A 115,343-nucleotide genomic window follows, 5' to 3' on the forward strand; every position below is an offset into this window, starting at 1 on the left:
GCGGGCAGCGCGAGCGCGATCGACAGATCCTGGCCGAGCACCTGCGCGGGCGTGACCGTGTTCTGCTCGCACAGCAGGTCCACGCGGTACTCGCTCAGGCGGCCCAGTTCGTCGCTGCCGGTCATGCGCAGGAACAGCAGGTTCGCGTCGGTCCCCTTGCAATTCACTGCCACGTTGCGGTTCGTATCTTGCGAGGTCATCTCAAGGAATCAGTCAGGGAATCATCGTTTTGACGGTGGCCGGGTTGACGATCGACACCACGCCGCCCCAGTTGCACATGCACTTCGAGACGTTGTCGAGCGACGGCTGGTTGCCGAGCAGCACGGTCGGCGCGCCGGGCGCCCAGGGCGAGAAGGTCGCGGGAATGCACGGCATGGGCGTGAGCACGCCGAGCGCCGCCGAGGTGGCCGCGGCCACCTGTGGATTGGCCAGCGACGAGCACACGCCGAACGGCATGATGTTGACCATCGGAATGTGGTCCATGATGTTCGCGGCGGGCGGGCCTTCGCCCATCACCTGATTGACGGGCAGCACCACGAGGCTCGACGGCGCGGCGCCGAACGAGCATTGCAGCGTGGCCCCCATGCTGACCTGTTGAGGCATGGTCGTTCTCCCAGGGCCGGTTCAGTCGAACGTATAAACAAACTCGCCGTCGCGCGCGCCCACCTGCACCTTCGCCACGCCGCCGCCGTTCATCATGCGCGTGAGGAACTCGGTGGAGACGCGCGGCAGCAAGGTGTTGGTCAGGATCGCGTCGATCATGCGCCCGCCGCTCTCCAGTTCCGTGCAGCGGCTCGCGATGAGCTTGACCACGTCGTCGTCGTAGAGGAACGGCACCTTGTGCGAGAGGCGCAGCCGCTTTTCGATGCGCGAAAGTTGCAGGCGGATGATCGCGCCCAACATCTCGTCGGAGAGCGGGTAATACGGAATCGTCACCACGCGCCCGAGCAGCGCGGGCGGGAACACCTTGAGCAGGGGCTCGCGCAGCGCCTTCGCGATGCCCTCTGGATCGGGCATCAGTTCGGGATCCTTGCAAAGATTCGTAATGAGGTCGGTGCCCGCGTTGGTCGTGAGCAGGATGAGCGTGTTCTTGAAGTCGATCACGCGGCCCTCGCCGTCCTCCATCCAGCCCTTGTCGAACACCTGGAAGAAGATCTCGTGCACATCGGGGTGCGCCTTCTCCACCTCGTCGAGCAGCACCACGCTATAGGGGCGGCGGCGCACGGCCTCGGTGAGCACGCCGCCCTCGCCGTAACCCACGTAGCCCGGAGGCGCGCCCTTGAGCGAGGACACCGTATGCGCCTCCTGATACTCGCTCATGTTGATGGTGATGACGTTCTGCTCGCCGCCGTAGAGCACTTCGGCGAGCGCGAGCGCCGTCTCGGTCTTGCCCACGCCCGAGGTGCCCGCGAGCATGAACACGCCAATCGGCTTGTTCGGATTGTCGAGGCCCGCGCGCGACGTCTGGATGCGCCGCGCGATCATCTCGGTGGCGTGGCCCTGGCCGATGATGCGCCGGTTCAGATTCTCGGCGAGCTTGAGCACGTTCTCGATCTCGTTGCGCACCATGCGGCCCACGGGAATGCCGGTCCAGTCCTGCACGACCGAGGCCACGGCCTGGCGGTCGACGGTGGGCAGGATCAGCGGCTCCTCGCCCTGGTGGCTCGCAAGCTCCGCCTGCAAGTCGCGCAACTCGGCGCGCAGCGCTTCGGGATCGAACGCTGGCGCGCTGTTCGCGCTGTTCGCGCTGTTCGCGCCATTCGTACCTTTCGTACCATTCGCGCGCGCTTCATCGGCGCCATTCGCAGTGCCTGACGCAGCCACGCCAGCGGCATTCGCGCCGCCCTCGACCTTGCCCGTTCGCTCGCGAAGTTGCGCGCGCAACGAAAGAATCCGCCGAACCAGCCCCTTCTCCGTCTCCCAGCGCGCTTCGAGTTGCGCAAGGCGCTCGCGTTCCACGGCGAGCTTTTCGCTGGCCGACGCTTCGCGCTCGCGCGTCTCGATGCCCACCGCCGTTTCGCGGCCGATGATCTCCAGCTCCGTTTCGAGCGCGGCGATGCGCTTGCGCGCGTCGTCCACCGAGGGCGGCGTGGCATGCTGGCTCACGGCCACGCGCGCGCATGCCGTATCGAGCAGGCTCACCGATTTATCGGGCAACTGGCGCGCGGGAATGTAGCGGTGCGAGAGCCGCACGGCGGCCTCCAGCGCCTCGTCGAGCACCTGCACCTTGTGGTGCTGCTCCATCGTGGAAGCCACGCCGCGCATCATGCGGATGGCCTTCTCTTCGTCCGGCTCGCCCACCTGCACCACCTGGAAGCGCCGCGTGAGCGCGGGGTCCTTCTCGATGTGCTTCTTGTACTCGGCCCAGGTCGTGGCCGCGACGGTGCGCAGCGTGCCGCGCGCGAGCGCGGGCTTGAGCAGATTGGCGGCGTCGCCGGTGCCGGCCGCGCCGCCCGCGCCCACCAGCGTATGGGCTTCGTCGATGAAAAGAATCACGGGCTTTTCCGAGGCCTGCACCTCTTCGATCACCTGGCGCAGCCGGTTCTCGAATTCACCCTTCATGCTCGCACCGGCCTGCAAGAGGCCCACGTCGAGCGCGCGCAGTTCCACGTCGCGCAGCGAGGGCGGCACGTCGCCCGCGACGATGCGCTGCGCGAAGCCCTCCACCACCGCCGTCTTGCCCACGCCGGCTTCGCCCGTGAGGATGGGGTTGTTCTGGCGCCGCCGCATGAGGATGTCCACCACCTGGCGGATTTCCTCGTCGCGGCCCACGATGGGGTCGAGCTTGCCGCTGCGCGCCTGCTCGGTGAGATCGGTGGTGAAGCGGCGCAACGCCTCCTGCTTGCCCATGGCCGCGGGCGGCATGCCTGCGGCGTCGCTCTCGCCGCCCGCGCCCGCGTTTGCATTGAAACCGTCGCTCGCGCCCATCGCCGCTTCGGGCGAATCGCGCAGCAAGCGGTCGAACTCCTCGCACAGCGCGTCTAGCTTGATCTGCTCGAACTGCCGCGAGATGCCATAGAGCGTGTTGCGCAGCGACGGAGTCTTCAGGAGTCCGACAATCAGATGGCCGGTACGCACTTGCGACTCACCGAACATCAGCGAGCCGAACACCCAGCCGCGCTCGACGGCTTCCTCCACCTGGGAGGAAATGTCCGTGACCGACGAAGCGCCGCGCGGCAGACGGTCGAGCGCGGCGGTGAGATCGCCGGCGAGCCGCGCCGGGTCGATCCCGTAGTGACGCACGAGCCGGTGCAGGTCCGAGTCCTGCAATTGCAGGATCTGATGGAACCAGTGCACGAGTTCGATATAGGGGTTGCCGCGCAGGCGGCAAAACATGTTCGCGCTTTCGAGCGCACGAAAGCCTAGCTGGTTGAGCTTGCCAAAGAGCGCTGCACGCTTGATCTCGGCCATGTCTTCATTCTCCCGGGTGAATGTCGAGCGCCGCTTGCTCTGTCGCTCGTTGCGCGTTTTCTCGTTCCTGCCTGCGTGTTCCTGCATCGGCGCCTTCGCCGGCGTCTGCATGGGTGCCTGCTTCTGCCCCAGCCTCTGCCCCTGCTTGTGCCCCTGCTTGTGCCCCAGCCTGCGCTCCTTCATGCTCCGCGCCGTGCCGCGTGCGCAAAGCGGCCCCGCTCGCGGGATTGAGCTTCAACTGACGCTGATCGCCGTTAGCCGCGCCGCTCAACACCCAGCTCGTGAGCCCGAGCCGCGCATGCCGGCCGAGCTTCAGGCGCGGCACGTCGGCCTCGCGCAGTTGCAGGTTCACGTCCCAGTCGAGGCCATCGCGCACGTAGTTGCGCACCCAGTCGGCGAGCCGCTCGAGACTCTCGCCGCCAGGCAGGAAGCGTTCGTAATCGTCCATGGAAAGCGGGCCGATCACGATGCGAAACTTGTGCTGGCAGTCCCACACGCGCGCACCGAGCAGCGTGGAAACGCCCAGCGCCGAGGAGCCGTCGCGCAGGCCCATGCGCGTGCGCGTCTCGGCGGGCAGCGGCATCCAGTGGCCCACCCACTGCTCGATCGACACGGGCAGCCGGAAAAAGCGCGCGAGGATCAGCGCGAGTCCCGCAGCCGGGCGCGTGCGCGCACCGAGCAGCCCCGCGAAATGCAGCTTCGCGAAATCGGGCACGGCGTCGCGCTCGCGCAGCGCGGGCTCGCCCATGCCGAACGTCGCGCCCACGTACATCGCGAAGCGGTCGCGCCCCGGCCGCTCCAGGCTCACCGCAGGCTGCGCGTTGGCCCACGCCCGGTAGAAGAGGCTCGTCATGCGATGCTGGAACAGGTCCAGAAAGCGCGCGAACGTGGGGTCGTCCGCATTGCGCTCGCGGTCGCGGATATATTCGGTCAGATGCGTGGGCAGCGCGCCATGCGGCCCGAGCAGGCCGAAGAAGTTCACGGCGAGGCGCGGCGCCATGCTCCCCTCACCATGACCGTGCTGCGAGAATCCGGCCAGCGTGGTGGGATGGAACACGAGTTCGGGCCGCTGCGTGAAGCGCACGGCATCGTCGCGCGGGCGCAGCGACTCGCCCACGCGCGGCCGCTCGGGCCACGCGTTTTCGATCAGGCGCACCGCCTGAAAAAAATCGAAGCGGTACGCCTCGTCTTCGAGCAGCCGCAGCACGGTCAGAGCGTCACGCATTGTCCCGCCCTCGCTGGCCAGCGCATGATCTCGCCGCGCGCCGTGGTGCGCACCACGGTCTCGGTGAACGAATTCATCGAGACGTACAGTGAAAAATACCGCGCCAGCACCGCCCCCAGCACGAACGCCCCCGAGCCTTCGAAGGCCGTCTCGTCGAACGTCACGCTCACCTGCTGGCCGCGCCCGAACACGATCGGCCCCGGCACCGGCAGCCGTCGCGTGACGGGCTTCGCCTCGACCGAGCGCACGCCCTCTATCTGGCGCTGCGCGGCCGGATCGTCGACGGGGCAATAGAGGCTCAGCAGATCGCGCAACGCTCGCGCGCCCGTGGACGCATCCGTGTCGAGCAGCGATTCGTAGTTCAACGAAAGATGGCTCAAGAGCCGCCATGCCACCGCGCCGTGCGCGAACGACGGCAGCGGCTGGCTCGGCCCGCTCACGCAGCGCACGCTCTCCACGGGTGCTTCCACGCCCAGCGTGAAATCCGACGCGCCGGTGCCCGTGGAAAGCGTGAGCGGCAAGTCGCGGTTGGTGCAGAGCACCTTGAGGCCGAGTTGCCGCAGATCCGCGCGATACGGCGCGTTGGCCGCATCGACGAGCGCGATGAAGGTTTCGCTGCCCAGGTAGCTCGTGCGCTGGCCGCGCTCGCGCGCGCGCGAGGACTGCAGCCGCCGCTCGCGGCGCACCTGGTAGTACGCGCTCGCCTGCTCGCCCGCCGAGAGATCGCGCGCATGATAGAACGGCTCGAAGCGCTGCTCGTCGTTCGAGCCCGCGCCATGACCCGTGACTTCCTCGATGCGGTAGATCTCGAAGTCGAGCGGGCGTGTGCGGTCCGCCATCACCTGATATTCGAACTGCGTGGGATCGAACGCGATGCGGTCGGCGCGGCGCGCAAACAGATTGATCGCCGGTGTGCAGTGCAGCGCGAAATGGCTCGCATCGAGCGTCTGTTCGAGCAGCGCGTCTGCGCGATCGAGCAGCACGATCACTTCCACTTCGTTTTCGGCGCATGCGCGCAGCGCGCCCTGCAAGCCGTCGATGGCAACAAACAGAAAGCGCTGGGCAAACGCGAAGTACTCCTGCAACAGGCGAAAGCCCTGAAACGACTGGCCGCTCACGGGCAGAAGCGCGTCCTCGTCGTCGAAGCCGACCGGCTTGACCGCGCTCTTCGGCAAGAGCCGGTGCCACGTCGCGGGCCGCGCGACCGGCAGCACCGCCACGCCCACCGCAGAGGCGAGCAGGCGCTCGTAAAGCCGCGCGGGCAGCGAATCCGCGCCGCGCAAATAGAGCGTGAGCGTATCGAGCGCGAGCTGACTGAATTTCACGCCGCCCGTGGTGCGCAGACGCAGGCGCACGCCGGCCTTCACGCCGGGCGGCAGCGCCATGTCCGCGCCGCCCAGCGCGCCGGTATGCGTGAAGAACTTCGCCTCCGCGATCTCCACGGGCCAGAGCGTGAGCGCGTGCGCCGTGCGGTATTCGCAGCGCGTCGAGCCGCTCTTGTCGAGCACGGCGTGCAGCGCGCTGCCGCGCGGCACGCTCACGCCGGCCGCGAGCGCCGGATGCGCGAGATCGGGCTGCATGCGCACCACCGCCATGGATGGCGTGGGCGCGAGGTAATGCGGATAGACCAGCTCCGTGAGGTGCTGCGTGAAGCGCGGAAACTCGGCGTCGATTTTCAACTGCACGCGCGCCGCGAGAAAACTGAAGCCTTCGAGCAGGCGCTCGACATAGGGATCGGCGCAATCGAGCCCTTCGAGGCCGAGGCGTGCTGCCACCTTCGGAAACTCGCGCGCGAATTCGCTGCCAATCTCGCGCAAATGCGCGAGCTCCTGGTTGTAATAGCGGATCAGGTCGGGATTCATCGTCCCGCGCCCTGGTCGATCACGCGCACCTCGCCGCCTTCGAGATCGAGTTCGGTGCGAAAGTAGAGCCGCTCCGGATACGGATGGGCCCACAGGTCCCCTTCGATCGTGAACGCGACCGTGTTGTGCTGCCCCGTCGTCTCCTCTTGCAACACCGCCGTCACCTTCACGGTATCGCGCAGGATGCGCGGCTCGAACGCCACAATCACATCGCGTATCTGCCGCTCGAGGCGCGCGAGGTTCATGCCCGATGCCGTCTTGCCCGCCATATCGGGGAAGCCGTAGTTGAGCACCGAGCGCTCGACGAGCGGCCATGCCGAGAGGTCCTGCACGCTGCCCAGACCGCTGGCATTGAGCAGCCACGCGAGATCGCGCTGCACGGCCATGCGCAGCGCGCGCATCGACAGCACGCGGCGCTCGCGGCTCTCGACCTTGGCGCCGGGCTCGAAATCGGTGAGGCGGTCGAGCAGCGCGGGCTGCAACCGGTCGCGGCCCGTCGGCTCAGTCATGGTCTTGCGCACGCTCTGGCGTCACTTCGCCCGTGCACGCCACTGCATCGAGCACGAGCGTGCGCACGTCGAAGAGCGCGTAGTCGTTCTCGTCGGTCGTGAACATGCGCTGCCCGAGCGGGCGCGCCTCGTCGAATTCGCCGGCCCCCGCTTCGATCCCCCCTTCCACCCATTCAGTCGCGCGCGCGAGCGCCAGCGCGTTATCGGTTCTGCCTCTGGCTGCGTCGGCGGCATTGGCGGCCAGCGTGCCGGGATAGCGCACCGGAATGAGCCCCGCCGCCTGGCCCTCGTTGGCCCACGTGAACACGGCCGGCATCCACACGCGATCGCGCAGATCGCCCGGCGCCTCGAGTTCGATGCGGTGGATGCGCTCGAACGGCACCCAGTAATAGCGGCCATTGAGGATCACTTCGAGCGTGGGGCCCAGACGCGCGTCGGCGTCGGCAAGCCACGCGAACGGCTCGTTGTTGAGCGTGCCCGCCGTGGGACGCGCCGTCTCCAGCGCATTGGCGCGACATGCGGCGGCCGCCTTGAAGTCGCCCGCGCCATCGAGGCGCAGCGCTTCGATCAGGAGTGCGAGCCATGCGGTCGGCTCGCCGAAGATGAGCGGCGCGCGCCGCCCCGCGAATACGTCCTCGCGCAGCGCCTCGCATTGGAGCGCGTCGCGATAGAGCTGCACCATCGGCAGCGCGGCGGCGTCGAGGTCTCCCACCACGTTGAGCTGCGTGAGCGCGCGCTCCCACGCGCCCTGCACGGCCAGCAACTGAAACAGGAACACGCGATATGACGCGTTGGCCGGATCGTTGCGCACCTGGTTCTGCAACTGCTTCAGGCACGCGTCGAGGTCGCCGGCGCGCAAACTCTCTTCTGCGGTCATTGTGATTTGCTCCGTCAAGCCAGACTACGGGCGTCGATCATGTCGAACATCGGCTTGAACCTGCCGGGCGGCATGCACGCTCCCCCGCGCGCACGCCGCCGCTGACTGCTTACTCCGCGACGTTCTTCGCGATGTCCCACTTGGTCTCGACCACGCCGCCTTCCTTCTCGCCCGTGGCGCTTTGCGGCTGATACTCCACGTGGTACTTCTCGAAGTTGAGCGTGACATTCTCCGTGAACCGGTCCTCGCCGCCCGAGCCGCCTTCGCTGATCGACGAAATCAGCACCTTCGTGAAGGTAATCTTGAAGTACTCGAGCGGATTCTTGCCGCCGGCCTTGCGCACCGTGAGAACCGCGGTCGGGTAATGGCTGCCGTTCGCGCATGCGCCCATCAGCACCGGCGTGGCCTTGTCGAGATACTTCGTGAACGACAGATCCTGCACGTTCACCTTGCCCGCGCCGCCGCCCGTGCCCAGGTGCATCGTGCCGCTCTGCGACAGGCCCCAGCTCCATGCCAGCACATCGATGTCTTCCTTGTGCGTATTGTCCTGCGACTCGCCCTTCACGTCGCCGATCTTGATGAAAATATCAACGGCCATGTCTGTTCTCCACTTAGAAGGTTCGCGTCAGTTCGCGTGGATGCGCGCCGGTACGCGTGGGTTTGCATGAGCTCACGTTACGCCGCCTTTGCGGACGGCAACTTGGACACCAGCCGCAACGAAACCGTCAGGCCCTCGAGCTGGTAATGCGGACGCAGGAAGAACTTGGACGTGTAATAGCCCGGATTGCCCTCGACTTCCTCGATCACGACTTCGGCTGCGGCAAGCGGGCGGCGCGACTTCGTCTCCTCGCTCGAATGCGCGGGGTCGCCGTCCACGTATTGCAAAATCCAGTTCTGCAGCCAGCGCTGCATGTCGTCTTTCTCCTTGAAGCTGCCAATCTTGTCGCGCACGATGCACTTGAGGTAATGCGCGAAGCGGCTGCACGCGAACAGATACGGCAGGCGCGCGGCGAGATTCGCGTTCGCGGTGGCGTCGGGGTCTTCGTATTCGGCGGGCTTGTGCAGCGATTGCGCGCCAATGAACGCCGCGAAGTCGGAGTTCTTCTTGTGCACGAGCGGCATGAAACCGTTCTTCGCGAGTTCGGCCTCGCGGCGGTCGCTGATGGCGATCTCGGTCGGGCACTTCATGTCCACGCCGCCGTCGTCGGTGGGGAACGAATGCACCGGCAGGTTCTCGACCGCGCCGCCCGATTCGATGCCGCGAATGCGCGAGCACCAGCCGTATTGCTTGAACGAGCGGTTGATGTTGGTGGCCATGGCATAGGCCGCGTTGGCCCACGCGTACTTCTTGCTGTCCGCGCCCGCGGTGTCTTCTTCGAAGGCGAACTCGTCGACCGGGTTGGTCTTCGCGCCATACGGCGCGCGCGCAAGAAAGCGCGGCATGGCAAGGCCGATATAGCGCGAGTCTTCCGATTCGCGCAGCGAGCGCCAGGCAGCGTGCTCGGGCGTCTGGAAGATTTTCGTGAGGTCGCGCGGATTGGCCAGCTCCTGCCACGAGTCCATCAGCATGACCGATGGATCGGCGCCCGTGATGAAGGGCGCGTGCGAGGCGGCTGCAATCTTGGCAACCTGCGTGAGCAGGTCGACGTCGGGGCCGCTGTTGTCGAAGTAATAGTCGGCCACCAGCGCGCCGTAAGGCTCGCCGCCGAACTGGCCGTACTCTTCTTCATAGAGTTTCTTGAAGAACGGGCTCTGGTCCCACGCCGTGCCCTTGTACTTCTTGAGCGTCTTGTGCAGATCGCTCTTCGAGATATTCATGACGCGAATCTTGAGCGTCTCGTCGGTCTCGGTGTTGTTCACCAGATAGTGCAAACCGCGCCACGCGCTCTCCACCTTCTGGAACGCCTCGGTATGGATGATCAGATTCACCTGGTCGGTGAGCTTCTGGTCGATCTGCGCGATCAGCGACTCGATGGTCGCGAGCACGTCGCCCGACACCACGTTGGTATCGCGCAACGCCTGCTCGGCCAGCGTGCGCACGGCCGTCTCGACGGCCTCCTTCGCCTTGTCGCTGCGCGGCTTGAATTCCTTTTCCAGCAGGCTCGCGAACTCGCTGGCTTCGAGTGCTTCGCCGCCCTGCCGGGCTTCCTGCTGCTGGGTGCTGGGTTCGGCCATGTCAGACTCCCCCTCGATGGATGACTAACTAGATGGTTAACGGACGAACGGACGAACGGACGAACGGACGAACGGACGAACGGACGAACGGACGAACGGACGAACGGACGAACGGACGAACGGACGAACGGACGAACGGACGAACGGACGAACGGACGAACGGATGAACGGACGAACGAATGGACGAACGCGCCCGGTCATTCCTGCGGCTTCGGCGCGGACGCCAGCGCCTGCAACAGCGCCGGATCGCTCAACAGTTTCTGGATCAGATCTTCGGCGCCCGTCTTGCCGTCCATATAGGTCAAGAGGTTCTGCAACTGACCGCGCGCCTCCAGCAGCTTCGCGAGCGAATCCACCTTGCGCGCGACGGCGGCCGGCGAGAAGTCGTCCATGCTTTCGAAGGTCATCTCCACCGCGAGATTGCCCTCGCCCGTGAGCATGTTGGGCACCTGCACGGCCACGCGCGGCTTCATCGATTTCAGGCGCTCGTCGAAATTGTCGACGTCGATCTCGAGAAACTTGCGGTCGGCCACCGGTGCGAGCGGCTCGGCGGGCTGCCCGGACAGATCGGCCATGACGCCCATCACGAACGGCAAGTTCACCTTCTTCTCCGAGCCGTACACCTCTACGTCGTACTCGATCTGCACGCGCGGCGCCCGGTTGCGCGCGATGAACTTCTGGCTGCTTTCTTTAGCCACGGCCTTTCCCCTCGTCGATGCCGCGGCGGCGCGGTGCGCCGTGTGGCGGCGTTGCTGAACCATGCCAGGGCCCGCTCACGCCAGGGCCTGTTCACGCTAATAACAAGCCTTCATTCCTCGTTCTGGACGCCGCCGATGTTGCGCGCCTGCGCGAGCCCATCGGGCGCGAGGTCCTCCAGAATCTCCATGAAACTCTTGTCGACGAGGCGGCGCGCCCGCTTGAGCAGCATGGGCACCGGACTCCCCGGCTCATACGTTTCGTAGTACTTGCACAGGCGGTCGAGCGTGCGCAGCACATCCTCGCGGGTGGCGATCTCGTCCGGCGGCCGCGCGGGCGCGGCAGGCGTTGTCGCGGCGCCTTCTGCTGCATTTGCTGCTGCATTTGCTGCTGCATTTTCTGCTGCATGTCCCGCCGCCTCGTCCGCTACCGGCGACGGCGCGGGCTCGTCGGCCACACGCTCGCCCAGAAACGCCGCGGCGTGGCGCAAGAGCCGCGTGAGCGGATCCAGATCGATTGCGCGCGCCGCGCCCACATTGCTCATGAGCACCGTCTCGATGCGCATCGCGGCTTGCACCGTGTGCCGCAAAGCGGCGAGCGACTCCCGCGCACTCTGTCCGGCATCGCCGATCGCGAGGTCGATCGAACTGAGCGAGGGCGCGCTCACGCCGGCCGGCACCGCAATCTCGCCAGTCGCGTATTCGACGTCGCGCAACGTCACCTCGCCGTGCGCCCGCGAAATGGCGAGCGGCGCTTCGCGCACTTCAGTGAGCGTGGTGGCGGCGTCGACGAGACCCGCGAGCGCGTTCACGCGCGCGGTGGGGTCGTTATCGTCGTCGGGATCGAGTTGCGGATAGAGATGCGCCCAACGCTGCTCGAGCAGGCAGGCGATCAGGTCGAGGCCTTCGCTAAAACCGCCGAAGCCAGCGCGGTTGAGCAGCGCGCGCGCGAGATGCGCGGCCACGCGCAAATCGCGGCTTTTCTCGAACAGGGAAAGCGCGAGCCCTTGCGCCTCTTTCCAGTCGGGCGGCACGGCTTCGACCACGGTATTGCCATACTGCGCGTCGGGCTTGCCGTGCACGACGCGCTCGAGCTCGAGGAACGCCGGGTCGTATTCGACGTCTTCCCCGCAGGGCAGCTCGGACGAAAGCTCCGCGAGCAGCGCCCCGGCATCTAGCATGGCCATGGTCCGTGATCCGTGTGGAATCGGTTATGTTCTGGGTATTGCCCAGGCAAGCGCATTAAAGCGGATAGCCGTTTTCGTGGTGTGAAGTCTGAGCCCCTCTTTCTGATAATTCCTTGCTCAGCCGAACCCAATTCGTCAGCACGGGCGGTCTCGCGGCTTAACGATCCGCTAACAGAATAGCACGACGACTGCAAAATAAAAGCGTACCGCAGTGCAAACGATGTGCCCGTTTTTTCATAAATTCGACACGCATTTAATTTACATGTCTTTCAAGTTCCATGCTGTCATTCAGGAAACTTTCGCACCCGCGCGCCCGGCCTTTTCCTGCCTGCTCACGCATGATATCGGCACGCATTGTCGCACAGTGGAATCGCTCCCACACCAAGCGTTTTAGCCCTTGTTTTCCAGGGGTTAACCATCATGCAGGATGGCTAAAAAAGTGACGATCCGTCCTGGTTTCGCAGCGCCGCAAACAGGTGAAGTTCGCTAACCTTGCCTACCGAACGATCGTCCTTTCTCCTTTGCGATGTTCGATAACGCAGATAACTTTTTATAGACCGTGAATCTGAATTCTTTATGTCAATCACATAAACCCATGGCTCGTCTCTTTAAGCATTTTTATTTCGGTTGAAGCTAGATGTTTTAAAACCCATCACCGCCGATTTTCACGCTTGTCAGACGCCCAGCCAGCTAATAGACTCGACATGAAAGCTGCACGGCCAATCCAACGATTCATGCAAGCTGCGCGAGCATCACGCGAAGCCGGCCTAAAAACGCGATACGAGGGAACAACGTGTCGAACATCGAAAGCGCAGCGCTCATGGAGGGCCTGGAGAGTCCATGCACACTGCCCGACCTCTGGCAGCGGCGCACTGCTCTGAACCATGCCGAAATGGCTTCGCTCTACACCATCGTGCGGCGCGCGCTCACTGGCTATCACCCGTTCGAACTCCAGGCGCTGGCCGAAGACAAGGAAGAACTCATCTCGCAGTTCCTCTTCAGCAAGGTCTTCCGTCTCGAGACCCCTTCAGCCGAATTGATGAGTTTTCCTGCACATAGTGCGCCCTCGAATAGCCATGCGGTATGCAGCTATTTCCGCCGCTATCTGATTGACTGCCTGCGCAGCGCGAGCCACCGGCGCAACGTCTCGATCGACGAAAACGAGGTGCTGGCCGAACTCGATCAACACAGCACGATGCACGCCGACCCGGTGGGTGCCGCACTGTTTCAATACGGCCTCAACGAAGACAGCGTGCGCGCGTCCGCCGCGCGCTTCATCGCCGGTCTCGACGAAGCCGCGCGGCTGCTGCTCGCCGGGACGCTCGGCTGGCTCTCGGCCGAGAAAGGCGGACTTGCACAAATTGCCGCGCGCTACGGCATCGCGTCCTATCACCATCGCGCGCGCAAACTGGGCGTCACCTTGCGCAAAGGAGCGATGCCCGCCGACTTCGCGCGCACCGGCATCGGCAACTGGATCGAAGAGACGCTGGGTATCGAGATCGCCGTCGAAAACCGCATCGCGCTGCTCGCCGTGCTCGGCATCCTCGCGGAGCAGTCGCAGGTGGTGCACGGCGCGCCGGGTGTTCAGCGCGCGCATCCACACGAACACTCGCACGAACACGAGCACGGCGCACGCGTCGCGCCCGAGCCGCCGAAGCCTCGTGTGGCGCATGTCGTGCACGGGTCGCACGGGTCGCACCATCGCGATCACGAAATTCACGAGTGACCATGGGGAAGCCCGCAACGAGACGGGAGCGCGCGTGCAACTGGCCTTCGCAAGCCTGACCGATCCCGGCGGGCGGCAGCGCAACGAAGACTCGCTTGGCGACTGGTCGAGCGAGCGACTCTTCTACTGCGTGATCGCCGATGGCGCGGGCGGACACGGCGGCGGCGACACGGCATCGGCCATCGTGGTCGACACGGTGCTTGCCGATCTGCGCTATCTCACGCTTGCCGAACTGCCGCCCACGGGCGAGCGTCTTGCTAATGCGCTGGCGCATGCGAATGCCAATATCGTGGAAGAGCAATCGCATGGCGGCCCTGCATTGCGAGACATGCGCTCTACTGCCACGCTGCTGGCAATCGACCGGGAGCGGCGCACCGCCGCGTGGGCGCATTGCGGCGATACGCGGCTTTATTGCTTTCGTGCGGGCAGGATTATTGCGCAGACGCGTGACCACAGCATGGTGCAGGACATGGTGGATGCGCGGCTCATTAGCGCCGAAGCGGCGCGTCATCATCCGCGTCGCAATGTGCTGTTTTCCGCGCTTGGCGCGCTGGAGGGGCTGAGTATTGCGGCACTGCCTGGCACGTTCGAGTTGCGCGGGCGCGATGCATTTCTGATTTGCACCGATGGGTTCTGGGAATATGTTGAGGAAGCAACGATGATCGAGACGCTCGCGCAGGCCGCGAGCCCGCGTGCGTGGCTGGAGGCGCTGGCCGCGTATGTTCGGGCTCATGCTAGAGCTGGGAACGATAACTTTAGTGCGAGTGCGGTTTGGGTCGGGGTAGGATGATGCGTTCGAGGCGCCCTGAGGGTCGGGCGGGCCTTCTTTTCGGGTTTTCTTGCTTTCGGGTTTCCTCGCTTTCGCGTTTTCTTCGCGTTTCCTTGCTTTCGTGTCGGTCTGCCAGCGTTGCCCCTGTGCGGGGCGGCACCTACTTTTCTTTGCAGCCGCAAAGAAAAGTAGGCAAAAGAAAGCGGCTCAAACCGCTAGTGTGACGCAGTACACCACTTGCCCACCATCGGAGCGGTTCCGGGGCATCCGTCACCTCGCACCTTCAAACATAGTGACAAAGGGCCCGCACATCCCGCTGCTCGCTACGCGCGCAGCGGTCGGGTATGCAAGGGAAACCACATGTACTGCACCGGCATTCGAATATGCATGCACTGCATCGAGTCACATGCATTCCGATGGTTTTGGATTATGCCCCACGGCGCGCGAAGCGCCGCCGGAGGAATGAGCCCTTAGTCACTCTGTTGTACGGCGCGTGGTGGCAGACGCTCCGGAACCGCTCCGATAATGGGCAAGTGGTGTACTGCGTCACACTAGCGGTTTGAGCGGCTTTCTTTTGCCTACTTTTCTTTGCCGCTGCAAAGAAAAGTAGGTGCCGCCCCGCACAGGGGCAACGCTAATAGACCGACACGAACACAAGGAAACGCGAAAGAGCCCAAAAAACAAACAGAAACCCTAAAAATCCCCACACCCATGCTGCCCATTCAACAGCAAGCAGCTATTCAGATTAGGCTGCGAACGCACGCGCTTCCACTCGACCGCGAGCAAATCCTGCCCACTACCAGGCGGCGCAGCCGTAAACAGCGGCTGATTCGACCCAACACAAATATTCGTACCCTGCAGATTATTCTCATAAACGAACGTCTTCTCGCTCATACCAAAGAACGACTGCATCGCACTCACCGCCAGCGGCATATCGAGTGCATACGGCAGCGTCACATTCAGCGCGCCTGGCGCATTCTGCACGATATAACCCACACTCGAGAGAAACGCCGGATCGATCGCATATTGCCCCGGCAGCGAACCACTGGTCGCGCTGGTCGAAAGCGCGCCGCTTAGCGAGGAAGTCGTGTCGCCATTAACGAGACCCGTCGTGCTGTAACCAAAGTTCGGATTCGGCGCGCCGTAGATCTTTGTTGCTCCGTTCGCGGTGACGATTACCGTGGGCCGCGCAACGTACACGAAGTGATCGCCCGTGAGCGGCACGACGCCGCCCCAGCTACATCCCGCACCAAAGGTACAACCGTAGAAGTTCGGTTGCGCGGTGTTGGGCTGCACGTTGCCGCGTGTCTCGCCAATCCATGTCGAGGCCCAGATGCGCCAGCCGTTGGTCGCGCTCACGCTGCCGGTGCCGTTGGCGGTGAAGACGCCGTTCTCCATCACGAGGTCGATCGTGCCGCCCGAACTCAGGTTCGTGTCCTTGCCACCCGTCGGGCCGTTCGGCGAGGCCATGCCGCCGCCAAGCCCAATGCCTCCCGTCGCGGCCTGTGCGAGCAGGTTGCCGGTGAGGCTCGAGTTGGTCGCGTCGATGGTCGTGGCCGTGTTCGATGCCGCGTCGAATGAACGGCTCACGATCGGTCCGATCACGAAGCTCGTCGAATTCAGGAAATTCACGTTGCCGGCGTTGAGCATCGCAAGCACGCCCACGGCGTTCTCGGGATCGTTGAGCGTGAAGGTCCCCGGCCCTACCAGCAGCAGCCCCGCCGTCTGGATGCCGCCCGGGTCCGTGACCGCGCCCGCCGAGGCAAGCGTGAGCGTATTGCTGCCGAGCGAGATGCCGTAAAGCAGTTGAATGCCCTGGCTGACGCTGCCGGTGTTCATCAGCGTGAGGCTCTGGTTCACGGTGGGCTTGGAGAGCGATGTGCAAGGGCCTTGCGAGGGGCATAGGCCGCTCACGGTGATGAGGCCCGTCTGCGTGCTCGATCCCAGCATGAGCGTCGAGAAGCCGGAGAACAGCGCATAGGTGGCCGCGTCGATGCTCAAGCCCGCCGCGCCGGTGCCGAACAGCGTGATCGGTATGCCGTCTTCCGCGGTGAAGGCGAAGGTCGTCGGGTTGACGCTCGCGGGCATGAGCGCGAGCGTGCCGCCTGAGGATGCGATGGTGGCGCCCTTGTCCGCGAAACTCGTCGTGGTGCCGTCGTTGGCAGCGCGCAGCGCGACCGTGCCGTTGGGGCCGGCGTTCACCTGCACGGGGCCCGATGTGTAGAAAAAATTGCTCGATACCGGCACGGCGCCAAAGGCCAAGCCCGCGTCGGCGGTATTGGTCGAGCCCGCGATCGAAATCGTGGTGTTGGGCGCCGTGGCCGCGATCGTGCCGTTGTAGACGAGCGTGCCGTAGTCATACTGGATGTTGCCGCCGCTCGCGCTGGTCGTGGGGCTCGTCACCACGCCGCGGATGTCGATGGCGCCGCCGCCGTTCGAGACGATCTGCGCGCCGTCCGCGATCAGCACGCCCTGCGCGTTGGAGCCCGAGCCGCCGCCGTGGATCGAGAGCGTGCCGCTGCCGGTGGTGATGTTGACGGGAGGCGGCGTCGAGATGCTCACCAGTCCGACGGAACTGGAATCCGAACTCGCGGTGCCGAGCACCACGCCGGTCGACGAGAGGCCGACTGTGGGCGTGCCCGTGGTGAGGCCGGTGGTGAGGCCCGTGGTGAGGCCAATAAGCGCGATCGTGCCGCTGGTCGAAGCGATATCCGTGCTGACGAGATCGACACCGATGCTGCCGAAGCGCGTAGCGGGAACGCTGCCGTTGATCGCAATCGCGCCGCTGCCGGTCTGGATCGAGGGCTGCGCCGTGGTGCTGCCGCTCGCGGTATAGCCGCCGCTCAGAAGCGTGCCGTATGCCAGGCCGGTTGCGCCAGTCGTCGTGCCGCTCAACGTCACATTGCCGCTGGTGGTCTGGATCGAGCTGCCCAGAGTCAGGAGGCCATAGCCATCCGTATAGGTCTGGCCCGGCACATCGTTCGTTATCCCGATCATCTGCACGCTGCCGGCCCCGGTGCTGACCAGTGTGTTCGATAGCCCAACGCCGTACCCGCTCGTGTTGACATTCGCGGTGCCCGTCAGCGTGAGCGCGCCGCCCGTCGTCGTCAGATTCGACGCCGTGATATTGACGCCGGTTCCATAGGAACTCGTCGTCGTGCCCGTGATGCCGATCGCCCCATTGCCGCCGCTCGTGCTCAGGGTGCCGCCCGACATCGTGAAGCCAGACCCGCCATAGTTCGATGTCGCCGTGCCGCTTATCTGAATCCCGCCCGCGCCATTGAGCGTCGCCGAGTTGATCGACACGCCATAGACATACGCAAACCCCACGCTGTTGCTCGCCGTGCCGTTGATGCCAATCGCGCCGCCGTTCGCGGCAATCGACGTATTCGAGAGCTTGACCCCGCTCCCCGGCCCGTTTTGCATCGTGCCCGTGAGCGTCACCGCGCCGCTGCCCGTGACGTCGATGGCGGGCGTGTTGCCCGAGCCCATGCCCGAGATGGATACACCGCTATAGGTGGACGACGAACTCACCAAAGTGGCGTCGCCGATCCCGGTCAACTGGACCGTGCCACTCGTCGTCCCAATCGAACTCTGGTTCAAGCTGACGCCGTTGCCGGCGTAGAGCGAGGTGCCTGCGATCGTCACGTTGCCGGCGGCCGAATCGATCGTGCTGTAGCCGATGGTGACACCGTCGCCGAACGGGTTCGTCCCCGAGATCTTCACGGCGCCGCCGCCCGTGGTGATCGCCGACTGCTCGATATCGACGCGCGCGAGTCCCGCGTCGCCAATCGTCAACGCGCCGCCGTTCGTGGCGATCGTCACGGCCGAGATCTGCACGCTGCTCGTGGGTGAAGTGCCGCCCACGTTCGCATCGAGCACGAGATTGAGCGGTCCTGAAGTCGAAATAATGCCGTAGCCGATCGAGATCCCGCCCGAGGCATTGAGCGCGAGCGTGGCGCCGGCGCCGCCGGTCTTCAGGATCGGCGTCTGCACATCGATGTCGCCCGCGCCGTATAACGACGACGCGTTGGCCGAGACCGTCACCGAGGTGCCATTGTTGAGAAAGCCCGTTAGCTCCGAAACGTAGATCTGGGACGTCGGGCCGCTCGAACTGAAATCCGGCGAGGTCGGCGTAACCGGGCTGCAATCCACACAGTCCGGCACAATATCGACGGCATAGGGGTCCATCGTCCACGTGCCGCCTTGCCCATGCGGCGCCGATGCATCGATCGTTGCGCCCGCAACGTCAACGTAATGACCCGAGGTCTCGATCAACCCGCCATCGCCGCCCTGCGCGCCGCCGCGCGCGGTCAGCACGCCATACAGCCGCGCGGCCGTGGTCCCATACGCCACGATATGCCCACCGTTGCCGTTGGTGAGCGCATCCGCATGAATCTGCGCGTTCTGATCCATCCACATTGCGTTGGCATTGCGAATCGTCGGGTCCGCGCCCGCCGCGCCGCCGCCAAAGCGCACGCTCCCGCCACCGGCCGCGCCGCTCGCGTTCACATTCGCGCCCGCGAGCAAGCCCACGTTGTAGCCCGTCACGTCCACCTGCCCGCCCGTGAGGCCCGCGCCGCCCGAGGCGTCGAGCGTGCCCGAGACATAGGTCTCGCCGCTCGTGCCGCCGTCCAGCACGATATGGCCGTTGCGCTCGGCAAGACTTTGCGCGCGCACGATGCCTTGCTGGTTGATGATCGTGCCCGCCAGCGCGTCGGCGGTCTGCGCGCTCATCACCACGGTGCCGCCGTCGGCGGCAAGTGTGCCCGTGTTGCCGAGGTACGCGTTGGCCGCGCCCGAGTTGATCTTCAGTGTGGTGAGCCCGTCGCCCGCGAAGTCGAGCGTGACGTCGCTGCCCGCGCCCATCGCCACGGTGCCGAGTTTCGCGGCCACTGTGCCGCTATTGGTGACCGAGCCGCCGAGCAGCGCAATGGTGCCGCCGTCCGCCGCCGTGATCGACCCGGCGTTGACCACCGCACCCGGCGCATTGCCGACGAAATGGAAATTGCCCGCCAGGAAGTCCGCGTTCGAAATGCCGAGCGTGGACGCCACGAGCGAGCCCACGTTCACCGAAGACCCCGGCGCGAAGATCACGCCCGCCGGATTGACGAGAAAGACGCGGCCGTTCGCGCTCAAGCGTCCGGCAATGCTGCTCGGGTCGTTGCCCACCACGCGGTTGAGCAGCGCCGATGAAACCGATGGCTGCGCGATATTCACGGCCTCGCCCGCGCCAATCGAGAACGTGTTCCAGTTTACGATCGCGTTCGGTGTGCTCTGCGTGATGTTCATCTGCGAGGCGCTGGGCGAACTCACGGTCACGCCGCCCGCCACCACCTGCGCGCCCGTGGGGTTGGCCAGCGCCGAGGTCGCCCAGGTGGCGCCGAACAGCGCCGCCACGATGCCGCTACGTTCGTTCATCGCACACCTCGCCTGCAAGCTCAAAACGTCTTGCTCAACTGCATGTAGAACGTCGGCAGTTTGTCGTTGCCGGTCGTGTCGGGCGAGGTCGTGCGCCACGCCACGGTGCCCTGCCATGCGAATCCATATGGGAGCGCGAGGTAGGCGCCCAGGCCCGCGCCGCTGCGCGTGATGGTGTTCGGCCCCTGGTTCGGGCGCGGATTCGCGTTGTACCAGCCGGTGCCGAAGTCGAAGAACGTGAACGCGGTGATCTTCGAGGTCACTGCGTAGCGCACTTCGGCGGTCGCGACGAAGCCTTCGTCGACGAGTCCTTCGGAGGGCGAATAAGCGCGCACCGCGTGCGGCCCGCCCAGCAGAAAGCGCGAGGAATTGTCGAGCGTGGTGGCCGCCCATTGCCCCGAGAAGCCGAAGAAGAGACTCACTTTTTCGGTCACCGCGTTCAGGCGGTTGGCGAAGAAGGTCGCGCGCACTTCGTTGCCCGCAGTGTTGCGCCCGAACCTGGATGCGTCGATGGCCTGGTTCAAAGCGTCCTTGAAATGCAGGCTGCCGATCAGCAGTTCGATATCGGCACTGTTGAAGCCGCCGCCAAAAAACGCGTCGCGGCTCTCGTAGGTGAGCCCCACGCTGCCTTCGGCCATCGAGCGCCGGTTGTGGTCGTTGACGATGCCGATGTTGTCCGAGAGATCGCGGTACTCGAGGTTCGCGCGCGCGAGCAGGTTCTGGTTGCGCGTGCGCAGCAGCGGATGCGTGAGCGTGAGGTCGACCACGGTGGCGTCGCCGGTCGCGTCGAGCGAGGAAAATTCCTTGCCGAGCGTGTAGTTCAGGCGCGCCACTGCCACGCCCACACGCGTGCCGTAGGCGTTCACGGGCGCCTCGTAGCCCACGCGCCCATACGCGGTGTCGAGCCGCTCCGAGCCGAGGATGCGCAAGTCGAGGTTGTCGCCGATGCCGAACGGCGAGTTCAGCCGCGCGAGCGCGCCGAGGCGCCAGGTGCCGCTCGAGGAGGCACCGTAGTTGTCGAGATCGACGGCGAAGGTCCAGCGCTTCGCGGGCGCGACGCTGATCGTGAGGTCCACGGTGCCGGGCTCGCTGCCCGACTCGATGGCCGAGGTCACGGTGATGCCGGGCAAGTCGGAGAGCAGCAGCATGGTGCGCTCGAGCACCTGCTGCTGGAGCGGCGCGCCCACCGGGATCTGCTCCACGCGCTCGCGCAGCAGCGACTCCTTGATCGGCGTGCCTGCCGCCACATCGAGACGCACATGCCCCACGCGCCCTTCGAGCACGCTCATCGTCACGTCGCCCGAGGTCACGTCCTGCGGCGGGATCACCACTTGGGCGAGCACGTAGCCGCGCGCGCGATAGATCTGCGTGATCTGCGCGGCAATCGCCTGGAGGTCGGCGAAGTTCACCTCGCTGCCGATCTTGCCCTGCACGGGCGCGAGCAGTTCCGCGCTCGGGATGGTGTCGTTGCCCTTGAGCGCGATGCCCTTGAGCACGAAGCCCGCCCTCCCCGCCCCGCCCGGCTGCGCGGGCAGCGCGCCCGGCGACGGCTCGGCGGGCAAGGCGCCCGCGCCGCCCGGAGGCGCGGGACGCGTATCGCGCGGCTGCGTCTGGTTGAGGATGCTGCCTGCGTTGGGCAACGTCTGTCCCCAGGCGATCGCGCTGCTCGCCGAAGCGAGCGCGGCAATCGTTCGGATTGCTATGTTCATGTCATGTTCCGCGCGCGATGGAAAGACGCCAGCCGCCCATCAGGTCGAACGGCGCCCAGAAGAACGGATGGGCGAAGCGCGGCTCCTTCATGACGGCGAGCTGCGCGGCGCGCATGGCGTCGATCGCTTCGCTGCCCTGCGAAAGCTGCGCATAGAACGTGCGCATGGTGATGGCGGTGGACTCGTCGGCGACCGGCCACATCGACACGATCAGGCTCGTCGCGCCCGCATAGAAAAATGCGCGCGTGAAGCCGAGGATTTCGTCGCCGCGCGCGATGCGCCCGAGCCCGGTCTCGCAGGCCGAGAGCGTGACGAGCGCAACGTTGTTGAGCTTGAGGTTGTAGACGTCGAGCGCGAGCAGCGAGTCGGGGCCGTCGGCGGGCTGCGTGGTGGGCGCGAGCAGGATGCGCGAATGCAGCGGGTCGATGGTGTCGGCCTGGGCGTGCGTGGCGACGTGCAGCACGCGCCCGGCTGGCGCGCTCTCGCGGAACTGCACGCGCGTGGCGGCGCTTTGCAGGAACAGTTCCTTGCTCGCGAAGAGCGGCGCGATGCCCTCCACCTCGGCTTGCGCGCCGGGCAGCGCATAGGCGGGCGCGATCTGCGGATTGCCGAACGCCACGAGGCTGCTCGCCACTTTCTGGCGACGCGTTTCGAGCTGCATGGCGATGCTCGCCGAAGGCTCGAGCGCGACGGGATGCTGCTCGATCAGAAAGCCGCCGGGGCCGTGCAGCGCCTGGAACGGCAGATAGTGCAGCGCGCCGTGCGGCACGATGATGAGCCGCTCGCCGGGTTGCAGCGCGAGCGGCGCGATGAGCAGCGCATAGAGCTTGTCGCCGTAGGTGATCGCGCTCTGGCGCCGGTGCACGATGGCGTTGCGCACGTCGGTCACGGCGGTGTCGATGTCGGCGCGCTTGAGCGGCAGCGTATGACCCAGGAGACCGCTCTTGCGGATCACCCAGACCACGAGCGTGTCCTTCAGGCTGTGATATTCGACGATGGCCTCGTTGGGCCGCAGCGCATCGCGCACCGCCTGGAGCGTCGGCACGGCGCCGACGAGCTGCTGGTCGTCCACGCCTGCTTCGACGCGGTTGCGCACCACGTCGAGCAGCGCGCGCGCCCGGCTGCGCTCGGAGAGATTCCACGCGCTCTCGTAGTCGCCCGCATCGACGCTCAGCTTGATCGCCTCTTCGAATATCGACTGCGTGTCGCCGAAGAGGCCGGTCTTGAACTCGTCGCTGCGAAAGCGCGCGCGGATTTTTTCGGAGTCCTCCACGGCGTGCAGCCAGGCTTCGCGCGCGTGGTCCTTGTCGCCGAGCGCGAGGTACGCGCGGCCGATGCCTTCGTGCACCCAGAGGTTGTCGTAGCTGGCTTCGCCCGTGCCCCCGCCCGCGAGCTGCGCCTGATAGGCCTTGAGCGCGTCGGCGGGCTTGCCTTCGGCGAGCAGCAGCTTGCCCTCGATGCGGCCGTAGGCGGGCGCGAGTTCGGCGCTCGCGGGCGGGCCCGCCGAGTCGAGCGTCTTGCGCGCGGCGGCCGTGTCGCCGGCGGCGATCTGCGCGTTGGTGATCGACATCAGCACGAGCGGCTTGAAGCGCGGCGAGGCCGTCTGCAAGGCGTCGTCGTAAGCCGCGAGCGCCGCCGCTGCGTTGCCGCGGCGCAGGGCCACGTCGCCCAGCACCTTGTTGGCCGGCGCGAACACCTGGTCGGGCTGCTTGGGGTGCGCGGCGAGTGCTTCGCGTGCGTACTTTTCGGCGTCGTCGAGGTCGCCCGCGTAGCTGTAGGCAATCGCGAGATCGCGCTTGGAGAGCGCCACGAGGTCGGCGTTGTCGGTGCGCTCGGCCACCACGAGCGCGCGCGCCGCCGCGTTGATGCTGTCGCGGAAGTCGCCCCGCTCCGCCGCCGCCACCGACATGCTGCAGTAGTCGTAAGCCGGCAGCGCGACGCGGTCGCGCGAGAGCAGCAGACGCCCTTCGTCGGTGAGCGATTTGAGCGTTTCGGCATCGCGCTCGCGCTCGGCGGCCTCGCGAAAGCCCTGGGACTCGGGCGCGAGGCCGGCAGCCGGCGCGTCCGCCGCATTGGCGCAGCGCGGCGCGGCAACACCGAGCAGCAGCGCGCACAGCGCCGCCGCCGCCGCCCGTGCGAGCGGCGCGCCAGCCTGCCCGGGGGCCAACCGAGGTTCGAGTTGGTTCACTTCGCTTTCCTGCAGGAAAGAAACATCACGCGACCGGGCCCAGAGCGCGCAGCCGGCGCGAGTCCGGCGGGCCATTCATAGGAGTTAAACGAAGCGGAGTCAGGGTTTTTGAAAGCACCCGTAAAAATTCTGTCGACACTTTCAAAATCGGCCGCGTCGGATCGTCTAGAAGTCGGATGGGCGAGTGCCCAGCCTCGCCTGCCACGGAACTCTGCCAGATGAGCAGCATGAGCAGCATGAGCAGCAGCCCTGACGACAAGACGGTGATCGTGTCCGCACCCAGCGGGCAGGACGCGCCACGCGCGGACGACGCAACGGTGATTCACGACGCATCGACGCACGCGCCGCCAGCCAGCGAGGCGGCGACCATCGAGGCGGCGACGAAGGCCGTCGAAGCGGCGCCCGCGCAGACGCCGCCGCCACCGCAGGCCACCCAGGCCAGCATGCAAACGCAGCCGGTCGAGGCGAGTTCGAAGGACTCGACGGCTTCGACAAACGTGGCCAGCGCAACGGGCTCAACGGGCTCGGCAAGCTCGCAGCCCACCGCGAACGCCGCGACCGCGCCCGAAGCCGGCCACCAGGCCTTGCCCATCAACACGCGCATCGCCGAGTTCGAGATCGTGGGGCTGATCGGCGAAGGCGGCTTCGGCATCGTCTATCTCGCCTGGGACACGCTGCTGCGCCGTCACGTGGCGCTCAAGGAATACATTCCGGCGGCGCTCGCCGCGCGTGTGGCCGGCAGCGCCGAAGTCACGGTGCGCTCGCAGCGCCACGAGGACACTTTTCGCGCGGGGCTGAAGAGCTTCATCAACGAAGCGCAGCTGCTCGCGCAGTTCGATCATCACTCGCTCGTCAAGGTCTACCGCTTCTGGGAAGCCAACAGCACCGCCTATATGGTGATGCCGTACTACGAAGGCGAGACGCTCAAGGAGACGCTGCGCCAGCTCGGCACGCCGCCCACCGAAGCCTGGCTGCGCGGGCTGCTCGCGCCGCTCATCGACGCGCTCGCGGTGCTGCACGACGCGCAGTGCTTCCATCGCGACATCGCGCCCGACAACATCATGCTGCTCAAGGGCAGCCAGCGTCCGCTGCTGCTCGATTTCGGCGCGGCGCGGCGCGTGATCGGCGACATGACCCAGGCGCTCACCGTGATCCTCAAGCCCGGCTACGCGCCCGTCGAGCAGTACGCCGAGGTGCCGTCGATGAAGCAGGGTCCGTGGACCGACATCTACGCGCTTGCGGCCGTGGTCTATTACGCGATCGAGGGCAAGACGCCGCCCGCCTCCGTGGGCCGGCTGATGGGCGACACCTATGCGCCGCTCGCCACCACTGCGGCGGGACGCTATGACGACGCCTTCCTGCACGCCATCGACCACGCGCTCGCGGTGCGGCCCGAGGAACGCCCGCAGGACGTGCGCGCGCTCGCGGCGGAACTGGGCATCGCGGCCGGTGGCGATGCGGCGTCGGGGCGCGCGGGCGCGGGGCTCGAGTTCGCGCAGCCCTATGCCTTGCGTGAAGGAGAAACCGCGTTGCCGTTGCCGGGGTCCGGTGTGGCGGCGGGGTCCAGGGGATCGGGATCGGTGGCTTCGGTGGGATCGGTGGCTTCTTCAGCGGCGTCCGCTGCGTCCGCTGTGCCATCCGCGGCGGCGGCTAGATCGGCGGCGGCGGGATCCGCAGCCAGATCGGCGCAGGCTCGCGCGGCCACCGCTGCTTCGATTACGCCAACGCCAACGCCAACGCCAGCGCCAGCGCCAGCGCCAGCGCCAGCAGCCCGCAAACGCGCGGCGCCGCTCGCGGCACTCGGCGCCGGAGTGGCCATCGTCGCCGCCGTGGGCGCCTGGCTGGCGCTGCGGCCAACGGGGGCGCCGTCGCTCGTGACCCGGCACGTCGACATGCCCGCTCCAGCCCATGCGCCGCCCTCCACGACGCCCGTCATTGCCAGCGCCGCCACCGGTCTGCCGCCCGTGCCGCCGCCCTCCACAGCTGCCTCGCCCGGGGAGACGACCGCCACCGCCAGCGCAGCCACGGCGGCAGCGCCGACTGCGTCCGCCAACACCCCGCCGCCAGCCGCCGCGCCCGCGTCCTCAGCGCCCTCAGCCTCGCTTGCGCCCCCGCTTGCACCCTACACGCCGGCCAACGAGTTCGAACGCATCGTGACGCTGGCAGACCCATCGATCGACGTGCACACGACGTTGCGCAGCACGACCGCGCGCATCAAGAAAGACTTCCTGCAGTTCCAGGTGAGGAGCAACCGCGCGGGCCGCGTCTACGCGTTCATGGTCGATCCTCAGGGCAACTATCTGATGCTGCTGCCCAATGGGCGCGACAAGGCCAACACGATCGCCGCCGGACAGACGCTCACGCTGCCGCGCGCGAGCTGGCCGATGCTCGCCGACGCGCCCGCCGGCCCGATCCACTTTCTCGTGATCGTGTCGCCGGAGCCGCGCGACTTCTCGGAGGCCGGCTTGCACCCGGGCGACGTTTTCGCCGATTTCCCCGCGCGCGCCCAGCAGACCGCCGCGGCACGACGCACGGCCAACGACTCGCCGTTCGCGGGCAAGGCGCGCTGTGCGAAATCGGACGCCGGGGCCACCGGTTGCAACAGCGCGTTTGGCGCGGCGACGTTCGAAATCGACGTGGTCGGCGGCAGCGGCTAGGCCGCCTGCCGCCGACCTCCCGATGGTGTGACCGACGCGACCGACGCAACCGACGCGAACTACAGGAGGCCGTCATGGACAGATCGCTCTTTCTGCTCGCGGCGGCAGCGGCAACGGCCGCGCTCGCCGGCTGCGCGGGCAACAACCAGGCAAGCTCGGTGATCATCGGGCCGCCCACGCAAACGCAGGCCGGCAAGGCACAGCCACAGGCGGCGGCAACGCAGACGCAAACGCAGACGCAGACCGGCAAGATCCAGGCGGCAGCGGCAACGCCAGCGCCAGTCATGTCGCCCACCGCGAACGCCATGAACGCCATGAACGCCATGAGCGCCGCGCAATCGCCATCGGCGTCACCCAAGGCCGCGAGCCCGGCTGCTACGGCTGCCATGCCCACGCCGCAGCCGGCCACGCCAACCACTGCCTCTGGCACTGCATCGATCGCATCGGCCGCACCAGCCGCACCAGCCGCGTCACCACCTGCCGTCACGCCGCCCTCGCCGGCAGTCGACGCGCCTGCCGCCACATCGAGCCCACCGATCGTCAACGCGCCCACCAACGCACCCGCGCCCGCAGCCGCCTTCGCCACGCGCCACGCGTGGTACCAAACCGCACGCTTCTCCGACCTGCCCGGCTGGAGCGCCGACGACCTGGGCGGCTCGCTCGACGCCTTCAAGCACAGTTGCGGCGTGCTCGGCTCGCGCAACGGCTGGGCCGCGCCCTGCGCCGCCGCGCGCGGCGTGGATGTCCACAGCGCCGCCGCCATCCGCCGCTTCTTCGAGACGTACTTCGACGTCTACCAGATCCGCAACACCGACCGCAGCGGCGACGGCACCATGACCGGCTATTACGAGCCGCTCCTGAACGGCAGCCGCCAGGCCGGCGGCGCCTACGTCTACCCGGTCTACGGCGTGCCCGAGGACATGCTCTATCTCGACGCGCGCCGGCTCGGCGGCGCGGCGCGCGGCAGCATCACGGCGGCACGCATCGAGGGGCGCACTGTGATTCCGCTGCCGGGCGCGGTGCCGGGCGCGGTGCCAGGTCCAGCGCCCAACATCGCGAAAGGCGTCTACGCGCTCGACCTGCGCGACAGCGTGCCCGATATCCGCGACAAGAAAATGCGTCTGCGGCTGGACGGTGCGCGCATCGTGCCGTACTACACGCGCGCCGAGATCGAGCGCGGCGCCGCGCGCGCGCCGGTGCTCGCGTGGGTGGACGACCCCGTGCTGCTCTATTCGATGCAGGTGCAGGGCTCGGGCAAGATCCGCATGCGCGACGGCACGATCCGCCGCGTGGCCTACGCCGAGCAGAATGGCCGGCCCTTCGTGCCGCCCGTCGCGCGCGCGGGCTCGGGCACGGGGGGACGCAAGCTCAAGGTGCGCGGCATCGAGATGGAAATCGATATCGCCGACGACGACAGCGGCAGTGGCAACAGCAGCGGCAACAGCAGTGGCAGTGGCAGTGGCAACAGCAGTGGCAACAGCAGTGGCAACAGCAGTGGCAACAGCGGCGGCAACGGTGCTGAGCGGGTCGCCAGCGCCAACGGGCCGCAAGGGTCGCAGGACGGCGGCGCGTCGTCGACGGGCGCGAACGACAGCGACGACGACCAGCCCACTTCACCGCTGCTGCGCGGCTTCAAGCTCGCCAGCGCGGGCCCGTCGATGAGCGGTGCGGCGCGGCCCGCCGTCGCGAACGCGCAGCACCAGCCCGCAAAGTCCGCGAGCGGCAGCGCCGGAAGCACGGGTAGCGCGGCCACGAGCGGCGGCGCGGGAGCAAACGTGAGCGCCGGCGCGGGCACAGGCGCGAACATCGCCGCGGCGCTCGGCGCTAATGCGCAACCGAAGCACGCCTTCGCGATCTCCGATCCGAGCTACGTGTTTTTCCGGCCCATTCCCGACTCGCCGAACGGGCCGATCGGCGCGCTCGGCGTGCCGCTTTCGGCGGGCCGCTCGGTGGCTGTGGATCCGCGCACGACGCCGCTCGGTTCGCCCGTGTTCGTCGCCACGCGCGACGACCCGCAAACGCCGGGCGCCGTGAATCGCCTGATGATGGCGCAAGACTCGGGCGGCGCGATCCAGGGCGCGGTGCGCGCCGATTACTTCTATGGCTTCGGCCAGTCGGCGCAAGCCGAGGCGAGCCGCACGAAAGAGCGCCTGCGCATGTGGTTGCTGTTGCCGAAGGGCCTGCACGTGGCCGCGCAGGAATCGGCGACCAGGACGCGCGGAGTGCCCGGCCAGTCGAGCGCGGATTGCCTGGTCGCGGACCCGCAACTGTGCGTGGACGACGATACGGGGGATGGGCAGTAAGCCGAGCCTCGCGAGGCGCACTTTGCGAAGGGGCCGCTGCGTCCGCCGACCAGCGCGGCAGCGAACAAAACGGCGAACACAGGAGCGAACACAGCGGCGAACGGCCGATCCGGCGCATTGCACGCCGGATCGCCGGATCGCCGGATCGCCGGATCGCCGGACCGCCGGACCGCCGGATCGTCACACGACATCGGAAGATCAGAAGGTGTGACGCAGCCCCGTTGAGACGGCGACCTGATCCTGCGTGGCCGAAGCCGAATTCAGACCGTTCAGGTGCGCGCCGACGCCATACGGATTCGCGCTCACGTGCTGCCAGTCGCCCTGCAGGTACACGCTGGTGCGCTTGGACATTGCGTACTGGGCCTGGAGGTTGACCTGGTTGAAGTTGGGATTCTCGCCCGCGCCGAAATTCGTGCGCGTATAGGTATAGGAGCCCGCCAGCGTCAGCATGGGTGTAAGCGCGTAGCGCACATTGCCCTCGATGTTTTGCAGACGGGCGCTGTTCGCCTGGAGACGGATCGGCAGAGCGGTGCCCGCCTGCGCCGCCGAAATGCTGCCGCCGAGCGCATTGCTGAGGTTCGTCTGGGTATAGACGACGCCCGCCGTCACCGGGCCGACTGTGTAGCCGACACCCGCGCCCGCCGTGCGTTGCGTGCCCGCGGCGAAGGGGGCGCTGCCCGTGACCGCGCCGGGGCTGCTGGTCGAGGTCGCCAGATGGTTGATGTCGTTGTTCAGTTGCAGGTAGCCCACCCCGACGTTCAGCCCGCCATAGCGATAGCTGGCGCCGGCGCTATATGCGCGGTTATTGGCAAACTCCCCCGCCGTATTGGAAAAACCGTACAGGGCGCCGAACTTGAAGCCGCCGTAATTCGCGCTCGTAAACTTGACCGAATTGTTAATGCGGATTGTGCTGTTCAGGTTGTCGTTATCGAAGGGATGCGCGGCAATCGTGCCGCCATAGGGCGAAGCCGTCAGCGAGATCGGCGCGACGAAGTCGATCACGCTGTCGTACTGGCGGCCTAGCGTGACCGAGCCGAACGCGTCGCTCGCCAGACCGACGAATGCCTGGCGGCCGAACAGACGATTGTTTTGCAAGGCACTGCCGTTGCTGATGCTGAAACCGTTTTCCAGCGTGAAGACGGCCTTGAGGCCGCCACCGAGGTCCTCGGCGCCGCGCAGGCCCCAGCGGCTGCCGTTGACCGTGCCGCTCGTCTGCTGCCAACTGCTGTGGCCGGCCTGGTTGTTCGCGTAAGTCACGCCGGCGTCGATCAGCCCATATAAGGCGACGCTGCTCTGTGCGTGCGCAGCCGTCGCGAACACGCCGGTCAAAGCGGCGGCGACAATGGTCTTTTTGGTCTTTCTCATGTTTTAAACCCGTTTAATACGATTACTCTGAATCGATTGAATTCCGCGACGAAAAACGAAGCGCCGCCTCCTTTTACAGAACGTTTACAGCCGCAACAGGATGCGGCTTTCCCGTGATCTCAAAAGGCCGGTGTTGTGGTGAAAAGACATGGGGGATTGGCGCGCGTCAAGAATCCCGCCCAGGCAGCAATCACGCCTGGCCAGGCCCGATGCGAAAGCGAATCTGCCCGCGAGCCCGACGCCGACGCCGACGCCTTATCCCGGTTATCATCGCGCTCTCCTGGCCGCCTCGCGCCCCGCGCGGCGAAGCCATTCCCGCAGACGATCCGCCAAGCCATGCCCCACACCTCCTTCGACGCCGTGCTCTTCGACTGCGACGGCGTACTCGTCGACTCGGAACGCATCACGCATATCGTGCTGGTCCAGATGCTGGGCGAACTCGGCTGGACGCTCACCGTCGACGAGGCGATGGGCATATTCGTGGGCAAGATGGTGAAGGACGAGGCGGCGCGCATCGAGCGGCACACCGGCTTTCGCATCACGCAAGCGTGGCTCGAAAATTTTCGCGCGCGCCGCAACATGGCGCTCGAACGCGACCTCGTGGAGATACCGGGCGCGCCGGCCGCGGTACGCGCCGTGCACGCGGCCTTTGGCGGGCGCATTGCGGTGGCCTCGGGCGCGGACCGCCACAAGGTCGAGCTGCAACTGCGCAAGGTGGATCTGCTCGACTGCTTCGACGGGCGCATCTTCAGCGGCCACGAAACCCCGCGCAGCAAGCCCCATCCCGACGTCTACCTCGCGGCAGCCGCGGGCCTGAGCGCCGCGCCGCAGCGCTGCGCCGTGATCGAGGACACCGTGACGGGCGGGCGCGCCGGTCTCGCGGCGGGCGCAACCGTATTCGGTTACAGCCCCGGCGGGCCGGGCCACAGCAGCGCGCAGGCGCTGCGGGACGCGGGCGTCGCGCACGTGTTCACGGATATGGCGCAACTGCCCGCGCTGCTCGCGGGCTGGGGCAGCACCGTGAATCTCGCGTGAAGTTGGCGAGCAACCCGAAGCGGCACTGAAAAAGCGCGGCACTGAAAAAGCACGCTCGCGTCCGTTCCACTACCATCTCGAAATAGTTTTCACCGGCCCGATACCGCCTGAAAAGCCGCTTAAGGCACCGCTAAACGGTCCACTAAACGGGCCGCCCAAAAAAAGATAGTTTGCTATCGAATTGCTTTCCGCTATCATCGCGCCGATGTCGAATCTTCATACCTTACGTCTTGCCGTCAGCAGCACGCTCGTCGTGGCGGCACGCAAATGGCGGCGCACGAGTCACGGTGCGCTGGCCGCCTATAACGTCTCCGAAGCCTGCGCCGCGCCGCTGCTCACCGCCGGGCGTCTTGGCGAGGCCGTGCGCCAGGTGACGCTCGCCGAGCACGTGGGCATCGAAGGCCCCTCGCTCGTGCGTCTGCTCGACCAGCTCTGCGCCGCGGGCCTCGCGCGCCGCGACGAAGACCCCGACGACCGCCGCGCCAAAACCATCTCGCTCACCAAGGAAGGCCGCGCCGTCACCGCGAAGATGGAAGAAGACCTGCGTGCGCTGCGCGCGCGCGTGCTCAAGGGCGTGAGCCGCGCCGAGCTGGAAACCACGCTGCGCGTGCTCAACGCCTTCAACGCGCCGGACCCGGCCGACGCCCCCCTTCACGACTGAAAGCTGCCCGCGGCCTCATGACTTACCCTTCCCTGCGCGACTGGCTTTTCTCGGTCAAGACCTTCGCCGCTTCGATGCTCGCGCTTTATATCGCGCTGGTGTTCCAGTTGCCGCGCCCGTACTGGGCCATGGCGAGCGTCTATATCGTCTCGAACCCGTTCGTGGGCGCCACGCGCTCGAAGGCGCTCTACCGCGCGCTCGGCACCGCGCTGGGCGCCGCCGCCGCCATCACGCTGGTGCCGCCGTTCGTCGAAACGCCGCTGCTGTTCAGCGTGATCGTGGCGCTCTGGACCGGCACGATGCTCTATCTCGCGATCTCGGACCGCACCGCGCGCAGCTATGTGTTCATGCTCGCGGGCTACACCATGCCGCTCATCGCGCTGCCCACCGTGACCGACCCCTCCACCGTGTTCGACGTGGCCATCGCGCGCACTCAGGAGATCACGCTCGGCATCATCTGCGCAAGCGTGGTGGGCAGCAACATCTTCCCGAGCCGGCTCGCGCCCACACTGATCGAGCGCGCCGATGCCTGGTTCCGCGACGCCGCCTTCTATGGCCGCGAAACGCTCTCCGGGCAGATCGCGGGCAAGGCGCTTTCGGCCTGCCGCCAGCGGCTCGCCGCCACGGTGAACCAGCTCGAGTTCCTGCTGAGCCAGTTGAGCTACGACCACACGCATCCGGAGATCCTCGCGCGTGCCGAGAACCTGCGCGGGCGCATGCAGCTTTTTCTGCCGATGATTTCCGCGCTCGCCGACCCGCTCATCGCCTTGCGGCGCGATCTGCACACGTGGCCCGAGGGCCTCGACGCGCTGCTCGCCGACGCGGCGAAATGGTTCGACGCCCCGCTGCCCACGCGCGCCGCCGAGATCCACGACGACGCGGGCGACCCCATCGCCGAGAGCCTGCGCGCACGCGCGGCCGCGCTGCAGCCCGCGCGCGACGCGCTTTCGAGCTGGGAAGGCGCGCTGCTCTCGAACGCGCTGTGGCGTCTGGGCCAGGTGATCGACGTCTGGCAGGATTGCCGCACGCTGCGCGCGCTGATCGCGCACGAAGCGGGCACGTGGCGGCCGCGCTACCGGCACTGGCGCCTCGGCGGCACCGAGCGCTTCTACGACCGCGGCCTCATGCTGTTTTCGTGCCTCGTGCCGATGAGCGCGATTCTCGTCGCGTGCTGGCTATGGGTCAGCTCGGGCTGGCACGACGGCGCGGCTGCCGTGACGCTCGCGGCGGTGGCCTGCTGCTTCTTCGCCGCACTCGACGAGCCCGCGCCGCTGGTGTTCCGCTTCTTCGTCGCGACCGCCGCGAGCGCGGTGTTCGCGGGCCTCTATCTGTTCGTGGTGCTGCCCAAGGTGCACGACTTCGCGATGCTCGTGCTGCTGTTCGCGGGGCCGTTCATCCTGATCGGCACGCTCATTCCGCGTCCGCAGTTCAACATGGTGACGATGCTCGTGGCCGTGAACACGGCCACCTTCATCAGCATCCAGGGCGCTTACGAGGCCGACTTCTTCGTCTTCCTGAACAGTAATATCGCGGGCATCGCGGGCCTGCTGTTCGCCTATGTGTGGACGCGCGTGACGCGCCCGTTCGGTGCGGAGCTCGCGGCGAGGCGCCTGTTGCGCTCGAGCTGGACGGACGTGGCGCTCTCCGCCGGCGCCGAGCCCATCGCCGACCAGCGCGATCTGGCCTCGCGCATGGTCGACCGTCTCATGCAGCTGATCCCGCGTCTCGCGGCATCGGACGAGCACCGCCATCCGTCGATCGAGAGCTTTCGCGACCTGCGCATCGCGCTCAACGCGCTGGACCTGCGCCGCTCGCGCCGCAAGCTCGACGGCGACGTGCCTGCCGCCATCGACCGCGTGCTCGCGGGCGTGAGCGATCATTACGCACGCTGCGCGCAGGCGAGCGAGCGCCAGAGCGCGCCGCCCGCGCTGCTCGCCACCATCGACGACGCACTGCATCGCGTGGCCGCGCGCAGCCGCGCGCAAGAAGCCGCCGATGCTGCCGATGCCACCATCGATGCCGCCACCGATGTAGCCACCGCTACCGGCGGCGCGCAAACGCCACCGCCCGCGCGCTTCTCGCAACGCTGGTTGCGCGACACGCTGCACGCGCTCGTGGGGCTGCGCGTCTCGCTCTACCCCGCGCTGGTGGGCCAGCGTCCGAGCGGCGATCCTTCAGGAGCCAATCGATGAGCGCACAACCTTTTTATCCACTTTCCCTATCCGCACCATGATCGGCGAAATCGACCTCTTCGGCGTGTTCGTGCCTGCCGTGCTCGTGCTGATGCTGATCGCGTACCTCATCAATGTCGTGATCGGCAGGGTGCTCACCCGCGTCGGCTTTTACCGGCTCGTGTGGCATCGCTCCATTTTCGATCTCGGCATTTATGTCTTCGTGCTGGCCGTCGTCATCATCGTGTCGCATCGCTTCGTGAACTAACGTGAACGTGAAAAAAAACCTGTTCTCCGCAGGACAGATCCTGCTGACGCTCATTGTCGTCGTCGTGGCCGCGCTCGTGCTGTGGCGCATCGTCAACTACTACATGTTCTCGCCGTGGACGCGCGACGGCCGCGTGCGCGCCGACGTGATCCAGGTCGCGCCCGACGTGGGCGGCCTCATCACGAGCGTCGACGTAGTCGACAATCAGCCGGTCAAGCAAGGCCAGGTGCTGTTCGTGATCGACCAGGCGCGCTACTCGCTCGCGCTGCGCCTCGCGCAGGCCGCGCTCGAAAATCGCCAGGCCGCGCTCACCCAAGCGAAGCGCGAATACGCGCGCAACCTCGGGCTCGGCAATCTCGTCGCGAGCGAAACGCTCGAGGAAAGCCGCACGAAAGTCGACCAGGGCCAGGCCGCCGTGGCCGACGCCCAGGTGCAGGTGGACACCGCCAGGCTGAACCTGCAGCGCACGACCATCGTGAGCCCCGTGGACGGCTATCTGAACGACCGCGCGCCGCGCGTGGGCGAGTACGTCACGGCGGGCCGCGCCGAACTCTCCGTGGTGGATATGCATTCGTTCCGCGTGGATGGCTACTTCGAGGAAACACGCCTGCACGGCATTCATATCGGCCAACCGGTGGAGATCACCGTGATGGGCGAGCCGCGAGCACTGCGTGGCCACGTGCAGAGCATCGTCGCCGCCATCGAGGACCGCGACCGCCAGCAAAGCGCCAACCTGCTGCCGAACGTGAACCCCGCGTTCAGCTGGGTGCGCCTTGCACAGCGCGTTCCGGTGCGCGTCGCGCTCGACGAAGTGCCCGACGACTTCCGCATGATCGCGGGCCGCACGGCCACCGTCGCGGTGCGCACCGAAGAAAGCGACAAGCAAAAAAGCAAGGCAAGCGTTAGTGGCACGAGCAGCGCAAGCGGCGCGGTGACCGCTTCGAACGCGAGCGCCACCGCCAACGCGAGCGCCGCTTCGCAGGCCGGCGCCGCTTCGAATGCGAGCGCCGCAACGAACGCAAGCGTCGCGCCCGTGACGGCGAGCGGAGCTTCGCAATGACGCGCCGCAGTCTCTGGCGCGCCTTCGCGCTCGCGCCGCTTACGCTCGCGCTGGGCGCGTGCATGAACCTCGGCCCCGACTACAAAGTGCCCAAGGACGCGCTCGTGAACGCCCCGCTCGCGCAAGGGCCGATCGACGGCGCCGACCATGCGCCCGTTTCGCAGGGCGAGGTGCCCAACGACTGGTGGCGTCTCTACGACGACCCCACGCTCGATCAACTCGTCCAGCAAGCGCTGCAGTCGAACACGAGCCTGCGCGAGGCCGCCGCGAATCTCGCGCGCTCGCGCGCCGCGCTCGAAGTCGCCAATGCGCAAGGCGGATTCTCGGGCGGCGCACACGCCGGGTTCCAGCGCGCGCAGGAATCGGCGGAGCAATTCCTGCTGTTCAACAAGCTGCCGGTGGCGAACCTGGGCGACGTCGGCATCAACGTGTCGTATGAAATCGATCTGTTCGGCAAGCTGCGCCGCGGCGTGGAAGCCGCAAGCGCCGAAGACGAAGCCGTGCTCGCCGCCGCCGATCTCGCGCGCATCACCGTGGTCGCCGATGTCGTGCAGGCCTATGTCGGCGCGTGCTCGGCCGGCGAGGAACTCGCCATCGCGCAGCAGTCGCTCAAGCTGCAACAGCAGCGCGTGGCGCTCACGAAGCGCCTGCGCGACGCGGGCCGCGGCAACCAGACCGAGGTGACGCGCGGCCAGACGCAGGTGGACACGCTCGCGGCCGACATTCCGCGCTTCGAGGGCCGCCGCCGCATCGCGCAGTATCAGCTCGCGATGCTGCTCGCGCACGCGCCGTCCGATCTACCGCCGGCCGTGCTCGCATGCAACCGCCTGCCGAAACTCAAGCAGCCGATCCCGGTCGGCGACGGCGCGGCGCTCCTGCGCCGCCGCCCCGACGTGCGTGCGGCCGAGCGCCAGCTCGCGTCGTCCACGGCGCGCATCGGCGTGGCGATGGCGGAGATGTATCCGTCGGTCAGCATCGGCGCGGGCGTGGGCTCGATCGGCCTCGCGAGCGATCTGTTTTCGTCGAAGACCAATAGCTGGTCGTTTGGACCGCTAATTAGCTGGACCTTTCCGCTGAACGGCCAGCGCGCCCGCGTGCGCGGCGCCGAAGCGGCCACGGCCGGCGCGCTCGCGCACTTCGACGGCGTGGTGCTCAACGCGCTGCGCGAAACGCAGACGAGCCTCGTCACCTATGCCACCGACGACCAGCGCGCCGACGCGCTGCGCACGGCCTACACCTCGGCGCAGCAATCCGCCGACGAAACGCACCGCCTCTACGCGGCGGGCCGCGAGTCGTTCCTTTCCGACCTCGACGCCACGCGCACGCTCACGAGCGCGCACGCCCAGGTGGCAGCGGCCGAAGGCCAGGTGGCGCTCGATCAGGTGAAGCTGTTCCTCGCGCTCGGCGGCGGGTGGGAACCGGATCAGGAGAGGCCGGCGCCGGTGGCATCGGGGGCGGCCGGTCAATAAGCCACAAAAACGCCGCATCGCGCCCATGGGCGCATGATGCGGCGCTCATGGGTTGTCAATGCACCATGCGCACCGGCGGCGAGTAGCTGCTCGCCGCGCCGCTTTCCGACGTGCCTTCCATCGCAGGTCCGTAACCGCTGCCGTTACGCGCGTCCAGACGCGCCTGGGCCGCCTCGTAGTCCGACGGATAGAACGGCGAAACCACGTTCGGCCGCCAGCCCACCGATTCGAGTTGCTTGAGTTCGTTGCGCACCTGTTCGCGCGTGACAGGACCATTCTCGGGCTGCGACTGGGCGAAAGAAATAGCCGGTGCTACGAGCACCGCGGCAAGCGCAACAGCCTTGATCAGCGACTTCATGACAGTACCTCCGGTAACTTGATATATATCGGCCGGGCACGAGCCGCGAACCGTTGAATACAGTCTAGAAAGTCCCCGGCACGGGATAAATGGCGGGACGCCGAATTCACTGTTTTCGCAATACGTATAATCGCGTACTTCGCGACCCTGGAGCAGGCACGGGATATGCGCGCTACCCAACCCTCTAAAAGGAGGTAGCGATGGCGACATGGAAACCGGATCCGAGCTTCTACCCTTCCGCACGCCTGGCGGCCACGGCTACGCCGGAAACGCTCGCATGGGTCGCGAGCTTCGACCCCACTAGCCGCGTGCCCGACTCGCTCGACGTCGTCGACCTCGATCCCGCCTCACCCGAATACGGCCAGATCGTCCATCGCCTCGCGATGCCGCACACCGGCGACGAACTCCATCATTTCGGCTGGAATGCGTGCAGTTCGTGCCTATGCCCGAACGCGCCGCACGCGCATACCGAGCGTCGCTACCTGATCGTGCCCGGATTACGCTCGTCGCGCATTCATATCGTCGATACGAAACCCAACGCTCGCCGCCCGAAAATCGTGCGCGTACACGAGCCCGAAAGCGTCGCGCAGCGCGCCGGCTATAGCCGTCCCCATACGGTGCACTGCGGACCGGACGGCATCTATGTGACGGCGCTCGCCAACGCCGAGGGCGAAGCGCCCGGCGGCATCTTCCTGATGGACCACGAGAGCTTCGAGATTCTCGGCCAATGGGAAATCGAGCGCGGCCCGCAGCAGCTTGCCTACGACGGCTGGTGGCATCTCGGCTACGACACGCTTGTGACGAGTGAATGGGGCCTGCCCGCGACCTTCGAGAATGGCCTCGTGCCCGAAGTGCTGCTTGGGGGCCAGTACGGCCACCGGCTGCACTTCTGGGACCTGCACACGCGCCACCACAAGCAGGTGCTCGACTTCGGCGCGGAGAACCAGCTCGTGTTCGAATTGCGGCCCGCGCACGACCCCACGAAACCCTATGGCTTCGTGAATTCCGTCATCAGCCTCAAAGACCTTTCGGCCTCGATCTGGCAGTGGTATCGCGAAGGCGATCGATGGGCGGCGCGCAAGATCATCGAGATTCCCGCCGAGCCCGCCGCCCCGGAAACACTCCCGCCCTTGCTCAAGGGCTTCGCCGCCGTGCCGCCGCTCGTCACCGACATCGCGCTCTCGCTCGACGACCGCTTTCTCTACGCAGCCTGCTGGGGCACGGGCGATCTGCGCCAATACGATGTTTCGGATCCCGAACATCCTGCGTTGACGGGAAGCGTGCGCATCGGCGGGATCGTCTCGCGAGCCACGCATCCGCGCGCGCAAGGCCGGGCGCTGAACGGCGGTCCGCAGATGGTGGAGGTGAGCCGCGACGGACGACGCGTGTATTTCACGAATTCGCTGTACGGCGCCATCGACGCGCAGTTCTACCCCGAAGGTATCGACGGCTGGATGGTGAAGCTCGATGCCGCGCCCGAAGGCGGGCTCGACTTCGACGAACGCTTCTTCGTGGATTGGCCGAAAACGCATCGCCCGCATCAAATCCGGCTGGAAGGCGGCGACTGTTCGTCCGATTCGTACTGCTACCCCTGAGCGCGATATGCAGGGCGACAAGCAGGGCGACAAGCGGGGCAACATCCTGAGCCACACGCGGGGCAACATGCAGGGCAACGCGGCATGAGCAGCCTGTTCGGAGCATTCGGCGCATTCGGCGCACATTGGGCCGCCTGGAGCGCCGTGGTGGCCAGCGGCGTTTTTCACGGTGCGAATCCCGCGATGGGCTGGCTCTTCGCCACCGGGCTCGGATTGCAGCGCGGCAGCCGCACCGCCCTGCTACTGGCGCTGCCGCCTATCGCGCTGGGCCACGCCGCGTCCATTCTGTTGTTCACGAGTTCCATCGCGGTGCTGGGCGCGTGGCGACCTGTGCTTATGCATGGCGGCCTGCACTGGGTGTTGGGCGCACTGCTGATTGGCTGGGCCGCGTGGCAGCATGTGTGGGGACACCGCCATCGCGTGCGCGTGGGCATGACGGCCGGCTTTCTCGGCCTCGCGGCATGGTCCGCGCTGATGGCTACGCTGCATGGCGCCGGTCTCATGCTCATGCCCGCGTTGTTGCCGATCTGCGGCGGGGCCGCGGCTAATGGCGGCGCGGGTGCCGGTGCAACGGGGCCGCTCGCGGTTTCCGTGGCGATCACCGCGCTGCATACGCTTGTGACGCTAGCCACGACCGCGGCCATCGCGTTCGCCGCCTATGAGTATGTGGGACTCGGCATGCTGCGGCGCGGCTGGGTCAACTTCGACTGGCTCTGGCGCGGTGCGCTGGTGCTCACCGGTACGGTGATGATCGCGAGTGCGTGAAGGATGTGCTGCCGTTGCGCAAGCGCTCTTCCGCCGCAAGCCCGTGACCATTTTTCGGATATCGGATCAGCAGCAGGACATCAAGCGCGCGGTCCAGATGGCACGCGAATTGACGGAGTAAATGATGACCACCACATATAGCCAATTCGACGCCGCAGACTATCTGGACAGTGAGGAGACGATTGCAGAGTTTCTCGCGGCGTCTGCAGAAGATCCCAATCCCGACGTGCTGCTAGCTGCCATTGCAGCAGTTGCCCGTGCACGCGGAATGGCTAAAGTTGCAGCCGATGCGGGGCTCGGTCGCGAAAGCCTGTATAAGGCGCTCGCACCCGGCGCACATCCGCGCTTCGAAACAATCCAGAAGGTGCTACGCGCGCTCGGTGTTCAAACTGTTTTCAAACCCCTTCCATGAAAACTCAAGTGACTCGAACGACTACCTGAACGGCAAAAGAGTAATCGTGACCGCATAAGCATCGCGCCCCAATCTGCCCGCCCCAAAGCGCGTCTCTCAATGCACCAGGTGCAGCCAGCAGCGCTGAGTGCCGCCCAGCACCCAGCGCGCGAGCCATGTACCATACGGCGCTCGCACTCGTGCGCAACGCATTGAACCGTATTTGCCGGAGAAGAACCCAATAATGTCGACCATCACCACGTCCTCGGCCCCCGAGGCGGCCGCACCGGGCATGGAAAGCACCACCCGCCCCGCTCACGCAGATTGCGCGAATCATGCAACGGCCGTTGCCAGAGCCGCCCTCGAAGCGCGCTACGGCACGCCCTGGAGCGCGCCGCTGCCCGCCTGGAACGCGACGCTCGACTCGCTGCTCGCGCACCGCTCGGTGCGCAACTACACGAACCAGCCGCTGCCCGCGGGCACGCTCGAAACATTGATCGCCGCTGCGCAATCGGCTTCGACCTCATCGAATCTGCAGACGTGGAGCGTGGTCGCCGTCGAGGATCCCGAGCGCAAGGCACGCCTTTCCAAACTCGCCGCCGGCCAGTCGCAGGTCCGCGAGGCCCCGCTCTTTCTCGTCTGGCTCGCCGACCTCAACCGTCTCGAAGGCGCCGCGCAGCGCACCGGCGCGAGCGCGGAAGGCCTTCACTATCTGGAGACGCTGTTCGTCGGCGTGATCGACGCGGCGCTGGCCGCGCAAAATGCCGTGGTGGCGCTCGAGTCGCTCGGCATGAACGCGGTCTATATCGGCGCGATCCGCAATCAGCCGGAACAGGTGGCCGCCGAACTGGGCCTGCCGCCGCGCGTGCTGCCTGTATTCGGCCTGTGCGTAGGCTATGCCGACGAGTCGCGGCCCGCGCAGGTGAAGCCGCGCCTGCCACAGCCGGTCGTGCTGCATCGCGAGCAGTACGATACCCATTCGCAACCGCACGGCATCGAGCAATACGACGAGGTGATGGGCGCATTCCAGACCTCACAGGGCCTCAGCGCAGCAGGCTGGACCTCACGCTCGCTGGCGCGCTGGCGCAGCCGCGAATCGCTGCATGGCCGCGACCGGCTGCGCGACGCCCTCCATGCGCTCGGCTTCGAGTTGCGCTGAAGTCGTTCGCACAGGTCGTTTGAACGATAGTTGAGCGCACAACGTTATGTGCTCGACCTGTCGACAATTGAGCAGGCAACTGAGCAGGCAATCGAAGGAGCAACGCAGATGAAAATCGCCATCATGGGTGCAGGCGCGGTGGGCTGCTTTTACGGCGGCATGCTCGCGCGCGCGGGCCACGACGTCGTCCTGATCGGGCGCGCACAGCATGTCGAGGCCATCGAGCGCGACGGCCTGCGCCTCGAAGCACTGAGCTTCGACGAGCACATCGGCCGCCCGCATCTCACCGCGAGCACCGAGGCGGCCGCCGTGGCCGGCGCCGATCTCGTGCTGTTCTGCGTGAAATCGAGCGACACGGAAAGCGCCGGTGCCTCGATCGCGCCGCATCTGCGCGCCGATACCCTCGTGCTCACGCTGCAAAACGGCGTGGACAACGCGGAGCGCCTGCGCACCGTGATCCCGCAGGACGTCGCGGCCGCCGTCGTGTATGTGGCGACGGAGATGGCCGGCCCCGGCCACGTGCGCCATCACGGGCGCGGCGAACTGGTGATCGAGCCCGCGCGCGGCAGTCTGGCGGCCGAGCAGGCCCTGACCCAAGCGGGTGTGCCCACCGAAATCTCCGCAAATGTGCGCGGTGCGCTCTGGGCCAAGCTCATGGTGAACTGCGCGTACAACGCGCTTTCGGCGATTTCGCAGCTACCTTATGGACGCCTCGTGCAAGGCACGGGCGTACTCGACGCGATGCAGGACGTGCTAGCCGAATGTGTGGCCGTGGCGCGCGCCGATGGCGTAACCTTGCCGCCAGACGTGAGCGCGAGCGTGAGCCGCATCGCCGAAACCATGCCGGGACAATACTCGTCCACCGCGCAGGATCTCGCGCGCGGCAAGCACAGCGAGATCGATCATCTGAACGGCTTCGTGGTGCGTCGCGGCGCGGCGCTAGGTGTGGCCACGCCGGTCAACCGCCTGTTGCATGCGCTCGTGAAGCTCATCGAGGACAAGGCGCAAGGGGCAATCTGAAGCATGCGCTTCAGTGCGGTTTAATGCATGCGGTTTAATGCATGCGGTTTAATGCATGTGCTTTAATGCGCTTTCATGAAGATGTGGTCTGCACCCCGCTGTATGCGGGGCGCGCGGTGCATCATGCGCCCGACGCTTCGCGCTCGAAGACGAGCAGCGTCGAAGTCGCCGACGCGTAGAGCTTGCCGGCGGCATCCGTGATCGTCGCCTCGGTGAAGGCCGCGCGGCGGCCGATGCTCAGCACGCGGCCTTCGGCGCGCACCGGACCGGTGCTCGCGGTCATGGGCCGGTGATAGGCCACTTTGAGTTCGAGCGTCGTATAGCCCTGATGCGGCGCGAGACGCGAGTGCGCCGCGCAGCCGCAGGCCGAATCGAGCAACGTGGCCGCATAGCCGCCGTGCACGGTGCCAATGGGGTTGTACGCATGCAGCCCCGGCACGCCTTCGAAAACCACACGGCCCTCTTCCACTTCCACGAGCTTGAAGCCAAGCGTTTCGCCGATAGGCGCGCTGCGGCCGCTCACGAGCATGCGCTGCAGTTGTTCGAGGCCGGTGAGGCCGGCGGGCAATTCGGCAACGAGGTTCATTTGAAACGTCTCTCCGTCGGGGGGATCGTGCGGCGCGCCGGGATGCACCCTGATGCAGGTTTAATGCACCGGAGGACCCGTCGCGCCAATGTCCCGACATGATAGCGTTTCACGAACGATCGTGCTTAAACCACCCTTCGAACCGAAGATGCACTCGAAGATGCACTTTTTTGCGTGGGCAATTCCAGTACGGCCTCGGTACGGCCTCAATACGTTTCGAGGTGCAGCCGCCCTTCTCGCTTGAGCCGCTCCCACAGCGCATCCCACGCCATGCCGTGCGCTTGTGAGATCTCGCCGAGCACTTGCAGCACGCCATCTTCCATGCCCTTGAGCCCGCACACGTAGATGTGGGTGTTGCCGTCCTTGAGCAGGTGCGCCACGTCCACGGCACGCTCGCGCATCGCATCCTGCACGTAGCGTTTGGCCTGGCCCGGCGTGCGCGAGAACGCAAGATTCGTGTCGATGAAATCCTTCGGCAGATTCATCAGCGGTCCGAAGTATGGCAATTCCTGCTGCGTGCGTGCGCCGAAGAACAGCATGAGCTTACCTGTCGCGCCTTTGAGCCTGCGCCGGCGCCGGTACTCGGTCATCGCGCGCATGGGCGCCGAGCCCGTGCCGGTGCAGATCATCAGCAGATGCGAGTTCGGATGGTTCGGCATCAGGAAGGTGTTGCCGAACGGGCCGATCACGGTCACCACGTCGCCCTTCTTCAGGTCGCACAGATAGTTCGAGCACACGCCGTCCGTGGCGTTGCCGCTATGGTCGCGCGTCACGCGCTTCACGGTGAGCGAAACATTGTTGTAGCCGGGCCGCTCGCCGTCGCGCGGGCTGGCGACTGAGTATTGGCGGGCATGATACGCGCGGCCATCGGCGCTCGTGCCCGGCGGCAGGATGCCGATCGATTGCCCTTCGAGCACCGGAAACGGCATCGTGCCGAAGTCGAGCACGATGTGGTGGATGTCGCTTTCCGTGGCGGCATCCGTGAGCCGGTAGTTGCCGACCACGGTAGCCGTGGTCGGCGCCTTGTGCGTGTACAGATGCACGTAGGGCCTGGCCGCCGACCACGGCGGCACCGTTGCGCCTCGCACCATGTCCGAGCCGGAGCCCGGCGCTGCGTCGCCGGTTTTCTCCGTTGCGGCCGCTTGCGATGCGTCCGCCGCGCTTGATCCGGCCGATCCCGCCGATGCACCCGATGCATCGGGCGCGCCCACCGTGGGGTTCTGGGTGGGGAGTTCGTCCCAGCCGAACTGCTCTTCGATCCCGTAGGCCTCAGCCTTGAACACATTGCGCCAGTTGTCGATCGCACCGGTCGGGCACGGCGGCACGCAGGCCATGCAAGCGTTGCAGACGTCCGCTTTCACGACGTAATTGACGCCGTCGTGCGTGATTGCATCGACCGGACAGGTCTCTTCGCAGGTATTGCAGCGAATGCAAATCTCAGGATCGATCAGGTGCTGCCTGAGGATCTCCACGGAAACCGGACCGTTCATGATTGTCTCTCCCGGCCCATGCAAAGCGGACCGCCAACTGTGCGTTCAGTTAAAGCGCACATACTCGAAATCGACGGGCTGGCGATTGATACCCATCGCCGGCGGCGCAATCCAGTTCGCGAACTTGCCCGGCGCCACCACGCGGCCCATCAGCGATGCGACATAAGCCCGATCCTCGGCCGTGGGCAGCCACTTCGCCTCGTTCGCGGCCCATTGCGTCTCGTCGATCACGCGGCCGTCCGGCGCGACGCGCACCCCCGCGAAGGTGCCGATCTGGCGATTGAACGCCTTGTGCGGCACGCTCAAGCGAAAGTCGATGCCGGCCTTCTCCAGCACCTTGTTCCAGCGATTCACGCCTGCTACGGAGTCCTTGATGTAGTCGTCGCGCAGCACTTCGTTCATGGCGTTGAGCATCGGCACCTCGCGCTCGACGAGCTTGCCCTCCTGCACGTCGAGCAGGCGATATGTCTGGCCTTCGAGCTGATGGTCGTCGTCGCGTTTCGTTTCCTCGTAGCGGCCCTTCAGGCCCGAGCTATAAAACGTAGCCGCGTTCGACGAGTGATCGGCGCCGAACAGGTCGATCGTCACCGAGTAGTGGAAATTCAGGTAGCGCTGGATCGTTTCGAGGTCGATCACGCCCGCGGCGCGCAAGCGGCCCACGTCGTCGGTCTTGAGTTCGTTCATCACCTGCGCGGTGCGCTGCACCACGCGCGAGACGCCCGACTCGCCCACGAACATGTGATGCGCCTCTTCGGTCAACATGAATTTCGTGGTGCGCGCGAGCGGGTCAAAGCCCGATTCGGCCAGCGCCGAAAGCTGGAACTTGCCGTCGCGGTCGGTGAAATAGGTGAACATGAAGAACGCCAGCCAGTCGGGCGTTCGTTCGTTGAAGGCGCCCAGGATGCGCGGATTGTCGTCGTCGCCCGAACGGCGCTCGAGCAATGCTTCGGCTTCCTCACGACCGTCACGGCCGAAGTAGCGATGCAGCAGATAGACCATCGCCCACAGATGCCGCCCTTCTTCCACATTCACCTGAAAGAGATTACGCAGGTCGTAGAGCGACGGTGCGGTCAGGCCCAGGTGGCGCTGCTGCTCGACCGAGGCGGGCTCGGTGTCGCCCTGCGTGACGATAATGCGGCGCAGGTTCGCGCGGTGCTCTCCCGGCACGTCCTGCCACGCGGCCTCGCCCTTGTGCGCGCCGAAATGAATCTTGCGTTCCGCCTCGCCGGGCGCGAGGAAGATGCCCCAGCGATAGTCGGGCATCTTCACGTGATCGAAATGCGCCCAGCCGCCGGCGTCCACGCTCACCGCCGTGCGCAAATACACGTCGAAGCCGTGCGAGCCCTCGGGTCCCATGTCGCCCCACCACGAAAGAAAATTCGGCTGCCACTGCTCCAGTGCGCGTTGCAGCGCGCGGTCGTCGGCGAGATTGACGTTGTTGGGGATCTTTTCGCTGTAGTTGATGGTGGACATATCGGTTCCTTGCGGCTATGGCGAATCAGGCTGGAGCAGGGCTGCTCGAACTGAAATTGGGCTGAAGTCGGGCTGCACTCACACGCGGGCGAGGTCGAACTGCGCCTTGCTGCCCTTGCCGTACACCTTGAGGGCGCCCTTTTCGCCTACCGCGTTGGGGCGATTGAAAATCCAGTTCTGCCACGCGGAGAGGCGGCCAAAAATGCGCGTCTCCATGGTCTCGACGCCATTGAAGCGCAGATTCGCTTCCAGGCCCGTGAGCGCATCGGGCGACATGGCGGCGCGCTCTTCCAGTGCGATGCGGATCTCATCGGCCCAGTCGATGTCGTCGGGCGCGGTGGTCACGAGACCCAGGCGCTCCGCCTCGAGCGGCTTCACCGGCTGGCCGATCTGCGCACGCGCAGCATCCAGCGGCTCGGCCTCGCCATAGAAGCGCCGCACGAGACGCGACTGCTGGGTGACCATCGGATACAGCCCGAAATTTGCTTCGGATAGCGTAATAACCGGCTCTTCGTCTTCGTTCGAAGGCAGCGCCGCCATATAGCTGCGGTCGGCGGCAAAGGCCAGCTCCGCAAAGGTACCGGCAAAGCACGAGCCCGGCTCGATCAGCGCGAAGATCGAACGCGACGAGACGTCGATGCGCGCGAGCGTGCGGCGCAGCATGCCGATGGTCTCGCGCACGAACCAGTGGTCGCGGTGTTCGAGCAGCGTGGCGTCGGCGGCCAGCACACCGCGCGCGTCGCCTTCGGTCTTGAAGATCCACGTGCCGATGTCGAGTTCGTTGGTGCGCATCGTGAGGATCGCGTCGTCCAGCTCGCGTGCGAACTGCAGCGGCCACCACGCGGCGCCGGCCGCGACAATCGCCTCGATGCCTTCGGGCAGCGGCGCTTTCGCGGTATCGGGCGCTTTCACGGTAAAGGTGGCCGTGCGCTTCGCGCGATCGATCGCCACTTCTACGCTCGCGTAGCTCAGACCGCTCTCGCGCTCGACACGCTCGATGCGCGTGAGCGCGATGCCCTGCGCGCCCTCTGCAACTTCAGGCCGGTCGCTTTGCGCGGCCAGTTCGAGCGCGCGCGCCTGCACGGCCTGGCTAAAGCGGTTGGGCTTGACCACGTCGTCTACGAGACGCCACGCTTTCGCGCGCTCGCCGCGAATGCCCTCCGCCACGGTGCAGAAAATATCGGCGCGGTCGTGACGCACACGGCGCTTGTCGGTGAGGCGCGTAAGACCGCCCGTGCCGGGCAGCACGCCGAGCAGCGGTACCTCGGGCAGCGCCACCGTGGACGAGCGGTCGTCCACCAGCAGGATCTCGTCGCAGGCCAGCGCCAGTTCATAGCCGCCGCCCGCGCAGGCGCCGTTCACAGCGGCAATGAATTTCAGGCCCGAATGCCGCGAGGAATCCTCGATGCCGTTGCGCGTCTCGTTGGTGAACTTGCAGAAGTTGACCTTCCATGCGTGGGTGGAAAGGCCCAGCATGAAGATATTGGCGCCGGAGCAGAACACCCGGTCCTTGAGGCTCGTGAGCACCACCGTGCGCACTTCGGGGTGCTCGAAGCGGATGCGCTGGAGTGCATCGTGCAGTTCGATGTCCACGCCGAGGTCGTATGAATTCAGCTTCAGCTTGTAGCCTTCGCGAATGCCGCCGTCTTCGGCAATGTCGATGCCGAGTGTGGCAACGGCGCCGTCGAAGCTGAGCTTCCAGTGCTTGTACTGCGAGGGGTCGGTGCGGTAGTCGACACGCGCAACGGTCGATTGTGCGACCGGCTGGGCGACGGCGGTATCTGGTGCGGCCATGGGGCGTCTCCTTGGTCGACCGGAATCCGTGCTGAAGCGCCGGCTCCGGTCTCATGCAAAGCTGAGTGTGCACTTCGTTTCAATGAACGATAGTGCACCACACACCCCATGTAAAGCACTTTAATGCATCTTCATCGCTGTAGCGGGTAAACATGAAGTCCAGTGCATACCCCGCCTGCTCCACCGGCCAGCTTCAGTCGATGCGCGCCGGCTCCGCGCCAAGCCGGGCCGCCAGGCGGTCGCGCAGTTGCAGATAGGCGTCGGCGAGGGTTTTCTCGCTGGTGTCGAAGCGCATGTCCGCGCGGCCGTATAGCTCGCTGCGGCCCGCCAGAATGCGCTTGAGGTCATCCATCGCCTCGCGGTTGCCGGACATGGGCCGCAGGTCGCCCTGCGCGACCACCCGGCGCATGTGCTCCTCGGGCGCCGCCTGGAGCCAGACCGTGAAGCAGTGCGCAAGCAGCGTGTTGAAGGTGGCGGGCTCGGAGACGAGGCCGCCCGGCGAGGCAATCACGGCGCGCGGATGCTCGGCGACCACGGCCTCCAGCGCGCGCTGCTCGTAGCGCCGGTACGCGCTGGCGCCGTAGAGCGAGTGAATCTCCGAGGGCGGGCAGCCAGCCAGTTGCTCGATCACGCGGGTGAGCTCGACGAACGGCACCTTGAGCTCCTGCGCGAGCATGCGCCCGAGCGTGGACTTGCCCGCGCCGCGCAGGCCGATGAGCGCGATGCGCTCGTTGCGGTGCGGGTCGGCGGGCGCCTGCGAGAACATTTCGGCGAGCGCGATGCGGGCGCGCCGCAACGCGGCCGGGTCGCGCCCCTGCAGCAGCTCGCGAATCAGCAGCCATTCGGCCGACGAAGTCGTGACATCGCCTGCCACCTCCGCCAGCGAGCAATTGAGCGTGGCCGCGATCTGCCGCAGCACCAGTACCGAGGCATTGCCCACGCCCGATTCGAGATTCGCGAGATGGCGCTCGGACAGCCCGGTTTCCGCCGCCAGCGTCTTGCGCGTCATGCCGCGGCGCGCGCGCAGCATGCGCACGCGCTCGCCCATCGCGGTCAGGAACGGGTCGCGTTCGCTGCGCTCGCCGCGCCCCGCGTCAGCCGTTTCATGAGCGGACTCATCCGGCTGCGGCTCGGCAATGTAAGTTTGCTTCATCTTCAGACACCTCCCAACCCGATTTTATGTACTATAGTGCTTGACATGCATTTTACTAACCGCTAATTTTCGCCAAAAGACGAGCCGGCGACAAACGCAGATGCTGCGGCCGATCGCTCTGCATGAACCCGGAGTAAGTGCAGAAGCACTAACTCGGGCAAACAGGAGACACGCATGTCCCAGCAAGACTTCGAGCGCCTGATCGCAGGCGTCACGAAACAGATTGCCGGTCGTCCGCTGGATGATGCACTCGACGCGTGGCTCAACGCTACCTGGCCGAACGGCAGTCCGACCTTCGCGGCACTCGAGAACGCTTGCCGTCAGGGTATCGCCCAAGGCTGGATGTGCCAGCGCGAGGCCGGCGGGCTGCGCTACGGGCGCGTCTTCAAGCCGCTGCCGGCCACGCATGATTTTTCAGTCGATGTCGTGCAGATGAAGGATCTTGCCGGCCCTCACCATACGCACCCGCATGGCGAAATCGATCTCATCATGCCGGTCACGCCCGGCGCGACATTCGACGGCCGGCCCGCAGGCTGGTGCGTCTACGGTCCGGGCAGCGCGCACCATCCAACCGTCGCGCACGGCGAGGCGCTCGTGCTCTACCTGCTGCCCCAAGGGGCAATCGAGTTCACACCAGCGCCGGCCTGAGCGACAGGCACCAGCCTGCACGCCTGAATCGCCGCTCCGCCGAAAGAACAGCGCCGGGTTGAACACCGCCGGGTTGCATACCGAATACCGCTGGGTTGAATACCGCCGGGTTTAATACCGATTTACCAGGCAATCCGAATTGACTGACTTAGCAGCTTCATAACGACCGAAGATCGACAGCGCCACGCACACGCAAGGCCATGGCCAGCGAGGCAACACGATTCGAGGCAGACAGAGCGGAGACAGCATCGTGGAAACCCAAGCAGCGTCGCCGGCCGCTTCCGTGGTCTCGGTGGCTTCGGCGGCCTCTCTAGCCCCTGCCGCCCCCGCGGCCACACAACCACCGAGCGCACCGGCCTGCGTGCCGCCGCCCGCGCAACTCAACTTCGCGGCGCACCTGTTCGCCCTGAACGCGATGCGCGCCGGCAAGCCCGCCTATATCGACGACACCTGCACGCTGTCCTACGGCGAACTCGAAACGCGCGCGCGCCGCTTCTCCGCCGCACTACGCACGCTGGGCGTGCGCGCCGAAGAGCGCATCCTGCTCGTGATGCTCGACACCGTCGAATTGCCCGTGGCCTTTCTCGGCGCGCTGCACGCGGGCGTCGTGCCCGTGCTCGTCAACACGCTGCTCACCGCCGCCGACTACGCCTACATGCTCGCGCACAGCCGGGCGCGGCTCGTGATCGCGTCGGGCGCGGTGCTGCCTGTCGTGAGCGACGCGGTGAGCGCCGCGGTGAGCGCCGCGCTGGAGCAACTCACGCTGGAGCAACGCACGCCCAAGCAAGCCAATTCCGATGCGGATTGCGAAGCCAGCAGCGCGGACTACGCGCTAGTGGTTTCGCAGCCGCTCGCCGGCGCGCCGCACTACCCGTGCAGCGCACACGTCTTCCATGAACTGATCGAAAGCGCCCAGCCGGCTACGCGCGCGGCGCCAACCAACGGCGACGATATCGCTTTCTGGCTCTATTCGTCGGGATCCACGGGCAAGCCCAAGGGTACGGTGCATACGCACGCCAATCTCTACTGGACCGTGGAAACCTATGCCAAATCCGTGCTCGGCATCGGCGAAAGCGACGTGGTGTTTTCCGCCGCCAAGCTGTTCTTCGCCTATGGGCTCGGCAATGCCCTCTCGTTTCCGCTCTCGGTGGGCGCGACCACGGTGCTGATGGCCGAGCGCCCCACCGCCGACGCCGTCTTCGCGCGCCTCGTCAAGCATCGCCCCACCATCTTTTACGGCGTGCCCACGCTGTACGCGAGCATGATGGCGTCGCCCAACCCGCCCGCGCGCGCCGATGTCGCGCTGCGCATTTGCGCATCGGCGGGCGAGGCGCTGCCGCGCGAAACCGGCGAGCGCTTCAGCCGCCATTTCGGCAGCGACATCCTCGACGGCATCGGCTCCACCGAAATGCTGCACATTTTTCTATCGAACCGTCCCGGCGAAGTCGAATACGGCACCACGGGGCGCCCCGTGCCCGGTTATGAAGTCGAATTGCGCGACGAATCGGGCCAGCCCGTGCCCGACGGCGAAATTGGCGACCTCTATATTCGCGGCCCGAGCGCGGCCTTGATGTACTGGGGCAATCGCGAAAAATCGCGAGCGACCTTTCTGGGCGAGTGGGTGAAGAGCGGCGACAAGTACCGGCGCATGCCCAACGGCTGCTACGTCTATGCGGGCCGCAGCGACGACATGCTCAAGGTGAGCGGCCAGTATGTCTCGCCCATCGAGGTGGAAATGGTGCTCGTGCAGCACGAAGCCGTGCTCGAAGCGGCCGTGATCGGCGTGGATCAGGACGGGCTCGTGAAGACCTGCGCGTTCGTCGTGCTCAAGCAGGAAGCGCAGGCGCAAGCGGGCGCCTCGCCGGAAGGGCATGCGGCGCTTGCCGCTGCGCTGAAGGCCTTCGTCAAGGCACGGCTCGCGCCGCACAAGTATCCGCGCGAGATTCTTTTCGTCGACGATTTGCCGAAGACCGCGACCGGCAAGATCCAGCGCTTTCGTCTGCGCGAAGCGTATCGGCCCCGCGCATGAGGCACGCGTGCGGCGCTCGTTAGCAATCGTGAGGCGATCGTGAGGCAATCACGAAGCCAGCGTGAGGCCATTCACCGACATCATCGAAGCCATGAACGCAAGCCTGTTTGCAGCCCTTCCCGCCACCGCCCGGCGCGGCGCACTCACGATTGAATATCGCTGGGTCGGCTCGCATCGCGCGGCGGCGCCAATCGCCGTTTTCCTGCATGAAGGCCTCGGCTCAGTCGACATGTGGAAGGACTGGCCGCATACGCTATGCGAGCGCCTCGGCATGCGTGGGCTGGTGTATTCGCGGCCCGGCTACGGGCGCTCCACGCCGCGCGCGCCCGACGAGAAATGGCCCGTCGACTTCATGGCGCATCAGGCCCACGACGTACTGCCCGCGCTGCTCGATGCACTCGGCGTGAGCGCCGCCGAACGTGCGCGCATGTGGCTCATCGGTCACAGCGACGGCGCATCGATCGCGCTGCTCCATGCCGCGCGCTTCGCGCACGCGCTCGCGGGCGCCGTGGCGATCGCGCCGCATGTGTTTGTCGAAGACATCTCGGTGTCGAGCATCGCGCAAGCAAAAACCGCCTACGAAAGCGCCGGGTTACGCGACAAGCTCGCGCGCTATCACGACGACGTCGACTCCGCGTTCTACGGCTGGAACGACATCTGGCTCGATCCCGCGTTTCGCGCCTGGAACATCGTCGGCGAACTGGCCGCCATTCGCGCGCCGCTCCTCGCCGTGCAGGCGCGCGACGATCACTACGGCACGATGGCGCAGGTCGAAGCGATCGGCGCGCAGGTGCCTCATGCGCGCGTGCATGTGCTCGATACGGGTGGCCATTCTCCACATCGCGACGCCCAGGCCGCGCTCGACGAAGCCATCGTGCAATTCATTCTCGCGCCGCACGCCCGTGCGGTCTCGGCCTGAGCGGTACGCGAAGCACCGTTCGCAGACCATCGGCGCTCCCGCACGCCCAACACTTCGCGGGCCGTCACGCGCCATAACGCGCCATTTGCAAACCATCCAATGCAAGCGACATCGCTCGCCCCATGCCATCAGGTGCCGGCGTGGTGGGGTGGCGGCGTGCGGCCGAATGTGATGCCCGGGGTCCTTTCCGGCCCCATCTGCACGCCACAATAATGTTATTGTCTTCATTGCCACAGCAGCCGCCCCCCTGCACTGGGACCGCTTCACATGAGCGCCCTGCATGCGCCTGGAGACACATGTGCAGTCGAGGCCGGCGGCGAAATCGGCATCGAACAATGAGCGATTCCACCCTGATGAACGTATCGAGAATCACGATGCGCGCGCGCCGCAGTTGGGCGGCGCTCAAGCCGCGCATGGTGCGGGCATTCGCGCCCGCCATGCGCAACCTCCAGTACGTCAAGCGCCGCATGCGGCCGCTCGCCGTGGTCGCGAGCCTCGGCTTTCCGCTTTACTACTATGTGTGGAAAGACCTGTTTCCGCAGCCCTACGAGAATCTCGCGCTGCGCCTGATTGGCGCCGCGCTGTTCGTGCCGATTCTCTTCTTCGAGCGCTGGCCCGCCGCCGTCAAAAAGCTGCTGCCCTGGTACTGGTATATCGCCACGCTCTATGCGCTGCCGTTCTTCTTCACCTTCATGCTGCTCAAGAACAACGGCAACGAGGTATGGGTCGAAAGCGCGCTGATAGCGGCCTTCGTGATGGTGCTGCTGCTCGACTGGCTCATGCTCGTGCTGCAGTTTCTCGTGGGCATCGGGCTCGCGTTGATCGCCTATGTGCTCACGACCAACCCCATTGTCCTCGACTCGATCTATCTCACCCACCTGGCAATTTTTTCATTCGCCGTGGCCATTGGCGCGGTGGCGAACTACGACCAGGACCGCATTCAGATCGAACAGGAACGCGCCATGCTGGCTACGGCGGGCAGCGTCGCGCATGAACTGCGCACGCCGCTCGTTGCCATTCGCGTGGGTGCGGCAGGTCTCATGCGCTACCTGCCCGCGCTGCTCGACACTTATGCCCTCGCCCAACGCAACCGCCTGCCGGTGCCGAAAATACGCGTGGCGCATTTACATTCGATGCAGGGCGTGGTGAGCCGCATCGAGCAGGAGGCGCTTCATTCGAACGCGATCATCGACATGCTGCTCGCTACCGCACGCTTCTCCGGCACGAACATGCAAAACGCAACGGTGTGCTCGATTGCGCATTGCGTGGAAACCGCGCTCGCGCGCTATCCGTTTCGCGAAGGCGACCGCGCGCGCGTGCATTGCAATCTGCGGCCCGATTTTGAATTCGCCGGATCCGAAATGCTCACGGTGCACGTGCTGTTCAATCTGCTCAAAAATGCATTCCGGCACATGGGCAGCATCGACGGCGCGCATATTTCCATCCGGCTCGAAGCGGCAAATTCCGGCAATCGCACTCATCGACTGATTTTCAGCGATACCGGGACCGGTATTTCGTCTGAAGTCTTGCCGCACATCTTTACCCGCTTTTATACTTCAACCACCACCACCGATGACGTGTCGCTCGGAGCAGGAATCGGGCTGGCATTCTGCCGCGATGTCATGCAAGCGATGGGGGGAGCAATTGCCTGCTCTTCGGTGAAAGGCAAATACACCGAGTTTGTTTTGACATTCCCAGCGCCATGACGAAAGCCACCCCGAAAGCCATTCAGCCGTTTTCCTGGCCGACCACTGCCGCCTTCGTCGACGACAGTGCGGCTTTTCTATCGAATCTGAGCCTGCAACTCGCCCCGGATCTGGCATTCCGGCTGTTCAGCTCGCCCGCGGAAGCCCTGAAATTTCTGAACGGCCGCGCGGCGCAGGACCGGCCCGCTTCGCCCATTTTCAGTCCCTATCTCGACCGCACCGAAGAAAACGATGCGCACCAGGTCATTGCCATGCGCGTGGACGCGATCCGCTCGCTCGCGCACCGGCCGGAGCGCTTCGACTCCGTCTCGGTCGTGGTGATCGACTACGACATGCCCGAGCTCAACGGCCTCGAGTTTTGCCGCCGCCTCGCCAATCCGGCGCTCAAGAAAATCGTGCTCACCGGCAAAGCCGACGAGCACGTGGCCGTCAAGAGCTTCAACGAAGGCCTGATCGACCGCTTCATCCGCAAGCACGAAGTCGACGCAGTAGAAACCCTGAATCAGGCGATTCACGACATGCAGGCCGCGTATTTCGACAAGGCCTGCAGCACGGTGCTCGACGCGCTCGCCGTTTCCGAATACGCGTTCCTCAAGGACAGCGCGCTCGCCGCGCACGTGCAAGGCATTTTCGAATCGCTTGGCATCGTCGAGCACTATCTCTCGTACCAGCCGCACGGCCTGCTCATGTTCGATGTGCAGGGCACGGCGTACCTGCTCATCATCCATACCGAGGAATCGCTGCGCGGCGTGCACGAGATCGCCGTCGAGCAAGGCGCGCCCGCGTCGTTTCATGCCGAACTCGACAGCCATCGCAGCGTGCCCTACTTCTGGCGCACCGAAGGCTACTATCCGGCGCAATGCGAGCAATGGCAGCCGTATATGCATCCCGCATCGGTGTTCGTTGGCGAGCGCCGTTACATCTACGCCGTCGTGAAGAATCCCTCGGGACTCGCGCTCGACAACGTGCAGCCCTACGACGCTTATCTGCAACAGCTTGACCGGGAAATCCAGGCGGCGTGGGATTCGCGCTGAATAGTGCCATCTAGTGCTGACTAGCGCTGATTCGTGCGGAGTTGCACCGAATCGTGCCCGGCCATGCTGAATCGCGCACGCCACCCAGGTGTCACCTTCGTGTCACCTTCGCGTTACGCTTGCGGACGGCTCATGCCATCATCGTCATGCGGCCACCGGCAAGTCCGCGAGCGCTCGCGGCTGCCGTACGCGCATGCGCCCGGCGCCGCGCTCCATGAGACGGCGCGTCGAAGGCCAGTTCCACATTTGCACTTCGTCGCGTATCGCCTCGCACACGTCCACGATGCGCTCGAGCTCCGACTCGCTGAGCGCCGCGTTGATCGACAGGCGCACGAGCGAGCGGTTCTGCGCCGTTGCGGGCGCACAAAACACCGACCCGAAGATGCCGCGCGCTTCGAGCGCATCGCGCAGCGCGATGGTTTGCGGCTCCGGCCCGGCCTCGAGCGCGATGATCTGCGTTTCGCTGCCGTTGAGGTTGTACCCGAGTTCCGCGAGACGCATGCGCACATAGCGCGCGTTCGCCGCCACCCGCGTGCGGCGCCAGTCGTCGCGCTCGATCACGTCGAGCGTGGCCGCGAGCGCGGCGGTTTCGTGCGGCAGCAGCGTCGAGCTAAAGATGGCCGGCAACGCCTCGCACTTGAAGTACTCCTGAAAGCGCCGCGAGCAACTGATGATGCCCGCGCGGCCCGCGAAAGCCTTCGCGAGGCTCGCCGTGCGGAAGTGCACGCGCCCGGCGAGGCCCAGCTCCGCGACGAGCCCCGCGCCATGCTGGCCATGCGTGCCGAGCGAATGCGACTCGTCCACCACGAACACGCAATCGTGCTCGGCGCACACGTCCGCGAAGGCCTGCAGCGGGCACACGCTGCCGTTCGTGCTGTACACCGAATCGACGATCACGATGCCCGGCCCGTAGCGCTGGATCCGTTGCTCGAGATGCTCGACGTCGTTATGGAAGAAACTGATGGCCTTCGCCCCCGCGCTGCGAATACCTTCCCACAGCGACATATGCGCCATCATGTCCACGTACACCGGCGTCTGCGCATTCGCGATCGACTGGATCAGCCCCGTGTTGGCCGCGAAACCCGACTGGCACAGCACGCTCGCCTCGGCGCCCATGAACTGCGCGAAACGGTCTTCGAGGTTCAGTTGCGGGCAATCGTCGCCGTGCAGGAACACACCCGACATCAGCAGGCCGTTGCCCTCGGAACGGATGCTCATGCACATTGCATCGAGAATCTCGGGATGACGGGCGATCGACAGATAGTCGTTGCTCGAAAGGTGTAAAGCGTCGGCGTCCGGCACGCGCCCCTTCATGATGTGCCCGCCCGCCCAGCTCTGCTGCACGCGTTCCGTGTAATAGCGGTTGACGCGTGCAGCGAGAAAGGCCGGCAGCGCCGCGTCGTTGTTGTGTGCATTGCGCCAATTGTTATTGCCAACTTTCATCTCAGGCTCCTTGTGGTTAGTGGCCGCCCTCCCAAGCTGAAAAGCAGCTTCCCCCCGAAATCCCGCGGGACGGCTGGCCGATAATTGACCCGCGCCGAAGCACCATGCGCAAAGCGGCATGGGAACTCCAGTGATGAGTCTATGAGTGCGGTTACGAATGCGAGTGAAGCGAAACCTGACGGGCGCGCGCATGGCGCGAGGGGCAAGACGCGGCGCGCACCGGCTGCTGCTGCGTGCACATGCACACGGCGCGCCATGGTGCGGGCGGCCCGAAGGTCCGTGGGGCGGCTGGCGTCCTGCGCTGCGAACCCGCCGGCACGGCCTGGCATCGACGCGTCCCGCTTGCGCTTGCACGCGCACGAGGGGCCGCGGATTTGAAGGCAAATGAAGACGCGTGACGCCGTGAGCGGGCGTCTCGACATCCGCACGATTCCCGCCTTGCGTGATCACCACTGGTTACCAAGGAAGAGACGCCTGCCCGAAGAAAGCGGTGCCTGTTTCCGGCGCTGCGAAGAAGGCAACGCACAGCCGGCGGGAATGAACGTTGCGTTAAACGCCACTCCCATCTGGGAGTGATTATCCTTTAAAAACAGAGACGTGGCTTACCCGAATTGCATCAGATGCGCTATGCATACCGAAACGACTGCCAATCCGCGACACGCCTCAGCGAACCGTTGCTGAAACATCCAATTCGCATAGATTGGAAAAGAGACAGGATGATGAATTAAATCCAGCGCGCAAAGAGGGGAAACACCAAGAGCGCTGGGTCGCCGTCTGGTTTTAAGGGCCGGTTGGGCGACCGTATCGACTGGCATTATGTGAGCCTTTTATGACATCAACTGCGGGAATGCTAGCTGCTAGGTCATGGACGCGTTATTCGAGTGACGCCATGCGCCATGCGTCTTCGGTCGAGGCCTGGTCTGACCGGATGCATCAGGCATGGAAAATGCGCACCCGCCCGTAACTCCGACAAATAAGGGTAGGTGCTGTACGCCAGCCCGGGCGGAATCGGGGAACAGGACAAAACACGGGCGCACGGCGTAACAACCGTGCAAGGAACGGCGGGGGCGCGCCGCACAGGTAAACGACGTATGGCTACCGTATTACTCGTCGACGACGACATCAACGCACTGAACGCGCTCAAAGAGCTAGTCGGTCAGGAAGGCTATCGGGTAAGGACCGCCGAGGACGGGACGGACGCGCTCAGAACCGCGCTCGCCGACCCGCCCGATGTCGTGATTTCCGATTGCATGATGCCGCATATGGATGGCCTCGCGCTGATGCGGGAAATGCGCCGCAACAGCATGCTCGCGGGGGTGCCGCTGGTGCTCGTCTCCGCACTCGTCACGCCGCCCGCCGACGCGGATCTGTTCGGCTTCCTGCGCAAGCCCTTTGCCGTCACGCAGCTACTCGACATCTTGCACCGCGTCGCCATGCCCTGAGCGAGCGGCGCGCGTAGTCGGCACATGGGCGCCGCATGGTGCCTTTTATTACCCCCTCCCCGCGCGGCACAAGCGTTGCGCATTCACGTGACGTCCTCTACCGGGAGAAAGCACATGAACGACTACGCAGGGCGCTCGCAAGACGAGCGCGTGGCCCGACGCAAGCGTGCGAAGCAGCCCTCTCAGGAACCGCCGGGCGGCGACATGGCGGTACCCGGCACCGAACCGGACCGCAGCCACAGCAGCGGCGAGCTCTCCGAGCAAGGCAAGGAAGTCTGGCGCAAGGGCGCCGGGATCGATGGCGGCGGCAAGTCGAACGAGAAGTGAAAGCACGCGCGCGTGTTGCGGCACGCACAGTACGCTGGCTTCCGGCCAATCATTCGCAAAACGAAGTAATTTTTGCTGGACCTCGTATAGGGCGACGGCTACGCCGGCCTCAACGCGGGTGGGCCAGAATGCGGCTCTCCTCGTCGACTTCGAGCAAGACGGTCTCGCCTTTGCGCGCCGCGGCTTCGAACCTTGCGATCACGACCGGCCCCGCATCGGTCTGAACGCTCGCGAGGTGCACGGCGCCCGGCTCGCGCGCCCCAACGCGGTGGCTCACGGTGGTCGCGGCGCGCACCGTGCCGCTCGACACCACCGGCTTCGTCCATTGAGCGCCGCCGCACGCGGGGCACAGGTAGCGCGCGGGAAATAGCGTGGTGCCGCACGCGGCACAGCGAAACACTTCGAGCTTCATGGTCTGTTTCATTACGAATGTCCTGCCGCTTCGAGCACCACGGCGTTCGCGCACATGCCGTAGCGGTACTCGACCATGCCATAGCCGCTCACCAGCGCGAGCCGTGCGCGCGCGACCTGGCGCTCGCCCGCCGTGCCACGCAGTTGCGTGAACGCTTCCACGAGGCCGTGCATGCCGCCCGCCGCCCCGGCCTGCCCCGCTGAAAGCTGGCCGCCCGAGGTGTTCACCGGCAGCGTGCGCGAGGCGATGCGCGCAATCAGCGCGCGCAGATCGCCGTCGGGCGCGAAACCCAGGTCCGCGAGCTGCACGAGCGCCATGACCGGATAGTCGTCGTAGACCGAGACCACGTCCATCCCGGCCGGCGTCGCCTGCGCCTCGCGCCAGAGTTCCGGGGCGAGCGCCGCCAGCGAAGTTTGCAGGCCGTCGCCCATCTGATGATCGGCGTTATAGCGGCATTGCAGCGCGCGCACGCGCACATGCCGCCCCGGCTTGACGAGATCCGCGCGCGCCACCACGACCGCATTCGCGCCGCACACCACCGGCACGCAATCGTAGCGGCCAAGCGGAGCGGCCACGACAGGCGCATCGAGATAATCGTCGAGCGTGAGCGGTGTGCGATAGACCGCGAGCGGATTAAGTGCGGCCCACGCGCGTTGCGCCACGCATAGCGCGCCATAGTCGGCGCGCGCGAGTCCGAAGCGCTCCGCGTGCTGTTGCGTGAGCATCGCGAACAACGCGTTCGGGCCGCCGCTTTCGAGCGGACGCAGCCAGGTCCGCGTGGTGAGGTTGTAGTGGTCGACCAGGCGCCTGAAATCGGCCGGCTCGAAACTGTCGCCCGACACCAGCACGATGACGTTCGCGTCGCCGCACTGGATCGCGCGAATCGCGTGTTGCAGCAGATTGATCGCGCTCGCGCCACCGTGGCAATCGTCCATGCACCAGCGCGGCGAGAGGCCGAGTCGCCATGCAAGATCGATCGCGTGATCGGGGCCCAAGGTGAACGACGCCACGCCCAGCCCGTCGATCTCGCGCGCGGCGAAGCCCGATTGCGCGAGCGCCGCCGAGAATGCCTGCGCGAGCAGATCGCCCGTCGAGAGGCCGCCCGCCTGACGGCGATAGGGCACCTCCACGCCCGCGCTCAGCAAGACGCCGTCGTATCCGCGTGATGACATTGGTTCGTCTTCCTTATCGTGCGCTGTTGTGTGTGCTGTTACGTGTGCCATCGCGCGCGGCGCTGCGTACCGTTTCCCGCGTGCACAACAACGCGATCACCGTAATCGCCCCCATCGCCATCAGCATCAGCGCGACGGGCCACGCCGCGTGATACTTCGCGAGCAACGCGGTGGCGACGAGCGGCGAAAGCCCGCCCGCGAACACCGAGGCAATCTCATGACCCAGCGCCATGCCCGAGTAGCGCACCTCGGTGCTGAATAGCTCGCCCATCAAGCTCGGCTGCGTGCCGATCATCGCACCATGGCACACCGCGTTGCCGAGCAGCAGCGCGAGCCAGATGAGCATGGGCGCCTTGGTGTCGAGCAGCCAGAAAAACGGAAACGCCACGACGATAAGGCCCACCGCGCCAATCAGATACACGGGCTTGCGGCCGATGCGGTCCGAGAGCCGGCCCCAGAGCAGCATCGCGCCGAGTTCCACCGTCATCGAGACCATCACGCCCGCGAGCATGACCGCGCCCGGCACGCCGATAAACTTGCCGTAGACCAGCGAGAACGCGAGGAAGATATACGAGCCGCCGTTCTCGGCCACGCGCAGCCCCATGGCGACCAGAATCGCGCGCGGATGCTTGCGGATCGCGTCGAGCACCGGCATGTGCGAGGTCTTGCCCGCTGCCTCGGACTTCGCGAATTCGGTGCTCTCAGGCAGCGTCGAGCGAATATAGACGCCCACGCCAAAGATGAGGATGGAGAGCAGGAACGGCACACGCCAGCCCCAGCTCATAAAGCTGTCGTGCGGCAGCATCTGCACGGCGAAGAACACCGCCGCCGAGAGCACGAAGCCGCCGCCCACGCCGATCTGGCTCCACGACGCGTAAAAGCCGCGCTTTTCGGGCGGTGCCGACTCGCTGATCATCAGCACGCCGCCGCCCCACTCGCCGCCCGACGCAATGCCCTGCACCACGCGCAGCAGCACGAGCAGCGCCGGCGCCCACAGGCCCACCTGGCCGTAGGTGGGCAAAAGGCCGATGAGGAAGGTTGCGCCGCCCATCAACGAGAGGGTCCAGACCAGCGCGCCCTTGCGCCCGTAGCGGTCGCCGATATGGCCGAACAGCACGCCGCCGAACGGGCGGGCCGCGAAGCCCACGGCAAAGCCCGCAAACGCCGCGAGCGTGCCGATGAGCGGATCGGTGCCGCGCGGAAAGAACAGCTCGCCGAACACGAGCGCCGCCGCCGTGCTGTAGAGAAAGAAGTCGTACCATTCGAGCGCGTTGCCCGCGACCGACGCCATCACGATGCGGCGCAAAGCGCGCGGATCGAGTGCATGCACACTCGTGCGCGCGTCTGCATGCGACGCGTCGGGTGCACCGGCGGAACAGGTTTGGGTGTTTGCCATGCTGCCTCCTCGTGCCTCTAATGGGCTCTCGTGACTTGCTGTGCCGCCGTGTCTCATGGGCGGCGATGGAAATGCTGCGCGCTCGCTGCGCTCAGGTCCGCCTGAGCCGGTAGCCCGACGTTTCAAGATCCCACGCGGTGGTGGTGATGCCGGTCTCGCGCAGCTTGTACTTCTGGATCTTGCCGTTTTCCGTGCGCGGCAGATCGGCCACGAAGTCGAGATAGCGCGGCACCGCGAAATACGGCAGACGCGGCTCGCAATAGCGAATCAGGGCGAGCGCATCGAGCGCCGCGCCTTCGCGCAGCACCAGCGCGGCCATGACTTCGTCCTCCGCAAACTCCGACTTCACCGCGTACACCGCGGCCGTCTCCACCGCCGGGTGACTCAACAACACCTGCTCTACTTCGTATGACGAAATATTTTCTCCACGGCGCCGGATGGCATCCTTGAGGCGATCGACGAAACGATAGTAGCCGCTCGCCTCGCGCACCACGCGGTCGCCCGTGTGAAACCAGAGGTTGCGCCACGCCTCCACGGTTTTCTCGGGCATGCCGAAATACCCGTTCGCGAAGGCGAACGGTGTGTCGGCGCGCAGGATCAGCTCGCCCGCCTCGCCGTCCGGCACTTCGCGGTCGTTGTCATCCACCACGCGCGCATCGAAACCGGGCACGAGCTTGCCCATATAGCCCGCGCGCTGATCGGCGACACCACCGCCGAGCACGAAGTTCGTCTCGGTCGAACCGTAACCGTCGAGCAGCGCGATGCCGCTGCGTTCGGTGAATTCCTGCTGGAAGTGCCCCGGCACGCCCGGCGCCAGCGCGATACGCACGCGGTGCGCCTGCTCCTGAGCGGACGCGCAGCGGCCCAGCAGAATCGGCACCATCGCGCCGAGCACGTAAGTCACGGTGGCGCGGGTTTCGATGAGCGAGGCGAAGAAACCGCTCGCCGAAAAGCGCCGGTCGGCGACCAGTTGCGCATCGGAAACTAGCGCCTGGAAGAACGCGTTAAGCGCGTTCGTATGAAAAAGCGGCAAGCACGTATAGAGCACATCGCCGGGCACCACGCCCAGATGCCCCGCCGTAAGGCGCGCCCACCAATAGAACTGCGCGTGCGGACAGATCACGCCCTTCGAGAGACCCGAGGTACCCGAGGTATAGAGAATCGCAAGCGCGTCGCCATCGCCGATGCACGGCGCGGCGAGCGGCTCGCCCAGCGGCGGCAAGGGCCATACCGCAATTTCGCGCATCGCCGGAGCGCCGGCCGCCGGCGTGCCTGCCACCGAAGCACCGGCCGCCGCAGCGCCGCTGCGGTTGTGCGTTTCGCCACCTTCGCCGCTCTCAATCAGCCAGATCGATTCAAGCGCATGCGTTTGCGCATCGATCGCGTGCACCGCGCCCACGAGATGCGTTTCGGCCACCATGAGGCGCGCGCCCGAATTGCGCAGGATATGTTCGAGTTGCATGCCGCGCGAAGCGGTGTTGATGGGCACGACCACGGCGCCCAGCCATCCGCAGCCCAGCACGATCTCCATGAACTCGCTACGATTCGTGCACAGCAGCGCGACGCGATCGCCGCGCCGGACACCGTGCGCGGCCAGCGCGCCCGCGCGCCGAGCCGCGATTTCGAGTGCCTGAGCGCCGCTCCAGCTTGCCTTGCGGTCCGAAAACAGTACAGCATCACCGTTGCGTGCCGCGCGCGCCGCCAGCAAGGCCGGCAAGGCAAGCGATTCCGCCTGCTCCATCTGCTCCGTCGCGCCGGCGAGCGCGGCGCCCGAGTTCATGCAGCCCATCAACCAGCCTCCTCGCGGTCTCACCAAATCGATGAGCCCAGTCTAGGTTTGGGCTAAGATATCTGTCAAATTCATCAATATTATCAACATCATAAACATGGCTGATTTCAACGAAGCCGACCTGAACCTGGTGCGCGTGTTTCAGGCGATCCTCGAAGAACGCAGTCTCACGCGTGCGGGCCAGCGTCTTGGCCTGTCACAACCGGCCATCAGCTATGCACTGGGGCGGCTGCGCGTGATGTTCGACGACCCGCTATTCGTTCGCTCTCCTGATGGCATGCTGCCCACGCCCACCGCGCAGCAACTCGCGCTGCCGCTCGGACGCGCGATTGCGTCGATACGCGAGGCGCTGCGTCACGGCGAGCCGTTCGATCCGGCCACCAGCTCGCGCGAATTCCATCTTTCGATGACGGACGCAGGCGAGCAGTTCTTCCTGCCGCCGCTATGCGAAATGCTTCAGCGCGTGGCCCCGCACGTGAAGCTGGAAGCGCGCCAGGCGCCCGTGGCCGAGGTGACCGAGCAGTTGCGCCTCGGGCAGCTCGATCTCGCCATCGGCAATCTGCCGGCGCTCAAGCCGCACACGCACAGCGCCCTGCTCTTCGACGAACCCTATGTGTGCATGACGCGCCGGCGCGCGGGGTTGCCTGCGCGGCGCATGTCGCGGGAGCGCTTTCTGGATATGCAGCACATCATGGTGGTATCGAGCGAGAGCAGCCACCGTACCATCAACGATTCACTGCGTGCGGCGGGCCTCGAACGCAAGATCGCGCTGCGCGTGCCGCATTTTTCGGTGGTGCCGCAAATTCTCCGGCGCACCGACTGGATGGTGGCCTTGCCGCGTCGCGTTGCGCGCTTTTTCAACGAGTACGATCAGTTCGTTATCTATGATTTGCCGGTGGATATGCCGAGTGTGGAGGTCACTGTGCATTGGCATGAGACTTTCGATAACGATGAAGGTAATCGTTGGTTTCGTGAGTTGACGGTTCAGACGCTGCGGAAGGTGTGAGGTGAGCTGGTTGCGCTGCGCGCGGGTTGTGAGTTTCCTTGTGTTTCCTTGTGTTTCCTCGTGTTTCCTCGTGTTTCCTCGTGTTTCCTCGCGCTTCCTCGCGTTTCCTCGCGTTTCCTCGCGTTTCCTCGCGTTTCCTTGTGATCGTGTCGGTCTATTAGCGTTGCCCCTGTGCGGGGCGGCACCTACTTTTCTTTGCCGCGGCAAAGAAAAGTAGGCAAAAGAAAGCCGCTCAAACCGCTAGTATGACGCCGTCCACCACTTGCCTGTAATCGGAGCGGTTCCGGAGCGTCTGCCACCACGCGCCGTACAACGAAGTGACTAAGGACTCATACCTCCGGCGGCGCTGCGCGCGCCGTGGGGCATAATCCAAAACCAGTGGGATGCATGCGAACCGATGCAGCGCATGCGCATTCAAATGCTTGGCAGTACGTGTGGTTTCCCGTGCAGACCCGACCGCTGCGCGCGTAGCGAGCAGCGGGATGAATGAGTCCTTTGTCACTCAGTTTAAAGGTGCGAGGTGACGGATGCCCCGGAACCGCTCCGATGATGGGCAAGTGGTGTACTGCGTCACACTGGCGGTTTGAGCCGCTTTCTTTTGCCTACTTTTCTTTGCGGCTGCAAAGAAAAGTAGGTGCCGCCCCGCACAGGGGCAACACTAATAGACCGACACGATCACAAGGAAACGCGAAAAAAAAATCGCGCCCAATCTAATTACGTACCACCACCCCCATCCCTTTCATACTGCTCCGATAGCTCGTGGGCGCGAAAACGGCGGTCAGCCCCGCCATCATGAAAACGATAGCGAGATGCATCAACCATGCGGTAGTAAAGCTCGCACCGGCATCGCGCAGCCAGCCAACCAGCCACGGTCCGCCGGCGGCGACCAGAAAACCCACCCCCTGCACGAAAGCCGCCAGTGCACCTGCGTGCCGTGCATCATGCAAATGATCGAGCGTCACAATCAGGCTCAGCGAGAAAAAGCCACCCAGTCCAAATCCCGCGCATGCTACCCATAGCGACGGCGAAAAGCCCGGCACGATCGCGAGGCCGGCGAAACCCAGGCCCTGGAGCCCCATCGTCAGCCACAGGATCTGGCGCCGGTCGTCGGAGCGGCGCGCGAGCATCGGCATCACGAATGCCGACGTCGCCTGGCACAAGGCCATCCACGCAAGCAGGTTGCCGCTTGCCTGCGGGCTCGTGCCCAGTTGGCGATAAAAGGACGGCAGCCATGTGACGAGGCTCGAAAAGCCGCTGTTCGTAAGGCCGAAAAATATCGCCAGCTCCCACGCGCGCCGATTGCGGACGAAGCGCGCAACCGACGGCGGCTTGCCGGCGACGGCGGCCGTGTCGTGCGGTGCGCGCGCCAGCCACAGCGCGAGCATGCCGAAGGCCGGTACGGCCCAGATCGCGAGCGCGAAATGCCAGCCGGCATGGGCCGCGAGCCACGGGCTCGCTACGGCGCCGATCGCGCCTCCGCCGACGAGCGACGCCGAATAGAGACCCATCGCGACCGGCACGCGATGAGGGAACCAGTGCTTCGTGATGCCAGGCATCAGCGCCTGGATCGCCGCGACGCCCGTGCCCGCGATCCCCGCGCTGACGATGAGGCTCGTTCCGCTGCTCACCCAACCGCGCAACGCGCAGCCGAGCGCGAGCAGCGACAGCGCGAACGCAAGCGAGCGCCGTTCGCCGAAGCGCCCCGCCAGCCCGAAGCCGAACCAGCCAATCACGCCCATCAGCAGGAACGGCAGCGTGGTCAGCAGCGCCGCAGAGCGGAATGTGAGGCCCGTGTCGTGGCGCAAGAGATCCAGTACGGGGCCGACCGAGGTCAGGAACGGGCGCAGATTGAGGCCCACGAGCACCAGCATGGCCAGCGCACCGGCCGATGCGCGGACCGCATGCGAGCACGCCGTGTTCGAGGTAGAGGAATTGGACATCGTCGCTTCGCTGCTTGTTGTGGGCATCGGTGCTTCGGGATTATTCATGGTCGTAGCGCGACTTCACCTCAACCTTCGTCCTGCGCAACCGGCGCAATCGGCGCAATCGGCGCAATCGGCACTTCGAGCCCGACCTTCACGCGGCTCATGCTCACGAGCGTCTTGAAGCGCTTCACGTTGTTATTCGAAAAGAACAACTGGCGCGTGAGTTCAGTGTACTGATCCATATTGCGCACCGCGAGAATCAGAACGAAATCCCATTCGCCCGCCACGTAATAGCACTGCTGAATCTGCGGGCACTGTGCGAACGTGCGCTTCATGGCGTCGAGCAGATCGATCTGCTCGCTTTCCACTTCGACGGTCACGACAATCGTAATGGGATGGTCGACCTTTTCGGGCGCAACGATCGCCGCGTAGTGATCGATCACGCCTTCGTCGGCGAGGCGCCGCAGCCGGCGGTTCACCGCAGCAGTCGAGAGATTCACGCGCGCGCCCAGTTCGTTCTGCGGAACCTGCGCGTCGCGCTGCACCTCCATCAGCAGCTTGCAGTCGAAAGAGTCGAGATGGGTCGCCATTTACGTGAGGTCCGCTATTACCCGTTATTCCCTAGGGAAGATCGATATTTTTTTGCGCGTGCAGCCGCAATTATGAGACTTTTTCGCGCTCCCTGCGCAATATCATCTCTGGGTCGGCGGCGTTCGCGCCGCACATTCAAATCGTCGAGGCCATGCCCGGCCCAGCAGGAGCAACGTCACATGCCGATCGCCAATCCCCGCGCCGCTCGCAGTTATCCCGAGACGCTGCGCGCCATCCTGAACATGAAATCCGGCGATGAAAGCCGCGCGTGGCTCTCGAACTGGGCGTTGATCAACGCGGAGCCGACTCCACTTTGGGACCTGCCCCACGCTGCCGCGCAACTCGGCATTGCGCGACTCGCCGTGAAAGACGAATCGCTGCGCTCTCCGCTGGGCAGTTTCAAGGCGCTCGGCGCGCCCATTGCGCTGATGCGGCTGATCGTGCGCCTCTGGCCCACTCATGACATCGATCCGAAAGCGTTGATCGAAGGCCGCAATCGCGAGTTGGTGTCGAACCTCACGGTCATCAGCGCCACCGACGGCAACCACGGCAAAGCGCTTGCCGCAGCGGCCCAGTCGATCGGATGCCACTGCGTGATCGTCCTGCACGCGAACGTCAGCGCGGAACGCGAGCAGGCCATTGCGGCCTATGGTGCGCGCATCGTGCGCATCGCCGGCAATTACGACGAATCGGTCGAGCATGCGGCCCAACTCGCAAAGACCAATGGCTGGCATGTCGTGTCCGATACTTCATACGAAGGCTATGAAGCGATTCCGCGCGATGTGATGCAGGGTTACGGCACGATTGCGGCGGAAATCATCGAGCAATCGTGCGCGGCGGCGAGCGAGCCCGCTTTCACTCACGTCTTCCTGCAAGGCGGCGTGGGCGGACTCGCCGCCGGCGTCGCCAGCTACCTGTGGGAGCACTATGGCGCGAATCGCCCGCGCTTCATCGTGGTCGAGCCACGGCAGGCCGATTGCCTCTATCAAAGCGCGCTCGCGGGACGCGCCGCGAAAGCCACGGGATCGGTCGACTCGGTAATGGCCGGCCTCGCGTGCGGAGAGGCATCGCCGCTCGCATGGCAGATCCTTCAAGCGTGCGTCGACGACTTCATGCTGATCGAGGACGACGACGCCGTGGCGGCCATGCGCACGCTCGCCGCCGTCGCCGTAGCAAGCACCGGCGCAGGCACCGACGCAGGCACCGACGCGGACACCGACGTGCCCATCGTTTCCGGCGAATCGGGTGCCGCCGGCCTGGCTGGCCTTGCGAAGCTGATGCGCGACCCCGCCCTCGCCCGTGCGGTGGGACTGGGCGCCCAGTCGCGCGTCCTGCTGATCAGCACCGAAGGCGCGACGGCGCCCGGCGTTTATGCGGAACTCGTTGGCGTGCCCGCAGAAACCGTGGCCGCGCGCCGCAACGAATGGACCGCGCGATTGAACGCACAACGTGCCATGCAACTGGCGCACCAATAAACCGGCATTGACGATCGACGAGAACGAATCCATGGAAAGCACGCTGCAAGGCCAACTCAAGAGCTGGCGCCGGCATCTGCACCAACGCCCGGAAACCGGCTTCGAGGAAGTCAATACGTCCGACTATGTTGCGAGCATCCTCAGGACGCTGGGCCTCGAAGTCCATCGCGGCATTGGCGGCACCGGGCTCGTGGCGAATCTCACGGTCGGCAGCGGCAAGCGCGTCATCGGCCTGCGCGCCGACATGGATGCGCTGAACATCGCCGAATGCGCGCCCGGTCGCGAGCATGCTTCGCTCAACGCGGGAAAAATGCATGCGTGCGGACACGACGGCCATATGTCGATGATCCTCGGCGCCGCTCGCCTGCTGGCCGAACGGCGCGATTTCGACGGCACCGTGCGCTTTATCTTCCAGCCCGCCGAGGAGCACGGCCGCGGCGCCAAGGCGATGATGGCGGACGGCCTGTTCGAACGGTTTCCCGTGGACGCGATTTTCGGTGCGCACAATATGCCCGGCATGCCGGCCGGCAGCTTTGCGACACGCGCGGGCGGCATCATGGCGAGCGAGGATAACTTCGTTATCCATATCAAGGCGCGCGGCACGCACGCGGCGCGCCCGCATATGGGCGTGGACCCCATCGTGATCGCGTCGCAAATCGTGCTCGCGTTGCAGACCATCGTTTCGCGCAATCTCGACCCCAGCCTGCAAGCCGTGATTTCATGCACGGAGTTCATCACGGACGGCATCCGCAATGTCATTCCGTCGAACGTGCTCATCAAGGGCGACACGCGCAGCTATTCGAAAGCGGTGCAAACGCTGCTCGAGACGCGCATGCGGGAAATCAGCGTGGGCATCTGCGCGACGCACGGCGTGGAGTGCGGCTTCGAATACACGCACGAATTCGCGCCAACGGTCAATTCGCCCGAATATGTGGAGGTTGCCGTCAACGCCGCGCGCAATGTGGCCGGCGAATCGGCCGTCGATGCGAACGTCCAGCCGATGATGATCTCTGAAGATTTCGGCGCTTTTCTTCAGGCCGTTCCCGGCAATTTCGTCTTTATCGGCAACGGCGATGTGCCGGAGCGCGGAGGCGTGCCGCTGCATAACGCGAGCTACGATTTCAACGACGACATCCTGATGACCGGCGCGCGCTATTTCGCGGAACTCGCGCGGCTTGAATTGCCGGTTCGCTGAGCGCCGCGATCAAGGCCACGCTTAATACCGCGCCTAATACCGCGCCTAATACCACGATTAATACCGCGATTAATGCCACGCTTATCAGGCCTTCTGCGCGAACGGACGCCACCCGTCGTGCCGGAACGCCGTGGCGAAAAACAAGACCTGATAGCGGATCGCGTTCGACCAGTACGACCACGTATGTCCGCCGGGACGCTCCACATAATCGTGCGGCACGCCCAGCGCAATGAGCTTGTCGTGCAGCACGCGGTTCGACTGCACGAAATAATCGCTCACGCCGCAGTCGATCGTGAGCGCGATATGCGCATGCTCGAAGCTGCTCGCGCCCTCCACGATGGCGTTGCGGGTCCAGAAGTCGGCGTGGCGCGCGGGATCGCCGAATACGCGCTCGATGCCGGGCTCATCGTCGCAATTGCGCGGATCGACCGCGCCGCTGATGCTGCCGGCCGCGCCAAACGTCTCCTGATGATCGAGCGCGATGCGCAGCGCGCCGAAGCCGCCCATGCTCAGGCCCGTGATCGCTCGCCTCTCGCGCGAGGCGAGCGTGCGGAAGTGCGCGTCGATATACGACACCACTTCGGTGCCCACATAGGTTTCGTAGCGGCTCGCGGGATCGAACGGGCTGTCGATATACCAACTCTCGCGGCCGCCGTCCGGCATCACGAGCATCACGTGATAGCGGTCCGCCAGCTTGCCGATCCGCGTGTTCGAGGTCCAGTCCGCATGGTTGCCGCCCGAGCCGTGCAGCACGTAGATCACCGGATAGCGCGTCGCCCCGCTGCTGCGCGCGTAATCGTCGGGCAGCACCACGGTGGCGCCGAATGCGCGGTGCATCGCCGCGCTGGGGATCGAGACCACTCTCGTCTGAAAAGCCCAGCCTGGAATACTCACGCATAGCCCAAACAGCGAGGCCAGAAACAGCGCGAGAAACTTGAGGGGTCGAAACGCGCGGGCGGTATGCATGAGTGGTCGCTCTGGTTCAGACTGCCACGAAATACCACGAGGTACAGCACGACGGACACAACGGCTGCAACGACTCTAGCAACGGCCACTTACAACCAAATTTCGACGAACCCTACGACTACATTTACGCGCGGCACGGATTATGAAAGCCGGGATTATTTTGTTACACCTCTTACCCGAGCCACCCCCACCCGTTACAGAGACCTTTCATGCGGGTCGCTATACTCAGCACCGGCTCAAAAACAAGTGGATTATCCATGTCGAAGAAAATTATCCCGATGGTTGCGATTGCGGCACTGGCCGCTGCGGTTTCGTTGCCCGCCACGGCTGGCGACATGAATAACGCGCTGGGCGGCGGGCTTGGCGGCCTGGCCGGCGCGGCGATTGGCGGCGCGGTGGGCGGCCCCACGGGTTCCGTGATCGGCGGCGCAGTGGGCGGCGGCGCAGGCGGCGCGGTCACGTCGAACCGTCGGGAACGCACGGGCGCCATCATCGGCGGCGCACTGGGCGGCGGCGCGGGCACGGCAGCGGGCAACGCCATGGGCGGCCGCGGCGGTGGCCTCGTTGGCGCGGCGCTGGGCGGCGGCGCAGGTGCAGCGCTTGGCGGCAATATCTCGCGCTCCAATTCCTACGCCAACGATTACTCGCGCGGCTATCACGGCCATCATCACCATCACAAGCACCGCGATTGGGATTAATGCGGGATCAAGCCCGCACTGGGCTTGAAATATCCGCGACTTACTTGCCAGCGCTTCTAACTCGTTGCGCTGCGCAACGGGCGCCTCAGACCCAGCGGCATTGTTACGACGAAAGCCGTAACGCCGCCTGTTCTCGATGCAATGGCGATAAAAAAGGCAGCGGCCCTTGCGGAGCGCTGCCTTCCTTCGCTGCCTTCCCTATATCAACCGCGTCATCAACGGCGCGCCACCTGCGCGCGCGCCTGGCTCAATCGGTCACAATCAATCGCGATTGGCCTGGAGCACCGTCAATGCGGTCATATTGATGATGCGTCGCACCGTCGAGCTCGAGGTGAGCACGTTCACCGGCGCATTCACGCCAAGCAGGAACGGCCCGACCGCCACGTTGCTGCCCGCGCCGGTCTTCAGCAGGTTGTACGCGATGTTCCCCGAATCCACGTTCGGGCACACCAGCAGGTTCGCCGCGCCCTTGAGCTTCGAATGCGGCAGGATGCGCTGGCGCAGGGCTTCGTCGAGCGCGCAGTCGCCGTGCATCTCGCCGTCCACTTCCAGATCCGGATTCTGCTCGGTCACGAGCTTGAGCACTTCGCGCATCTTCGAGCCCGAAGCCGAGCTGCCCGAGCCGAAGTTCGAGCGCGACAGCAGCGCGACCTTCGGTGCGAGATTGAGCCATTCCATCTGGCGCGCCGCCGCCAGCGTGAATTCGGCGATCTGCTCGGCGTTCGGGTTGTCGTTGACGTGCGTGTCCACGATGGCGACCGTGCGCTTGTCGAGCAGCAGGATGTTCATCGCCGCGTAGGTCTTCGCGCCGCGACGCATGCCGATCGCTTCATCGACGAAACGCAGGTGGTCGTGATACGCGCCCACCGTGCCGCAGATCATGCCGTCCGCGTCGCCGAGGCGCACCATCATCGCGCCGATCAGCGTGAGGCGGCGGCGCATTTCCACGCGCGCCATTTCCTTCGAGATGCCATCGCGGCAACGCAGTTCCCAATACGTGGTCCAGTACTGGTGGAAACGTTCGTCGTACTCAGGATTCGTCACTTCCACATCTTCGCCCAGCTTCAGGCGCAGGCCGAACTTCTCGATGCGGGCCAGCAGCACTTCGGGGCGGCCGATCAGGATCGGACGTGCGAGCTTCTCGTCGACGATCACCTGCACCGCGCGCAGCACGCGCTCTTCCTCGCCTTCCGCGAACACGATGCGCGCCTTCGCGCCGTCACGCACGAACTGCTTGGCCGCCGCGAAGATCGGCTTCATGAACGCGCCCGAGTGGTAGACGAACTGTTGCAGCTCGTTCGTGTAGGCGCTGAAGTCGTCGATGGGACGCGTCGCCACGCCGTCTTCCATTGCGGCCTTCGCCACCGCCGGCGCGATGCGCACGATGAGGCGCGAATCGAAGGGCCGCGGAATCAGATACGTCGGGCCGAAGCGCAGATCGTAAGCGCCGTAGGCTGCGGCCACCGAGTCATTGACCTCTTCTTCGGCGAGCTTCGCGATCGCATGCACCGCCGCGATCTCCATGTTGCGCGTGATGGTCGTTGCGCCCACATCGAGTGCGCCGCGGAAAATGTACGGGAAGCACAGGACATTGTTGACCTGGTTCGGGAAGTCCGAGCGGCCCGTGGCGATCACCGCGTCCGGGCGCGCTTCGAGCGCAACCTCGGGGAAGATTTCCGGCGTGGGGTTGGCGAGCGCAAGAATGAACGGCTGGTCCGCCATCTTCTTGACCATTTCCGCCTTGAGCACGCCGCCAGCGGAGAGGCCGAGGAACACGTCCGCGCCTTCGATCACTTCGGCAAGCGAGCGCGCGGAGGTGTCCTGCGCGAAGCGCTCCTTGTCCGGGTCCATCAGCTCGGTACGGCCCTGGTAGACCACGCCTGCGAGATCGGTCACCCAGATGTTCTTGAGCGGCAGTCCCAGATCCACCATCAGGTCCAGACACGCGAGTGCCGCCGCGCCTGCGCCCGAGGCCACGACCTTGACCTTCGAAATGTCCTTGCCCACCACTTTCAGGCCGTTCAGGAACGCAGCCGAAACGGTGATGGCGGTGCCGTGCTGATCGTCGTGGAAGACCGGAATCTTCATGCGATCGCGCAGCTTGCGCTCGACCGTGAAGCAGTCCGGCGCCTTGATGTCTTCCAGATTGATGCCGCCGAACGTCGCTTCGAGGCTCGCGATGATGTCGACGAGCTTGTCGGGGTCGCTTTCGGTGACTTCGATGTCGAACACGTCGATGCCCGCGAACTTCTTGAAGAGCACCGCCTTGCCTTCCATGACCGGCTTGGAAGCCAGCGCACCGATATTGCCGAGGCCCAGCACCGCCGTGCCGTTCGTGATCACGCCCACCAGATTGCCGCGCGCCGTGTAGCGGAACGAGTTCTGCGGATCGGTGACGATTTCCTCGCAGGCCACCGCCACGCCCGGCGTATAGGCGAGCGCGAGATCGCGCTGGGTGACGAGCGGCTTGCTCGCCGTGACCGAGATCTTGCCCGGGGTGGGGAATTCGTGATACTCGAGGGCGGCCTGACGTTCGGTCTTGTTCATGTTCCTCACTCCAATATGGTTCCGGCGCCGTGGCAGCGCGCCGGTTGCGTTCGAATGAGGCAGATTCTAGAGAGCCGGCATAACGACCCCATTTTGATTTAGTATGGGGCCATTATTTTTTCTGATGCCCCTGGAACCGCGGATCGTGTCATTCAGTACCGAAGAAGTAACGAGGCGCCTGAACACGCGCCTGAAAATGCGCCATCTGGTGCTGCTCCTGCAGATCCGCCAGCACGGCTCGCTCACGCGGGTAGCCGAGCACATGGCCACCAGCCAGCCGGCCGTGACCAACGCGCTGGCCGAGATGGAGAGCATGTTCGGTGCGCCGCTATTCGACCGCTCGCCGCGCGGCATGACGCCTACGGCGCTCGGCAATGTCGTGCTGGCCCGCGCGCAGGCCATGCTGCACGATCTCGATCATCTCGCGCGTGACATCGAAGCGGTGCAGGCGGGCCACGCCACGCGGCTGCATGTGGGCGTGATCCCGTTTATTTCGGGGCGCACGCTTGCCGCGGCCATCCGGCTCGCGCAGTCGCGCCTGCCGCAGCGCGTGACCATGACGATCCACGAGGGCACGACCGATACGCTGCTACCGCGCCTGCGCGACCACACGCTCGACCTCGTGATCGGGCGCGCTTCATCCACCGCCGACGTGAGCCAGGTGCGCTTCGACGTGCTGTATCAGCAGACGCCGCGCTTGATCGCGAGCCGGCGCCTCGCCGCGCGGCTCGGGCGCAGCAAGTCGAGCTGGCAGAAGCTCGCGGAACTCGAATGGATCCTGGGCGCGCCGAACACGCCCATGCGCGAGCAGATCTCCGACCTGTTCCTGCATGCGGGCGTGGCGCCGCCCGTGCCGGTCATGGAGAGCTATACGTCGCGGCTGATTGGCGAAATGATTGCGGCGAACGAGAACGCCGTGTCGATCGTGCCCGCCGATATTGCCGAGGAACTCGTGCATATCGCGGGCGTGGCGATCGTGCCGTATACCTTCGACTGGACGCTGCCGCCCATCGCCCTGTTCACGCGCGCGGGCGTGCAGCGCGAAGTGGATACCGTGTTCGGGCAGGCGCTGCGCGAACTGTATCTGGAGGTGGAGGCGGGGCGGCGGTGAGGCGCACCGCCCCCTCAATCCCGCAACCCCGCCCCACCCCTCAAACCCGCCCCCCTCAAACCCGCATGCTGCCCGTGTTTCTCATGCGAAACACGCCGAACTTCGCTGCTTTCCGATGCGAAACACGCCGCTTCGGCGGCCAGGCCGTCGGTCGCGTGATTTAGGTGTTTACCCGCGAGCGTATTGTCAGCGCATTATCGATATGTCGATAATGTTCTCATGGATGTGAAAACTGCAGTGCGCGTCTTCGACGTGATCAACCTCTTTGCCGAAGTCCGGCAACCCATGATCTACAGCGAGATCGCGCGTCGAACCGAGATTCCCCTATCGAGCTGCCACGCGCTGTTGCAGACGATGGTGGCCAAGGGCTACCTCTACGCACCGGGCGTGAAGGCGGGCTATTACCCCACGCAGCGCCTCTTGCATGTCGCACGCGACATCTGCAACGAGGACCCGCTCACGCTGATGTTCCAGCCGCTGCTCGCCACGCTGCGCGACGCAACCGGCGAGACAGCCGCGCTGGCGACGCTCGCGGGCAATCGCGTCGTCTATCTCGACGTGATGGAGTCGCGCCAGAAGATCCGCTACAGCGACGAACCGGGCGGCTTCATGTCCGTCACGAGCGCGGCCGGCAAGGCGCTGCTCGGGGCGCTGGCGCCCACGCCACGGCGCAAGCTGCTCGACAGCAGCGAGCCGTTGACGGTAGCGCCCGGCGGCTCGTTCGTTGATCGCGCAACGTTCGAGCGCGAGATCGAACAAGGCGTGACGGACGGCTGGCATCGCTCGACGGGCGAAAGCATCGAGGACGTGGCCGGCCTCGCGCGGGGCTTTCTGATTCACGGCGAAGCGTTCGCGCTCGTCATCGGCGCGCCCAAGGCACGCCTCCTGAGGAACGAGCAGCAGGCCGTGCAGGCGCTGCTCGAGGTATTCGCGCAAATCCCGCCGTCGCTGCTGGCCGCCTGAGGGCTCGCTTGCAGCGCCAGCGCGGGTGACGGCGCACATCGGCATGGCAAGGGTTGCGCCAGTGCGCTTTGGCCGCGCGGTGCACGACGCCGTGCACTACGCAGCGCACGACGCAGTGCGCGGCCTTGCCGGCTGCGCGGCAAGGATGTGGAGGAACGAAGCATGCGTTGGAAGAACCGGCCGAAAGGCTCGAACTGGGGCGACTTCGGCCCCGACGATCAGTTGGGCCGCCCCAACCTCATCGGTGCGGAGCAGGTGCTCAAGGGCGCGCGCGAAATTCGCGCGGGGCTCACCTTCACGCTTTCGCTGCCGCTCGACTTTCCCGGCGAGAGCAAGCTCAACGTGCGCCGCCATCCCCCCGTGCTGCGCCCGACCTTCCGCGACGGCCTGCCCTATGTGAACTTCCCGTTCGCGCGCAATCAGCCGGACGCCACCGATGTCGTGAGCGACGACCAGGTGCTGCTCTCGCTGCAATATTCGACGCAATGGGATTCGCTCGCGCACGTGGGCGCGCGCTTCGACGCCAACGGTGACGGCGTGGCCGAAAGCGTCTATTACAACGGCTATCGCGCGAACCAGGACATCGTCGGCCCGATGGAATACCGCGCGCAAAGCGGTTTCGAGCCGCACGCCTGCGGCGGCGAGCACAGTCACGCCGATGTGCTCGGCATCGAGAACCTCGCGGTGAAGGGCATGCAGGGCCGCGGCGTGCTGATCGATCTGGCCGCGCATTTCGGGCGCGAATTTCGCACGGTCGGCTACGACGACCTCATGCGCGTGATGCAGGCGGATCAGGTCGAAGTGGAGCCCGGCGACATGCTCGTGCTGCGCACCGGCTTCGCCGAAATGGTGCTGGAGATGAACCGTCAACCCGACGAGACCGTGCTCGCGAGCCATTGCAGCGCGCTCGACGGCCGCGACGAACGCCTGCTGCAGTGGATCACCGACTCGGGCATTGCCGCGCTCGCCGCCGACAACTACGCGGTCGAGCGCTATCCCGCGCGCAAACCCGCCACGCCAGGCGAGCACCCGCTCATGCCGCTGCACCACCACTGTCTCTTCAAACTGGGCCTGCCGCTCGGCGAACTCTGGTATTTGCGCGATCTCGCCGCGTGGCTGCGCGAGCACCAGCGCTCGCGCTTCATGCTCACCGCGCCGCCGCTGCGGCTGCCGGGCGCGATGGGCTCGCCGGTCACGCCGGTCGCCACCGTCTGAAATCATTCAGTATTCCATGATTTTTTCGAGCAACCTCGACCCGCATTCCCGACATGGCTAAAGAACGAGTTTTGATCACCGGCGGCGCCGCCGGTATCGGCGCCGCGTGTGCTGCCCGCTGCGAGGCAGACGGCTATGAAGCGGTCGTGATCGACCGTGTGGGCAACGGCATCATCGCCGATCTCTCCGACACGCAGGCCACGGCTGACGCGCTCGCGCAAGCACTCGCAGGCGGCCCGATCACACGCCTTGTCAATAACGTGGGCGTCGTGGTTCCGGCCGATGCCGAGCATCAGACGCTCGAAGAGCTGGAGCGCGCGTGGGCGCTCAACGTGCGCTGTGCGCAGCAGTGCATGCAGGCGCTGCTGCCCGGCATGAAGGCTGCGGGTTTCGGGCGCATCGTCAACATGTCGTCGCGCGCCGCGCTCGGCAAGGAGCTGCGCACCGCGTACTCGGCCACGAAGGCCGCGCTCATCGGCATGACGCGCGTCTGGGCGCTGGAGCTCGGCGCGTTCGGCGTGACCGCCAACGCCATCGGCCCGGGCCCCATCCGCACCGAACTCTTCGACCGCGCCAACCCGCCCGGCGCGCCGCGCACCCAGGCCATCATCGACGCGGTGCCGGTGAAACGCGTCGGCACGCCCGACGATGTCGCGCACGCGGCCTCGTATCTGCTCGACGCGCGCAGCGGCTTTGTCACGGGCCAGGTGCTCTATGTATGCGGCGGCATGACAGTTGGTGTCGCGGGAGTCTGACGATGGAACCCATCGACCGTTCCGAAGTGCATCACGTCGATCACGCGCAGGCCGCCCAGCAGCATGACAGCCGGCGCGCCGGCATCGTTGGCGGAGGCAGCATCGGCGTGGCGTTCGCGCTGCAGTTCGCGCGCGCGGGCTGGCGTGTGCGCCTCTTCGACCCCGACGAAGCGCGCCGCGCGGCTGTGCCCGCCGAAATCGCCGCGCGTCTCGCGGACCTCACACATTTCGCGCTGATCGACGAAAGCGCGGCGCAAATCGCTGCACGCGTGGAGGTGGTCGCCACGCTCGAAGCCGCAGCCGCCAACGCCGATCTCGTGCAGGAATGCGCGCCCGAGCGCGCCGAACTCAAGCGCGAGCTCTTCGCTCAACTCGACCGCGTGGCGCCGCCGCATACGATACTCGCGAGTGCATCGTCGTTTCTCGCGACGTCGAAATTCGTCGACGAAACCTTGCCGGGCCATGCGCGCTGCCTCGTCGCGCATCCGGGCAATCCGCCCTATCTCGTGCCCGTGGTCGAGATCGTGCCCGCACCGTTCACGTCCCCCGCCGCAACCACGCGCGCCATCGCGCTCTATCGCGAAGCAGGCCTCCTGCCCGTGCGCGTAAAAAAGGAAGTGGCCGGCTTCATCTTCAACCGGCTGCAAGGCGCGGTGCTGCGCGAAGCGTATTGCCTCGTGCGCGACGGCGTGGCCTCGGTCGACGACATCGACACGGTGATGCGCGAAGGGCTCGCGCCGCGCTGGTCCGTGATCGGCCCGTTCGAGACCGTCGACCTGAACACGCGCGGCGGCATTGCCTCGCATGCGCAGAAGATGGGGCCATCGTATGAACGCATGGGCGCCGAGCGCGGTCAGCACGACCCGTGGACGCCCGAACTCGTCGCGCAGGTGGAAGCCGCGCGGCGCGCGGCGCTGCCGCTCGATCAATGGGATGCGCGCGTGGCCTGGCGCGACCGCCAGCTCATGCGTCTCGCGAAGCATCGCAAAGCCATTCCGCCCGCCGAGGATTGACTCATAGGCGAACCACACTGCTCGCGTGAGCACGACGTCACCGCGAGAGAGACCAGAACTACTACGACCTGGAAGAGACAGACTCATGCAAAGAATCACCGCGTTTTTTACCGAGCTGATGCGCCGGTACTTGCCCGATCCATTCGTGTTCGCGATCGGCCTCACATTGCTCACGATGGTACTGGCCGTGACCGTGCAAGGTCAGGCCATTACCGCGCTCACCACGAGCTGGGGCAAGGGCTTCTGGGCCCTGCTCGCCTTCACGACGCAGATGGCCGTGATTCTCGCCATGGGCTACGTGCTCGCGACCGCCCCGCTCACCGACCGCTTGCTCGACCGCCTCGTCTCGCATGTGAACTCGCCGCGCATGGCCATCATCGTTGCAACGCTGGTGGGCGGTGCCGGTAGCTGGCTGAACTGGGGCTTCGGCCTCGTGGTGGGCGGCATCGTCGCGCGCAAGCTCGCGATGCGCGTGAAAGGCGTGCACTATCCGCTCATCATCGCGTCGGCATACAGCGGCTTCACACTCTACGGCCTCGGTCTTTCCGCCAGTATTCCCGTGCTGATCTCCACCAAGGGCCACCCACTCGAAGCACAGATGGGCGTTATTCCGCTCTCCGAAACGATTTTCTCGCACGCCATGCTCATCACGAGCCTCGTGACCATCGTCACGCTGCCGCTCCTGAACGCCTGGCTGCATCCGAAGCCGGGCCAGCCGGTAAAGGAGATCGATCGCGCGCACGAGACAGCGCCCAAGGCTGCCGCCCCAGTGCTCGAGATCGACGAAAGCGGCACGCTTGCGCATCGCCTGAACAACAGCCGCCTGCTGAGCTACGTGATCGGCCTGATCGGCATGGGCTATGTGGCGCTGCACTTCGTCCAGGGCGGCTCGATCGACCTGAACCTCATCAACTTCTTTATTCTGTTTCTCGGCATCCTGCTGCTCGGCACGCCGATCCGCTACGTCGAAAAGCTCAATGAAGGCATTCGCACGATCAGCGGCATCATTCTTCAGTATCCGTTCTATGCGGGCATCATGGCGATCATGGCGTCCTCGGGGCTCGTCAACACGCTCTCCTCGGCCTTCGTGAAAGTTGCCACGCCTGGCACGCTGCCGTTCTGGGGCTTGGTCAGTTCGTTCGTCATCAACTTCTTCGCGCCCTCGGGCGGCGGCCACTGGGTCATCCAGGGACCGTTCATGATCGAGGCGGCCAAGACGATTGGCGCATCCGTGGGCCACACCTCCGTTGCCGTGATGCTCGGCAACGCCTGGAACGATCTCGTGCAGCCGTTCTGGATCCTGCCGGCGCTCGCGCTTTCGCGACTCAAGCTCAAGGACATCATGGGCTATACGGTCATCATGATGTTCTGGATCGGCATCGTCTATTCGGTGGCGATTCTCGCCTGGGGCTGACCATGCCATTTCTGATCGAGACATTCGACAAGCCGGACCACGCCAACGTGCGAGCACGCGAGCGCGCGGCGCACCTGGCCTACCTCGCGAAGCACGAGCCGCTGCTGCTCGCCTGCGGCGCCAAGCTCAACGACGACGGATCGACGGCAGGCGGCGGCATCTATATCGTCGACCTGGACACGCGCGAAGAAACCGAGCGCTTTATCGCCGAAGACCCGTTTTCGCTTGCGGGGCTCTTCGAACGCGTGAGCATCGTCCGCTGGCGCAAGGCCTACGTGGACGGTGTGTCTTATCTCTGAGCGAGCGCGGAGCCTATTGGCGCGACGCAGCGCCATGAGCGCAGTACCATAGTCTTTCGGCGGGGCGTACCGGGGCGGGCCGGTACGACTCCGGGCTCCGGGCTCCGCCTTCATGACGCCGAGGCTCGCTCATGCCACCTCACCCGAATGCGCCAGCGCGCACGGTTTTATTCGGCGCGTTTGACCGCCACAATTTCGGCGACCTGCTGTTTCCACACGTTCTCGAGCGCATGCTTGCGCCGCGCTCCGTGTGCCACGCGGGGCTAGCGACACGCGATCTGCGCGCCTGTGGCGGTCACGCCGTGCGCGCGTTCGGTGCGCTTGCCGCTGCCGCGCGCGATATTCCGCTGAACGTCGTCCACGTGGGCGGCGAATTGCTGACCTGCGATGCGTGGGAAGCCGTGGTCATGCTTTCGCCTCCGGGCAGCACGCAAACGCTAATCGCGCAAGAAAAGGCCTGGAAAGACGATCCTTTGGCATGGGCGCAGATACACACAGGCGTGGCGGCGCGAGCGCCTTATCTGCTTTCCAGAGCCGCGTTTGCGCAAGTGCAGATCGATACACTCCTGTTCCATGCGGTTGGCGGCGTGGATCTTGAGCGTCGCGATGCACCATTCCGTGCAGAGGTGCTAGAAAAACTCCGGCACGCCGATCATCTGAGCGTGCGCGACCGGCAAACCCGGGATCAATTGCGTGTGCAAGGCATCGACGCACAACTCATTCCCGATCCCGCCGTCATGGTGGCCGAGTTGTTCGGCGCGCGGATTTCGAACCGTGCCGCGCAAGGCGCCGTAAAAACCGTCTTGCAGACCTTCCCGCAAGGCTATATCGCGATCCAGTTCGACGCGGGCTTCGGCGACGACGCCACACTGGACAGACTCGCGTGCGAGATCGCACGGGCGGCGCGGAAAACGAAATTCGGCATCGTGCTGTTTCGCGCAGGAGCCGCGCCCTGGCATGACGACCTCGACATCTATGGCCGCCTTGGCGCGCGCATCGAAGGCACGCCCTTTAGCGTGTTCGCTTCGCTAAATCTCTGGGATATCTGCGCGCTGATCGCCCACAGCCGCATCTATTGCGGAAGCAGTCTGCATGGCAGGATAGTCGCGATGGCATTCGCGCGGCCTCGCATCAATCTCGCTCACGCAGCGGACGCGACGCGGCCAACCAGGCAAGCCGCTTTCGCGGCAACGTGGGAGCCAGCGGAGATCGCCGCAACGGCGAACGCACACGAGGTCGCAGAGGCCATAGAGACGGCGCTGAATGTCGACGCGGCGTTATTGCGACACACGGCGGACGACCTCGTAGGCCGCTACCGAACAGCGTTCGAAACGTTTGACACGTTCATCGAGTAATTCGCATGCCAAACGAATCGAACGTGTAAAGCGAGCCCATGGATCGAACCCACAAAGCGAGCCCACAAAAAACAACCGGCCCGCCGGCGAAATGTGCCTCGTGAGCACATTTCGCAAGGCGGGCCGGCCATGCTTCTTTGCGGAAAACGCGAGAGAGGACCGGCCGATCCGCCGCTCGCGCTTTACCGGATTCCGATCAGACGACCGGGCTTCGATTAGAAGCGGTGACGCAGACCAACCGTTGCAGCGACCTGGTTCGGCGTGGTCGACGGCGACAGCGTGTTGATCATTGCAACGTTCGAAACGCCGTTCAGCTGGCCAGAAGCGTGCTGATAAACGCCTTCGACGTAGACGTCGGTGCGCTTCGAGAGCGAGTAGTCGGCTTGCAGCGAAACGGTGTGCCACTTCGGATCAGCCGAACCCACGTTGCTCGTGAGCTTGCCGTCCGTGAACGTGTACGACGCATCCAGGCTCAGAGCCGGCGTCAGTGCGTAGGCGCCGTTCAGCTCGAAGTTGTCGAGGCGCAGGCCCGTGTTCGGCTGCGTGAACGCGATTTGCGTGCTGCCGCCCTGGCCGCCAGCGATCAGGCCTTGGTATTGCGTGTGGGTCCACACGAAGCCCACCGTTGCCGGGCCATACGTGTAGTTCACGCCCGCACCGAAGGTGCGCTGCGTTTCAGCCGACAGGTTGAAGTTGTTGCCGCTGCCTGCCGAGTTCGCGCCGTTCGTGTTGCTGTTCGTGCGCGAGTTGTTCATCTGGAGGTAAGCAGCCGCGAAGTTCAGCGGGCCGTTGCCATACGATGCGCCAACGCTCCATGCGCGGTTGTTCGCGAACTGGCCAGCGTCGTTGCTGAAGCCGTACAGGCCGCCGAACTTGAAGCCAGCGTAGTTGGCGCTCGAGTACTTGACCGCGTTCTTGATCGAGAACGAGTGGTCGAGGTTATCGTTGTCGAACGGGTGAGCAGCCATGTTGTTGCCGAAGCCCGAACCTGCTTCCGAGAGCGGCGACAGGTAGTCGACCATCGAATCGTACTGGCGGCCCAGCGTCAGTGCACCGTACTGGTCGCTCTTCAGACCGACATAAGCCTGGCGGTTGAACATCGTGCCGGCTTCGGTGTCACGGCCGTTGTTCAGGTTGAAGCCGTTTTCCAACGTGAAGATCGCATGCAGACCGCCACCGAGGTCTTCGCTGCCCTTCAGGCCGAAGTACGTGTCGGACAGGGCGCCGCTGCCCTGGTTCCATGCTGCGTGGCCGCCAGCATTGTTCGCGTAGACGATACCCGCATCCAGCGAACCGTACAGCGTGACGCTGCTTTGTGCGTGAGCCGAAACTGCGAACGCGCTCAGGACGCCCGCGATGATCAAAGTGTTCTTCATGACTTTCCTAATGTGACATTCAGACCGCGCTGAAGTGGCCCGGGTACTGGAACCACCCCGGCAATCTCGGAGCGAAGTTTAAGTGCCAATCCATCAGGAACGGTCTGCTCACACCTTGGAACAGACAATTGCAGAATCTGGAAATATCGGCGATTTCAGGCTTAAAACCTTGTACAGAAAGGAAAATTCCAGACCATGCCGTCATCGGGCTGTCATGAACGTGTGGCAATCACGCTACGTCGCTGCTAAATCGGCGATTTGGATTATTGTTGAATTCGCACCAATTACGACCTGACCTGCGTGCCAGTATTCCGCGGTCTGAAAAACTCCGGAGCAGTTAATACAGACTTTTAGGGGTGGCCCGTGTCTGCGGCCACCCCTTTTTCTTTGGTGCGCCTACAAGCAGCGCGACCTCAAGCCCCACCACTGGGCGCGCTAATTGCTCATACCACTACTGAAAGCCTGCAACTCGGCCCACAACGAGGCGCACAACGGGGGCGTACAACGCGGCGCACAGCGGCCAGTCACGGGATTGATTCGAACATGGAAAAACAATCAGGATAACGGATGATTCGGCGCGAGAGACCTGTGCGCCAATAAACCAGCGATAAATCCGCAAATCAAGGAGGAACTGTACCGTGAAGACGAAACCGATGCTTCTCGCCGCCATGCTCACCGGCACGGCCCTGCTCCCCGCGTGCGTGGTGGCACCATCCGAGCGGCCAGCCGAACCGCCGCCGCGCGTGGAAGTCGTGCCGCCCGCGCCATCGCCGGGCTACCAGTGGGTAAAGGGACACTACAGTTGGGAAGGCGACCATTGGGGCTGGATTCCCGGGCACTGGGCCGAGTAGTCCCGCGCCATTACACCTTTCAATTTCCTTTATTGACTGAAGACATTTTGCTCTGCTGCGAAAAACGTGTTGACGCGTCGCGCGTGCGCTACCTAGAATTTAAAAATCTTCACGAAAGGGGCTAACGCCTTGGACACCTGCAGTAGTCGATCTTCGAACTGTTTCGCTGCCTGACCGGCAGGACGTCCGCGTTTTTTCTCATCGCCACCGTCCCGCCAGCAGGCAGACGGTGCGCGTCGCAGTAACACTCCCGTGCACCCACAATTCAGCGCCGTCTGGACGCAGCGTTCGCGCGTCTGTACGGCTGGCGTTGCGCGCCTCCGCCCGCAACGGCGTTCGTATGCGTCTGCTCGCCGGAGCGGCTGCGCGCGAACGCGTGGATCGACATGCGAGGGGTCACGCTCTCCGAGCCCGCGTCGCCTTATTCGCGCGCACGACGCGCGCACGACGCTTCACCCCGACAACTCAAAACACGGGAACGCCATGTCCACTCCAGCCAACTTCACGCAGACGAACGTATCGCCGCCACGCAGCGCCGTGCTCGACGAAGCCCACGTGGGCGACATCAAAGGGGCGCTCGGCACCATCTCCCATTACGACCTCGCGCCGCGCGCGGGCTGGTGGCCGCGCCTGCGCACGCTCCTTGCCATCCTCGGGCCCGGCCTCATCGTGATGGTGGGCGACAACGACGCGGGCGCCTTCGGCACCTATACGCAGGCCGGCCAGAACTACGGCACCACCCTGCTCTGGACGCTGCTGCTGCTCGTGCCCGTGCTCTACGTGAACCAGGAAATGGTGCTGCGTCTTGGCGCCGTCACGGGTGTCGGCCACGCGCGTTTGATCTTCGAGCGCTTCGGCAAATTCTGGGGCGCCTTCAGCGTGATCGACCTGTTCATCCTCAATGCGCTGACGATCGTGACCGAGTTCATCGGCATCGTCTTCGTGCTCGATTTCTTCGGTATCCCGAAGATTGCGGGTGTGTGCATTGCCGCCGCGCTGACCATGGCAGCCGTGAGCACAGGCGACTTCAGACGCTTCGAGCGCTTCGCCATCACGCTGTGCGTGCTGAGCCTGCTGCTCGTGCCGGTGCTCGTGTCGATTCATCCCCCCGTTGGTCAGATGGCCCGCGACTTCTTCGTTCCTGGATGGCCCGCTCACTCGAAGCTCTCCGACGTGATGCTGCTCGTGATCGGCATCGTCGGCACCACGGTTGCCCCGTGGCAATTGTTCTTCCAGCAAAGCTATGTGATCGACAAGCGCATTACGCCGCGCTACATGAAATACGAAAAGGCCGATTTGTGGATCGGCATCTTCTTCGTGCTGATTGGCGCCGTGGCGATGATCGCGTTCTGCTCGCAGCTTTTTGCCGGCAAGCCCGAATTCGGCAATTTCACCGATGCGGGCGGCGTGATCGCCGGCCTCGAAAAATATGCGGGACGCACCTCGGCCGTGCTGTTCGCAATCGCGCTCTTCGACGCAGCCATTATCGGCGCGGCGGCGGTGTCGCTTTCGACGGCGTATGCGATCGGCGACGTGTTCAAGATCCGGCATTCTCTGCATCGCGGCGTTGGCGACGCGAAGGGCTTTTACCTCGTCTATTTCGGCATCGTGGCCGCCGCGGCCGCCATCGTGCTCATTCCGGGCAGCCCGCTGGGCCTCCTGACCGAAGCCGTGCAGACGCTCGCGGGCGTGCTGCTGCCAAGCGCGACAGTGTTTCTGCTGCTGTTGTGCAACGACCGTGCGGTGCTAGGACCGTGGGTCAATTCGAAGGCGCTGAATCTGTTCACAGGCGCGGTCGTCTGGGTGCTGGTCATGCTCTCGATCGTCCTCACGGCTTCGGTCATGTACCCCGACATTAGCGGCGAGACGATCATCGTTATTCTTGTATCCGGAACGCTGCTGGCGGTGGCCGGCCATGCAGCCATGCTCGGATGGCGCTGGCTGCGCGGCGAGAGCGCACCTCAGAATCAGTGCTGGCCGCAAGGCGCGCGCGATATGTGGCGCATGCCGCCGCTCGCTGAACTGCCGCCGCCCAATCTCACGCTCGCCAAGCGCGTCTGGATGGGCGCGCTGCGCGGCTATCTGGTCGTGGCTGTGATTCTCGTGATCGTTAAGGTCGTGCAGGTGTTGTTGTACTGATTTTTTTTGTTTCCTTGTTGTCGCGTTTCCTTGTGTTCGTGTCGGTCTGCAAGCGTTGCCCCTGTGCGGGGCAACACTAATAGACCACCACGAACACAAGGAAACGCGACAACCAAGAACCCGCGAAAAAAAAGCAATCTCAATAGCCCCACTACACCCTAAGCAGCTTCCGAGCAATAGTCCGGCATGCGCAGCGCCGCCTCATCAGCAACGAGCACCTGCGGAATAGACTCCTTGAGAAAATCAACAAAGGTTCTGATCTTGGCATCGAGATATTGCCGCGACGCGTACATCGCATACACCGTGAGCTTCTGAAGCCAATAGTCAGGCAAGACCCGCAGCAACGAGCCGCTACGTAACGCGGGCACCGCGCTCGACATGGGCAGCGACCCTATGCCCACGCCCTCGCGCAATGCGGCGGCCAATGCGTCCGGAACATTCACCTGGAACGTCGAGGGCGGCAATTCGAACGTATGGGCTCCGTCCGGCCCTTCGAGATGCCATCGGTCACGGGGAAAAACCGGCGTGAGAAGCTGAAGGCAGGCATGATCCGCAAGCTCGGCGACGCTGTGCGGCGTTCCGCGCTCGCGTAAATACCCAGGCGAAGCGCACAGCACGCTATGCACCACGCCCAGCGTCTGCGAAACAAGCGCCGAATCGGGCAGCTCCGCCGAACTCAGTTGCAAGGTCACGTCATACCCCTCGTCGAGCAAATCCGGAACGTGCTGCGAGAGCGTGAGCTCCACCGAGACCGAGGGATAGCGCTGCTGGTACTGCATGACGGCGGGCACCACGTAGGCCTGCCCGAAGCTCGTGGTGGCATGGACCCGCAGCCTGCCGGACGGCAGCGCCTGCGCGTCGCCCGCCTCGGCTTCCGCCTGGTCGATGTACGCGAGAATCTGCTCGCAACGCCGCAGATAACGCTCGCCAGCCTCGGTCAGCGCGACGCGGCGCGTGCTCCGGTTGAGCAGGCGCGCTTGCAGATGGGTTTCCAGGCTTGCCACCGCGCGCGACGCAAAGGCCGTCGTGATATCCAGGCGATGTGCGGCGGCCGTAAAGCCGCCTTCTTCGGCAACGCGGACGAAAATCCGCATGCAGTTCAGCGTATCCATCTGATGAAAGAAAACAGGGTGGGCGTGGGGCGCCGGATTTGCCGGACCGGCTTGGCGCACGGGACGATGGCTGTGAACCCGACCCCATGCGATCTGACACCGGCAAGCTTACCATTCATGCCCGAGCGGCGCGCGCGATGCGCTGCCCCTGCCCGCTATTCCCCAGCCGTTTCCCGCGCCGCAACTACACGACGTTCTTTTCGACGATGGGACGATTCTCCAGCACACGCTCCCAGCTCAGCGACGATAGATCCAGCGTCGCATATTTGCCGCCAATAATAAGCTCGCTCACACCGCGCCCCGTTGCCGGCCCCTGCTGCAGGCCGTGGCCGCTATAGCCGTTCGCGAACACGCAGTTTTCGATATCGGGGTGATAGCCAATGATCGCGTTATGGTCGAACACGTTGTACTCGTAGTAGCCCGACCAGCAATGCTCGACGCGCAGCGCTTCGAATTCCGGCACCCGATGGGCCAGCGTCGGCCAGATGACTTCGTCGAACAGGTTGTGATCGACTTCGTCGAGCGGAAGATCGTTCGGGTCGTTCTCTTCGCTCGGCGAGGTTCCGGTGATATACGTCGTGCCTTCGGGCCGAAAATAAACGCCCGTGGGATCGATGAGCAGCGGGCTGTTCGCGAGCCGTGCCGGCGACGACACGTTGAAAATACTGCGACGCCGCGCGTACACCGGAATGTCGATGCCCATCATTACGGCAATGCGGCGCGCCCACGCTCCCGCGGCATTCACGAGCGTATCGCAGGCATGGCGCTCCCCGTTGCTCGCCAGCACGTGCGTAACTTTGCGACCATCGAGTTCGAGACCGCTCACCTCCGCAGCGACGTATCGCGCACCCAGCGCCTGTGCCTTCTTGCGCAGCGCCTGCACGAGTCCATAGCCGTCGAACCAGCCTTCTCCGCTGAGACCGTAAGCGCCGGCAGCAATGTCGTCCACGTTCAGCCAGGGAAATTTTTCTTTGAGCGCGTCCGGCGAAAGCAGCGCGATATCCGCGCCCAGGCGCTTTTGCAGCGCGTGGTTTTCGCGGAGCGTGGCTTCGCCCGTCGGCGTGGCTAAAAACAGGTAGCCGCCCTCATGCAGATCGATGCACGGCTTGTGGCCCTCCACTTCGAGCCGCTCGCCAATGTTGCGGAGGAATTCGATGCCGTACAGCGACATCTGAATGGACAGCGGCGTGGAGAACTGCTGCCGGATCGAAGCCGCCGATAACGCCGACGACGACCTTGCATAGCTCGGGTCACGCTCGATAACCGTGACCGCAATCGTCGGGTCCGACGCGCGCAAAAAGTATGCAATCGAGCTACCAATGACCCCGCCGCCAACGATAACGACTTTTGCGCTCACGACTTGCTCCGCAGTGCGATTTTCTTAGTCGATGTTGAAATCGATGCCTTGTGCAAGCGGCAGCGCAGACGAGAAGTTCACGGTATTCGTCGCGCGCCGCATATAGGCCTTCCATGCATCCGAACCCGACTCGCGACCGCCGCCGGTTTCCTTCTCGCCGCCGAATGCACCGCCGATTTCCGCTCCGCTCGGGCCGATGTTCACATTGGCAATGCCGCAATCGCTACCCGATGCGGAAAGGAAACGCTCGCTCTCGCGCAGGTCGGTCGTGAACACGCACGACGACAAGCCGTGGTGCGCCGCGTTGTTGGCCTCGATGGCGTCTTCGAAGCGGCTGTACTTGAGCACGTAAAGAATGGGCGCGAAGGTCTCGGTGAGCACGACCTCGGTTTGCGAAGGCATTTCGACAATCGCCGGGCGCACATAGAAGCCCTTTTCGTTGCCCGCAACCGCATGGCGTTCGCCGCCAAAGACCTTGCCGCCTTCGCTGCGGGCCTTCGCGAGCGCAGCCTGCATGCGATTGAACGACTGCTCGTCGATGAGCGGCCCCATCAGCGTGCCCTGCTCCAGCGGGTTGCCGATCGAGACCTTGCCATAGAGCGTCTTCAACCGCTCCACGGCCTGCTCATAGACGCTCTCGTGCACGAACAGGCGGCGCAGCGTCGTGCAACGCTGGCCGGCCGTGCCCACTGCGGAAAACAGAATGCCGCGCAGCGCCAGCTCCATGTCCGCGGTACCCGAAACAATGCCCGCGTTGTTGCCGCCGAGCTCCAGAATCGTGCGGCCAAAGCGGCGCGCGACTTCCACGCCCACCGCACGGCCCATTTCGGTGCTGCCGGTGGCGCTCACGATATTCGAGCGCGGGTCGGCCACCAGCTTCGCGCCAACATCGCGCCCGCCGTTGACGAGGCGCGTGAGCCCTTCGGGCGCGCCGCCGAATTCCTTTAGCGCGTCTTGCAGAATCTTGTCGACGGCCAGCGCGGTGAGCGGCGTCTTCTCCGAAGGCTTCCAGATGACCGCGTTACCGCACACCAAGGCGAGCGCGGCATTCCACGACCACACGGCGGCCGGAAAGTTGAACGCCGAGATGACGGTGCAAACGCCCATCGGATGCCAGCTCTCGGCCATCCGGTGACCGGGACGCTCCGACGCAATGGTCAACCCATACAGTTGACGCGAAAGCCCCACCGCGAAGTCGCAGATGTCGATCATCTCCTGCACTTCGCCCAGCCCTTCCTGAAGGATCTTGCCGGTCTCGAGGGTGATGATGCTGCCCAGTGCGTGCTTGCGCTCGCGCAGCTTGTTGCCGAGCACGCGAACCAGTTCCCCGCGTCGCGGCGCCGGCACGTTGCGCCAGGCCTTGAACGCCTCCTGCGCTTTCGCAAGCGCAGCGTCGGCATCGGCGACGGACTGGCTCGCCACGCGGCCAATCAGCTCGCCATTGATGGGCGAATGAACGGCGATATCGCCAGCTTCCGCGAGATGGGAGATGCCAAGTTCCGAAAGGATGGTAGATGCTTTCACTGAGAAACCTCGTCGATGTTTCCGATAGGAAATATTGATGCTTCGGGAAACTATACACGCTCATGCCCGCGATGCGTCAAAAATTTCGCATCGGAAACAATGGTGCTGCGAAGATCCAAAGGGAAATTGTCGGCAGCCAGCAGGCGGGCATCAACCGATATCTATGCACGACCTGATGCGCTTTAGTCATCAAGCCTGTAAAGACGGGGGAATTCAGGGTGGGCGGGGCCGGAATGAACGGGAGCAACGCGAGCGATGGTGGTCGTTGCTCCGCGCGATGCGATGTGTGCCCCGTTCAGAACTGAGCGATGTGCTGATACTGACTGGCGTTGCGAGTGGCCTGCATGGCCGCGCGATATTCGGCGCCCAATGCCTGCTGGGCGGCCTGCGCGGCTTCGGCGACGCGAATGTCGATCGCCTGGATTTCCCTGAGCGTGGCGAGCGCGGCAGCCGATTGCTGTGCGCCAAGCGACATGAGCAGCGGCGAGCGCTCGCTCGCAAGCTGCGCGGCCCGCTCCCATTCGCCCACGGCGGCCGCCTGTTCGATGTCCCTCGTGAACTGCCAGATGCGTTCGATGTGCGCCGGTGCTTGCATGACCTGTGACCTCGATGGTGTCACTTACTGTTGGTGGCCATCGCGCCCGCGCTATTCTGGCCGCCGAAGAGCTGCGTGAGGTATTGCTGATTGTTGTTCATCGTCGCCATCAGCGTGTTGAGCGCCGTGAATTGCGCGTTGTACATGCTGGTGAGCTGCGATTGATACGTCGACAGCGCCGTTTTTTGCGTCGAGAGGTTCGTCAGGTCCGAGTTGATCGCGTTAGTACGCGTCTGGATCACGCCGTTGCTCGACAGGTAGCCGGCGATGTTGGTGTTCAGTTGCGCGGCCACGCCGTTAGTCGAGCTGAACAGTTTGGCCACCGTGGCCTGGTTGTTCTGCAACGCGCTGCTCAGCGTGGTGCTGTCGACCGAGAGCGAGCCATCGGCATTGAGCGTGACGCCGATCGTCGCGAGACTCGTGGTCGTGTTGCCGTTCTTCACGCCGGTCGCGACGATCGAAGCCAACTGGTTCTGCACGAGGTCCAGCGTCGAGTCGCCCAGCAGCGGACCCTGCGAAGTCGCAGTCGAGCTGAATGCGGTGAGCGTGCTCATGGTCGTCACGAGCGTGTTGTAGAGCGTGACGAACTGGTTGATCGCATTCGACTGCGAAGTCGTGTCCTGAGCGATGGTGAGCGTCTGCGGCGACTTGCCCGTGGTATCGACCGACGCGGCACTCAGGCTCAGCGTGACGCCCGCCAGCGCGGAGGTGACCGAGTTCGTCGCGCTGGTGACGCCGGTGCCGTCGAGGGTGAAATACGCGTCCTGCGCGGCCGTCGTCTGGGTCCAGTTGGGCGTAGCCGGCGACCCCGACGACTGGACATTGCTGAGCGTCGACTGGTTGGCCGCGAGCTGCGCGCTGCTCGCGCTCGAGGTGCCGTTGAGCGAGGTGCCGGCGTTGCCGGTCACCGCGAGGCCATTTAGCGCGTCGCCCGAATTCGAATCGCTCACCTGGATGCTGATGGCGTTCTGCGAGCCGGTCGCGTTCGCGTGCAGGACGAGGTGGGCCCCGTCCGTGCCGTTCACGACCGTGGCCGTCACGCCGGGATTGTTGCTCGCGCTGTTGATGGCGGCGGCAATGCCGGAAACGGTGCTGTTGGAGCCATCAAGGGAAATCGTGGTGCTTGCGCTGCCGATGGAGAGCGTCATCGTGGCCGGACCCGAGGCCAGTGCCTGGGTCGCGCTATAGCCTCGCGATGTGAGCACCTGTGCGGTCGCGACCTGGGCCACGTCGATCGAATACGTCCCGGCGACCGCGCCGCTGGCTGCCGAAGCCGTGATGCCCGTGCCGCTCATGGTGGCCGTGAATGCGTTGACCGTCGTGCCGTTCGAGAGCGACGTGAGGCCCGCCTGCAACGCCGAGAGTGCGGCGGAGAGCGTGCCGTAGGCGGAGATCTGCGTGTTGTCCAGTTGCTGCTGCGCGGCCAATGAGGCGGCCTGGCCGGCGATCTTGCTGTTCACGAGCGCCGTGACGAGCGAACTCACGTCCATCGACGAATTGCCGGTCGAGCCGCTGATGATCGACTGCGCGGCTTGCTGTAACGCGGTGTTGGTCGCTGCCGTGGTGGCGGCGGCCAGATTCGAGTTCGAGGTACCGGATACGGTGGACATGAAGAGGCTCCGTGCGCCGGCGATGCCGGGTGAATCGGTTCAGGTCTGTAAAAACGCCAAACGGGAGGCGATGCTCCCGGTTGGCGAGCGTTGCGCGCCCCGGGTATGGCGGGCGGAGCGCGCAACGCTTACTGCTTGAATCGCATGAAGCGCGTATTACTGCAGGAGCTTCAGGATCTGCTGCGGCTGCGAGTTCGCTTGCGCGAGCACCGAGATGCCGGCTTGCTGGAGCACTTGCGCCTTGCTCAGTGCGGCGGTTTCCTGGGCGAAGTTGGCGTCCTGGATTTGCGACTGGGCGGTCGACAGGTCGGTTGCCTGGGCTTGCTGCGTCGTGCTGATTGCCGAGAAGCGGTTTTGCGCGGCGCCGAGCGTTGCCTGGAGGTTGTTGACCGTATTCAGTGCGCTGTCGATCGACAAGATGCCTGCGCTAGCGCCAGCGGCCGTGCTGATATCGACGTTCGACACTTGCTCCGGCGTGTTCACGGTGTTCACGCTATCGACCGCCGTGTTCGTGAGATCCGTTGCCGTCTTGACCAGCGTGGCCGAAGTGGTAACACTCGCCGGCGGGCCTGCCGTGTAGCCGGTCGCAGCCGTGTAGGTCATATAGCTCGAGAGCGGCGAACCTCCGGCGCCCGGCGCGGCCAGTGCGGTGCCGTTCTGATCGTAGAACAGCATGTTGCCCTGGCCGTCAGCCTTCACCGTGACCGACGTGATGGCGTTTGCCGTGCCGGCCGGCACTTGCGTGCCGCTCGAGTTGATGCTGATGTTCTGAATGGTGCCGAGCGTGGTGCCCGCAGCGATAAGCGTTGCCCCACCCGTGCCATTGTTGGTGTTGATGGTGCTGATCGAGGACGACGGATCGATCGCGCTGCCGACCTTCGCTTCGATCGTCGAAGGCAGATTCGGGTTAGCGTTCGCCGTAACCGTGAACAGGTTGCCGGAAGCCGTCGAGCTGATGCCAACGCCATTCTGGTCCGTGAACGTAAAGCCGCCCTTGCCATCGGCGACGATGTTCACCGCCGTGATCGTTGCACCCGACGTGACAGCGGTGCCGGAGCTATTCAGGCTCAGGTTGGAAACCGAACCAAGCACCGAGCCGGCGCTGGCAAAGCCGCCGCCCAGGGTTTCAGCCGACACGTTTTGCGTCAGGTTCAGGTTGATCGACTGGCCGACGTTCGCACCGACCTGGAACGACACGCTGCCCAGCGAGCCATTCAGGATGTTCATGCCGTTGTACGTCGTCTGCGACGCAATACGGTTGATTTCCGAAACCTGCTGCGAGACTTCCTGTTGCAGCGCCGCGCGATCGCTGTTGGTCATGCTGCCGTTCGATGCTTGCACCGCCAGCTGACGAATACGCTGCAGGCTGTTCGTCAGCGACGACAGGCCGCTCGATGCCGTTTGCACCATCGACACGCCGTCGTTCGAGTTCGACACGCCCTGATTCAGACCGTTGATCTGGGTCTGCATGATGTTCGAGATCGCAAGACCCGCTGCATCGTCCGCTGCGCTGTTGATGCGCTTGCCCGACGACAGACGCGTGATCGCTTGCGACAGCGCGCTGCCCGAGCCGGTCAGGTTCTGCTGCGCGATGAGCGAGTTAATGTTGCTATTGATTCCGAGCATGGAAATTCTCCTTGGTAGGGCTGAGCCCCCGTTTGCGCCACGGCTACCGCGGCGTCGGCGGACTGTCTAACGCTTTGTTTCGACCGCCATGCTTGGGGTAACGACCTTCCACCTCGGAACTTTAGAGGGACACATGAAAAAATCTGATGTTTTGCGAATCCGGAGCATAAAAAGTTCGGAAACCGCTCCGCCAGATCACGAGCAAAGGAATTTAAATATTTGATTTATTTGAACAATTAAAAGACGAGGCCCTGCATGGGCAGGCCGGGCACGCGTGATGCGCTTCCTCGCGCGGCGTGCCGTGATTCCCGCACGACCCGCCGGCGCCCGGCTCTGGAGACGCGATGAAACGCAGACGAATGCGGATTGCGGGCGCGGCCGTCACCGTTTTTGCCCTTGCCGCCGGTGGCGCGCGCGTGGCGCACGCGTGGGAGGCTCCGCTCGATTCGGTGTCGACACCTTCACCGCCCGCAGGCGACGCTGTGGCGGTGGGGCAAGGCGCCAGGCTCGCGGCAATCGGCGACTGCATGGCGTGCCACACCGCGCAGGGCGGCCAGCCCCTCGCGGGCGGACAAGCGCTACAGACGCCCTATGGCGTGATTTATTCGACCAATATCTCGCCGGACAAGAACACCGGCATAGGAAGCTGGTCGCTCGAGGCGTTCGCTCGCGCCATGCGGCGCGGCGTGTCGCGCGATGGTCATCTGCTTTATCCGGCGTTTCCGTACCCTGACTTCACGCACACGAGCGACGCCGATATCGCCGCGCTCTACGCGTGGCTGATGAGCCGCGAGCCCGCCAACGCGCCTGCGCCGCACAACGACCTGAAATTCCCGCTGGGTTTCAGGCCCGTCATGGCGATGTGGAATCTGCTCTTCCTGCATCCCGGCGCCGAAGCGCCCTCGCCCCGCCCCGAAGCGCCAGAGGTTGCCCGTGGGCGGTATCTCGTCGAAAGTCTCGGACATTGCGGTGCGTGCCACACGCCGCTCGGCCGCCTCGGTGCCGAGCAGCGCAACCGCGCGTTGCAGGGCGGCACGATAGAGGGCTGGGATGCGCCCGCGTTGACGGATCTTTCGACACGCCCAATGCCCTGGACGCAAACCCAGCTAGTCAGCTATCTGCGCACGGGCTACGCCAGTGAACACGGCGCCGCAGCCGGTCCAATGCGTTCGGTCACGCGCGCGCTTGCCGACGCCTCTGTTTCGGATGTCCAGGCAATCGCCGCATACCTGATGGTCATGCAGCCCGCGCCGCCGGTCGCCCCTGCGAATTCCGCCGCTTCTGCGACCACCGCTTCTACGCCCCGCGTGCCGCTTACGCCCGGATCCAGCAGCGGCGCAAGTCTCTTCGCCGCGGCCTGTGCATCGTGCCATGGCGAAGGCACGCCAATGGAAATGAGTGGCGATAGCCCTTCCCTGTCACGCTCGACGAGCATCAACGCCGACAGCCCGCGCAACCTGGTCCGCATCATGCTCGACGGCATCGACTGGCAGGGAAGCGAGGCCGCGCACTTCATGCCGCCTTTCGCCCAGACCTTCACGGATGCGCAGATCGCCGAGCTCGCCAACTACACGCGCACGCGCTTCACCGCGCGAGGGCCGTGGCCCACGCTCGACGCAAGCGCAGTGGCGCGTCTTCGCAAGGAAAGCCCGTCACGATGATCACACTCAACGTCAATGGCGTCGCACGCACGGTCGAGGCCGATCCGTCCACGCCGCTGCTTTACGTGCTGCGCAACCAGTTGCAGCTCAACGGCGCGAAGTTCGGCTGCGGGCTCGGGCAATGCGGCGCGTGCACGGTCAGCGTGGATGGCGAGCCGGTCTTCTCGTGCCTGATGCCAGTCGCGGCGGTCGGGGAGCGGCGAGTGCTGACGATCGAGGGGCTCGGCACCGAGGATCATCCGGGACCGCTGCAACAGGCGTTCATCGACCAGCAAGCCGCGCAATGTGGCTACTGCATCGCAGGAATGATCATGCGTGCGCAGACCTTGCTGGAGAACACGCCGCACCCGACCGATGAACAGATTCGCCGCTACATGGAGCCGAATCTCTGCCGCTGCGGGACGCACATGCGGATACTTGCCGCGATCCGGCAAGTCGCGCTTCGCCCGTCGGACGCGAGCGAAGGAGCGAAGTCGTGAGCAACGCACGCCGATGCTCCGGTGCAACGCATCGCGGCCCCGATGCACCCGATGCACCCGATGCGCCCGATACATCAGACGCACCCGATGCACCAAGTGCCCCTGGACGGCGCCGCTTCCTGGTAGGCGGCTCGTTGATGGTCAGTTTCGCCATCGTGCCGGGCGGGCTCGCCCTTGCGCAAACCACGACTGAAGCGGGCACCTTCAACACGAGCGCTCCCGGGCTGCCAGGCAGTCTCAAGACGACACCGCTGCTCGACGCCTGGATCAGGATCGCGCCCGACGGCCAGGTGAGCGTATGTACCGGCAAGGTGGAACTCGGCACCGGCGTTCGCACGGCGCTCCTGCAAATTGCCGCCGAAGCGCTCGATCTCAATCCTGATGTCATTCAGTTGATCACCGCGGATACCGCCTCGACGCCGAACGAGGGCTACACGGCAGGCAGCCACACATTGGCCGATAGCGGCACCGCCATCCTCCATGCCGCGGCTCAGGTGCGGATGCTGCTCGTCGCGAGCGCGGCATCGCAGCTTGGCGTCGATGCCCCCCTGCTCGCCACGCGCGATGGTGCGATCCTGGCTCCCGATGGCCGGCGCGTGAGCTATGGCGAAGCCGTCCGTCATGCAAACCTGCATCAGGACGCGCAGCCCGATGTCCCAACGAAGCCCCCAACGCGCTATGCCGTCATTGGCCGCACGCTGCCGCGCGTGGATATTCCCGCGAAGGTGACGGGCGGTGCCAGCTATGTTCAGGACCTGCGGCTGGCTGGCATGGTCCATGCCCGCGTCGTCAGGCCTCCTGCCTATGGCGCAAGCCTGATATCGGTCGACAGCACACGCGTGGAGGCATTGCCGGGCGTCATGAAGGTCGTGCGCAACGGCAACTACCTCGCCGTGGTCGCCGACGACGAGTGGCGTGCGATCGTCGCGATGCGCGAACTCGCCCTCGCTGCGCGGTGGCAAGCCGGCGCGCCCCTGCCCGATCCGCAAACCGTCCACGATTTCCTGATGAGCCTGCCGTCACAGGACATCGTGGTGGCCGAACAAGGCGTTGCCCCAGCCGCGATCGCGCCCGCCGCGACATTGAAAGCGCGCTATTCCAGGCCTTATCTGACGCATGGCTCGATCGGCCCATCGTGCGCACTCGCACAGATCGATAACGGTGTCCTGACTATCTGGACTCACACGCAAGGCGTCTACCCGTTGCGTGAGGGCCTCGCGCAAATGCTCGCGATGCCGCGCGAGAAAGTGCGCTGCATTCACGTCGAAGGATCGGGCTGCTACGGCCACAACGGCGCGGACGATGTCGCCGCCGACGCCGCGCTCATCGCGCGCGCGTTGCCGGGCCGGCCGGTGCGCGTCCAGTTGATGCGCGAACAGGAACACAAGTGGGAGCCGTTCGGTCCCGCGATGATCGTTCAGGCAAGCGCATCGCTCGATTCAGGCGGTAGCATCGTCGACTGGCGTTACGAGCTATGGAGCAATACGCATAACAACCGCATCGCGAATGCGGGACGTTTGTTGCCCGCACAACTTCTTTCGCCGCCCTTCACGCCGGCTCCGCCCAAGCCGATCCCCATGCCCGAAGGCGGCGGCGATCGCAACAGCATTCCGCTCTATCGTCTGCCGGGCCTGCATGTCCGTTATCACTTCCTGCCCGATATGCCGATACGCGTGTCGGCCATGCGTTCGCTCGGCGCGCACATGAACGTGTTCGCGATCGAGAGCTTCATCGACGAGCTCGCCGGCGCCGCACAGGCGGATCCCGTTGCGTTCCGCCTCAAACACCTCGCTGATTCGCGGGCCCAGGATGTCATTCATGCGGTGGTCGAGCGATTCGGCTGGCAGCCGCGCATCGCGCGCGCCGCGCCATCGAGCCTGCGGCCGCACGGCGCCGGTTTCGCGTTCGCCCAGTACAAGAATCTGATGGCCTACGTTGCCCTCGCAATGGAGGTGACGGTCGACCGCGATACCGGCGAGGTTCGCATCGAGCGCGTCGTCGCAGCCGTCGATTGCGGGCAGATCGTCAATCCCGACGGTGTGCGCAATCAGATCGAAGGGGGCATCCTGCAAGCCACGAGCTGGACGCTTTACGAACAGACGCAGTTCGACCGGCAGCACATCACGAGCTTCGACTGGAGTACCTATCCGATCATGCGGTTTTCATCGGTGCCTGGACAGGTGGACGTCGTGCTGATCGATCGCCCAGGCCGCCCCTTTCTCGGGGTCGGCGAAGCGGCGCAAGGTCCAGCCGCAGCGGCACTCGCGAATGCGATCCACGACGCGACCGGTGTGAGGATCCGCGACCTGCCGCTCGTCGGGGCAACGCAGATCGATGCGCTCAAGGCGTAGGGAGCGGCGCAGTGCAACCGGAGCCAGCGATATTCAACCGCCCACGACTGAATTCGGTCATGGCGACATTTAAGCATTGCCTGCGGAAGATGGACCGGACGTTCAGGGTGCGTCAGGGTCGATCGTGGAAGAACAGGTCGTCAACCAGCTTGCGCGCCGCGCCGTATCCGCCCATCAGCGCCGCGGCCTCCGCCACGAAAGGCCGTCCGTCCGCATCGCAGAAACGCAGCGGGGAAAATAGCGCAACAGCGTAATCTGCCTGAAATATATTGACGATCGCGATGTACCCAGGAGTGCGCTCGCGCCTGCTCGGGTAAACGTTGAAGTCAGACTCGATCGAAATCTCCAGCCTGAAGCCTTCATATTCGTAGATGCGCGTCATGTTTGCCCCCGCCCCTTCCTGCGCCGGCTCCTGCCGGCCCCCATATGTCTTCGAGCCACGACAGATCCCGGAGACTTCATTCGCGCTCCCGCATGACAGGCAAGCGTATGCCCGATGTCCGCGTCGGCCGGCGCCGCGCCGCCGCGCTCGCCCGAATCGTATGTTGCGCTGCTGGAGCCCAGAAATAAAGCAGTGGTTAGGGGTGTTCGATTATGCCAATCCCGCCGCCCAACCCATAGCTACATGGAGGAAGCACTCGTGTTCGCGTAGTTCACGTAGTTCGTGTCATTCGCGTGTATGGGGGCGCCGTGCCGCCCGCCATCAGATATCGCCGGGCTCCGCTGGGCCGGATGCCACTGTGGATTCACGTATGCGCATAATGGTTTGACGCGAGGTTTCCAGGCGACGCGCGATCTCGCTGATCGAAACGCCCTTCGCGAGCAGGTCGATGACATCCTCGCGATCTTGCGGCGAAAGCGAGCCCGGCCGGCCGGTTGGTCGCCCGCTCTCCTGCGCGAGCTTCAGACTCGTGCTGCTGCGCGCGCTTCTCGTTTCCGCCTCCAGGCGAACGACTGCCTTGAGCATCTTGACTGCCTGGGGCTTCGGACGACCCGCGAGATCCACGTTGCCAAATTCGACGCAGCGCACCGCAATCATTTCCTTACGGCATTTTTGCAAGGTCGAAAGCACATCTCGGGCACCGCTTCCCAGACACGAAAGGTCGAGCACGACAATCTCGTCGCCGGGCGCGACGCGCCGCAGCAGGCCGTTCAATGCGGTGCGCTCCGCCGTGCCAACAAAGGGCCGCACGTTGTCGACCGCTACGCGGCCAAGCGCGACGGTATAGCCCGCCCTGTCGAGGCGAATCAGTTCCTGTTCGGGGAAACGGCGATCGGCTGGGCCGTTGATGTAGAAGTAGGTTTGCGGCAATAGAGTCTCCAGTCATGGGCGATTGCCGCTGCCGGAGGCGCGCCACACCGGTTTGGTGCGCGCCAGCCAGGCTGCGGGGCGTCAAGCGTGCCGCAGGCGGGCAACGACAGCCAGCAGGTCGTCGAGCAGCACGGGCTTTTTCAGGTGGGCGTTGAAGCCTGCATTTTCCGCCTGCTGTATTTCCACTTCGTGGCCAAAGCCACTTAACGCAATACAAATCGCCGATTTCATCGTTGGCCTCTGACGCAGCTTCGCGACGAATTCCATGCCATCCATACCCGGCATGCCCAGGTCGGACAGCACGATATCCATCGTGACATCCGGCGCATTCCCATTGAGCATTTTCAGCGCCTGCTCGCCGCTCGTAGCCGTTTGCACGGTCGCGCCCTCGCCTTCGAGCAAAAGCTTGAACGTTTCGACCGTGCTCGGATCGTCATCGACCATCAGGATATGCAATCCGTGCAGCGAATCGACGCTCACGGCATGATCCGTTTGCGTCTCCGCCGCCGCCCAGTGCGTGGGCAGCGTCACGGTAAAAGTCGTGCCGTGCCCGATGCCCTCCGATTGTGCCTGCACCGTGCCGCCGTGCAGCGTCACCAGATCCTTCACCAGTGCGAGGCCGATGCCAAGGCCCGCGCGTCGCATCGTCGAGTCGCGGCTCTGCTGGTACATCTCGAAGATATGCGGCAACAGCGTGGGCTCGATCCCGCTGCCCGTATCGGCCACCTGCAGCACCGCTTTCGCACGCTCATCCACCTTCAGCGAGACATTCACGGCGCCCTGGGTCGTGAACTTCAGCGCATTGCTGATCAGGTTCCAGACGATCTGCTCCACGCGCGTGAGATCGGCGTGAACGATCACGGGCGCCTCGCTGATCGAGAGGTTTAGCGCGATGCCGCGCTCCTGCGCTTCCTCGCGCACGGCGCTGCACACGCGCTGCACGATCTCGCGCATGTCCACGACCGTGCGCACTACCGAAAGCTTGCCGGTGCGCACGCGCGAAATGTCGAGCAGGTCGTCGATGATCTGCGCCTGGCCGATCACCGTGCGCCGGATCGTGTCGGTGGCCCGCGAGAGGTTCAGGTTGCGCCGCGTCTCCGGCGCGCGCGCAATCAGCTCGGCGCTGGCCGAAATCAGATTGAGCGGATGCTTGAGCTCGTGCGACACCACCGCGAGAAACTCGTCGCGGCGGCGCTGCGCGTCGCGCTCGCCCGCTTCCCTTGCTGCTTCCCTTGCCGCCTCGATATGCGCGCCGCGCGCCTTCGAGGTGGCCGTGCGAAATTCGCTCAGGTCGCGCTCGATCTTCGTAAAGCCGCTCAAACCCGGCTCGTCGAGACGCGAAAGCACGCCGCTCGCACGATCTTCCGCATGGCGGCGGCCCGTGATGTCGATGAACGAAAGCACCGCGCCGTCGATGCGGTCCTCGGTCGTGCGGTACGGCACGAAGCGCGCGAGATACCAGTGCCCGTCGGTGCTCCGCAGTTCGCGCTCGATGAGGCGCAGCGAATCGAACGCCTCGGCGGCATCGTCGGCGAGCTTGTCGTATTCGAGCCGGTGCGTGATGTCGAGCAGCGAGCGCCCGATATCGGACGCGATGATGCTGAAAACATCCGTGGCGCGCGGCGTATAGCGCTTGATGCGGAGGTCGCGGTCGACGAAGATCGTGCCGATATCGTTCGCGGCAATCAGGTTCTGCAAGTCGTCGTTGATCTTGCCCGTTTCCTCGACCTTCGACTTGAGCTCCGCATTCACGGTGCTCAGCTCTTCGTTGATCGATTGCAGCTCTTCCTTGCTGGTTTCGAGCTCCTCGGTGGCCGAGCGCAATTCCTCGTTGATCGCCTGAAGCTCCTCGTTGGAGGCCTTCAATTCCTCGGTGGAGGTTTCCGACTGCTCGATGGTCGACTGCAACTGCTCCTTGGTGCGTTGCAGTTCGCGTTCGAGCTGGCTGATGATTGGGTCTTTCTCGGCGTCGCCGGGCGAGCTTTCTGCCATGCTCATACTGTTCTCGACTTCATCGAACAGCACGAGCACGAAATCGGCGTTGGCTTCGGGATCGTGCACGGGCCGCGCCGTCATGTTCACGATATACGAGCGCCCATCGCGCTCGATGCGCACGCGCCGCGCTTCCACGCTGCGGTTCGTGTGCAACGCCTGGTAGATCGCGGTGCGCAGTTCGACGCGCAATTCGGGGCGCACCACGGCCACGATATTGTGCGATGGTTCGCCGCCCGAATACTGCAGGAAGCGCCCCGCGCGATCGGACAGATGCACGATTTCCGAATCGCGGCTCACGAGCACGCTCGGCGGCGCGTGCTGCTCGACGAGACGCTGGTGCAGGTCGCCGAACGAGAAACGCCGGCGGCCCGGCGGCTGCACCGTCGTCACGACGGGCCGCGCATTGCGCGGACCGGAGGGCGTGGCCGGCACCGGTCGGGCGCCGCGCACCGCCCTGTTCGCGCGATAGATGCGGTTGCGCTTGTCCACCACGCTGAACAGCGAGCTCACGCTATCCGCCGATTCGGAGCTGCCGAGAAAGAGAAAGCCGCCCGGACGCAAGGCGAAATGAAACATCTTGAGAATCTCGATCTGTGCTTCGCGGTCGAGATAGATCAGCAGATTACGGCAGCAGATCAGGTCGAGGCACGAAAACGGCGGATCGCTCAGCACGTTGTGATGCGCGAACAGCATGTGCTCGCGCAGTTCCTTCTTGATGCGGTAATGCGCAGCGTCTTTCGAAAAGAACTGGCGCGTGCGGGCAGGCGGAACATCGCTCAGAATCGCGTCGGGATAGAGACCGGTGCGCGCAAAGGTAATCGCGCGTTCGTCGATATCGGTGGCGAAGATCTGGAAGGAGGGGCTCTCGGGTGTCTTGAACGAGCGCTCCTGCAACAGCATCGCCAGCGAATAGGCCTCTTCGCCGGTCGCGCAGCCCACCGACCACACGCGGATGCGATCCTCCTCGCTGCGCCCTGTAAATAGCGCCGGCAGCACATCGCGCTCCAGCATCTCGAACGCTTCCTTGTCGCGGAAGAAGTTCGTCACGCTGATCAGCATGTCCTGGAGCAGCGCCTGGGTTTCGTCCGGATGCAGATGGAGATAGTCGCGGTATGACTGGAGGTCGGTGATGCCGTTGACCTGTAGCCGGCGCTCGATCCGGCGCATGATGGTCGCGCGCTTGTAATGCCAGAAATCGTGGCCGGTACGTGTGCGCAGAATGATCATGATCTCGCGCAGCGCGCGCTCGGCGGCCTCGCTGGCCAGGTTCTGCTCGCGCCCGTCGCGCTCCGGCTCACCCTGCTCCAGCTCGCCTTGCTCCAGATTCGGTAGACGAATCTCTTTTGCGCTCAGCCACAGATCCATCAGCCGCTGCGGCATCTCCGCGGCGGTGAGCACGAAATCGACCATGCCGGTGGAGATAGCACTGCGCGGCATGCTTTCGTATTCGGCTTCGGACGGATCCTGCGCGAGTGTGATGCCGCCCATCTCCTTCACGCGCGAAAGGCCCGCAGCACCGTCCGAACCCGCGCCGGACAGCACGATGCCGATCGCTCTTTCGCGGTGCGCCTCGGCCAGCGTGCGGAAGAACACGTCGATGGCGGCGCGGCGCCCCTCGACCAGCTTGATCGGCGCGACCCGCAAATAATCGTCGACTATGGTCAGCTCGAACGACGGCGCAATCACGTAGACATGATCGGGCTCGATGCGCGTGGGTTCGGTCACCGCCAGCACGGGCATGGCGGTCGCCTTCTGCAACAGCTCCGGCAGATCGCTGCCATGGTCGCGCGCCAGATGGACCACGACCACGAACGCCATCGAGGAATGCGCGGGCAAGGCTTCGAAAAACTCCAGAAGCGCAGTCAACCCGCCGGCCGACGCACCGATTCCGACGACCGGATGCTTTGCCTGCCCACGTAGATGGGACTCTTGATTCTCCGCCATGACAGGCTCATCTCTCAAAAATATTCTGCCACCTGAACGGGGCAAGATCCGGTCCTGATGGAAGACGCGTTGCACGGGATTCTGTCCCGGCACCTACAACGCACACTGTGCAACTTTCGGACAGGTTGCCGCCGCGCTGCACTGCTCGAACACCAACTCACGACTCTTCTGATGATGTACCTGATAGATACGGTTCACCACGACGACACGCTGCATATTCTTGCAGTGATATAACTGCTGCCTTGCTTCCGTCATCTGCTTGTTCTCCGCTGATTAAAACGTATGGGGACCGGCACCGCCGCCTGTAACAACGGCTGCTGCCCCTCAGTTCCATGGCGAGCAATCGTCCTGCTGATTCAGCCGCCGCATCCACTGCGCGCGCCGATATTCCTGCCGGTAGTGGCAGGCCACGAAGATGCTTGCCATCGCCAGTACCGCGAACCCGATCACCATACCGACCCAATCCACATCGCCTCCTTCAGCATTGTCCATAGGCTCCGGCCGTGGGCAATCGCTTTCCGGCACGCGTGCCTGACCAGCAGGATTCAAACGGGAAACCCAGTTCATCCATACTCCGCTGCTATCGAGCACACAGCCCGCTGCGGTCTACGCAAGCGCGAAGGACCAGCAACGCGTTGCAAGAAGCAATGCCGTCGCGGATGAATCCAGAAGAGAGTTGACGGTAGCGAAGCCCGTTCAGCGCCGTGCCGCGATTCGCAGCAAGCGATCGCCATCAGGCGTGAGGCGGGGACTGGCGCATCCGGGCGGGACCCGATCCAGTACGACGAATTGGCGCGCCAGCAAGGCATCGCGTTCTTCGCTTTTGAGGTCGATACGGTCGTGACTGGCCTTCACCAGTACGCGTGTGGCGAATTTATGTAGGCTTAGCATTGGAGCTCTCAGATACTTATAATGTTTTTCTCTATATTCAAATAGAGGATGTTTCGTCATACGTAATTCGTACTACAATCTTTTAAAAAGATCCTCATGTCCCTCATATGAGGAAATAGTCATACTCAATAGCGGTTATTGAACTGCCTTGATCGTCGATACTGTTTCTAACGCGGGCGATGCGTTCAAGGAAAGTAACGACGATTGATGGGTAGTCCCTGTACCCACCAAGCAGCATAGCGCGGACAACACATCGTTGCCAGCGAAACTAGAGTTTTGATTCTAACTTCAATTTCGATGCCTGGCATGTTCATAACTTGTGCATTACGGACACGCAATGCTGCCGACGGGAGATGACGGCCGCAGCCAATGCGGCATGCCATGCAGATCAGGCGTTGCGGCCGTCATCCGCCGTGCAGTGGCCGGCTAGTGCTCCGACTTCGTTGGCCGGGAGACTGCCTTCAGCGTGGTAGCCGCACCTGCGCCATCGGAAGTGGCAATGTCGCCGAGCGATACGATGCCGACCAAATGCTTTTGGTGATCGAGCACCGGTATGCGGCGGATTCGCCGGCCTGCCATTTTCCGCTTCACTTCATTGATATCGTCGTCTTCGTAACACCACTGCACGTGCTGGGTTGCGATATCAGCCACAGGGGTAGACGGATCGACCCCTGAGGCCACGGCGCGCACCGCGATGTCCCGGTCCGTTACCGTGCCTATCAGTTCCTCCCCCTCGCATATGGGGAGAGAACCCACTTCGAGGTCCGCCATCATCTGTGCCGCCTGGCGGATCGTGTCGGTTGCGTGAATTGAAACTGCATCGTGCGTCATCACTTGCGCTACCTTCGTCATCGCCATCTCCATCAAAAAGTTACCTAGCAGGAGCCGCATCGCAAATGCCAGCCCCTCCGGTTCTTTTCGCAATCGCCGCAGTCGCGTTCGAAACGGGCGCATTACGAACAGGCTCGTGACATGTACTTTTCAAGTTTCCGGGGCCTATCCTTCATACGTCATATCCGGGCCGAAATCGACGTCTGGCGATCTCCCGTTCCGGCAAAGCCGACAGCAGCCGCAACATCAACCGCTATTTCGCTCGCCCCAAGCCCAGCCTGGTCGCGCGGGGAGGCGTTTGCGTTTCAGTCATACCGTGATCGGAGCAGCTGGGGGAAGCCATGTATTTGCACGACGAATCGGCACGCGAGCTCGCACATATCCGCACCATGGTGCTGCGCCTGGAGCATCTCGTTCAGCATGGGGAAATCGGCCGGCACGCCACGGTCGTGACGTCGACGGACTATTGGCGCGCCCGCGTGAAAACCACCGCTCGCAGTGCGCCACAGTTGCAGCCGCAGGCCGCTACGCTGCTCGCATGGCTCGACGCAATCGATGCCGTGCTCCTGGATTCGATGCGCTGACGAGCGGCTACGGTTCGGGCCGCAGAATGATTGACGGACGATTGACGGACGGGTCGATGGGCTGAGCGGCGCCCCGCATTCGCCGCATTGAAGTTCACCACGCCCTTCCCTGCGCGGCTATGCCCGCCTGTGCCTGAACTAGCGATATCCCGTCGTGCCCACAAGGCCATCGATGACGGTCGAGCCTGCTTTGAGCGAAAATACGGCCAGATCGATCTCCGCAAGTTCGGCAAGGACCAGACAACATGACTAGCAGCGCTTCAGGCGGCTCCAGCAATGCGGGCGGCACGCCTTTGACCGTCGTGGGTATCGGCGCTTCGGCCGGCGGCGTTCCTGCCCTGATCAACTTCTTCGACAACGTGCCTGACTCGATGGACATGGCGTTCGTCGTCATTCTGCATCTGTCCGCCACGCACGAGAGCCACGCCGACGAGATCCTGCAACGGGTCACCTCGATGCCGGTGGCGCAGGTCACCGACGCGATGCTCATCGAAAAGAACCACGTCTATGTGATCGCGCCGGGCAAGCAGTTGCGCCTCGCGGACGGCTATTTGCAGGTCAACGCCCAGGCCGGGCATGGCGAGCGTGAGCTCACCATCGACAAGTTCTTCCGCACGCTTGCCGAGGCGCACGGCACGCGCGCCTCGGGCATCGTGCTTTCGGGCACGGGCTCGGACGGCGCGCTCGGGCTGGGTCACATCAAGGAAGCCGGCGGCGTGACGATCGCCCAGGACCCCAACGATGCCGAATACCCCGAAATGCCGCAGCACGCCATCACCACGGGGCAAGTGGACATCGTGCTGCCCGTGGCCGACATGCCGAAGCGGCTGCTGGAGCTGAGGGACAACGCGCAAAGAATCAACCTGCCCGCACTCGATCGCGCCGAGCTCCAGGAGGCGCTGCCCGAAGCGCCGCGTGGCGGCGCCGAGCGCGTGCTGCAGGACATTCTCATGCACTTGCGCGTGCGCACCGGCCATGATTTTCGCCATTACAAACGCGCCACGGTGCTGCGCCGCATCGAGCGCCGCCTCCAGGTGAACGGCTTGCCCGATCTCGAGAGCTACCGCCATTTCCTGCGCAATACGCCGGACGAGACCACGGCGCTGCTCGCGGACATGCTGATCGGCGTGACGCAGTTCTTTCGCGACCGCGATGCGTTCGACGTGCTGCGCCACACGGTGATCCCGGACCTCTTTCGCACGGCCCCGAGCGACGAGCAGATCCGCGTGTGGGTCGCCGGCTGCTCGACCGGCGAAGAGGCCTACTCGATCGCGATCCTGATGGCGCAAGCGCGCGACGCCGCGGGGTCCGCGACCGCCACGCAGATCTTCGCGACCGATATCGACGACACGGCCATCATGCGCGCGCGCTCGGGCTCGTACCCGAACTCCATCGCCGGCGACGTGCCCAGCGATCTGCTGCGCCGCTATTTCGCGCCCGAAGGCTCGCGCTATGTCATTTCGAAGCCCGTGCGCGAGCGCATTCTCTTTGCGGCCCACAGCCTGCTGCGGGACCCGCCGTTTTCGCATCTCGCCCTGATCTCGTGCCGCAACGTGCTGATCTACCTCGATCGTGCGGTGCAGCGGCAGATTCTCGAACTGTTCCATTTCGCGCTGCGCCCCGACGGCTATCTGTTCCTCGGCTCGGCCGAATCCGCGGATGCCGCCGACGACCTCTTCGCGATCGTCGACAAGAAGCACCGCATTTACCGCGCGAGAAGGATCATCAATCGCGCGAAGCAGATCGTGGCCTTCCCGTCGCTCGCACAATCGAGCGCGGTGCCCGAGGACGTGCAGTCCACGCTCGCGGGTGCGGCTGCGCCGCAGCCGCCCGAGCGGCGCGGTTTCTCGTTTTCCGCGTTGCATCAGCGCGTGCTGGAGGAATACGCGCCGCCGAGCGTGATCGTCGACCGCGATTCGACCATCGTGCATCTCTCGGATAACGCCGGCAAATATCTGCGCCACGCGGGCGGCGAACCGTCGAGCAACATCATGTCCGTGGTCGTGCCCGAATTGCGGCTGGACTTGCGCACCACGCTGTTCCGCGCGCTGCAAACCGGCGCGAGCGTCGAGGCGCGGCGCGTGAAGATGGTGCGCGACGGCCGCACGTCGTGGATCAACATGACCGTGCGTCCATTCCACGATCCCGGCGTGAATGCCGACTTTTTCCTCGTGTTGTTCGACGAGGTCCAGGAGCGCATGTCGGAGGAAGGCGAGGCCGACAAGGGCGAGGACCCGGTGCTGATCCAGCTCGAACAGGAATTGCAGCATAGCCGCGAGCAGCTCGCGACCACCATCGAACAGTACGAAACGTCCGTCGAGGAACTGAAGGCATCGAACGAAGAGCTGCAGGCGATCAACGAGGAACTGCGCTCGGCGACCGAAGAGCTCGAAAGCAGCAAGGAAGAGCTGCAATCGGTCAACGAGGAACTGACGACGGTGAACGCCGAGTTGCACGCGCGCGTCGAGGAAACCGCGAAGGCCAACGACGACTTGCAGAACATCATCGTGTCGACCGAGATCGCCACGGTTTTCGTCGACAAGAAAATTCAGGTCAAGCGGTTCACGCCCAGCGCCACGCATATCTTCAAGCTGATCGACTCCGACATCGGCCGGTCGCTGTTCGACGTCACGCATTCGCTCAAGCATCCGACGCTGGCCGAGGACGTCAAGGAAGCGTTCGAGACGCTCAAGCTGATCGAGCGCGAGCTGCAAAGCCAGGACGGCCGCTGGTATCTGATGCGCCTGTTGCCCTACCGCACCGCCGACGACCGCATCGACGGCGCCGTGCTCACGCTCATCGATATCACGGCGCGCCATACGGCCGAGGAGCAGGCCCGCATCGGCGAGCAGCGCCTGCGACTCGTTGCGCAATCAACCAATGATTACGCGATCATCGTGCAGGATCCGGCGGGGCGCATCGTGAGCTGGAACGCGGGCGCGGAGCGCATCTTCGGCTTTACCGAAGACGAGGTGGTTGGCGAGGATATCGCGCTGATCTACGAGAGCGCCGACCGCCAGGCGCAAGTCCCCGCGCGCGAGCGCGAAATAGCCGCGCACGAAGGACGGGCCGACGACGAGCGCTGGCACGTGACCAAGGACCATCGCCGCGTCTGGTGCAGCGGCGTCATCACGCCGATCGCCGACGCTTCGTTCCAGGGCTTCGCCAAGATCGTGCGCGATCTCACCGAGCGCAAGCAATGCGATGACGCGCGCGAAGTGGCGCTCGTGCACGAGCAGAAAGAACGGCAACGCGAGACGCTTTCGAGCCAGCTCAAGGACGATTTCATTGCGGTGCTCTCGCATGAGCTCAAGCATCCGCTCAACCTCATCGGCATGAAGGCGGAAATGCTGCCGCGACTGCCGCAAACCCGCGGCATCGACATCGTGCGCGAAACGGCGGACGCCATTCGCCGGGCGGTGCGCAATCAGGCGCAGATCATCGACGACCTGCTCGATCTCTCGCGGGTGCGCACCGGCAAGCTCGCGCTCGATCTCGATCAGGTGGACATTGCCCAGACGCTGCGCGGCGTCGGCCAGGCGCTGGAGAACGACGCGCTCGCGCGCCAGATTTCCATGACGCTCGACGGCGCATCCGAGCCCGCGCTGATCCGCGCCGACCACACGCGCTGCGAGCAAATCCTCTGGAACCTCGTGTCGAACGCCATCAAGTTCACGAGCGCGGGCGGGCGCATCGAGCTGCGCCTCGAGCACGAAAACACGATGGTGCGCATCGACGTGATCGATACCGGCGACGGCATCGAGCCCGCGGACCTGCCCTACGTGTTCGACATGTATCGCCAGGGCGCGCGTACCAGGACGGGGCTCGGCATTGGCCTCGCGCTCGTCAAGCAGCTCGTCGAAATGCATGGCGGCCGCGTGGCCGCGCATTCGGATGGCCACGGCCATGGCGCGACCATGACGGTATGGCTGCCGTCGATGGCCGAGTCCGGCGCCACGCCAGGCGAGTCGGCACCGCCCACGGATCCGCTCACCGGCGTGCGCATGATGCTCGCCATGAGAGACCCCGAGGTGGCTGCGTCGCTTGGCAGGCTGCTGGAGCTCGAGGGCGCATCGATCGTCACTGCGGCAGACGCGGCGCAGACGTTGGCGGCGCTGGAGAAAAACCCTGTGAATATCGTGGTGGCCGAGATTCACGGCCCTGGCCCGCACGACTTCGCCAGGCGCCTGAAGGCCAATCGCCAGCTTCAGCACGTGCGCATCGTGGCCGTGACGGAGCACGACCGCGAAGCGGACCGGCGCGCGGCGCTCGATGCGGGATTCGATGTCCAGGTGAGCAAGCCCATCGACTTCCCCGCGCTGCTGCAGGTCCTGCGCGACTTGATGCCCGAGACCTGATTGCCCGCGGCGGCCGGCTCAACCGCCCGCCGCCACGACGCGGCGCAATTGGCGCACGAGTTCCGCGCGGCCGGCACGGGGCAACTGACGTCCCACGGCAATGCGCTGCCAGCCATCGGAAAGCCAGATCGCGGCATCGCCGTCGTCGAGCATGACGGAGAACCTGGCCGCGCTTAGCCGGTATTGCGTGCGCCGGCAGCGCTCCTCCACTTCGACCAGCACGAAAGGCGGCGCGAAGGTGAGGCGCTCGCCGTCGGTCGCGTGCCGCGCATAGACGAGAAAAGCGCCGCCGACCAGGCCGACGCAAAGCGCGGAAAAAGGCAATGCGAGCCACAGACCGAAAGCCAGCGCCGCCGCCCCGCCCACGGCGCACACGAGCGCCATCAGCAGCACCGTGGCGCCCAGCGACTGGCGCGGCGTGAGGGAGCAATTGCGCTTGATGCGCCACTCGCAGAGCGGCGCACCGTCCTCGTCATCGAAAGGACCGGGCCCGCCCGATCGGCGCAGGCAGGGATTCACAGGAAGTTTCTCGCTCATCGTGCACCCGCTTTTTTGAGCCGCTTTCTGGAAGCATTTACCAGGGCGCATCGCGCGTGCCGGCTTCCCGGGCCGCACGAGGCACCAGATCACGAAGCACGCGATCCGGCACGCGCAATGCGCTTCCTCGCTCTGCAACCACGCCCGAGGAGCGATCATGAGTGCGACCACCCCAGCCGACCGTGCGCATGAGCATGCGGGGCCGCCGGCCGGCCTCGCGCGCTGGTTGCGCACGACGAACCACAAGGACATCGGCACGCTGTACCTGATTTTCTCGTTCACGATGTTCCTCGTGGGCGGCGTGTTCGCCCTCGCGATACGTGCCGAGCTGTTCTCCCCCGGTTTGCAGTTCTTCCGGCCCGAGTTCTTCAATCAGCTCACGGGGCTGCACGGGCTCGTCATGATCTTCGGTGCGATCATGCCCGCCTTCGTGGGCTTCGCGAACTGGATGATCCCGTTGCAGATCGGCGCGCCCGACATGGCGTTCGCGCGGCTCAACAACTTCTCGTTCTGGCTGCTGCCGGTGGGCGGCGCGCTGCTGCTCGGCTCGTTCATCACGCCAGGCGGCGCCCAGGCGGCCGGCTGGACCATGTACGCACCGCTTTCCGAGCAGATGGGCCCCGGCATGGACTTCACGATTTTCGCGGTTCACATCATGGGGGCGTCGTCCATCATGGGCGCGATCAATATCATCGTGACGATCATCAATCTGCGCGCGCCGGGCATGTCGATCATGAAGATGCCGCTATTCGTGTGGATGTGGCTCATCACGGCCTATCTGCTCATCGCGATCATGCCGGTGCTGGCCGGCGCGGTCACCATGCTGCTGTTCGACCGGCACTTCGGCACCAGCTTCTTCAGCGCCGCGGGCGGCGGCTCGCCCGTCATGTATCAGCATGTGTTCTGGTTCTTCGGCCACCCCGAGGTCTACGTGATGATCCTGCCCGCGTTCGGGATCATCTCGCAGGTAGTGCCCGCGTTCTCGCGCAAGCCGCTCTTCGGCTATAGCTCGATGGTTTATGCGGGCGCGTCCATCGCCGTGCTTTCGTTCCTGGTCTGGGCGCACCACATGTTCACGGTCGGGCTCGCCGTCACGGGCCAGCTCTTCTTCATGTACGCGACGATGATCATTGCGGTGCCCACGGGCGTGAAAGTGTTCAACTGGCTCGCCACGATGTGGCGCGGCGCGCTCAGCTTCGAAACGCCGATGCTGTTCGCCATCGGCTTCATCTTCGTGTTCACGATGGGCGGGCTCACCGGGCTCATGCTCGCGATGGCGCCGATCGACATTCAGTACCACGGCACGTATTTCGTGGTCGCGCACTTCCACTATGTGCTCGTTGCCGGGTCGCTATTCGCGCTCTTTGCCGGCTGGTACTACTGGTCGCCGAAATGGGCGGGATGGAAATACGATGAATTGCGCGGAAAAATTCACTTCTGGCTGACGATGATTTCATTCAACGTCACGTTCTTTCCGATGCATTTTCTCGGGCTCGCCGGGATGCCGCGCCGCTATGCCGACTACGCCGGCCAGTTCACCGACTGGAACCGCGTAGCGTCGATTGGCGCGTTCGTCTTCGGGCTCGCTCAGGTGTATTTCCTGCTCGCCATCGCGCTGCCGGTGTATTTCGGCAAGCATGCGAAACTCGAACCCGCGGGCGCGTTGCCGTGGGAGGGTGCCGAGGGACTCGAATGGACCGTTGCCAGCCCGCCGCCCTATCACACTTTCGAGAATCCGCCATTCGTCGAATGAAATGGGTAAAACTCCCGCTCCATGGAGCCGGGCTCTGGCGTCGAAACAGCCCGGACAGCACCGCCGCCGCTGCTTCGGTTTTCGGTTCACAGGCGGCCAGAACAGGCTCATAGTCTGAAAAAGCCGGTACGCTCGTCTCCAGGCCGTATCGCTTCTGCCGAAAGCGGAATGCAGCATCGAGCGATATCGCGGGAGCCTGTCATGGCCGAATTGCAAACGTCCCCAATGGAGCCGGTAATGAAGCCGGTAATGGAACCGGTAATGGAGCCGGTGAATGTGCCGATCGTCGCAATCGGAGCGTCCGCGGGCGGGATTATCGCGCTGCAAAAACTGTTTCAGGCGCTGCCGGCCAATTTGCCCTTTGCGCTTGTTGTGTTGCAGCATCTGCCCCCCGGCCATCCCAGTGGTCTTGCCACGCTGATCGCAAAATGGACCCCCGTGCCCACCCGGGCCGCTACCAACGGGGCACGGCCCGAGCCGAACTGCGTGTACATCCCCTCGCCCGATGACATCCTGACGCTCGAAAACAGCGTATTTCGCACCAGGCCGGCACAAGGCGGTGGCCGGCGGCCTGGCATTGACACGATCGACGCATTTCTTGAAAGCCTCGCGCTGCATGAGGGACGGCGTCCGATTGCCGTCATTCTCTCCGGCACGGGCATGGACGGGACGGCGGGGGCCCTCTGCATCCGCAAGGCCGGAGGCATCGTCATCGTGCAGGATCCGCTCACGTGCCTGCATGACGGCATGCCGCTCGCGGTGATACAGCGGGGCATTCACGATCATGTCCTGCCCGTGGGGGCCATCGCCCGACAGCTCATGACCTGCTCCGATCCTCGCTACACCAGACCGGCGCGCTCGGCTGGCTACGCAGGTGTCATGTCGGGCACGCTCAACCGGATTATTGCCATGATCCGGCAGCAGGCCGGATTCGATCTGAGCGGGTACAAACCCTCACCGCTATTCTGGCGAATCCAGCAGCGCATGGAAACGCGCAAGGTCTGGTCATTCGACGACTACGCCTGCCTTGTCGAAGATGATCCGGTCGAACTGGAAGCGCTGGTGCGCGGCATTCCGATCCACGTCACGGAATTTTTCCGCGATGCCGAAGCCTGGAGCGCACTTCATGAAAGCGTACTGACACCCCTTGTTGGTACGAATGCGGAAAAGCGGCCGATACGGGTGTGGACGCCGGCATGTTCAACCGGTGAGGAAGCCTACTCTGCCGCCATGCTTCTGGATGAAATCGTTCAGGAGGACAATGCACAGCGCGACTTCCAGATCTTCGCGACCGATGCAGCCCCGGAACTGGTGGCGACGGCCAGTCGGGGGCTTTTTCGCGAAGACGCGCTGGCAGCCATTCCGGCCGCGCGCCGCGCGCACTACTTTTACAAGGCCGGTGGCGCACTTCGTGTAAAGCGCTTCCTGCGCGAAAAGCTCGTATTCGTCCCGCACGATCTGATTTCGGATCCGCCTTTTTCCGCGCTCGATCTCGTCACCTGCCGGAACCTGCTTATCTATCTGGAACCGGAAACGGTCAAGGACGTGCTGTCTATCCTCCACGGTGCGTTGCGCATGGGCGGATTCCTTTTCCTCGGGAAAAGCGAACCCTACCAGCTCGATGGTCAAGGCTTCGAGACAGTCTCCCGGCAATGGAACATCTACCGGAAAGTGGGTCCGATGCCCGGGCCCGAACGGAAGATCACATCGCAACGCCCCGGGTCGAGCCGTGCAACTCAGGCGAGATCCGCGCTTCGCGTCGCCCGGGAACGGTTCGATATTCCGTCCGTGCTGATTGACGACGAATGCAGCGTTCTGCGGATCTATGGCAACACGGAAAACATCCTCAGCCCGCGCGCCGGCGAACCCACGCTCAAGCTGACGGACCTCGTGCCGCAGCAGTGGGCGGGGCATCTTCACCTGTCGGTGCGGGAAGCGCTTGCCGAACGCGAGCCGCTCACGCTGACGAATCTGCGCGACCGCGTCACGGGCGAAGATTCGATGAGCGTGCGCCTGACGCCGCTGCAAACGTCAACGAGCAATGTGTGGGACCGGTTGCTCGTGACGTTCATACGCGAACCGCATGCACGCGAACGGTCCGACGCGGACGACGCGGACGACCCGCATGCCATGCGATCGAGCCCCGACGGTGCCGTTAATGTGGACTGGAAAGATCAGGCCTGTATTTCGCGCGAGGAACTGGAGGCATCGCGTGAAGAATTGCAGGCGCTTAACGAAGAACTGAAAGCCTCCAATGAGCAACTGAACGAAAGCAACGAAGAACTCAACGAAGCAAACATCCGGCTCCAGCAAAACATCGCGCAACTGGCGATGCAAAGCCGCGTGCTGCAATCCGGCGCGGTGATGACGCTGTTTCTGGATCAGGACTTGAAGCTGCGCTGGTTTACCCCGGCCATGCGGGAGGTGTTTTCGCTGAAAACAGGCGATGTCGGACGTAGCATTGCGGACCTCGTCCCCCGGTTCGAGGACAGGGCTTTTCTGAAAGATATCGATGATGTTCTCCAGGCCGCCGAACCACGCGAAGCCGCCGTGCGCAACAACGAAAACAAGCATTACCTGAGAAAGATATATCCCTACGTGTCGGAGGCAGGCGCTATCGCGGGCGTGGCGATCACGTTTGCCGACATCACCGCGCGCACGCGAGCCGAGGTTGCGCTGCGCCGTAACCAGGCCTGGCTATCGGCCCAGAAAGACGCGTTTCAGGCGGCGATGAATGGCGCGTCACTCGACCGGTCGCTGGGAATATTGATTCGCACGCTTGTCAGCCAGGCGGATGACGACCGCAGATGCGCGTTCTATATCGCGGATGGGAACGTCCTGCACCATGTCGTTGGCATGACGGCGTCCTACGCGCGTTGCGTGGATGGCTTTCGCATTTCCCCGGAGTCGCTCGCCTGCGGACTGGCGGTGGCCATAGGCGAACCTGTCATTACGCCTGACGTGCTCAATGAACCGCGGTGGCAGTCATGGACATGGCTCGCGCAACAGTTCGGTTATCGCGGCTGCTGGTCGTTTCCGGTCGAGACATCGGAAGGCAATCTGGTGGGATCGCTCGCTATGTATT

The 115,343-nt window shown here is 64.8% G+C and carries 87 protein-coding genes (2 of these 87 only partly in view); 44 read left to right on the top strand and 43 right to left on the bottom strand.

From position 1 onward, the window contains the following. From L5014_RS04515 to tssA, 11 genes are all read right to left on the bottom strand, one after another. A protein-coding gene (locus L5014_RS04515) for a type VI secretion system Vgr family protein (RefSeq protein ID WP_238462370.1) crosses the window boundary here: on the bottom strand, positions 1-200 show its 5' end (the start). The gene continues 1,810 nt to the left of window position 1, outside the view; the window shows 200 of its 2,010 coding nt (coding positions 1-200); it begins with the start codon at positions 198-200; its stop codon lies off the left edge, out of view. Between the two features lie 13 nt (positions 201-213). After that, the gene (locus tag L5014_RS04520) at positions 214-603 is read right to left on the bottom strand and encodes a DUF4280 domain-containing protein (protein ID WP_238462371.1); all 390 of its coding nucleotides are present in this window, start codon (positions 601-603) and stop codon (positions 214-216) included. Between the two features lie 21 nt (positions 604-624). Then, a complete protein-coding gene (gene tssH / locus L5014_RS04525; protein ID WP_238462372.1) occupies positions 625-3,411 on the bottom strand; it encodes a type VI secretion system ATPase TssH in 2,787 nt (928 codons plus the stop codon). Positions 3,412-3,415: 4 nt separating this feature from the next. After that, positions 3,416-4,636 carry a type VI secretion system baseplate subunit TssG gene (gene tssG, locus L5014_RS04530; RefSeq protein ID WP_238462373.1) on the bottom strand — a complete coding sequence of 407 codons (1,221 nt, stop codon included), beginning with the start codon at positions 4,634-4,636 and terminating at the stop codon, positions 3,416-3,418. After that, positions 4,621-6,498, bottom strand: a complete 1,878-nt coding sequence (tssF, locus tag L5014_RS04535; protein WP_238462374.1) for a type VI secretion system baseplate subunit TssF — start codon at positions 6,496-6,498, stop codon at positions 4,621-4,623. Before tssF ends, tssG begins: the two co-directional genes overlap by 16 nt. After that, complete coding sequence (gene tssE / locus L5014_RS04540; RefSeq protein WP_238462375.1) at positions 6,495-7,007, bottom strand: type VI secretion system baseplate subunit TssE; 513 nt, start codon at positions 7,005-7,007, stop codon at positions 6,495-6,497. Before tssE ends, tssF begins: the two co-directional genes overlap by 4 nt. Then, the gene (locus L5014_RS04545) at positions 7,000-7,884 is read right to left on the bottom strand and encodes a type VI secretion system accessory protein TagJ (protein WP_238462376.1); all 885 of its coding nucleotides are present in this window, start codon (positions 7,882-7,884) and stop codon (positions 7,000-7,002) included. Before L5014_RS04545 ends, tssE begins: the two co-directional genes overlap by 8 nt. Before the next feature lie 109 nt (positions 7,885-7,993). Next, positions 7,994-8,482: an Hcp family type VI secretion system effector gene (locus tag L5014_RS04550; RefSeq protein ID WP_238462377.1), complete on the bottom strand. Its 489-nt coding sequence runs from the start codon at positions 8,480-8,482 to the stop codon at positions 7,994-7,996. Positions 8,483-8,559: 77 nt separating this feature from the next. Next, positions 8,560-10,059 carry a type VI secretion system contractile sheath large subunit gene (gene tssC / locus L5014_RS04555; RefSeq protein WP_238462378.1) on the bottom strand — a complete coding sequence of 500 codons (1,500 nt, stop codon included), beginning with the start codon at positions 10,057-10,059 and terminating at the stop codon, positions 8,560-8,562. Positions 10,060-10,256: 197 nt separating this feature from the next. Then, positions 10,257-10,757 carry a type VI secretion system contractile sheath small subunit gene (gene tssB / locus L5014_RS04560; RefSeq protein ID WP_238462379.1) on the bottom strand — a complete coding sequence of 167 codons (501 nt, stop codon included), beginning with the start codon at positions 10,755-10,757 and terminating at the stop codon, positions 10,257-10,259. Between the two features lie 110 nt (positions 10,758-10,867). Next, positions 10,868-11,941, bottom strand: coding sequence for a type VI secretion system protein TssA (gene tssA / locus L5014_RS04565; protein WP_238462380.1), 1,074 nt, complete (start codon positions 11,939-11,941; stop codon positions 10,868-10,870). 793 nt (positions 11,942-12,734) lie between these two features. Here tssA and L5014_RS04570 point away from each other — a divergent pair. Beyond that, positions 12,735-13,667 carry a hypothetical protein gene (locus tag L5014_RS04570; RefSeq protein ID WP_338019262.1) on the top strand — a complete coding sequence of 311 codons (933 nt, stop codon included), beginning with the start codon at positions 12,735-12,737 and terminating at the stop codon, positions 13,665-13,667. A gap of 34 nt (positions 13,668-13,701) precedes the next feature. Then, complete coding sequence (locus L5014_RS04575) at positions 13,702-14,457, top strand: PP2C family protein-serine/threonine phosphatase (protein ID WP_238462381.1); 756 nt, start codon at positions 13,702-13,704, stop codon at positions 14,455-14,457. A 672-nt stretch (positions 14,458-15,129) separates the two neighbouring features. Here the strand turns inward: L5014_RS04575 and L5014_RS04580 are convergent. From L5014_RS04580 to L5014_RS04590, 3 genes are read right to left on the bottom strand one after another with little or no spacing between them, the layout of a single operon-like run. Continuing rightward, positions 15,130-19,857: a beta strand repeat-containing protein gene (locus tag L5014_RS04580; protein ID WP_238462382.1), complete on the bottom strand. Its 4,728-nt coding sequence runs from the start codon at positions 19,855-19,857 to the stop codon at positions 15,130-15,132. Positions 19,858-19,877: 20 nt separating this feature from the next. Further along, positions 19,878-21,566, bottom strand: coding sequence for a ShlB/FhaC/HecB family hemolysin secretion/activation protein (locus L5014_RS04585; protein ID WP_238462383.1), 1,689 nt, complete (start codon positions 21,564-21,566; stop codon positions 19,878-19,880). Position 21,567: 1 nt separating this feature from the next. Further along, complete coding sequence (locus L5014_RS04590) at positions 21,568-23,754, bottom strand: CHAT domain-containing protein (protein WP_238462384.1); 2,187 nt, start codon at positions 23,752-23,754, stop codon at positions 21,568-21,570. A 236-nt stretch (positions 23,755-23,990) separates the two neighbouring features. Between L5014_RS04590 and L5014_RS04595 the strand changes: the two genes are divergently transcribed. Next, complete coding sequence (locus tag L5014_RS04595; RefSeq protein ID WP_238462385.1) at positions 23,991-26,411, top strand: protein kinase domain-containing protein; 2,421 nt, start codon at positions 23,991-23,993, stop codon at positions 26,409-26,411. 74 nt (positions 26,412-26,485) lie between these two features. After that, positions 26,486-28,714 carry an MltA domain-containing protein gene (locus L5014_RS04600; RefSeq protein WP_238462386.1) on the top strand — a complete coding sequence of 743 codons (2,229 nt, stop codon included), beginning with the start codon at positions 26,486-26,488 and terminating at the stop codon, positions 28,712-28,714. A gap of 198 nt (positions 28,715-28,912) precedes the next feature. Here the strand turns inward: L5014_RS04600 and L5014_RS04605 are convergent, their stop codons facing one another. Beyond that, positions 28,913-30,079, bottom strand: coding sequence for a porin (locus L5014_RS04605; protein ID WP_238462387.1), 1,167 nt, complete (start codon positions 30,077-30,079; stop codon positions 28,913-28,915). 336 nt (positions 30,080-30,415) lie between these two features. Between L5014_RS04605 and L5014_RS04610 the strand changes: the two genes are divergently transcribed. From L5014_RS04610 to L5014_RS04635, 6 genes are all read left to right on the top strand, one after another. Beyond that, positions 30,416-31,114, top strand: a complete 699-nt coding sequence (locus L5014_RS04610) for an HAD family hydrolase (RefSeq protein WP_238462388.1) — start codon at positions 30,416-30,418, stop codon at positions 31,112-31,114. A 205-nt stretch (positions 31,115-31,319) separates the two neighbouring features. Beyond that, complete coding sequence (locus tag L5014_RS04615) at positions 31,320-31,775, top strand: MarR family winged helix-turn-helix transcriptional regulator (protein WP_238462389.1); 456 nt, start codon at positions 31,320-31,322, stop codon at positions 31,773-31,775. Between the two features lie 17 nt (positions 31,776-31,792). Next, positions 31,793-33,967, top strand: a complete 2,175-nt coding sequence (locus L5014_RS04620) for an FUSC family protein (protein ID WP_238462390.1) — start codon at positions 31,793-31,795, stop codon at positions 33,965-33,967. A gap of 37 nt (positions 33,968-34,004) precedes the next feature. After that, entirely contained in the window at positions 34,005-34,214 is a 210-nt protein-coding gene (locus L5014_RS04625; protein ID WP_238462391.1) for a DUF1656 domain-containing protein, read from the top strand. Between the two features lie 7 nt (positions 34,215-34,221). Further along, on the top strand, positions 34,222-35,274 hold the full coding sequence (locus tag L5014_RS04630) for an efflux RND transporter periplasmic adaptor subunit (RefSeq protein WP_238462510.1): 1,053 nt from the start codon (positions 34,222-34,224) through the stop codon (positions 35,272-35,274). Then, on the top strand, positions 35,271-36,743 hold the full coding sequence (locus L5014_RS04635) for an efflux transporter outer membrane subunit (RefSeq protein WP_238462392.1): 1,473 nt from the start codon (positions 35,271-35,273) through the stop codon (positions 36,741-36,743). Before L5014_RS04630 ends, L5014_RS04635 begins: the two co-directional genes overlap by 4 nt. Before the next feature lie 55 nt (positions 36,744-36,798). On the opposite strand, the gene L5014_RS04640 is transcribed toward L5014_RS04635, so the two are convergent. After that, positions 36,799-37,101 carry a DUF4148 domain-containing protein gene (locus L5014_RS04640; protein ID WP_238462393.1) on the bottom strand — a complete coding sequence of 101 codons (303 nt, stop codon included), beginning with the start codon at positions 37,099-37,101 and terminating at the stop codon, positions 36,799-36,801. A 200-nt stretch (positions 37,102-37,301) separates the two neighbouring features. On the opposite strand from L5014_RS04640, the gene L5014_RS04645 reads away from it, so the two are divergent. The 5 genes from L5014_RS04645 to L5014_RS04665 all read left to right on the top strand — a co-directional run bounded on the left by L5014_RS04645 (position 37,302) and on the right by L5014_RS04665 (position 42,031). After that, complete coding sequence (locus tag L5014_RS04645; RefSeq protein WP_238462394.1) at positions 37,302-38,696, top strand: selenium-binding family protein; 1,395 nt, start codon at positions 37,302-37,304, stop codon at positions 38,694-38,696. 84 nt (positions 38,697-38,780) lie between these two features. After that, a complete protein-coding gene (locus L5014_RS04650) occupies positions 38,781-39,461 on the top strand; it encodes a hypothetical protein (RefSeq protein WP_238462395.1) in 681 nt (226 codons plus the stop codon). A 124-nt stretch (positions 39,462-39,585) separates the two neighbouring features. Further along, positions 39,586-39,873: an addiction module antidote protein gene (locus L5014_RS04655; protein WP_238462511.1), complete on the top strand. Its 288-nt coding sequence runs from the start codon at positions 39,586-39,588 to the stop codon at positions 39,871-39,873. A 223-nt stretch (positions 39,874-40,096) separates the two neighbouring features. Further along, a complete protein-coding gene (locus L5014_RS04660; RefSeq protein WP_238462396.1) occupies positions 40,097-41,011 on the top strand; it encodes an NADPH-dependent oxidoreductase in 915 nt (304 codons plus the stop codon). Positions 41,012-41,119: 108 nt separating this feature from the next. Continuing rightward, the gene (locus tag L5014_RS04665) at positions 41,120-42,031 is read left to right on the top strand and encodes a ketopantoate reductase family protein (RefSeq protein WP_238462397.1); all 912 of its coding nucleotides are present in this window, start codon (positions 41,120-41,122) and stop codon (positions 42,029-42,031) included. A 121-nt stretch (positions 42,032-42,152) separates the two neighbouring features. Here L5014_RS04665 and L5014_RS04670 read toward each other — a convergent pair whose 3' ends face one another. From L5014_RS04670 to L5014_RS04690, 5 genes are all read right to left on the bottom strand, one after another. After that, entirely contained in the window at positions 42,153-42,617 is a 465-nt protein-coding gene (locus tag L5014_RS04670; protein WP_238462398.1) for a PaaI family thioesterase, read from the bottom strand. Between the two features lie 206 nt (positions 42,618-42,823). Beyond that, a complete protein-coding gene (gene boxA / locus L5014_RS04675; RefSeq protein WP_238462399.1) occupies positions 42,824-44,107 on the bottom strand; it encodes a benzoyl-CoA 2,3-epoxidase subunit BoxA in 1,284 nt (427 codons plus the stop codon). A 45-nt stretch (positions 44,108-44,152) separates the two neighbouring features. Beyond that, positions 44,153-45,580, bottom strand: a complete 1,428-nt coding sequence (gene boxB / locus L5014_RS04680) for a benzoyl-CoA 2,3-epoxidase subunit BoxB (protein ID WP_238462400.1) — start codon at positions 45,578-45,580, stop codon at positions 44,153-44,155. A gap of 78 nt (positions 45,581-45,658) precedes the next feature. Further along, a complete protein-coding gene (gene boxC / locus L5014_RS04685) occupies positions 45,659-47,374 on the bottom strand; it encodes a 2,3-epoxybenzoyl-CoA dihydrolase (RefSeq protein WP_238462401.1) in 1,716 nt (571 codons plus the stop codon). A gap of 193 nt (positions 47,375-47,567) precedes the next feature. Next, positions 47,568-48,527 (bottom strand): helix-turn-helix transcriptional regulator, encoded by a 960-nt coding sequence (locus L5014_RS04690; protein ID WP_238462402.1) that lies wholly within the window; start codon positions 48,525-48,527, stop codon positions 47,568-47,570. A 174-nt stretch (positions 48,528-48,701) separates the two neighbouring features. Between L5014_RS04690 and L5014_RS04695 the strand changes: the two genes are divergently transcribed. The 5 genes from L5014_RS04695 (at position 48,702) to L5014_RS04715 (ending at position 54,863) form a co-directional block, all read left to right on the top strand. After that, entirely contained in the window at positions 48,702-49,175 is a 474-nt protein-coding gene (locus L5014_RS04695) for a DUF4863 family protein (RefSeq protein ID WP_238462403.1), read from the top strand. A gap of 415 nt (positions 49,176-49,590) precedes the next feature. After that, the gene (locus L5014_RS04700) at positions 49,591-51,204 is read left to right on the top strand and encodes a benzoate-CoA ligase family protein (protein ID WP_420800017.1); all 1,614 of its coding nucleotides are present in this window, start codon (positions 49,591-49,593) and stop codon (positions 51,202-51,204) included. Between the two features lie 91 nt (positions 51,205-51,295). Next, positions 51,296-52,123, top strand: a complete 828-nt coding sequence (locus tag L5014_RS04705) for an alpha/beta fold hydrolase (RefSeq protein WP_238462513.1) — start codon at positions 51,296-51,298, stop codon at positions 52,121-52,123. Between the two features lie 335 nt (positions 52,124-52,458). Next, the gene (locus L5014_RS04710; RefSeq protein WP_238462404.1) at positions 52,459-53,829 is read left to right on the top strand and encodes a sensor histidine kinase; all 1,371 of its coding nucleotides are present in this window, start codon (positions 52,459-52,461) and stop codon (positions 53,827-53,829) included. Continuing rightward, entirely contained in the window at positions 53,826-54,863 is a 1,038-nt protein-coding gene (locus L5014_RS04715; protein WP_238462405.1) for a response regulator, read from the top strand. Before L5014_RS04710 ends, L5014_RS04715 begins: the two co-directional genes overlap by 4 nt. 144 nt (positions 54,864-55,007) lie before the next feature. Here the strand turns inward: L5014_RS04715 and cqsA are convergent, their stop codons facing one another. Further along, positions 55,008-56,306 carry an alpha-hydroxyketone-type quorum-sensing autoinducer synthase gene (gene cqsA, locus L5014_RS04720; RefSeq protein WP_238462406.1) on the bottom strand — a complete coding sequence of 433 codons (1,299 nt, stop codon included), beginning with the start codon at positions 56,304-56,306 and terminating at the stop codon, positions 55,008-55,010. Positions 56,307-56,690: 384 nt separating this feature from the next. On the opposite strand from cqsA, the gene L5014_RS04725 reads away from it, so the two are divergent. The 3 genes from L5014_RS04725 to L5014_RS04735 all read left to right on the top strand — a co-directional run bounded on the left by L5014_RS04725 (position 56,691) and on the right by L5014_RS04735 (position 58,075). Further along, complete coding sequence (locus tag L5014_RS04725) at positions 56,691-56,882, top strand: hypothetical protein (protein WP_238462407.1); 192 nt, start codon at positions 56,691-56,693, stop codon at positions 56,880-56,882. Between the two features lie 515 nt (positions 56,883-57,397). Then, positions 57,398-57,748 (top strand): response regulator, encoded by a 351-nt coding sequence (locus L5014_RS04730; protein ID WP_238462408.1) that lies wholly within the window; start codon positions 57,398-57,400, stop codon positions 57,746-57,748. A gap of 114 nt (positions 57,749-57,862) precedes the next feature. Continuing rightward, entirely contained in the window at positions 57,863-58,075 is a 213-nt protein-coding gene (locus L5014_RS04735) for a hypothetical protein (RefSeq protein WP_238462409.1), read from the top strand. A 109-nt stretch (positions 58,076-58,184) separates the two neighbouring features. Here L5014_RS04735 and L5014_RS04740 read toward each other — a convergent pair whose 3' ends face one another. The 4 genes from L5014_RS04740 to L5014_RS04755 all read right to left on the bottom strand — a co-directional run bounded on the left by L5014_RS04740 (position 58,185) and on the right by L5014_RS04755 (position 62,835). Beyond that, positions 58,185-58,499: a Zn-ribbon domain-containing OB-fold protein gene (locus L5014_RS04740; RefSeq protein ID WP_238462410.1), complete on the bottom strand. Its 315-nt coding sequence runs from the start codon at positions 58,497-58,499 to the stop codon at positions 58,185-58,187. Continuing rightward, positions 58,499-59,659 (bottom strand): thiolase family protein, encoded by a 1,161-nt coding sequence (locus L5014_RS04745; RefSeq protein ID WP_238462411.1) that lies wholly within the window; start codon positions 59,657-59,659, stop codon positions 58,499-58,501. The genes L5014_RS04740 and L5014_RS04745 overlap by 1 nt, the downstream gene beginning before the upstream one ends. 13 nt (positions 59,660-59,672) lie before the next feature. Next, on the bottom strand, positions 59,673-61,055 hold the full coding sequence (locus L5014_RS04750) for an MFS transporter (RefSeq protein WP_238462412.1): 1,383 nt from the start codon (positions 61,053-61,055) through the stop codon (positions 59,673-59,675). 91 nt (positions 61,056-61,146) lie between these two features. Next, positions 61,147-62,835, bottom strand: coding sequence for an ATP-dependent acyl-CoA ligase (locus L5014_RS04755; protein WP_274389248.1), 1,689 nt, complete (start codon positions 62,833-62,835; stop codon positions 61,147-61,149). Positions 62,836-62,941: 106 nt separating this feature from the next. Between L5014_RS04755 and L5014_RS04760 the strand changes: the two genes are divergently transcribed. Further along, the gene (locus tag L5014_RS04760) at positions 62,942-63,850 is read left to right on the top strand and encodes a LysR family transcriptional regulator (protein WP_238462413.1); all 909 of its coding nucleotides are present in this window, start codon (positions 62,942-62,944) and stop codon (positions 63,848-63,850) included. 710 nt (positions 63,851-64,560) lie between these two features. On the opposite strand, the gene L5014_RS04765 is transcribed toward L5014_RS04760, so the two are convergent. Beyond that, entirely contained in the window at positions 64,561-65,790 is a 1,230-nt protein-coding gene (locus tag L5014_RS04765; RefSeq protein WP_238462414.1) for a cyanate transporter, read from the bottom strand. Between the two features lie 68 nt (positions 65,791-65,858). Then, the gene (locus tag L5014_RS04770; RefSeq protein WP_238462415.1) at positions 65,859-66,365 is read right to left on the bottom strand and encodes an Lrp/AsnC family transcriptional regulator; all 507 of its coding nucleotides are present in this window, start codon (positions 66,363-66,365) and stop codon (positions 65,859-65,861) included. Between the two features lie 180 nt (positions 66,366-66,545). On the opposite strand from L5014_RS04770, the gene L5014_RS04775 reads away from it, so the two are divergent. Together L5014_RS04775 and L5014_RS04780 are read left to right on the top strand one after the other, a co-directional pair. Then, positions 66,546-67,841, top strand: coding sequence for a diaminopropionate ammonia-lyase (locus L5014_RS04775; RefSeq protein ID WP_238462416.1), 1,296 nt, complete (start codon positions 66,546-66,548; stop codon positions 67,839-67,841). Positions 67,842-67,872: 31 nt separating this feature from the next. Next, positions 67,873-69,036 carry a M20 aminoacylase family protein gene (locus L5014_RS04780; RefSeq protein ID WP_238462417.1) on the top strand — a complete coding sequence of 388 codons (1,164 nt, stop codon included), beginning with the start codon at positions 67,873-67,875 and terminating at the stop codon, positions 69,034-69,036. Positions 69,037-69,120: 84 nt separating this feature from the next. On the opposite strand, the gene L5014_RS04785 is transcribed toward L5014_RS04780, so the two are convergent. Continuing rightward, positions 69,121-70,002 (bottom strand): alpha/beta hydrolase, encoded by an 882-nt coding sequence (locus tag L5014_RS04785; RefSeq protein ID WP_238462418.1) that lies wholly within the window; start codon positions 70,000-70,002, stop codon positions 69,121-69,123. A 257-nt stretch (positions 70,003-70,259) separates the two neighbouring features. On the opposite strand from L5014_RS04785, the gene L5014_RS04790 reads away from it, so the two are divergent. Continuing rightward, on the top strand, positions 70,260-70,700 hold the full coding sequence (locus L5014_RS04790; RefSeq protein ID WP_238462419.1) for a hypothetical protein: 441 nt from the start codon (positions 70,260-70,262) through the stop codon (positions 70,698-70,700). 261 nt (positions 70,701-70,961) lie between these two features. Here L5014_RS04790 and L5014_RS04795 read toward each other — a convergent pair whose 3' ends face one another. Beyond that, a complete protein-coding gene (locus tag L5014_RS04795) occupies positions 70,962-73,247 on the bottom strand; it encodes an NADP-dependent malic enzyme (protein WP_238462420.1) in 2,286 nt (761 codons plus the stop codon). A gap of 124 nt (positions 73,248-73,371) precedes the next feature. Between L5014_RS04795 and L5014_RS04800 the strand changes: the two genes are divergently transcribed. The 8 genes from L5014_RS04800 (at position 73,372) to L5014_RS04835 (ending at position 81,372) form a co-directional block, all read left to right on the top strand. Continuing rightward, positions 73,372-74,358 (top strand): LysR family transcriptional regulator, encoded by a 987-nt coding sequence (locus tag L5014_RS04800; protein ID WP_420800012.1) that lies wholly within the window; start codon positions 73,372-73,374, stop codon positions 74,356-74,358. A 219-nt stretch (positions 74,359-74,577) separates the two neighbouring features. Then, positions 74,578-75,321, top strand: coding sequence for an IclR family transcriptional regulator (locus L5014_RS04805; protein ID WP_238462422.1), 744 nt, complete (start codon positions 74,578-74,580; stop codon positions 75,319-75,321). A gap of 162 nt (positions 75,322-75,483) precedes the next feature. Further along, entirely contained in the window at positions 75,484-76,536 is a 1,053-nt protein-coding gene (locus L5014_RS04810; RefSeq protein WP_238462423.1) for a cyclase family protein, read from the top strand. Positions 76,537-76,589: 53 nt separating this feature from the next. Further along, positions 76,590-77,291, top strand: coding sequence for an SDR family oxidoreductase (locus L5014_RS04815; RefSeq protein ID WP_238462424.1), 702 nt, complete (start codon positions 76,590-76,592; stop codon positions 77,289-77,291). A 2-nt stretch (positions 77,292-77,293) separates the two neighbouring features. Further along, positions 77,294-78,304 carry a 3-hydroxyacyl-CoA dehydrogenase gene (locus L5014_RS04820; protein ID WP_238462425.1) on the top strand — a complete coding sequence of 337 codons (1,011 nt, stop codon included), beginning with the start codon at positions 77,294-77,296 and terminating at the stop codon, positions 78,302-78,304. An 85-nt stretch (positions 78,305-78,389) separates the two neighbouring features. Continuing rightward, on the top strand, positions 78,390-79,718 hold the full coding sequence (locus L5014_RS04825; protein WP_238462426.1) for a short-chain fatty acid transporter: 1,329 nt from the start codon (positions 78,390-78,392) through the stop codon (positions 79,716-79,718). Positions 79,719-79,720: 2 nt separating this feature from the next. After that, positions 79,721-80,017, top strand: a complete 297-nt coding sequence (locus L5014_RS04830) for a YciI family protein (protein ID WP_238462427.1) — start codon at positions 79,721-79,723, stop codon at positions 80,015-80,017. Positions 80,018-80,148: 131 nt separating this feature from the next. After that, a complete protein-coding gene (locus tag L5014_RS04835; RefSeq protein ID WP_238462428.1) occupies positions 80,149-81,372 on the top strand; it encodes a polysaccharide pyruvyl transferase family protein in 1,224 nt (407 codons plus the stop codon). A gap of 215 nt (positions 81,373-81,587) precedes the next feature. Here L5014_RS04835 and L5014_RS04840 read toward each other — a convergent pair whose 3' ends face one another. Further along, positions 81,588-82,748, bottom strand: coding sequence for a porin (locus tag L5014_RS04840; RefSeq protein WP_238462429.1), 1,161 nt, complete (start codon positions 82,746-82,748; stop codon positions 81,588-81,590). Positions 82,749-83,401: 653 nt separating this feature from the next. On the opposite strand from L5014_RS04840, the gene L5014_RS04845 reads away from it, so the two are divergent. Both L5014_RS04845 and L5014_RS04850 read left to right on the top strand, forming a co-directional pair. Beyond that, a complete protein-coding gene (locus L5014_RS04845) occupies positions 83,402-83,599 on the top strand; it encodes a YXWGXW repeat-containing protein (protein ID WP_274389250.1) in 198 nt (65 codons plus the stop codon). A gap of 483 nt (positions 83,600-84,082) precedes the next feature. After that, positions 84,083-85,738 (top strand): NRAMP family divalent metal transporter, encoded by a 1,656-nt coding sequence (locus L5014_RS04850; protein ID WP_238462431.1) that lies wholly within the window; start codon positions 84,083-84,085, stop codon positions 85,736-85,738. A gap of 158 nt (positions 85,739-85,896) precedes the next feature. Here the strand turns inward: L5014_RS04850 and L5014_RS04855 are convergent, their stop codons facing one another. From L5014_RS04855 to L5014_RS04880, 6 genes are all read right to left on the bottom strand, one after another. Continuing rightward, on the bottom strand, positions 85,897-86,850 hold the full coding sequence (locus L5014_RS04855) for a LysR family transcriptional regulator (RefSeq protein WP_238462432.1): 954 nt from the start codon (positions 86,848-86,850) through the stop codon (positions 85,897-85,899). A gap of 184 nt (positions 86,851-87,034) precedes the next feature. Further along, positions 87,035-88,207, bottom strand: coding sequence for an NAD(P)/FAD-dependent oxidoreductase (locus L5014_RS04860; protein ID WP_238462433.1), 1,173 nt, complete (start codon positions 88,205-88,207; stop codon positions 87,035-87,037). Between the two features lie 24 nt (positions 88,208-88,231). Next, a complete protein-coding gene (amaB, locus tag L5014_RS04865; protein WP_238462434.1) occupies positions 88,232-89,731 on the bottom strand; it encodes an L-piperidine-6-carboxylate dehydrogenase in 1,500 nt (499 codons plus the stop codon). A gap of 295 nt (positions 89,732-90,026) precedes the next feature. Further along, entirely contained in the window at positions 90,027-90,326 is a 300-nt protein-coding gene (gene fliT / locus L5014_RS04870) for a flagellar protein FliT (protein ID WP_238462435.1), read from the bottom strand. Between the two features lie 20 nt (positions 90,327-90,346). Next, positions 90,347-91,936 (bottom strand): flagellar filament capping protein FliD, encoded by a 1,590-nt coding sequence (gene fliD, locus L5014_RS04875; protein ID WP_238462436.1) that lies wholly within the window; start codon positions 91,934-91,936, stop codon positions 90,347-90,349. 156 nt (positions 91,937-92,092) lie between these two features. Then, entirely contained in the window at positions 92,093-93,562 is a 1,470-nt protein-coding gene (locus L5014_RS04880) for a flagellin N-terminal helical domain-containing protein (protein ID WP_238462437.1), read from the bottom strand. Between the two features lie 344 nt (positions 93,563-93,906). Here L5014_RS04880 and L5014_RS04885 point away from each other — a divergent pair, with 344 nt between their 5' ends. The 3 genes from L5014_RS04885 (at position 93,907) to L5014_RS04895 (ending at position 98,053) form a co-directional block, all read left to right on the top strand. Continuing rightward, positions 93,907-95,223, top strand: a complete 1,317-nt coding sequence (locus L5014_RS04885) for a c-type cytochrome (RefSeq protein ID WP_238462438.1) — start codon at positions 93,907-93,909, stop codon at positions 95,221-95,223. Then, positions 95,220-95,702, top strand: a complete 483-nt coding sequence (locus L5014_RS04890) for a (2Fe-2S)-binding protein (RefSeq protein ID WP_238462439.1) — start codon at positions 95,220-95,222, stop codon at positions 95,700-95,702. Before L5014_RS04885 ends, L5014_RS04890 begins: the two co-directional genes overlap by 4 nt. A gap of 137 nt (positions 95,703-95,839) precedes the next feature. Continuing rightward, positions 95,840-98,053, top strand: a complete 2,214-nt coding sequence (locus tag L5014_RS04895) for a xanthine dehydrogenase family protein molybdopterin-binding subunit (protein WP_238462515.1) — start codon at positions 95,840-95,842, stop codon at positions 98,051-98,053. Between the two features lie 112 nt (positions 98,054-98,165). Here the strand turns inward: L5014_RS04895 and L5014_RS04900 are convergent, their stop codons facing one another. The 5 genes from L5014_RS04900 to L5014_RS04920 all read right to left on the bottom strand — a co-directional run bounded on the left by L5014_RS04900 (position 98,166) and on the right by L5014_RS04920 (position 105,047). Beyond that, positions 98,166-98,435 (bottom strand): hypothetical protein, encoded by a 270-nt coding sequence (locus L5014_RS04900; protein WP_238462440.1) that lies wholly within the window; start codon positions 98,433-98,435, stop codon positions 98,166-98,168. A gap of 321 nt (positions 98,436-98,756) precedes the next feature. Next, on the bottom strand, positions 98,757-99,245 hold the full coding sequence (locus L5014_RS04905) for a helix-turn-helix domain-containing protein (protein WP_338019265.1): 489 nt from the start codon (positions 99,243-99,245) through the stop codon (positions 98,757-98,759). Between the two features lie 201 nt (positions 99,246-99,446). Next, complete coding sequence (locus L5014_RS04910; protein ID WP_238462442.1) at positions 99,447-103,304, bottom strand: CheR family methyltransferase; 3,858 nt, start codon at positions 103,302-103,304, stop codon at positions 99,447-99,449. 324 nt (positions 103,305-103,628) lie between these two features. Further along, entirely contained in the window at positions 103,629-103,871 is a 243-nt protein-coding gene (locus L5014_RS04915) for a hypothetical protein (RefSeq protein ID WP_238462443.1), read from the bottom strand. Positions 103,872-104,621: 750 nt separating this feature from the next. Then, positions 104,622-105,047: a CBS domain-containing protein gene (locus L5014_RS04920; RefSeq protein WP_238462444.1), complete on the bottom strand. Its 426-nt coding sequence runs from the start codon at positions 105,045-105,047 to the stop codon at positions 104,622-104,624. 320 nt (positions 105,048-105,367) lie between these two features. On the opposite strand from L5014_RS04920, the gene L5014_RS04925 reads away from it, so the two are divergent. Together L5014_RS04925 and L5014_RS04930 are read left to right on the top strand one after the other, a co-directional pair. Then, on the top strand, positions 105,368-105,610 hold the full coding sequence (locus L5014_RS04925) for a hypothetical protein (RefSeq protein WP_238462445.1): 243 nt from the start codon (positions 105,368-105,370) through the stop codon (positions 105,608-105,610). 245 nt (positions 105,611-105,855) lie between these two features. Further along, entirely contained in the window at positions 105,856-109,968 is a 4,113-nt protein-coding gene (locus tag L5014_RS04930; protein WP_238462446.1) for a CheR family methyltransferase, read from the top strand. An 18-nt stretch (positions 109,969-109,986) separates the two neighbouring features. On the opposite strand, the gene L5014_RS04935 is transcribed toward L5014_RS04930, so the two are convergent. Beyond that, positions 109,987-110,505, bottom strand: a complete 519-nt coding sequence (locus L5014_RS04935) for a DUF2244 domain-containing protein (protein WP_238462447.1) — start codon at positions 110,503-110,505, stop codon at positions 109,987-109,989. Positions 110,506-110,662: 157 nt separating this feature from the next. Between L5014_RS04935 and ctaD the strand changes: the two genes are divergently transcribed. Then, the gene (gene ctaD, locus L5014_RS04940) at positions 110,663-112,258 is read left to right on the top strand and encodes a cytochrome c oxidase subunit I (protein ID WP_238462448.1); all 1,596 of its coding nucleotides are present in this window, start codon (positions 110,663-110,665) and stop codon (positions 112,256-112,258) included. A 201-nt stretch (positions 112,259-112,459) separates the two neighbouring features. After that, positions 112,460-115,343: the 5' portion of a chemotaxis protein CheB gene (locus tag L5014_RS04945; protein ID WP_238462449.1), read on the top strand. 101 nt of this gene lie beyond the right edge of the window; the window shows 2,884 of its 2,985 coding nt (coding positions 1-2,884); it begins with the start codon at positions 112,460-112,462; its stop codon lies off the right edge, out of view.

Origin of the sequence: Paraburkholderia tagetis (genome assembly GCF_022213065.1) — a bacterium.
Taxonomy (GTDB): Bacteria; Pseudomonadota; Gammaproteobacteria; order Burkholderiales; family Burkholderiaceae; genus Paraburkholderia; species Paraburkholderia tagetis.

Coding starts and splice junctions, on each gene's coding strand:
- L5014_RS04520 (WP_238462371.1), bottom strand. CDS start 603: ATGCCTCAACAGGTCAGCATGGGGGCCACGCTGCAATGCTCGTTCGGC.
- tssH (WP_238462372.1), bottom strand. CDS start 3,411: ATGGCCGAGATCAAGCGTGCAGCGCTCTTTGGCAAGCTCAACCAGCTA.
- tssG (WP_238462373.1), bottom strand. CDS start 4,636: ATGCGTGACGCTCTGACCGTGCTGCGGCTGCTCGAAGACGAGGCGTAC.
- tssF (WP_238462374.1), bottom strand. CDS start 6,498: ATGAATCCCGACCTGATCCGCTATTACAACCAGGAGCTCGCGCATTTG.
- tssE (WP_238462375.1), bottom strand. CDS start 7,007: ATGACTGAGCCGACGGGCCGCGACCGGTTGCAGCCCGCGCTGCTCGAC.
- L5014_RS04545 (WP_238462376.1), bottom strand. CDS start 7,884: ATGACCGCAGAAGAGAGTTTGCGCGCCGGCGACCTCGACGCGTGCCTG.
- L5014_RS04550 (WP_238462377.1), bottom strand. CDS start 8,482: ATGGCCGTTGATATTTTCATCAAGATCGGCGACGTGAAGGGCGAGTCG.
- tssC (WP_238462378.1), bottom strand. CDS start 10,059: ATGGCCGAACCCAGCACCCAGCAGCAGGAAGCCCGGCAGGGCGGCGAA.
- tssA (WP_238462380.1), bottom strand. CDS start 11,941: ATGGCCATGCTAGATGCCGGGGCGCTGCTCGCGGAGCTTTCGTCCGAG.
- L5014_RS04580 (WP_238462382.1), bottom strand. CDS start 19,857: ATGAACGAACGTAGCGGCATCGTGGCGGCGCTGTTCGGCGCCACCTGG.
- L5014_RS04585 (WP_238462383.1), bottom strand. CDS start 21,566: ATGAACATAGCAATCCGAACGATTGCCGCGCTCGCTTCGGCGAGCAGC.
- L5014_RS04595 (WP_238462385.1), top strand. CDS start 23,991: ATGAGCAGCAGCCCTGACGACAAGACGGTGATCGTGTCCGCACCCAGC.
- L5014_RS04600 (WP_238462386.1), top strand. CDS start 26,486: ATGGACAGATCGCTCTTTCTGCTCGCGGCGGCAGCGGCAACGGCCGCG.
- L5014_RS04605 (WP_238462387.1), bottom strand. CDS start 30,079: ATGAGAAAGACCAAAAAGACCATTGTCGCCGCCGCTTTGACCGGCGTG.
- L5014_RS04610 (WP_238462388.1), top strand. CDS start 30,416: ATGCCCCACACCTCCTTCGACGCCGTGCTCTTCGACTGCGACGGCGTA.
- L5014_RS04615 (WP_238462389.1), top strand. CDS start 31,320: ATGTCGAATCTTCATACCTTACGTCTTGCCGTCAGCAGCACGCTCGTC.
- L5014_RS04620 (WP_238462390.1), top strand. CDS start 31,793: ATGACTTACCCTTCCCTGCGCGACTGGCTTTTCTCGGTCAAGACCTTC.
- L5014_RS04625 (WP_238462391.1), top strand. CDS start 34,005: ATGATCGGCGAAATCGACCTCTTCGGCGTGTTCGTGCCTGCCGTGCTC.
- L5014_RS04635 (WP_238462392.1), top strand. CDS start 35,271: ATGACGCGCCGCAGTCTCTGGCGCGCCTTCGCGCTCGCGCCGCTTACG.
- L5014_RS04640 (WP_238462393.1), bottom strand. CDS start 37,101: ATGAAGTCGCTGATCAAGGCTGTTGCGCTTGCCGCGGTGCTCGTAGCA.
- L5014_RS04645 (WP_238462394.1), top strand. CDS start 37,302: ATGGCGACATGGAAACCGGATCCGAGCTTCTACCCTTCCGCACGCCTG.
- L5014_RS04650 (WP_238462395.1), top strand. CDS start 38,781: ATGAGCAGCCTGTTCGGAGCATTCGGCGCATTCGGCGCACATTGGGCC.
- L5014_RS04655 (WP_238462511.1), top strand. CDS start 39,586: ATGACCACCACATATAGCCAATTCGACGCCGCAGACTATCTGGACAGT.
- L5014_RS04660 (WP_238462396.1), top strand. CDS start 40,097: ATGTCGACCATCACCACGTCCTCGGCCCCCGAGGCGGCCGCACCGGGC.
- L5014_RS04665 (WP_238462397.1), top strand. CDS start 41,120: ATGAAAATCGCCATCATGGGTGCAGGCGCGGTGGGCTGCTTTTACGGC.
- L5014_RS04670 (WP_238462398.1), bottom strand. CDS start 42,617: ATGAACCTCGTTGCCGAATTGCCCGCCGGCCTCACCGGCCTCGAACAA.
- boxA (WP_238462399.1), bottom strand. CDS start 44,107: ATGAACGGTCCGGTTTCCGTGGAGATCCTCAGGCAGCACCTGATCGAT.
- boxB (WP_238462400.1), bottom strand. CDS start 45,580: ATGTCCACCATCAACTACAGCGAAAAGATCCCCAACAACGTCAATCTC.
- boxC (WP_238462401.1), bottom strand. CDS start 47,374: ATGGCCGCACCAGATACCGCCGTCGCCCAGCCGGTCGCACAATCGACC.
- L5014_RS04690 (WP_238462402.1), bottom strand. CDS start 48,527: ATGAAGCAAACTTACATTGCCGAGCCGCAGCCGGATGAGTCCGCTCAT.
- L5014_RS04695 (WP_238462403.1), top strand. CDS start 48,702: ATGTCCCAGCAAGACTTCGAGCGCCTGATCGCAGGCGTCACGAAACAG.
- L5014_RS04700 (WP_420800017.1), top strand. CDS start 49,591: ATGCGCGCCGGCAAGCCCGCCTATATCGACGACACCTGCACGCTGTCC.
- L5014_RS04705 (WP_238462513.1), top strand. CDS start 51,296: ATGAACGCAAGCCTGTTTGCAGCCCTTCCCGCCACCGCCCGGCGCGGC.
- L5014_RS04710 (WP_238462404.1), top strand. CDS start 52,459: ATGAGCGATTCCACCCTGATGAACGTATCGAGAATCACGATGCGCGCG.
- L5014_RS04715 (WP_238462405.1), top strand. CDS start 53,826: ATGACGAAAGCCACCCCGAAAGCCATTCAGCCGTTTTCCTGGCCGACC.
- cqsA (WP_238462406.1), bottom strand. CDS start 56,306: ATGAAAGTTGGCAATAACAATTGGCGCAATGCACACAACAACGACGCG.
- L5014_RS04725 (WP_238462407.1), top strand. CDS start 56,691: ATGAAGACGCGTGACGCCGTGAGCGGGCGTCTCGACATCCGCACGATT.
- L5014_RS04730 (WP_238462408.1), top strand. CDS start 57,398: ATGGCTACCGTATTACTCGTCGACGACGACATCAACGCACTGAACGCG.
- L5014_RS04735 (WP_238462409.1), top strand. CDS start 57,863: ATGAACGACTACGCAGGGCGCTCGCAAGACGAGCGCGTGGCCCGACGC.
- L5014_RS04740 (WP_238462410.1), bottom strand. CDS start 58,499: ATGAAACAGACCATGAAGCTCGAAGTGTTTCGCTGTGCCGCGTGCGGC.
- L5014_RS04745 (WP_238462411.1), bottom strand. CDS start 59,659: ATGTCATCACGCGGATACGACGGCGTCTTGCTGAGCGCGGGCGTGGAG.
- L5014_RS04750 (WP_238462412.1), bottom strand. CDS start 61,055: ATGGCAAACACCCAAACCTGTTCCGCCGGTGCACCCGACGCGTCGCAT.
- L5014_RS04755 (WP_274389248.1), bottom strand. CDS start 62,835: ATGAACTCGGGCGCCGCGCTCGCCGGCGCGACGGAGCAGATGGAGCAG.
- L5014_RS04760 (WP_238462413.1), top strand. CDS start 62,942: ATGGCTGATTTCAACGAAGCCGACCTGAACCTGGTGCGCGTGTTTCAG.
- L5014_RS04765 (WP_238462414.1), bottom strand. CDS start 65,790: ATGTCCAATTCCTCTACCTCGAACACGGCGTGCTCGCATGCGGTCCGC.
- L5014_RS04770 (WP_238462415.1), bottom strand. CDS start 66,365: ATGGCGACCCATCTCGACTCTTTCGACTGCAAGCTGCTGATGGAGGTG.
- L5014_RS04775 (WP_238462416.1), top strand. CDS start 66,546: ATGCCGATCGCCAATCCCCGCGCCGCTCGCAGTTATCCCGAGACGCTG.
- L5014_RS04780 (WP_238462417.1), top strand. CDS start 67,873: ATGGAAAGCACGCTGCAAGGCCAACTCAAGAGCTGGCGCCGGCATCTG.
- L5014_RS04785 (WP_238462418.1), bottom strand. CDS start 70,002: ATGCATACCGCCCGCGCGTTTCGACCCCTCAAGTTTCTCGCGCTGTTT.
- L5014_RS04790 (WP_238462419.1), top strand. CDS start 70,260: ATGTCGAAGAAAATTATCCCGATGGTTGCGATTGCGGCACTGGCCGCT.
- L5014_RS04795 (WP_238462420.1), bottom strand. CDS start 73,247: ATGAACAAGACCGAACGTCAGGCCGCCCTCGAGTATCACGAATTCCCC.
- L5014_RS04800 (WP_420800012.1), top strand. CDS start 73,372: ATGCCCCTGGAACCGCGGATCGTGTCATTCAGTACCGAAGAAGTAACG.
- L5014_RS04805 (WP_238462422.1), top strand. CDS start 74,578: ATGGATGTGAAAACTGCAGTGCGCGTCTTCGACGTGATCAACCTCTTT.
- L5014_RS04810 (WP_238462423.1), top strand. CDS start 75,484: ATGCGTTGGAAGAACCGGCCGAAAGGCTCGAACTGGGGCGACTTCGGC.
- L5014_RS04815 (WP_238462424.1), top strand. CDS start 76,590: ATGGCTAAAGAACGAGTTTTGATCACCGGCGGCGCCGCCGGTATCGGC.
- L5014_RS04820 (WP_238462425.1), top strand. CDS start 77,294: ATGGAACCCATCGACCGTTCCGAAGTGCATCACGTCGATCACGCGCAG.
- L5014_RS04825 (WP_238462426.1), top strand. CDS start 78,390: ATGCAAAGAATCACCGCGTTTTTTACCGAGCTGATGCGCCGGTACTTG.
- L5014_RS04830 (WP_238462427.1), top strand. CDS start 79,721: ATGCCATTTCTGATCGAGACATTCGACAAGCCGGACCACGCCAACGTG.
- L5014_RS04835 (WP_238462428.1), top strand. CDS start 80,149: ATGCCACCTCACCCGAATGCGCCAGCGCGCACGGTTTTATTCGGCGCG.
- L5014_RS04840 (WP_238462429.1), bottom strand. CDS start 82,748: ATGAAGAACACTTTGATCATCGCGGGCGTCCTGAGCGCGTTCGCAGTT.
- L5014_RS04845 (WP_274389250.1), top strand. CDS start 83,402: ATGCTTCTCGCCGCCATGCTCACCGGCACGGCCCTGCTCCCCGCGTGC.
- L5014_RS04850 (WP_238462431.1), top strand. CDS start 84,083: ATGTCCACTCCAGCCAACTTCACGCAGACGAACGTATCGCCGCCACGC.
- L5014_RS04855 (WP_238462432.1), bottom strand. CDS start 86,850: ATGGATACGCTGAACTGCATGCGGATTTTCGTCCGCGTTGCCGAAGAA.
- fliT (WP_238462435.1), bottom strand. CDS start 90,326: ATGCAAGCACCGGCGCACATCGAACGCATCTGGCAGTTCACGAGGGAC.
- fliD (WP_238462436.1), bottom strand. CDS start 91,936: ATGTCCACCGTATCCGGTACCTCGAACTCGAATCTGGCCGCCGCCACC.
- L5014_RS04880 (WP_238462437.1), bottom strand. CDS start 93,562: ATGCTCGGAATCAATAGCAACATTAACTCGCTCATCGCGCAGCAGAAC.
- L5014_RS04885 (WP_238462438.1), top strand. CDS start 93,907: ATGAAACGCAGACGAATGCGGATTGCGGGCGCGGCCGTCACCGTTTTT.
- L5014_RS04890 (WP_238462439.1), top strand. CDS start 95,220: ATGATCACACTCAACGTCAATGGCGTCGCACGCACGGTCGAGGCCGAT.
- L5014_RS04895 (WP_238462515.1), top strand. CDS start 95,840: ATGGTCAGTTTCGCCATCGTGCCGGGCGGGCTCGCCCTTGCGCAAACC.
- L5014_RS04900 (WP_238462440.1), bottom strand. CDS start 98,435: ATGACGCGCATCTACGAATATGAAGGCTTCAGGCTGGAGATTTCGATC.
- L5014_RS04910 (WP_238462442.1), bottom strand. CDS start 103,304: ATGGCGGAGAATCAAGAGTCCCATCTACGTGGGCAGGCAAAGCATCCG.
- L5014_RS04915 (WP_238462443.1), bottom strand. CDS start 103,871: ATGAACTGGGTTTCCCGTTTGAATCCTGCTGGTCAGGCACGCGTGCCG.
- L5014_RS04920 (WP_238462444.1), bottom strand. CDS start 105,047: ATGACGAAGGTAGCGCAAGTGATGACGCACGATGCAGTTTCAATTCAC.
- L5014_RS04925 (WP_238462445.1), top strand. CDS start 105,368: ATGTATTTGCACGACGAATCGGCACGCGAGCTCGCACATATCCGCACC.
- L5014_RS04930 (WP_238462446.1), top strand. CDS start 105,856: ATGACTAGCAGCGCTTCAGGCGGCTCCAGCAATGCGGGCGGCACGCCT.
- L5014_RS04935 (WP_238462447.1), bottom strand. CDS start 110,505: ATGAGCGAGAAACTTCCTGTGAATCCCTGCCTGCGCCGATCGGGCGGG.
- ctaD (WP_238462448.1), top strand. CDS start 110,663: ATGAGTGCGACCACCCCAGCCGACCGTGCGCATGAGCATGCGGGGCCG.